The organism is Pseudoxanthomonas sp. SGT-18, from assembly GCF_003931645.1.
In the GTDB taxonomy this organism is placed as follows: Bacteria; Pseudomonadota; Gammaproteobacteria; order Xanthomonadales; family Xanthomonadaceae; genus Pseudoxanthomonas.
Genome location: NZ_RRYJ01000006.1, coordinates 1 through 113,177 on the forward strand (window position 1 = coordinate 1; position 113,177 = coordinate 113,177).

Genomic DNA, 113,177 nt, shown 5'->3' on the forward strand with positions numbered 1-113,177 from the left:
TCTTTTTTCCTATACCGGCCCAATCGCGCCCCTGCCCTGGCTTATGCTCGCCGCGCCCCGCATCCAGTACGAACGCGCTGCCCGCGCACGAAGGCGGCGGCCACCCGGCGCGGGCCGCGACCACAACGACACGGACGACCAGAGGGAGGAGACGCAATGCCACTGAATTCCTGTTTCGGGCATGCCAGGCAGGCCATCCGCCGCAGCGGCGGACCGCTGCTGCTGGCGCTGTTGCTGGTTGGCGCCGGCCTGGCCCCGGCCAGCGCCAACGACGACCGCATGACCCCGATCCCGATCCCCGAGCAGCCCAACGCGATCAAGCTGCCTACCGGCCCGCTGCCGGACGCGAAGAATCCGGAAGCCTGGCACAAGCAGTACGGCAGCATGTTCGCCCGCAACGTCACCGAGGCGACCCTGACCCCGTTCCTGCCGGATCCGGCCATCGCCACCGGCGCGGCGGTGATCGTCGCCCCGGGCGGCGGCTTCCGTTCGCTGTCGATGGAGAACGAGGGCTGGGACGTGGCCCGCGCGCTCAACAAGAAGGGCGTGGCCGCGTTCGTGCTCAAGTACCGCCTCAACCAGACCCCGGCCGACCTGGAGGGCTTCGCCGAGTCGATCCGGCAGATGCTGTCCGGCCCGCGCCCGCCGCGCGACCCGGGTGCGTTCGATGCGGCCAAGATGCTGGCCCCGCAGCTGGCCGACGCGCGCGCCGCGTTCGCCCTGGTGCGCAGCCGCGCCAAGGAATGGAACATCGATCCGGACCGCATCGGCATGATCGGCTTCTCCGCCGGCGCGATGCTGACCCTGACCACCGCCCTGCATGGCGAGGACGCCAAGCCGGCCTTCATCGGCAACATCTACGGCCCGATCTCGGCGGTCGACAAGGTGCCGGCCGATGCCCCGCCGATGTTCGTGGCCCTGGCCGCCGACGACGGCCTGTTCAGCAACCAGGGCTTCGGCATCGTCGAGAGCTGGCAGAAGGCCGGCCGTCCGGTCGAGTTCCACTACTACGAGCAGGGCGGCCACGGCTTCGGCATGTACCAGAAGGAGACCACCAGCACCGGCTGGTTCGAGGCCTGGGCCGCGTGGCTGAAGATGCACGGCTACCTGGACCGCAAGAAGTCCTGAGCCTGCCCGGCGCGGGTCAGCGGTACGGCCCTGGCCCGCGCCACACCAGCTTGCCGAGGTGGAACACGTAGCGCACGCTGATCACCTCGCGCGCATCGCCCACGCCGATCATCTCCGGCGAGGCCGGATCCAGCATGCGGCACTTGCTGGCACCGCGCCGCAGCGCCACCTCCGCCGGGCAGACCATGCGCTGGCGCGTGCCCGGCAACGGGATCGCCACCTCGGTCATGCCCTGCGCGATCCAGTCGCGCAGCGTCTGCTCGGCCATCAGTTCGTACACCACCTGGTAGCCGCCCACGTCCATGGTCGGCTCGCCGCCGGTATCCACCTGGTCCGGGCGGCCGTTGTTGTCGACCACGCCGGCCTCGCGGCTGTTGCCCTGCGGCACCAGTTCCTCTTCCGCCGTTCCCGGCGGGCGCCCGTTCCACGGATGCGGCGGGCGCGGCGCGTCCACGCTCGCCGGCTGCGCCCGGCGCGGCTGCGGCCGTGGTTGCGGCTGCGGCGGTTGCGGCCGCGGTTCCGGATCGGCCGGCAGCAGCACGCGCCGCGGATCGGCCAGCTCCCGCGCATCCAGCTGCCGCGGCGGAGCGGCTTCCACCGGCTCCGGCTCGGGCGCGTCCGGCAACTCGGGACCGGGCTGCGGCTGGCCGACGAAATCCACCCGGATGCGGCCGGCGCTGGAGGCACCCTGCGGCGAGGTCACCACCGGCGGCGGCTCGGCTGCCTTCAGCAGGAGCAGCACCATCAGCAGGTGCAGCAGCGCGCTGGCCAGCGCGGCCAGCCAGGGCTGCAGGCGGTCGATGCGCGGTACGTCCGCCGACGGTGGGGGCGTCGCCGGTGGATTCATGCCGCGCGGGCGTAGTGGAAGCTGGCCCGCATGCGGGAACCGGAAGGTGGCGGGAAAGGAATCCGCATCCTAACGCGAGTACCCGCTCCGGCCACGCAGGAAGGCAGGCGCGTTCATGTGGAATCCGGCGTGGCTGCTTCCCTGTCGGCGCCGGTGCTATGGTCGCGCCGCACCTGTCCCCTGCCGTGCCGGAGACCGTCCATGCCCTCGATCCGACCCCAGGCCCGGTCCCTGCTGGTGCTGGCCCTGGCCAGTTCCATTCCCGCCGCCGATGCCGCGCCGGACCCGGCCGTGGCCGAGCACGTGTTTGCCGAAGCGCGGCGCCTGTGCGAGGCCGAGGCCGGCGCGTTGTGGGGGCGCTCGCTGTGCGGCCCGGTGATGCTCGTCGATCCCGCCGACGCCGGCGTCGTCGCCAGCCACGCCGATGCCGGCGGCGTGCTGGTCCGGCAGGGCGCGGTGTACACCGGCACCCTGCCGGCGGACGCGGTGATGTCCAACACCGCCATGGAATGGTCCGGCACCCGCTGGACCCAGCTGCTGTGGCCGGTGCCCCAGGATCCCAACATGCTGCGGACCACCCTGGTCCATGAGCTGTTCCACCGCATCCAGCCGGAGCTGGGCCTGGATCGCGGCGAGGCCGGCAACCGCCACCTCGACACATTTCAGGGCCGGTACCTGCTGCAGCTGGAATGGCGCGCCCTGGCGCGCGCGCTGATGGCCGAGGATCCGGCGCAGCGCCGCGACCACGTCGCCTCGGCGCTGGCCTTCCGCGCGGAGCGCCGGCGCCTGTTCCCGGAAGCCGCGCACGGGGAGACCGCGCTGGAGATCAACGAGGGCCTGGCCGAGTACACCGGCGTGCGCGCGGGCCTGGCCTTCGCCGAACAGCGCCGCGCCCACGGCGTGTACTCGCTGGCCGCGTTCATGGAGGCACCGGGCTTCGTGCGCTCGTTTGCCTATGCCAGTGGCCCGGCCTACGGCCTGCTGCTGGACGAAGCCGATCCGGCCTGGCGCGGCAAGCTGGACGCGGACGCCGACCTCGGGCGGATGCTGGCCGCCGCGCTGCGCCTGGATCCGGATGCGGCCACCGGCCTGGCGGCGCGCGAACGCCGCTACGATCCGGACGGCGAGGTGCTTGCCGCCGAGCAGGCGCGCGAGCGCCAGCGCCAGGAACGGCTGGCCGGCTGGCGCAGGTCGCTGCTGGAAGGCCCGGTGCTGGTGCTGCCGCTGCAGTCCACCCGCTTCCAGATGAACCCGCAGACCGTGGCCGCGCTGGACGATGTCGGCACGGTCTATCCCGAGCTGCGCCTGGGCGACCGCTGGGGCGAACTGGTGGTGGACGGCGGTGCGGCCCTGGTCCATGCCGACCGCAAGCGCGCGGTGGTGGCGCTGCCGGCCGGAAGCGACGGCCTGCGTGGCGAGGGCTGGACACTGTCGCTCAAGCCAGGGTGGAAGCTGGTGCCGGGCGAGCGCGAGGGCGACCTCACCCTCGCCGGCCCCGCGCCCTGAGGCTTACCCGCGGCTGCGCCTGCTCCGCGCCGGCATCGTCCCCTGCGGCAGCTTGCGCGTGGCCACCGCGACGATGGCGGCGCTCGACAGCAGGGTGCCCACCACCAGGCCGGTCACGGCCAGCAGGCCGCGGGTGGAAATGCGCGCGCTGGCACGCAGGGAGACCTTGCCGGCGCGGATCCGCAAGGCGGCGGTATGGACGTCGCTGCCGCCCCGGCATGGAGCCGGCTGGCGGCGCTGGGAATCGTGGGCCATCGCATCGGTTCCGCGGGAGGAACCGGCATGCTCGGTGCCGGGCCGTGAACGCCGCGCGCGCGCCATGGCGGCGGGCATGGCCTCGACCGCGGCCTCACCGCCACCCGGCCAGCATGGGCCAGCCTTCCGTCCGGACCTGCCCATGGCCCGTCCCCGCCGCGCCCCTGCCCGCCCCGACGACCGCGGCCGCCATGCCGCGGTACACCTGCCCGGCCTGGACATCGACGGCTACAGCCTGTCGGTGCCCGATCCACAGGGCGACGGGGTCATCGGCGACCGCGCCAGCCAGACCGCCTTCCGCGGCCTGGTGGACGCGGCGCGCGAACACCACCTCACCGCGAAGGATCCGTTTGGCCGCAAGCCCTCGCGCGCACTGAAGAAGGAACATATCGACCTGGTCCTGGTCGGCGGCGGGCTGGATGCCTCGCACGCCATGCACCTGGCGGTGGAGGAATACGCACGCCAGCTGTGCTACGTGGTCCAGGTGTTCATGGCCCGGCCGGAGTGGCGCGGCGTGGAGCGCATCGTGATCGGCGGCGGCTTCCCCGAGCACCAGACCGGCGGCCTGGCCATGCGCCGCGCGATCCGCCTGCTCGAGCTGGCCGATACCGGGGTGGGCCTGCTGCCCTTGCGCCACGATCCGGACGAGGGCGGCCTGCTTGGCTGGTCGCCGCTGCTGCCGCAGGAACTGCACGGCCATGACGCCTTCCTCGCCGTGGACATCGGCGGCACCAAGCTGCGCTGCGGCATCGTCCGCCACCGGCTGCGGCACGATCCCACCGGCGGACATGGCCAGGTACTGGAGAGCATGGTCTGGCGCCACAAGAGCGACCGCCCCAACCGCGAGGCCGCGGTGCGGCGCATGGCGGCCATGCTCAACGGCCTGGCGGCGATGGCGCGCACCCTGGGGCTGAAGCTGGCTCCGTTCGTGGGCATCGCCTGCCCGGGCACGATCGAGCCGGACGGCTCGATCTCGGCCGGTGCACAGAACCTGCCCGGCGACTGGGAACGCCCGTTCCACCTGCCCGATGCGCTGGCCGCGTACCTGGAACCGGTCGGCGGCCGCGCACCGGCGGTGGTCATGCACAACGACGCGGTGGTGCAGGGTCTCAGCGAACTGGACCGCATGCACGACGTGCGCCGCTGGGGCGTGCTCACCATCGGCACCGGCCTGGGCAACGCCACCTACACCACGCGCTGAGCGGCCGCGGGCGGAGCGTCCTCCACCGCGGCCGCAGGCGCGCGCCTCAGTCCTGCTGCTTCGGCGGCACCACCGCGTGCAGCAGCGGCTCCACCCAGTCCTCGCGCTGGAAGTCGTAAAGCACGAAGTCGCTGGAGAACTGCCAGTACAGGTGGGCGAAGCCGCGCTTCTCCGCGGCGCGGGCGACGGTCCGGGTCCACAGCACCCGGTCCTCCATCGGCGCCTTGTCGTAGGCGCCGTACTCGCCCAGCAGGATCGGGCGGCCGTGCCTTCGCGACCAGGCCCCGACCTTGTCGAAGTCGCTCTCGATCTTCGCCACCTGCTCCGGCGTGAAGCGCACGCCGGTCTTTTCCGAGAACTGCGGCTCCACCCAGCTGGCGCCCTGGTGGGTGAAGGCGAACGGCTCGTAGTAGTGGAAGGTGACGACCAGGTGGCGGTCGTCCTCCGGCAGGCGCAAGGTGTCCAGCTCCTCGAGGTTGTTCCAGCGGGTCGGGCCGACCACGACGTTGCGGGTGGGATTGGTCTTGCGCACCACCTGCAGCAGCTTCGCCAACAGCGCGTTCCAGGCCCTGGCGTCGAGCGCTCCGTGCGGTTCGTTGAGCAGCTCGAACACCACCGAATCGGGCTGGGCGGCATAGCGCTCGCCCAGCTGGGTCCAGACCTGGACCAGCTTCGCCTCGCAGGCCGGCACGTCCTTCACGCAATCGTTGGAGTCGTGCACGTCGAGGATCACCTGCAGGTCATTGTTCCTGCCCCAGGCCAGGACCTGGTCCAGCTTCTCCAGCCAGGCCGGATCGAGGCGGTTGTCCTGGTCCAAGTGCGGGAAGGTGAACAGCACCACGCGCACCGTGCCCAGGCCGGCCTGGCGGATCCTGGCGAAATGCTCCTCGCGGTAGTTGCCCTGCCCGCCCGGCTGCCAGTACGGGTCGTAGCCCAGCACGTTGACGCCGGCGCCCATGCGCGCGACCTGTTCGTGCGCCGACAGCGGCGGTTGGGCCATGGCCTGCGGCAACAGGGCCATCAGGCCCAGGCAGAGACCGGCAAGCAGGCGGATTCCGGACATGCGCTTTCCCCCTCTTCGCGTCGTCATGGGCAGGTGCCCGCGGGCCGCCCACCATAGCAGCCGGCCTGCGCGCCGCGCATGCCCCGGCCCGCGCGCCTCAGCGCACGCGGCCGCGGGGCGAGTAGTCCACCAGGCGCAGGGTGCGGTCCTCGATGTCGCCGACGAAGCGCCCGTGCCGCGCCGCGGTGTCGCGCTTGATCGCGGCCCATTCCGGGTCGGCCATGAACCGTTCCCAGGCCGCCACCATGGTCGCCTCGTCCGGCCAGCGCAGCAGGTAGACGAACTCCGGCCCCTCCTCCGTGCGCGCCTCCCACATCGCCACGATGTCGAAGCCGTGCCGGGCCATCAGCCGCGCGGCATGGTCGCGGAAGCGTTCGTGGAAGGCGATCCGGGTCTGGTCGTAGATCCGGTAGATGCGCAGCTGGTGGACCGGGCCGTCCTGCGCTACCGGATCGGCGGCGATGGCGGGGGCTGGTGATGGCGTTGCGGAAGCAAGGAACAGGGAAAGCGCGGTCGTCCGGAACATCGGGAGGTACCTGCGTGGGGGCTTAGGGTACCGGACAGGCCGCAGGCAGCGCAGGTTCCCGTGCGTGCGCGACGTCGATCACGTTCCGGCCCGCCGCTCGCTCCCCGACTTCCGCAACACCGCCATGCGCAGGTCGCTCTCGTGTGCCAGCGGTTCGGAGTACAGCAGCCGCCGCTGGTCGGGCGAGACCTGGAAACCCCAGCCCTCGAAACCGGGCTGCAACACCAGCAGGTCGCGGCGCGTACGGCTGTCCGGGTCGAACAGGGCCAGCCGCGGCGGACCTTGCTGCGGACGGCGCACGTAATGGATGCCCGCCGCGGCCGGGACCCAGCGGTCGACGTCGCCAGCGTCCAGGTCCACATCCAGGCGCGTGGCCGGCGGCGGCGCCTGGCGCGCCCAGTCCAGCCGCGGCATGCGCCAGATCCCGCCGGTATCCGGCCGCGCATACAACAGCCAGCGGCCGTCGGCCGATTCGCGCGGCCGCTCGCCGGGGCCGTCGCCGAGCGCCACCGGTTCGCCGCCGTCCAGGGACTGGGCCATGACCCGCCACTGCCCATCGTGGTTGGACTCGTAGTACAGCCAGCGGCCATCGCGCGACCAGGCCGGATGCCGCGCATCGCGCGCGCCGGTGGTGACCCGCCGCGGCGGGCCGCCGTCGGGCGCGACCAGGTAGATCGCGCTGGTGCCGTCCGGGCTTGCATCGAACGCGATCCAGCGCCCGTCCGGCGACCACGCCGGATTGTCGATGAAGGCGCCGCCGAAGCCGGCCACCTGCACCGCCTCGCGGCCATCGCTGCGGCTGACCCAGATCGCATGCGGGCCGCCGCGGTTGGAACTGAAGGCGATGCGCTGCCCGTCTGGCGACCACGCCGGGCTGGAATCCCAGCGCGTGCTGCGCAGGAACGGGCCGGCGTCCACCGGGCTGCGGCTCTCCAGGTCCACCAGGCGCAGCTGCGAGCGGTGCGCCCAGTGCTCGAACACGATCGCCTCCACCCCGGCCGCGGTCGCCGGCTGCTGCACCACCTCGTTGCCCAGCGCCAGCTGGCGCAGGTCGCTGCCGTCGGGGGCGGCCGACCACAGCGCATACATGCCCGAGCGGGTGGAGGTGAACAGCAGGCGGCGGCCGTCCGGCGACCAGGCCACGCCGTTGAGCTTGCGGTTGTCGAAGGTCAGGCGCGTGGCCGCGCCGCCGTCCAGGCCGGTGCGGTACAGGTCGCGGGTGACCTCGTTGGTCGCGCGCACGAACACCAGGTAGCTGCCGTCAGGGGCGAAGCGCGGGTCGAGGTCGCCGAGGGTGCCGCCGGGCGGTTCTGTAAGCACGCGCCGCTCGCTGCCGTCGATGGCCGCCAGCACGATCCGGTACGGCGCGTCGGCGGCCGCGCGCGCGGCATAGGCCAGCCAGCGTCCGTCCGGCGAGATCGCCATGCCGCGCACGGCCTGTACCTGCGGATCGGCCAGCACCCGGGTGGAGGCGCCGCCGAGCGCGGCGACGCGCATGACCGCCAGGCCATCCGCGTCCACCCGCGCGTACAGCAGGCCGCGGCCGTCCGGCAGCCAGAGCGGATAGTGCTCGTCGCCCGGGCTGCGGCTGAGGTTGAGCGTGTCCTCGGCACCCACCGTCTTCACGTAGACGTCCAGCCCGCCCGCGCCGCCGCCGTCCCAGACGAAGGCCACGCGGCTGCCGTCCGGCGACAGCGCCGGCTCCACCTCGCGGCCGACGTAGCTGGTCAACGGCTGCACCTCCCATTGCGCGTCCACCGCATCGCCCGCCACCGGCCCGTCGCGCCAGGCCAGCCAGGCCACCACCGCCGCGGCCGCCAGCAGCAACGGCAGCAGGTACCACGCCCGGGCCGGCGCCCCCGCCCTGCCGGTGGCGGGCGCAGCTGGCGCGGGCTGCGCCGGCGCCTTGGCCGGGCCGGGCGCCGGGGCCGGCTGCGGGTCGGGCACCGCCATCGCCACCCGTGCCGGCGCGATGGGCGCGAGCAGGCGGTAGCCGCCCTTGCGTATGGTTTCGATGTAGCGGGGGCTGCGCGGGTCGTCGCCGAAGATCCGCCGCAGCTCGGAAACGGCGCGGTTGAGCAGGTAGTCGTCGCCGAGCGTGCCGGCCCAGACCGTGTCCAGAAACTCCTCGCGGCCGACCACGTGGCCCGGGCGCGCCGCCATCAGCAGCAGCACCTGCATCACCTTGGGCTCGACCTGGTGGACCTGGCCGCGCACGGTGATGCGGTTGAGGCTGGGCTGGACCAGGGCTTCGCCGGCAGTGAAGTCCGCGCCGGCGCCGGCCCCGCCCGCCACAGCCGCGTCCTCGATCCTGCCGATGGCCCTGTACTCGCTCACGGTCTCCCGTTCCGGCCGGCGCCTGCATCGAATCTATAGCAAAACCGCAGCTTCCCTCCATTTGCCCGTGGCGGTCGCGGCGCTTCCATCGGCGCAGGCGGCACGACGCCGCGCTGCCTGCAAGGGAGGATGTCCATGCACCGTTACCGTCTCCTGTATGTCCTGGCCGCCCTCTTTGCGCTGCTGCCCGGCCCTGCCCGGGCCCAGGCCGCGGATGGGGCCACCCTGTTCCAGCGCAACTGCGCCGGCTGCCACGGCCCCAACCGCGAAGGCACCAGCCTCGGGCCGCCGCTGTCGCCGGCCACCTACCGCTACGGCGGCACCCGCGGCGACATCGAGCGCATCATCCGCCGCGGCATCCCGTCCCAGGGCATGCCGGCCTTCGGCGGCACCCTCGGCGAAGCGGAAATCAAGGCCCTGGCCGATTTCCTGCCCACCCGCGCCACCACGCCGGAAGAGGAGGCACCGCCGCAGCCACGCCAGTCCGATCCGGTGCCCGGCGTGGTCGAAACCCTGGACTACGCGGTGCGCGCCGAAGTGTTCGTCGATGGCCTGCAGACCGTCTGGTCCATGGCCTTCATCGACCGCGACACCGCCCTGGTGGTAGAGCGCGCCGGCCGCCTGCGCGTGGTGCGCAATGGCGTGCTGGACCCGCGCCCGGTCGCCGGCACCCCGCAGGTGTATTCCAGCAGCCACCGCTGGAACCAGGGCGGCCTGCTCGACGTGGCCCTGGACCCGGACTACGCACGCAACGGCTGGATCTACCTCAGCTACAGCCATGCACTCAATCCCGGCGCGCCGGAGGAGGAGATCCGGGCCATGACCCGGGTGGTGCGCGGGCGCATCCGCGACCACGCCTGGGTCGACGAGGAGGTGGTGTTCCAGGCCGACGAATCCAGCTACGACGCCCATGCCTGGCACTACTCCGGGCGCCTGCTGTTCGATTCCACCGGCCACCTGGTCATGCCGGTGGGCGACCGCGGCACCCCGGAGCGGGCGCGCGACCCGGCCGATCCGGCCGGCAAGATGCACCGCATGCGCGGCGACGGCACCCCGGCCGGGCATCCGTTCGGGCGCGAGGGCGTGCTGCCGACGATCTACAGCATCGGCCACCGCAACGCCCAGGGCCTGGCGCTGGATCCCGAAACCGGGCGAATCTGGGCCACCGAGCACGGCCCGCGCGGCGGCGACGAGCTCAACGTCATCCGCGCCGGCGGCGACTACGGCTGGCCGGTGGTGACCTACGGCATCAACTACGACGGCAACGAGATCACCCCGCACACCCGCGCCAAAGGCGTGGAGCAGCCGCGCCACTACTGGCGGCCCTCGATCGCCACCGCAGGCCTGGCCTTCTACCGCGGCGACGAGTTCCCGCTGTGGAACGGCAAGCTGCTGGTCGGCACCCTCGGCCGCCGCGAGCTGCGCCTGCTGACCCTGGACGGGGACCGGGTGCTGCACGAGGAGGTCATCTTCCGCAGCCCGGGCCGGATCTACGAACCGGTGGTGGGACCGGACGGCGCGATCTACCTGTGCACCGACGACCCGGGCCAGATCATCCGCCTGACCGCCGCCGCGCAGCGGCGGATCTGAGCCGCGGCGCCACCACCCGGCCACGAACGCCATTGGTGGACGTGCACGCGGCGGGGCCGGCGCTCATCCCTCACCGAACAGCGCCGGCCCCGCCTCGCGCATGAAGATGCGCAGGGTGACCGGGCCCACGCCGCGGAATTCCAGCAGGCGCCGTTCGAACTCGGCGCGGTCGCCGGCCGCCGCGTGCACGCCGAGGATGCCGCCGCCGTAGTCGTCCAGCAGGGTGCGGCACAGCTGCGCCAGGCGGCTGGCGGTGGACTCGTCGTAGCGCCGGTAGCCGCCCTCGCCCAGCATCCGTACCAGCTGCGCGTGGCTGCACGCGCACAGCCGGGCGGGCGTGTCGCAGCCGTGTTCGCGCACGATCACCTGCCAGGTGCGCGCGGCCGCGGCGTGGCTGATCCGGTTGCCAAACAGGAACGCCGCCAGGAACCAGGCGAACAGCGAAGCCTCGTCGCCGGGCCTGACCTCGAAGCCGAGGTCGCGCGGCAGCAGTTCGCGGTGCATGGCTCCTCCGGCGCGCGGATGTGCGCCTACCGTACCGCTTCGGCGGCCGGCGGCGGGCTGATCCGCTCCGGCACGCGCAGCGGCTGCCCGGCATCGTCGAAGAACGGCGAGCGGCGCACGCCGCGCAAGCGGCCCCCGATGATGCGCGAGCCGACCTGGACCACGGCGCCGGCCAGCGCCAGCGGGGTGGCACGTACCGGCCCGGTAGCCGACTTGTGGTTGGCCACCACGCGCCCCGGCGGCCCGGCCAGTGCCTGCACCTCGGCCGGCGAGACCACCGCGGTCGCCAGCACGCCCGCGTACTGCACCTTCGGGTCGGCTGCGGTATTGGCCAGCGGCGAGCGGCAGCAGGCCGCGTACCAGCGCAGCACGCGCCCGCTGAAGGTGGCGCAGCGCAGCTGCTCCAGTCCGCGGGTGAAGCGCATCTGCGCCGGCACCACGGCCAGCACGTCCGAGCCACCGCGGTCGTCCACCAGGCCCGGTCCACCGAGCCAGCGCGCCCAGGCCTGGCAGTCCCTGCAGTAGCAGGTCAGGCGCGCGTACACGCCAGACGGTTCGATCTCCCCCTGCACCGTTCCGCAACGGCACTGGATCCGGACAGTCATTCCCTGGCCCTCCGTCGAACTTGCCCCGGCACGGGGCCGGCCCATTCTGGCCCGGCCGATCAGCCTGCGCTGCGATCCCGCGCACGTTCCACGCGGAAGTCGATCGGCTTGTAGCGGAAGTTGTTGGACTGTCCGGCCGAGCAGGCGGTCATCGCCACCACCAGCGGCATTTCCGCACGCAGGCGTACGTGGTCGCCAGGCTTGCTCAGCGGCGGCAGCACCGCGATCCGGCCATCGGCCTCCACCGCCACGTGCATGAAGATGTTGAATGCCACCGGCACCCGGTCGCGGCTGACGCCCCAGGGCGCCAGCGCCCGCGCCAGGTTGCCCTCGCAGCCCGGGCGGCCTTCCGCCTCGCCGTAGAGCTTCTCGAACATTTCCTTCGAGCACGGAGTGAGGGTGAAGTCGTGGCGGCCGCAGGTGTCCTCGAGGATGGTGAACATCGGCCGGCTGCGGTTGGAGTACAGCACGTCGCCGGTGCTCAGCCACAGCCGGGAGGCGTAGTCGATGCTGCGCCCGGAAGAGAGGTACTCGTCCAGGTCCTCGCGGCAGAACGCGGTCAGGTCGCTGACCTGCTGGCCCATCGGATCGATCACCACCAGCTCGTCGCCGGCGTCCAGCTCCACCGCATGGCCGGAGCACGGCGGGATGCGGATGGTCTCGCCCGCCGTCATCGCGGCTTCCTCGCGTGGAAGGGACAGGTCCAGTCCGCCTCGACCTTGCGGCCGCTGTACTGGCGGGTTTCCGGCGCGCTGCCGAAATCGGCCAGGTTGGGATTGATGCTGCCCTGCAGCGCGGTATCGCGCTTGCGCGTGGCCGCCTGCATCTTGGCGTAGCGCCCGTCGGCGCGCAGGCGGTCGAACTGGCGGTGCGAGTTGAATACCAGCACCGGCACTTCGAAGCGGCGCGCGATGCGCGAGGCGCCCGGGTGCAGGCCGATCACGAAGAACGGATGCGTGCCCAGGCTGAGGCTGAAACGCGGGTCGTCCGGGTCGCGGCTGACGTCCGCGGCCCAGGGCGTGCCGCGGCGCGCGTCCAGGTCGTGCAGGTGCTGCAGCTGCGACCACAGCATGGCCTCGAAGCGGCGCTCGTCGGTGTCGCAGGGGCCGTCGAACAGGGCGACGAAGGAACGCACCGTGGTGTCGTCCGGATCCATCGCGTCGATGCCGCGGGCGAAGGCCACCAGCGCGTCCAGCAGCGGCGCGTCGTTGCGGCGGACGCCCAGCCGGCCGAACTCGCGCGGTTCGATCGCGCCGCGCGCCAGCGCCGCCTTGGAACCCACGCAGGGGAAGGCGGGATCGTCGATGAAGGCAAGGAAGCGTTCGGAGAGTCCGCCGCGGGCGGGGCGGACGGTGGGCTGGGTCGCTGCGGTATTCATGGCGACGCACCCTATCGGCGCGGCGCGGACGGCAGCGTGTAATCGGCACGCCGGGCCGATCCGCGGTCAGAGCCCGTTGGGGAGCATGACGGGCGCGCGAAGCCGGCCGCTGCGATCCAGGCTTGGCTATCCCACGATTCCAATCCGCGATGGCGACCGGTGTCGGCCCGCTTGTGGCCCGCGTGGCATGGCAAGCTTCGCCGGCCTTTCCACTCCGGAGCCCGATCGATGGCGACACCGTTCCGCCGCATCCTTGCCCTGCTCTGCAGCCTGCCCCTGCTTGCCGCCCTCGCCGCGCCCGCGCTGGCCGCCGACGGCAAGAAGACCTTCGTGATGGTCCACGGCGCCACGGCCGGCGGCTGGGAATGGAAGCGCACCGCCCGCTTCCTGACCGACGAAGGCCATACCGTCTACCGCGTGACCCTCACTGGCCTGGGCGAGCGCGAGCACCTCAACAGCACCGAGGTGGACCTGGAGACCCACATCAACGACGTGGTCAACACCATCCTGTTCGAGGACCTGCACGACGTGGTCCTCACCGGGCACAGCTACGGCGGCATGGTGGTCACCGGGGTGATGGACCGCATTCCCGAGCGCCTGGCGCACGTGATCTTCCTGGACGCGGCGGTGCCGGAGGACGGGCAGTCGTTGTGGGACATCTTCGGGGCCAACCAGCCGCTGCCGCCGGACCGCTTCAAGGACGGCTTCATGCAGGTGCCGTGGGTCAAGCCCGGCGACAAGCCGCCGTACAGCGTCAAGCACTCGATCAAGTGCTTCAGCCAGCCGGTGTCCTTCCGCAACCCGGCCGCGCGCGCCCTGCCGGCGACCTACGTCGCCTTCGTGCCGGAGGGCCAGACCCTGGAGGAGCGCGCGAAGATGGACCGCGGCTGGCAGCGCGCCCAGGAGCGCGGCTGGGGCATCCGCACCTTCCCCGGCGGCCACGTCGCCCAGCAGGAGGATCCGCAGGGCGTGGCCAGGCTGATCGCCGAGATTGCCGAAGGCAGGCCCGCCGCAAAGTGACCCGGCGCGAAGCCCTCTCCGGCAGGTGCGGGGAGGGCTTCGTCCATGGCAAGCGCCCGCGGGGGTGCCCTGCCCGCATCGGCGCGCTGGCGGGATCGCTCAGTCCGCGCGGTGGATCAGCTCGCCGGCGCGCAGGGTGTATGCCACGTCGGCCAGCGCCTCCACGCCCTGCTCCGGGTCCGCCCCCAGCACCACCAGGTCGGCCGCGAAGCCCGGCGCGATGCGCCCGCGCGCGTCGGCCTCGCCGAACATGCGCGCCGGCGCGGTGGTGAGGCTGGCCAGCACCTGGCGCCAGTCGAGCCCGGCCGCGGCCAGCAGCTGCAGTTCGCGGGTGGTATCGAAGTCCTCGATGTAGCCAGCATCGGTGCCGAACAGCACCTGGCCGCCGGCGGCCTGCAACGCCGCCACCTGCGCCTGCGCATTGCCGACCAAGCGCTGGACGACCGGCTCCGGCACCTGCTCGCGGCGGATTTCCAGCTCGAACATGGCCAGGGTCGGCACCAGGGCCACGCCTTCGGCGACCAGGCGCTGCACCGTCGCCGCATCCCACGGGCCGGATGCCGGCGTGGCATGGGCCAGCACATCGGCCCCGGCCTGCAGGGCCACGACCAGGCCGCCGGCATCGGTGGCATGGGCGAACACCGGCTGCCCGCGGTCACGGGCGACCTTGCCGATCGCACTGGCCACCGCGGCATCCATCAGGCGCACGCCCTCGTTGCCCCCGACGATCGATCCGGTGAACAGCTTCACCCCGCGCGCGCCCTGCGCCAGCTGTTCGCCCGCGCGGTTGCGACCGGCCTCGGCATCGGCCACTTCGGCCACGGCACCCTCGATCCCGAGGTCGTGGTCGCGCACATAGACCGGGGTGCCGCCCGCCGGGAAGAACGGCACGCCGGTGCTCAGCACCCGCGGACCAGTGACCTCGCCGGCCTCGATCCGGCGCACCAGCGCCTGGGCCTCGCCCGGTGCCGAGGCCAGGTCATAGACCGTGGTGAACCCCCATTGCCCGTACTGCTCGCGCAGGGTGGACTCAAGCTTCGCGGCCGGGGCCTTGCCGACGTTGCGGTAGGCCGGCCCCAGCAGGTGCGCATGGCTGTTCCAGAACCCGGCCACCACCACCTTGCCGCTGGCATCCAGCGTCCGCGTGCCTGCGGGGATGGCGACCTCGCCAGCGCGGCCAACCGCCTCGATCCGGCCATCGCTGACCAGGATCACCGCGTTCTCGATCGGCGCCTCGTACGGCGAAGGCCGGACCCGCCCACCGACGATGGCCAGGTCGGCCGCATCCGCCGGCGTGGCAAGGGCCATCAGGCCTGCCGCCAGCAGGCAATGGATTCCGTTCCTGCACATGCTGATCTCTCCTGTCAGGCCGCAATGGCAGCGGCGCAAGCCGTCGGGGTCCGGCTCTTGGGTGGCCGGTATGCCGAGCATAGCGAAGGCGCTCACATGCGGACTACGTCCCCTGCCCCAAGGTCCGCAGGACCCACCCCTCCCGAGGACCAGGCAATGGCGACCCGCAACATCCTCCGCACCCTCAAGGCCGAGCACGACGAGCTGCGCGCCCTGTTCGAACAGATGGAGCAGACCAGCGACCGCGCCGGCAGGAAGCGCACCGAGCTGCTGGGGAAGATCGAGGCCAACCTGATGCCCCACGCCAAGTGGGAGGAGACCGTGTTCTATCCGGCCTTCGCCGAGCGCGCCAACCGCGAGGGCCTGAAGATCCATGCCGAGGCCGTCGAGGAACACCGCGCGGTCGAGAAGACCGTGATCCCGGACGTGCACGCCGCCGACGTCACCACGCCGCAGTTCGCCGGCCGGGTGAAGGTGTTCGGCGAGCTGATCGACCACCACGCCAGGGACGAGGAGAAGGAGATGTTCGCCATGGCGCGCAAGCTCTTCACCGCGCAGGAGCTGGCCGAATTCGACGAGGCCTACGAGGAATGGAAAGCCTCCAGTGCCTCGACCCTGGTCTCGGCCATGGCCGGAGCCAAGACCGGGATGAAGGCCGCCGTGCGCAAGGTGACCCGCAGGGCGCAGTAAAGCCGACCCGCAGTGCGCCGGGGCAACCCGGCGCCGTACCTGCTTCGCGTTTTCGTCCAGCCTGGCCCGGCTCAGGGCGTCGCCAGCGGCTCCTTGCTGTCGCTGTACCTCACCGAGCGGAACACCCCGCCGCCGTTGGCACTGCAAAGCCCCGGCTCCCAGGTGGCATGCGGTGCCAGGCCATACCGTACCTGGCAGTCCCAGCCCCCGGCGGTCATGAAGCACATGCGCACGTCGACCGGCGCGCCGCATTCATTGGAGACGATGCCCTTCAGGCCGCTGGTACTGCCGCACTGGTGCGGCGATGTCACGGGCTGTCCTACGCAGGCATCGGCACGCTCGCGGGTCGAGGCCTGTGCCGACGCCGGGGCCGCGGCGCCAGGAGTGCCTGCGGCATTGGCGGCGTACGCCTGCGCCTGGCTTGCAGCCTGCCGCGCCTGCAGGGCCTGGCGCTCGCGTTCCCGCGCCTGGCGCGCCAGCTCCTCCTGGCGCATCACCTCGCGCGCGTGTGCGGCATCACGCGCGGCACGGGCGTTGGCTTCGGCTGCCGCCTGCTGGACACGCTGTTCGGCTGCGCGCCGGTTGACGTCGGCATAGGTTGCATGGAGGTCCGCGCGTGACTGCGCCTCGCGCGCCTTGGCCCCGTCCACCGCACGTTCCAGCGCCAGCCAGGCAGCGGAAGGCTGCGCCGGCTGGTTCCATTCGGCTTCCGCCGCCGCCTCGGCCGCCCAGCGCGCCTCGCGTGCCGCCGCTTCCGCCTGCGCCTGCCGCAGCTCTGCCATCCACTGCTGGTCCCTGGCCTGCTTGCGCCTGACGGCGTTGGTCATCGCCACCGAGACCTCGCCGTTCGGCGTCCACTGGAACTGGCGCCGGGTGTCGGTGGTCAGGACCAGGGTGTGCGCGGTGACGACAACCCTGCGGCTGTGGGCGAGGGCCTGGGCCCGGGTCACACCCTGGCCTGGCAGCGTGCGCACGTTCCAGGTCTGGCCATCGAAGGCCTCCACGTACTCGCGGATGTCCGGCTGACCGGGCCCCTTGACGGTCCAGGTCCCGGTCGCATCGTCGAACACCACCGTGGTGAGCTGCTCGGTGAACGCGCTCCCGTAGCCGAGGGAGGCGTACCTGGACCGGAAGCCGCCCGTAGTCTCGCTGACCTGGATGGCCGCTTCGCCATTGGGCAGCAGCCATTGCCCGGGTTCCACCGCGTTCCTTTCGGAGTTGACCAGCGCTTGCCAGTAACCCCGGTTCAAGGCGTTCTGCGCCGCCAGCGCCTCGCCCTCCAGCACCGGCATGGGAGGCAAGTCGTAGTGCACCGTGCGGGACACCGACAGGGGCTCATCGCCCCACAGCCCGACGTCGAGGTTCTCCCGTATCACCAGCAGCCCGTCGGCACGGGCGACAAGGCGGAGACGTACCCCGTAACCGGAGAACGCTCCCGAATACGAAGACAGCCGCAACTGGTCGTTGCCGAACCAGTGCGCATTCAACAGGCGCTTGTAGCCGAAGGCCGATTCCAGCCTCTGGAGCTTGTCACCTTTCCGGCCGGCTGCCGCCAGCACGTAGCGTCCGAGCGACTGCCCGTCCTGGTCCCACAGCTCGATGACCAGGTGCCCGCCTTCCCGGCGCAGCTGCACGGCACCCTTGCCGTCGGCAGCGAGCAGCCTGTTGCCGATGAACCGCTCCAGTCCGCGCATCATCGGGCCTGGGCCGGAGGCTGCCGCGGCAACCCCGGAAGAGTCCGCCACTTCGTCTGCCGTCTCGTCCGGCAATGCCGCGGCCAGCCCCTCTGCCGGAAGCCGGGGCTGCGTGGCGCTGTCCTCGTTGCCTGCCGTGCCGGCCTCGGCCACCGCGGCGGCATCCTGCCCGGTTCCGCCGTCGGCCTCGAAGAAGAAACGGTTGTAGCGCGTGGGCGGCTCCACCGACACCGGCCGCCCATCCTTCGCCTTGGCGCGGCGCAACTCCCACTGCCCTGCATCGTTGAAGCCGGCAAGGTAGACGAGCTTGAGCAAGCCGACGCCGACGAACAGCACCTGGCCATCTTCCTGTACCGTGCCCCGCCACTGCTTGCCACCCATGTAGGAGCCGGTGAGCAGCAGGGTTCCGGGTGCGGTATCAGGGCGGATGTGGTCACTGTGCACGACCCGACCGTCGCCCGGGTTCACGTACTCCTGGACCAGCTCCTCGCCTTCCCTGGCCCAGTACCAGCGCAGGCGGTAGCCCTCCGGCCCAGCGGCCGCGGTACGGCCCGGCAGTGATGCGTACTGGCCCCACACCGGGTCCACTTCCGCCGCCTCTACCGCGGCGTAACCGCCCAGGTACAGCAGGGCCACGCCGAGGATCCGCTTCCAGCCCGTCAGTTGCATGGTGCCCCCCCCAGACGCCCTCCCCAGGCGCTGGCCCAAGATCCATCGGCCGCCTGCCGAGGTCAGACACGGGCAGCCAGATCAGGCTGAATACGGCGCCAGTCCTGGTCGGCCAGGCCGTAGCCCCGAACGCGGCGTCACTGCAGCGCGGACTCAGGACTCCACGTCCGGCATCACCGCCGGCATCGGCCCATCCTGGGTGCGGGTCCGCTCCAGGTAGCGCATGGCCTCCTGGCGGTAGGCCTCGTGTCCCGGCGCCAGGTGCGGCACCAGCAGGCGCACCCAGGCGCGGGTTACGCGACGGGTCTCGCCCGGGCAGTGCGCGGCACGGGCGGCGGTCAGGTCGCCGGTGTCCACCAGGTGCGCGAAGGCCTGCGGGTCGGTCCCGTAGATCATGCATTGCAGGTTGAAGTAGCGCTGCTCGGCCAGCGCGTGCTCGTCGGCATAGGCTTCCAGGTTGTAGGCGCCGGTGCTGCGCGAAAGCATCCAGTTGGCGGCCAGGCCCAGGTTTTCGGTGACCTGCTCCGGGCTTTCGTCCAGCGCCGCGAAGCGCAGCATCAGGATCGCCGCCAGCTGGTCCACCGCATCCTCCTGGCGGCCGGTGACCGGCAGGTCGAGCAGGTGCACCAGGGCGTGCCCGGTCTCGTGCAGCACGATGAAGCGCACGTTGGCGCGCACGTAGCGCAGCGGGTGTTCCTTGCCCAGGCCCAGGGCCTGCTGGTGCTCCACGCCGCGCTCGTAGAGCGTGCGCAGGGTTTCGTAGCACAGCACCACTTCCGCCCGGTCCGGGCGGTAGAACGCGCCGAACTCGCCGCACTCGGCGGCCACGTAACGCAACGGGCGCGGCAGCGCGAACATGCCGTCGATGGCCTGGATCTCCGGCAGCTGCCGCAGCAGGTCCACCTCGCGCACGCGGCGGTGGATCTGGCGCAGGTTCGGCGAGGCCGGGGCCTCATAGGCGTAAGCGAAGCGCGGCGCCGTAGCCGCCTGCCGACCCGCCGGCGTTTCCTGCCCCGCCATCGCCGGCAGGATCGCGAGCATGCCGGGCATCACGAGGGCCAGGGCGCGAAGGCGGATCCGGAACGGCATCGGGCGCGGTCTCGTGCGGGTCGGGCGGCAAGCGTAGGGGAAGCCGCCGCGTCCTGCACGTCGCGCCGTGCCGTCAGAGCGCGGCCAGCTGCAGTTGCGAAGCGGCCTTCGGCACCACCCGCGGCACGCCATCGCGCAGGCCGACGTGGCCGGATACGCATACCTCGCGCCCCTCCAGCCGGGTCTTGAGCAGGGACGCAAACGCGTAGCGATGGTCCTCCCGGATCACCGCCTCCAGCCGCTGCCGCGACGGGAACGGCTGGCCCACGCTGATGAAGACCGGCTTGCCGCGCAGGTCGTCGCGCAGCATCACCCGCACCACCGGCCCCTGCAGGGCTACCGTGGTGCCGACGTGGCTGCGCGCCGCCTGCCAGGGCAAGGGGTTGCGGCAGGAACTTCCCTCCGCGGCCGGCGCGCTTCCCTCCGTCGGCGTGGCGGCAGCGACGGTCTGCCCGGCAGCGGGCGCAAGCCGGGGCTCCTGGCCGGTATCGCCCGAAGCCTCCGGGCCCGCGGCCAGGAACACCGCCAGCATGCCCATGCCCAGGACCACCAAGGGCCGGATCCAGGTCCTCATGGCGATCGCCCCCGGTGCTCCGGCGTTGCGCCAGGCCAGTCACGGGTCGCCCCGCGGTCACGCATCGACCCGCCCCGGTCGCGGGCAAGCCATCGATCCCGTTCCACGATGTCCCCCTCTGTCCCGCAGGACAAGGTAGCGAATGTAACAGCCAAACCGGGATGGGCGTCACATTGCCCGACCAGCGGGCGAAGAACGGGATAACCGGCCTGCAGGGCTCAGCGGGCCCCTCCCCTGGCCTCCAGATCCGCCAGCTGCACCAGCGAGATTCCAAGATGAGGCGCCAGGGCGCGGTCCACGAAGGCCTTGTGCGAGGCCCCGACCAGCAGCATCACCCGCTCCGGCCGCGGCGACGCCGCCACGTCGAGCACATTGGCCGCCATGCGCTGGTTGCGCAGTTCCCACATGGCTAACGGAAACGGTGCACGCCATCGGCGCGGTCCTGCACCAGCCACCCGTGCCACTGCATGGCGTCGTCCCGCTGCACGGCTTCGCTGTTGAGCTGGCGCAGCAGCGCAAGCATGTCGTGGCTTTCCGCCGCCTGGTCGAAGAGGTGCTGCATGCGCCGGGCCGCCGGCGTCGCCCGCCACTCCTCGCCCCAGGCCTGGCGCGAGGCTTCCTCCAGCGCCGCCTCCGGGAGCGCCAACGCCCGCACGGCTTCGTACTGGCTATCCACCGGATCCAGCCGCTGCAGGCCCAGTCGCCGCGCCAGCGGCATGGCCAAGGCCGCGATCTCGTCGCTGGCCGCCAGCCTCTGGTCCAGGGCCTGCCGGGTGGGCTCCGGCACGACCTGCGCCCCGGCCCTCGCTTCGGGAGACGGGTAGGACCACTGCAGTGCCGCCGAATCGAACTCGTAGGCCGCCAGCAGCAGGCCCACCAGTTCCACCCGCGCCGGCTCGGCCAATCCGCCCGCATCCGCCAGCAGCGCCTCGGCCTTCGACCGGGCCATGGCGCGGTCCACGCCCAACGCCTGCTGCATGGCACGGTCGTGGGTGACGATCGGCCCGGCAAACTGGTCCAGCACCTGCTGCGCACCGCGATCATGCGCAGCGCGCTCCAGCAGCAGCGCCACCTCGTCCGGCGGCAGCCGCTCCACCGCAATGCGCGTCGGCGCGAACCGCGCCAACAGGTCCAGCACGCCGTCCAGGTGCGCCGGCTGGATCCAATCGATGCCAGCCAGGTGCGCGGTGCCAACCACCAGGACCTCGCTGCGCAGTTCCGGGCGCATAAGAGGTCCCAGCTGCGTTTCCACCGCCGAGCCCGGCGCCACGGGGGGAGCGGCGGACGCCGGCGGCAAGGCCAGCAGCAGGCCGAGCATCAACGGCGGGATGCAGCGTGGGATTCGCTCCATGGTCGCACTCCGTTCGAGTCGGTAGCCGTGCGGTAGCCGGCACGGTCATCACGAACCTAGCGCCGTGGCCGCCTGGGTCCATGGGGCAAAGGTCACAGGCATGCTCCATCCCATCCGTCCCCAACATGGAGCAGGTGATTTCCGCCGCCAAACTGGTAGCCTGGCGCGCATGCCGGGACTGCATCGCGGGCTGTACGAACAACTGGTCACCGAGGCGCTCGAGGACGCCCTTTCCGAGCTCGATGCCCGACACAAGCCCGTACGGGAAGCATTGCATCCGGCGGAGGCGGCCGATCGCATCGCCCTGCATCTGGCGTCGCTGGTGCGCCGGGCCATCGATTCCCTGGACAGCAAGCAACGGGTCCAGGTGGGCACCCGGCTGGCGCGCGAAATCGCCGAGCTGCTGGCCGCCCAAGGTCGCGGGGTGGAAGCGACTGACCGGCTCTCGCCCGCTGGCGACCTGCTCCGGGCGGTTGTCGCCACCCGGCCCGATAGCCAGCCGGAGGAGATCCCGCCGCCAGCCACTCCGCTGCTGGACACGACGCTGCTGACCAATGCCCCAGGCGAGCCCCACATCGGCTTCCAGCTCCGCTCCGAGATCGCCTCGGCGGACCGCATCGACGTGCTGATGGCGTTCGTGCGCAATACCGGGATCCGTCCGTTGCTGGAGCTCTTGCGCCAGCACGTGGACCAGGGCCGGCCATTGCGGGTTCTGACCACCACCTACACCAACTCCACCGAGCTATCGGCGCTAAAGGCGCTGCGCGACCTCGGTGCGCGGATCAAGGTGTCCTATGACACCTCCAGTACCCGCCTGCATGCCAAAGCCTGGCTGTTCCATCGCCACTCCGGTTTCTCCACGGCCTATATCGGCTCCTCGAACCTGACCCACTCGGCCCAGGTCACGGGCCTGGAATGGAACGTGCGTGTCTCCGGTGCCCGCAATCCGGACGTCATCGACAAGTTCTCGGCCGTGTTCGAGAGCTACTGGCAACATGACGACTTCCGCGACTTCGACCCGGACGAGTTCCAGGAGCTGACCCGGAGCCGGGCGGAAGGCCCGCAGGTCTATCTAAGCCCGGTCGAAATCCGCCCGGAGCCATTCCAGTCGCGGCTGCTGGAGCTGATCGAGCTGTCGCGGCTACAGGGCCACCACCGCAACCTGCTCGTTTCCGCGACGGGCACGGGCAAGACCGTCATGGCCGCGCTGGACTACCAGCGGTTGCGCAAACGCCTGGCAAGATCGCGGCTGCTGTTCGTGGCCCATCGCCAGGAAATCCTGGAACAGAGCCTGGCCACCTTCCGGCATGCGCTGCGCGACCCGGCATTTGGCGAGCTATGGGTCGGCGGCGCACGCCCTGCCCGCTTCGAGCATGTATTCGCGTCGATCCAGAGCCTGACGGCCAGCGGCTTGCAGCACCTGGCACCCGACCATTTCGACGTGGTGATCATCGACGAGTTCCACCACGCCGCCGCACGCACGTACAGGGAGCTCATCGAGCACCTGGCACCCTTGGAGCTGCTGGGCCTGACCGCCACCCCCGAACGTGGCGACGAAGAGCCCATCCTGCACTGGTTCGGGAACAGGATCGCAGCGGAACTACGGCTGTGGGACGCCATCGAGCAGCACCGGCTGGTGCCTTTTGCCTATTACGGCATTGCCGACGGCACCGACTACCGGAACCTGGCCTGGCACAGGGGGCGGGGCTACGACCTCGACCAGCTGAGCAACCTGGTGACGGGCGACCATGCCCTCGCCAGGCGCATCATCGGCAAGACGCTCAGGACCGTCCCCAACCCGGGGTCCATGCGTGCCCTGGGCTTCTGCGTATCCGTCGCCCACGCCAGGTTCATGGCCGAGCAGTTCAATCGCGCCGGCATCGCGGCGGTTGCGGTCTGGTCGGCCAGCAGTGACGAGGAACGCCGCCAGGCCCTGCAGGACCTGGCCAACGGCAGGATCCGCGTGGTGTTCTCCGTGGACCTGTTCAACGAAGGCGTGGATATCCCCACGGTCGACACCTTGCTCCTGCTGCGCCCCACCGACAGCCCCACGGTGTTCCTGCAGCAGCTGGGTCGCGGCCTGCGCCGCGAACCGAGCAAGAGCATCTGCACGGTGCTGGACTTCGTGGGCCAGCACCGCAAGGAATTCCGCATGCACCGCCGCTTCGGCGCCCTGCTTGGCGGCGGCCGCAAGCAGATCGAACAGCAGATCGAACAGGGCTTCCCCTTCCTGCCCAGCGGCTGCCACATGGAGCTGGACCCGGTTGCATCGGAGCTAGTCCTGGCCAACATCCGCGAAAGCCTTCCGACCACCTGGCGCGGACGCGCCTACGAGCTGCGCCGGGTCGCCGAATCGCAGCCGCACGTCACCCTGAAAAACTTCCTGGAACTCAGCGGCATCGAGCTGGAAGACATCTACTCGGCAAACCGCAGCTGGTCGGACCTGCTGGAAGCCGGCGGCGTGGCCACCTTGCCCGCAGGCCCGCACGAGGCCGTGCTAAGGCGCGGTATCGGCCGCTTGCTGCACGTCGACGATGCCCTGCGCATCGGCAAGTACCGCGAGTTTGCGGCCATGCCGCAGGCCCCGGACATCGCCCAGCTGGACCAGACCGCTCGCCGTCTGTTGCACATGCTGGCTGCGGTGCTGTTCGACAAATTCCCGGTTCCCGTCCACGACCTCCGCCAGGCAGCCCAGGTCCTGTGGAGCCATCCGCAGGTGCTGGCCGAGCTTGGGCAGCTGATGGAAGTGCTTGCCGACCGGGTCGACCACCTCCAGCAGGCGTTGTCCACCCATCCCCACGTCCCGCTGCGGGTGCACGCCCGCTACACCCGCCGGGAGGTGCTGGCGGCGTTCGCCAGCCATACAAGGCTTACCCTTCCAGCCTGGGCGGGCGGCGTACATTGGGACCAGACCAAAAGAGTGGACCTGCTGGCCATCACCCTGGACAAGAGCGTCGGCCACTTCTCCCCGACCACGCGCTACCGCGACTACGCCATCAGTCCCACCCTGCTGCACTGGGAAAGCCAGTCCACCACCCGCGAGGACGGCGAGGTCGGCAGGCGCTACCGCAACCATGCCAGCCAGGGCAGCACCATCCTGCCCATGGCCCGCCTGACCGTGGACGACCGCGCATTCTGGCTGTTGGGACCGGCTACCTACGTCAGCCACGAGGGCGAGCGGCCCATGGCCATTACCTGGAAGCTGCAACACGAGCTACCCGGGGATCTTTACGCGCGCTTCGGCGCCGCGGTGGGCTGAGTAGCACATCGAGCCGCCCATCCGCCGCGCTAGCATCGGACCCTTCCGTGCGTCGGAGCCGACCATGGCCAAGTCGATCAAGCCCACTGGCACCCGCAAACCCCCGCTGCCTGGCGAGGACCATGCACCCGTCGAGGCCTGGATCAGTAGTTCAATGCCGCGCCTGCAGCCCGTGCTGCGCCACCTGGATGCGCAGATCCGGCAGTCCCTGCCCGGGGTCGGCTATGCCGTGAAATGGAAGAAGGCCTACTACGGCCTGCCCGGCCTTGGCTGGGTCATCGAGCTGGCGGCCTATGATGTCTCGGCGAACGTGGTGTTCTTCGCCGGCGCCCGCTTCGATCCGCCGCCTCCGCTTGGTGAGGGTTCGCGCTACGTCAAGCTGCACTCGCTGGAAGAAGCCCAGGCCGCGGAGGTGGCGGCCTGGATCGAACAGGCCGGCAGGCATCCAGGCTGGGCCTGGTAGCCCACCGCCGTATCGCCTTGCGAAGGCCGGCCTGCCCGGCTTGCCCGGGCAGGCCGGCCCGGGTCATTCGCCGCGCTGGCGGATTGGATTGAGGTGGTTGGAGAACAGCGCGGCGTTGAGCAGCAGGCGCTCGGTGCCGTGCCAGTACTTGCGGTGGGCGGGGTCGTCGGCGAACACCACCACGTTGCCCTTCTCCACCGGCACCACCTGCACGAAGGCGCTGCCGGCCACGCGCTTGAGGTTCTCCTCGGAGAGGTAGCCGTTGACCCGCGGCTGGTCGTCGATGCGCACCACGGTGAGATACGGGTTGCTGCTGGCCTCGAACACCAGGCCGGTTTCCTTGTTGACCAACAGGCGGCGGTCCTGCAGGCCGAAGGCCAGCGGGTGGCTGAGGTCGACGTCGGCGCTGAGGATGTTGCCGCTCACCCGACGCAGGGCGAACACCTCGCGCTGGCTGCCGAAGTCCAGGCGCTCGGCGCGCGGCGGCGGCGCCTCGCGCAGCTTGGCCCCGGCCAGGCCCTTGTCGATCGCCCAGCGGGCGCCGCTGTTGTAGGCCACCAGCGAGCCGCCGGCGGCGATCCAGCGCTTGAGCGCGGCCACCACGCCGTCCGGCAAGCCGGCGTAGTTGCCGCTGGCCAGGACGATGGTCGTGTAGCGTTCAAGCGGCAGCTCACCCAGCTGCGCCGGCTCGATCTTGCTGGTCGGGTAACCCAGCGCGGTGTCGAAGGCATGCCAGGCGGCACCGATCTCCGGCGCGGACACGCCCTGCCCCATCACCAGGGCGATCCCGGGCTTGCGGACCGGCTTGACGCTGTCGCTGCCCAGGTCGATGCCCACCTCGCTCTTGCCACTGGCCAAGGCCTGCACGCGCACGCCCAGGGAACGGGCCAGCTCGTCGATGCGCGCGTGCAAGGCCGCGGGCGCCAGCGGCTGGCCAGCCACCGGCACCAGGACCACGCCGCGGCGCGGCTCGGCCCCGCCCTGCGCCGACGGCAGCGCCAGCGGCGCGAACGCCGCGCGCAGGCGGATGTCCTGTGCCAGCAACGCGCCCACCAGGCGGTAGGCGCCGTAGTCGCGCAGGTCCAGGGCATAGGCGTAACTGGCCACGCCGTCCACGCCGCTGCTGGCCGCCGGCACGTCCTGCACGCGCGCGCCGGCCGGCAACGCCGAGCGGCTGGCCGCGTAGCGCAGGCCGTAGGCCGGCGCCACCGCGTACGAGGTGCCGCTGTAGAACACGTCGCCCTTCACCGGCGGAGTGAACTCGAAGATCGCATGGGCCAGACGGAACGCCGGCTGCCGCGCCGGCACCACCCACGCGCTGCCGGGCTCGAAGCGCTTGCCGTCCACCTCGACCGCGCGCGACAGCTCGCGCACCTCGATGCGGTGCTTCAGCAGCAGCGACAGCAGGCGGCGGCTGAGGGTCGGGTCGTTGCGGTCGCCGAATACCCAGTCGCGCACCGGGTAGCGCCCGGCCTGCTCCAGCGCGCTGCGGAAGAAGTCCTTCTGCAGGCGGAACAGGAACGCCTTCTGCTCCACCGCGCCGCGCACCGTGGCCAGGCCCACGTTGAGGTGGTTGCGGATGGTGAAGCGGAATTCCAGCGGGCCATTGACCGTCTCCTGCACGCGCCCGCGCGAGCTGGCCTGTTCCACGGTGGCGCCGACGCCGCCGTGGAAGTCCGGATAGGTCGAGCCGTAGATCGGCGAGAAGTTGTCGTAGTTCTCGCCGCTGTAGTAGAGCGATCCGATCGCGTCCAGCGCCTGGGCGTGGTAGCGCGCCAGCACCTTGTTGGCCTCGTACGAGCTGCCGGGCAGCAGCGGGCTCTCCATGCTCTTCGGCGAGGGCTCGAAGTAGTAGGTGCTGTCCTTGCCCATCTCGTGGAAGTCGATCTGGACGTTGGGGTACCAGCGATGGAAGTGCTCGACCTTCGGCACGCTGTCGGCCTGGGCCAGTGCCAGCCAGTCGCGGTTGAGGTCGGTCAGGTAATGGTTGAAGCGGCCGCCTGGGAACGGCTCCACGTGCTCGCGGTCGGCCGGGTCGGGAGAAGGCGGGTTCGAGCCCCAGGCGTTGTGCCAGTTGGCGGCACGGTCGCGGCCGTCGGGGTTCTGCGCCGGGTCCATCAATACCACCGCCTCGCGCAGCCAGTGGCGCGTGGCCTCGCTGCGGTCGGCGGCCAGGAACCAGGCGGTCAGCAGCGCGGCCTCGGCGCTGGATGTCTCCGCGCCATGCACGCTGTAGGCCAGCCACACCACCACCGGCGCCCCGCTGGCTGCGCTCTCCGGCGCCGACGGGTCGACCAGGGTGTTGTGGGCCTGGCGCAGCGACTCCAGGTTGGCGTGGTTGTCCGGATCGGTGATGGTGGCCAGCAGCAGTGGCCGGCCCTCGTAGGTGCGGCCGATGCGCTCCACCTTCACCCGCGGCGACACCCGCGCCAGTTCCTCGAAGTAGGCCACCAGCTCGTCGTGGCGGGTATAGCGGCTGCCGACCGGATAGCCCAGGAACTGCTCGGGCGTGGGCACCGCAGGATCCGGATCCAGCGGCGTGGCCGGGAAGAAATACGCGCTCTGCGCGTGGGCCGGGAACAGCAGGGACAACGACAGAAGCAGGACGGCGCTCAGGCCACGGGCAAGCAGGGACATCGACACTCCGGCGGAACGGGAATGGGCTGGCATCGGTAGGAGCGGCAGTAGCGGCGGCCGCGCGGCCGCCGGCCGCGGGTCAGAAGCGGTAGTCGAAGCCGACCGAGAAGTAACGGCCGCGCAGGTCGTACTGGGTGAAGTCGTACGGCGCGCGGATACCCGGGAACGAGGCGTCGTGCGGCGGCTCCTCGTCCAGCAGGTTCTGCAGCTTGGCGTAAAGGGTCAGCTTCTCGATGCCCTTCCAGGCCAGGTACAGGTCGAACTGGTCGTAGCTGGCCACCCGCGCCTGCTCGGTGCTGCGGGTCTGGGCGTAACCACTGGTGTGGTACCAGGTCAGCGCGGCGCTGTAGTCGCTGTAGTTCCAGTCCAGGGTGGTGGTGAGCTTGCCGCGCGACAGGGTGAAACTGACGTTGCTGCCGGCGTAGTCGACCAGCGGGCCACCGGCGGTGTTCTGGCGGCGGTACTCCAGCACGTGGGTGTACACGCCCGATACCCCGAAGTCGCCGGCGGTGGCCGAGCGCCAGCGTTGGCGCAGTTCCACGTCGATGCCGGAGGTCTCCAGCTCGGTGAGGTTCTGGTAGCGGTTGTAGACCGCCAGCAGCTTGCCGCGCGCGTCGCGGACCACGTCGGCCGGGTCGTTGCGCTGGACGATGCTGGCGCTGTTGCTGGTGCCGATCAGGTGGTCCAGCTCCACCCGGTACCAGTCCAGGCTCAGGCTGGTGTCGGCCCAGGGCGAGAGCACGATGCCGGCGTTGAAGCTGCGGGTGCGCTCGGGGCGAAGGCCGGTATTGCCCACGGTGAAGAACGTCGGGCTCTGGCGCGAGCCGGGGATGTCCGGGTCGTACGGGTCCACCACCGAGCCGTAGGAGATGTTGGTGCTGGCCGCATTCTCCGACAGCGAGGGGGCGCGGAACCCGCGCGAGGCGGCAGCGCGCACCAGCAGCGCGTCCAGCGGCTGCCAGCGCAGGCTGGCCTTGGGCGAGAACGCGTCGCCGAAGTCGCTGTAGTGGTCGCCGCGCCCGGCCAGCTGCAGCTCCAGGCGCTGGTGCAACGGCAGGTTGAACTCGGCGTACACCGCGGTCACCTCGCGATCACCGTCCACCTCGGCGATCGCCGGGCGGACCTGCAAGCCGGCGTCGATCTGCCAGGGATTGCGCGATACCAGCGACTCGCGGCGCCATTCCACGCCCGCTGCAAACCCCACCTCGCCGGCGGGCAGCTCGAACAGGTGGCCGACGATGCGGGCATCCACGCCGCCCAGGCGCGAATCCGCCGGGCGCACGGTGCTGAGGTTGATCGCATCCAGCACCGCCTGCGGCGTGGCCGCCGGGTCGTGCAGGTTGTAGCTGCCGTCGGCCAGCGCGTCGAACAGCGCCCAGCGGTTGGCGAAGCCGCCGGCCACCCGCTCGTCCTCCTTGCTGCGCGCAAGGAAGCCGGCCGCCTCCCACTCCCAGTCGCCGAGCGTGCCGCGCACGCCGCCGACCACGCGGTAGGCATCGGAGCGGTTGGTCTTGATCGAGCGGCCGACGTTGAAGAAGGTGTACTCGATCGGGGTGTCCACCCCATAGGGGTTGTAGGGATTGCCCGCCGGCAGCACGTTGGGCACCGGCTCGGCCAGGCCGGTATCCGCGTTGAGCGCGAAGCGTCCGCCCTCCAGGGTGAAGAACGGGCTGTTGCCGAACCAGGACGTGCCGCGGACGTAGCTGTACAGCGCCTCGCCGAACACCTCCACGTTGTCGCTCACCCGCCAGGTGGCGTTGGCATACCCCTGCAGGCGCTCGGTGGCGGGGATCAGCGTGGTGTACGGGGCCAGGTTGAAGCCGCAGGTATCGCCGCGCAGGCCGTCGATCGGTGCGCTGGGCACCAGGGTCGTACCCTGCGGGCAGTTGCCATCGGCATCCAGCAGCGGCACCGACACGCCGCCGACCAGGAAGCGCGCGCCCTTGGCCAACCAGCCGTTCCAGCGTCCGCCGGGGCCGGAATAGATGCCGGAGCGGGTCAGCTCACGCTGGTCCTGGTCCAGGCGCTCGCGCTTGTAGTAGTCCAGGCTGTAGAGGACGTTGAAGCGGTCGCGGTCGAGGTCGCCGAAGCCACCGATCAGCTTGGCCTGGCGCTCGTCCAGCCCGCCCTCGTCGGAGGTGCCGATGCGGCCGCCGATGTCCAGGCCCTCGAAGTTCTGCCGGGTGATGATGTTGACCACGCCGGCCACCGCATCGGAGCCGTACACGGCCGAGGCGCCGTCCTTCAGCACTTCGATCCGCTCCACCGCCACCAGCGGCAGCGCATTGAGGTTGACGAAGGTGTCGGACAGGCCGTTGGCCGGGAAACCGTAGTTGGCCAGGCGACGGCCGTTGAGCAACACCAGGGTGTTCTTCTGCGACAGGCCGCGCAGGCCGATGCCGGCCGAGCCGGACGCCCAGCCGCTGTTGGAAGTCTCGTTGCTGGCGTTGCCGGTATTGGCCGAGATCGAGCGCAGCAGGTCGGCGACGGTGGCCTTGCCCGAGACCTCCAGCTGCTCGCGGCCAATCACCTGGACCGGGTTGGCCCTTCGGCGTCGGCGCGGCGCAGGTTGGAGCCGGTGACCACGACGGTGGCAAGGGTGCGGCTGTCGCCGCCGGCGGCCTCTTCGGCGCGGGCAATTTCAGGAACGAGCGGAAGCGCGGCCGCAACGGCAGCCGCCAGGATGGCGTGACGGAGCATGGGGGCTGGAGCGGTTGGTTGGGACCGCTCCATTGAGCCACGCGCGCCTATTTATTGATAAATAAGCGTTAATTATTGGCTTATGACCTGTCGTCAGCGCTGATGGTGGAATGGAACCAGCAGGCGCGCCGGGCTTGCGCCGCGTCACGTTCGCCGCAGGGAACCTGCGGAGCGGATCGTGTTTCAGGCTGGCGCGCGCCCGCTGGGTGCAACCGAATGGGCGATGCACCACTGTGCCGCGTAGTAGGTGGCGAGGATGAAGAGCATCGCCAGCGGCAGGCCGCCGCCGAAGCGGTCCCAGGCCAGCAGGCTGTCACTGAGCACGAACAGCATGCCGCCCAGCGCTGCCGCACGCGCCGGTGCGGCCAGCCGCCGGTCGTGGCGCAGGCTCCAGGCACGGGCCGTGGCAAGCCCGGCCATCAGCATCAGCACGCCGACATAGACCAGCACCGCGACGCGCAGCGCCGCCGGCACACTGGGCAGCAGCAGGACCAGGTTGCAGCCGGCGAATGCCATATAGGCCAGCAATCCCAGTACGCGGGGAACCGTACCTGCGCCAGGAAAGAAGGCGACGATATAGCAAAGGTGCGCAAGCAGGAATGCCACCAGCCCCGGCACGAACAGGTCCTGCGGCAGCATCAGGAAGACATCGCCCGCCAGCGAGCACGCCAGGCCGGCCAGCACCGCCGCCCGGTAGCGCGCGGATACCGGCGGCGCGGCGCGCATCGCGTAAACAGCAATAAGCACGGTGGCCAGCGGCTTGCAGGCGTAGTGCAGCAGGCGGAATCCGTCGTCCAGCAACGCTCCGGCAATCGCGCCGGCGGCCAGGATGGCGACCGCGGCGCCGGTGGCGCGAAAGCGTGGATCCATCAGCTGCCTGTCCTGTGCGATCGGGGGCGCCATCGTAGCCCGGGCCCGCCGCTGCCACTCCTGCGGATGGTCACGCGCGGCATCGCCCGATCCGCCAGGCATCCGGCATCAATGCGGAGGAGAGCCCCGGCGCGTTCAGAGGGGCGACAGCCCATGCGCCGGATCGGCGCAGACCGTCAGACGGCCATCCTCCTCCAGCCCACCGGCCGCCCGTACCCGCATGCCCGGGGCCAGCGCATCGACTTCCACCGGCGCCGCCTTGCACAGGTTCCAGCGCGCCGGCAGCTGCACCACCACCGGGCCGCGTCCGGGCACGTCCAGCTCGACCCGCGCGTGGCCGTCGTAGGCCCAGGGCGCGGTATCGATCGCGGCCACCGTGCCCTCGACCACCGTGGCGCCTCCGGCGGCAGGCGCCTCCCCGCGCGGCGCGGCGCACGCCACCACCGCCAGCAGCACGACAAGCGGGAACGCCAGGGAAAGACGGCCGGAGGATTGCTGCATGCCTGCTCCACTCGATGGTCTGTCCGCAGCGTAGCCGATAGGCGTGGAGTCCGCATGACAGGATCGTTCCCGGCGACGAGTCAGGCAACTGAACAAAGGCCTTGGTATTGCGACTGAGGAAGGCCTTGCCGCGGCCGATATGGCTTTCACCCGCCTGCAGTGCGGGTACCAATGAGATTGATCACTGAGAACAGTGCGGGGTGATCGCTCAACCGACCTTGCTGACCATCAGCAGCGGATCAAGCAGGCTCGCCAGTCAAGAAGCTGCTGGGAGATCTTCCAGCACTCCTGCTTCTCTGGCCACTCGACGAGCTTCATCGGCACCCTTCCTCTCGCTGTAGCGATCGACCAGATAGGCGCTTCGCCCGCGAACCAGGAGCGTGAACTTGACCAGCTCCTCCATCACGTCCACCACCCGGTCGTAGAACGGAGAGGCGCGCATACGTCCCGCGTCGTCAAACTCCTGCCATGCCTTGGCGACCGAGGACTGGTTGGGAATCGTCACCATCCGCATCCACCGCCCCAGCACCCGCAGAGTGTTGACCACGTTGAACGACTGCGATCCGCCGCACACCTGCATCACCGCCAGCGTCCGCCCCTGGGTGGGACGCACGCTGCCATCCTCGAGGGGCAGCCAGTCAATCTGGTTCTTGAACACGCCGGTGATCGTGCCGTGGCGTTCGGGCGAAACCCAGACCTGACCTTCCGACCACTGCGACCATTCGCGCAGTTGCCGCACCTTCGGATGGTCTTTGCCAACGCTGTCCAGCAGCGGCAGATCGTGTGGATCGAACACCCGCGTTTCGGCGCCGAGGTGGCGCAAGATGCGCTCGGCCTCCAAGGCCAGCTTGCGGCTGTAGGACTGCGGCCGCAGCGAGCCGTACAGCAGGAGGATGCGCGGCGCCGGCTGGCCCGTGTCTGCACCGAGTGCGTCATGGCGAGGGCCGGGAAGCAGGTCGGCGGCCAGATGGGGGAGGTCGAGGAGCGCGGATGATTGCCGTTCGTTATTTATTCGACTATTCTAGAATGATGGAAACGAATCAGGCAATCGCTGCGCTGACGGCGCTGGGCCACGCCACCCGGCTGGCGATCTTCCGGTTGCTGGTCGAGGCCGGGCCCGACGGCCGCATGGCCGGTGAAATCGCGGAAGCGCTGGCCGTCCCCGGCGCAACCCTGTCCTTCCACCTGAAGGAACTCGTCCACGCCGGCCTGATCGGCAGCGAGAGCCGGGGGCGCAACGTCTGCTACCGCGCCAACTTCGAGGCCATGAACGCACTGGTCGCCTACCTGACCCACAACTGCTGCGCGGGCTCCTCGGACGAGAGCTGCCCCCCTGATGTCGCGGCCGCCTGCGCCTGTTGACCCCCTCCCACCTGTCACTCGAGGAACCGTCCCGATGAAGCGTCGCGTCCTTTTCCTGTGCACCGGCAACTCCGCGCGCAGCGTGCTGGCCGAGGCCACGCTCCGCGCCTGGGCCGGCCACCGCTTCGAGGTCTTCAGCGCCGGCAGCCAGCCGGCCGGCACGGTCAATCCCTGGGCGCTTGCCCAGCTGGCGGCCGAAGGCATTGCCACCGCAGGCCTGCGCAGCAAGTCCTGGGATGAGTTCACAACGCCGGACGCGGCACCGATGGATCTGGTGGTGACCGTCTGCGATTCGGCCGCGGCCGAAACCTGCCCCGTCGTGCTCGGGGACTTTCTCCGCGTGCACTGGGGGCTTCCAGACCCAGCAGCCGTGGAAGGCGATGATGAGGACAAGCGGGAGGCATTCCGCCAGGCCCACCGCATCGTCAAGGCGCGCCTGCAGGCACTGCTGGCACTGCCGGCCGAGGTCTGGGACGACCGTGCCGCCCTGAAGGACTCGCTCGATCGCATCGGTTTCGTACAGCCTGAAGACGAGGCGTCCGTCCATGGCTGAGGCAACGCCCCGCATGGGGCTGTTCGAGCGTTACCTGACCCTGTGGGTGGCGTTGTGCATCGTGGTCGGCACCGGCTTGGGACATTTCATGCCGGGTGCGTTCGCAGCCCTCGGCGGCATGGAAGTCGCGAATGTCAACCTGCCGGTGGCCGCACTGATCTGGCTGATGATCATCCCCATGCTGCTGAAGGTCGACTTCGGCGCCATGCGGGAAGTGGGCAGGCACTGGCGCGGCATCGGCGTCACCCTGTTCGTCAACTGGGCGGTCAAGCCGTTCTCAATGGCCCTGCTGGGCTGGTTCTTCCTGCGGCATGTCTTCGCCGACTGGCTCCCGGCGGACCAGATCGACTCCTACATGGCAGGGCTGATCCTGCTGGCTGCCGCGCCATGCACCGCAATGGTGTTCGTGTGGAGCAACCTGTGCCGTGGCGACGCGAACTTCACGCTCAGCCAAGTCGCGCTCAATGACGCGATCATGGTGGTGGCGTTCGCACCGCTGGTAGCCCTGCTGCTGGGGCTGTCGTCGATCACGGTACCTTGGGACACGCTGGCGCTGTCAGTCGGCCTCTACATCCTGGTGCCGGTCGCGGTCGCAGTCTTCCTCCGTCGCTGGTTGCTTGCACATGGCGGCGAGGCCCGGCTGGAGCGGGTGCTCGCTCGTCTCGGGCCTGTCTCGCTGGTGGCACTGCTGGCGACGCTGGTGCTGCTGTTCGGCTTCCAGGGCAGGCAGATCGTCGAGCAGCCCCTGATCATCGCAATCCTGGCGGTGCCGATCCTGATCCAGGTCTACTTCAACTCCGGCCTGGCCTACCTGCTCAACCGCAGGCTGGGCGTCGCCCACTGCGTGGCGGGACCGTCGGCGCTGATTGGTGCCAGCAATTTCTTTGAGCTTGCGGTCGCTACGGCTGTGGCCCTCTTCGGCGTGCACTCGGGCGCGGCGCTGGCCACCGTGGTGGGCGTGCTGATCGAAGTGCCCGTGATGCTGTCGGTGGTCAAGATCGTCAACAACACTCGCCCGTGGTACGAGCGCGAGGTCCGGGCGCAGTAGACCTGGCGGCCGGCAGCCGTTCCGTCGAAGGGGATCAGTATCCGCCTCCAAGGAGGCATCGCCGCTGCCCGGTCAGAACCATCGTTCCCGGCGCTCGCCGGGAACGATGATCAGATCAACGAACTGCGTGCTTGCGCATCGAGTCGCCTTTCAACTCAATGGTGTGCTTGTTGTGCAGCAGGCGATCCAGGATGGCGTCGGCCACCGTGGGCTCGCCCAGGTAGTCATGCCAGGTCTTCACCGGAAGCTGGGACGTGATCAGCACCGATCCTCCGGGAACGCGGTCGTCGATCACCTCCAGCAGGTGCTGTCGACCCCGGGCAGTGATCGGGGCGACGCCCCAATCATCCAGGATGAGCAACCTGGCCTTGCCCAGCTTCGTACGCAACGCCGGCAAGCTCCCATCCGAGTACGCGACCTCCATGTCCTCCATCAGTCGTGGCATGCGCTGGTAGCTGACCGACAATCCCTTTCGGGCAGCTTCGCGTCCCAGCGCGCAGCCAAGCCAGGTCTTGCCGGTGCCGGTGGGCCCGGTGATGACCACATGTTGGCCACGCTCGATCCACTGGCAGGTCAGGAGATCCATGACCTGGCGCTTGTCGATGCCACGCCGGGCAGAGAAGTCGATGTCCTCGGGCACCGCGCCAGGGGCTTTGAGCTTTGCAGATTTCAGCAGGCGGGTGACACGACGATTCTCCCGCGTCGCCAGCTCCGCATCCACGAGCAACCCGAACCGGTCGTCGAAGGACATGGACTGATAGGACGGACTGGCGAGCTGGAGCAGAACGAGCGCCACATCCAGGTCCTGCGCCAGGTGATGGCCTCGCTTGCCCTCCCCACCCGGCTCGGCTTCGCCATCCCACCGGCGTTCCAGCACTTCGTGCTGGTATCCCCCAGCGCCCGCATCGACCGTCCCAGGCACTTCGACACCCGCCGCGTGATCAAGGCCGACCAGCTGCGCAAGGCCATCTGGCGGGACGTGGACAACGAGAATCCGTTGCTGGGCATCCTGCGTACCGCCGCCAAGTTCGTGTCTTCTGACACCCTGGAAGCCGTGGCCCGCCAGCTGGCTGCGATGCACCAGCCGGCAGGCGACGGCGCATCCGCCCGGGACGCGCGGGTGGCCGCAACCCCGCCGCCGGTCGCACAGGCCGTGGAAGCACCGCCCGTCGTCGAGGCGGCCGCTGCCCCGGTGTCGCCACCCCAGCCTGCCCTGCCGGCTTGCAAGTCCTGTGGCGGCCGCGAGGGACAGGTGTGCTACGGCAAGTTCGGGTACTACCTCAAGTGCAGCGCCTGCCAGACCAACACCGCCATCCGCTTCACCTGCCTCCCGGGGCATCATCCCCGCCTGCGCAAGTCGGGGCTGGAATTCTTCCGCGATTGCCCCGAGTGCGGGACCAGCGACCTGGTCCACCGCAACAAGGCGTAGCCTCCGCGCACCGACCCAGCTGGCGCCGCGGAACCGTTGCGGGAATCCATACGCGTCCGCGCGCCCCACTCACGGGCGGCCCTGGAAGGTGCGGTAATCCCGGTGCGTTGGGGCGGGCCCCTGCCTCGCTCCCGAGGCAGGGCCTGTCCTGGGCGCCGGACCCGGCGCCCCGCGCCAGCCCCCGGTCGATCCGGACACCCCGCGCCGTTCCATGTGGCGCGCATCGCGCATTCATGCCCGCAGGCGGGCCTGGATGCATATTCCCTCCGCCCAGGATCGTGTCCGGCCCTGCCCCGGCAACGCGACCTCCTCGTGCATGTCGATCTGCCCGCCCTCCACCCGTCGCGGGAGTGCAGCCGATCCACAGAACCGCCCCGGGCATGCCGCCCGCGGCCACTCACCAAGGAGGAGACGTATGAAGATCGTGACCAGCCTCAGTTTCCGGGGGCAGTGCCGCGAGGCGTTCGAGTTCTATGCCAGGGTGCTTGGCGGCAAGATCACCAACGCCGTGCCCTATTCGATGAATCCCGAAGGGATGCAGTTGGACGAGCGCTACAAGGACTGGCTCATGCATGCCTGGCTGGACGTGGGCGACCAGTCGCTGATGGGCGCGGACATGGACCAGGAGTGGGCGCCCAACATCGACAAGCCCAAGAACGGCTTCGACGTGACCCTGCATACCGACAACATCGACGACGCCCGGCGCTGGTTCGAGCAGCTCTCCGAAGGGGGCCAGCAGACCATGCCCTTTGCCGAGACCTTCTGGTCGCCCGGCTTCGGTGCCTGCGTCGACAGGTTCGGCATCCCCTGGATGATCAATACCGTCCCGGGCCCGGGTTGGCAGCCGGCGTCCTGAGCGCGTTGTCCTGACCGGCCGGGCGGGGCCGCCCCCGGGCATGCAGCAACCAGGCGCTCGGCAACCGGTGGCGCCTGCGGGCGCACACGGGCGCCACGCGCCTTTCCCGGCGGGATCGCCGCCTCGCGTCCGGCACTGCTCGATGGGGAAGCCCGCCTGGCTCCGGACCGGCAAGCAGCGCTCAGCCGGCGGCGGCCTCGCTGCCGGCAAGCATGATGTCCACCGCGGCGCTGCTGGCGGTTTCCAGCAGCGCCTCGAGGCTGGCCACCCCGGCCACGTCCTGCACCCCGGCCACCGCTGGCAGGTCCCAGGCGCGGGACACGCCCTGCCCGATCCGCCGCGCCCAGCGCTGCAGCAGTTCGGCCGTGGTGGTCGCGTCGGGGGCCTGGCATTGCAGGCGCGCGCAGGCGTCGCGCAGGGCCTGCACCACCATGATCGCGCCCAGGCCCTGCATCAGTGCCAACAGCTGCGCGGCAAACACCGCGTCGCGCCCGCGCCCGGAGGCGCTGCGCGCGACCAGCCCGGTTGCCAGTTCGGTGTGTTCCCACACGCGCTCGGGCAGGCTGCCGGTGGCACCGCCCTCCAGCCGCATCACCGGCTGCATCAGCGCCACCGCCACCAGCTGGCGCAGGCCCTCGGTCCCGACCAGCGCCACCGCGCGGTCCAGGCTCTCCACCATGGCGCTCTGCACGCGGTACATCGGGCTGTTGGCCAGGCGCAGCAGGTTGGCCGCCAGCGCCGGGTCGCGGCCGATCACCTCGGCGATCTGGCGCCCGGATGCGCGTTCGTCGTTGAGCAGGCCCAGCAGCTGCGGCAGCAGCTGCGGCCGGCGTGGCAGCCGGGCGCGTTCGTGCACCAACTGCAGCAGGGCGACCTCGACCTCCGGCAGCAGCCGCGGATCGGGGGCCGGCGCCTGCGCCGGCAGGGCCATCGCCGCCAGGCGCACGGTCCAGTGCTCGCCGGCGTCGCCGGCCTCGTCCTGCGGCATGGAGAAGGTACCGGGCAGCCGCTCCGCGGCAACGGGCTCATGCGGACGACGGGCGTCGGGCACGCCTTGCGCGCGCTTGCGTCCGAACAGCCAGCCGATCCATCGCATGCTTTTCCCCCTGTCTGCACCGGGCGTCCGCAGGCGCCCGCAAGCGCGCGATCTTACCGGAGACCACGGGCCGCGCGCGGCCCGCCAGCCTGCCGCCACGCCGCGCGTGGAGCGCCGCAGTGGTTGTCGGCAGCGGGCGGCAAAACCTTATGCCTGCGGCTGCGCCAGCACGTAGTCCAGGGCGCCGCGGATGGCCGCCACCTGGGCGGCATTGCACTGCTCCGGGGTGGCCCTGGGGCTGTCCGGGTAGACCTCGGTGGTGGTCACGTAGGGCGCACCGGTGATGCCGGCGCAAAGCCCCAGCTCCACCAGCGGATAGGCGATCACGCCCGGCGCCAGCACCGGCGAGCCGATGATCCGGCCGTCCGCGTCGGCCGGGGCGATATGGGTGACCTTCGCCACCGCCCCGATCACCGCCTGCTGGAACTGCGGCTGCGGGTTGGCGCTGTCGTCCACCACGTAGAAGCCATCGGGGATGTGCCCGGGCTCGAACGGCTTGCCGTCGCGCGCGGCCAGTGCCGGGCGGAACTCGCTCTCGTCGCTGTCGGTGGTCTCGTGCAGGTCCACGTGCAGCAGGAAGCGGCCGCGCAGCGGCGCCACCAGTTCCATCAGCGCCGCCGACTCGCGCGCCGGGCTGGGCTGGCGGAAGGAACGGTTGGGATCGACCGCGTCGGGGTTCCAGCGGTGGATGCGCTCGTATCCCCACGGGCTGACGCAGGGCACGACCAGCAGATTGATGCGGCCGGCGTAGGCCGCCGCGTGCTCGCGCGCGAACAGCAGCGCGCCCTGCACGCCGCTGGTCTCGTAGCCGTGCACGCCGCCGGTCACCAGCGCCACCGGCAGGCCGTCGTCCCAGCCGCGGCTGCGCAGCGCCAGCAGCGGGTAGCGCTCGCCGGCGTATTCCAGCATGCCGTACTCGAGTACGTCCCAGGCATCGGCCAGTGCGCGCACCGGCGCAACCACCTCGTCGGCATGGCTGCGCCGGCGGCGCTGCATCGCCAGCCACTGCGCCTTTTCCGCCGGGCCCCATGGCTGGCCGGGAATGCCGATCGGATGGAAACGTTGCAGGGTCATGGCGCTCACCAGCTGGGAAAGCGGCGATCCTACCAGTGGCGCGCCGCGCAGCATCGCGGCCGATTGCGTGGAATGCAGTGTTTTGCGTGCTGTTGCCTGCAGATCCGCCACCAGTTCGGCACGGATCGGCGATTTGCGCTATACTTCGCCGGCAATCCGGCAGTCCATCCATCCGCGTGCCCCCTGCCGCGCGCACCAGGCTTCCGGCACAGGCCGCGGCATCCGCGCCGGCCAGGGGCCGCTTCCAGGGCGTCGCCATCCTTATTCCGGTTCTCCACGCCCACCGGTATTCCGGTGCGGATATCGCGCTAGCGCGCACTCCCGCTCCCTTCCCCGCGGGGACGACGTCCTGAGCGCGCGCGAGGCCGGCGCTGACTGCAGGCACTGCGATGCAGTGTGCTGCCGCCTGCCGGTCCTGCTGCTGCCGGGCGACCACGTACCCGCCCGGTTCATCGCCATCGACGACCACGGCCTGGAAACCATGGCCAAGGACGAGGACGGCTGGTGCGCGGCCATCGATCCGCTGCACCTGCGTTGCTCGATTTACCAGGACCGGCCCGCCATCTGCCGCCAGTTCGCGATGGGCGGCCGGGCCTGCCTGGACATCCGCGCCCGCTACCGCGACCAGCGGCAGCGCGGCATCCCGCTCACCCTCGACTGACCAAGGAGACGCACATGGCCGTCCGCAAGACCGCTCCCACGTCCACCAAGGGCCGCAAGCTCGCCGATACCGGCAAGGCCTCCAGCACCCTCACCCGCGAGCGCATCGCCCGCGACCTGGAGGCATTCCGCAAGGCCGGCGGCCGCATCGAAGTGCTCGGCAACACCCCGGTGCTGACCAAGGTGGAAACGCCCGAGACCGCCAACCAGGCCAAGAAGAAGAAGGCGGCCTGAGGCCGCCCGGGGCCTGCACCCCTGCAGGCGCGTGCGCGCATGCAAGCGGGTGCCGGCGCCTGCGTGCACCCCTGCAGGCATGGCCTGGCCCGCGCACCACGGACGGGTGCGGTGGCGCCGCAAAGAAAAACGCCGGCCTTGGGGCCGGCGTTTTTCATGTCACGTCGCGAAGCGGTCAGGCGGCGACGCGGCCGGTCTGCTTCTCTTCGTCGGTGGCTTCGCGCACGTCGGTGATGCGCACGTCGAAGTGCAGGGTCTTGCCCGCCAGCGGGTGGTTGCCGTCGATGCGAACCTGGCGGTCGCCGACCGCGACCACGGTCACCAGCACCGGGCCCTGGCCGCCGTTGGCCTGGAACTGCATGCCCGGCTCGATGCGGTCGATGCCCTGGAACGCCTCACGCGGCACGTCCTGCACCAGGCCTTCGACGCGCTCGCCATAGGCCTCGGCCGGCGGCACGTCGACGGTCAGCGACTCGCCGGCACTACGGCCTTCCAGCGCCTTCTCCAGGCCGGGGATGATGTTGCCGCCGCCGTGGAAATAGCTGAGCGGATGGTCTTCCGGCGAACGGTCCAGGACCTGGCCTGCGTCGTCGGTGAGGATGTAGTGGAACGTGGCCACGCGGGCGGCGGCGATCTCCATGGAAGTGCTCCCTGGTATTGGAAAGGAAAGGGGGGTTGAAGTGGATGGCCGCAAGGACCGGTGGACTCACGGTGCCTCGGTTGCCGCCCACCTTAACGGCTGCGGCCGCGACGCGCAAACCGCGCCGCGACGCGCATTCAGGCGGAGCCTCCCTTCCGCTTCCGGGCGCCGCCGCTCAGCCTGCCAGCAGGCGCTCCATGTCCCCGTCCTTCTCGCGCCACAGCCCGTTCATCCACTGCTGGAAGCAGGCGCGGAAGGCGCGGTCTTCCTGGTAGTTGCCGGCGACCAGCTCGGCCGGGATCGGGCGCTGGCGCACCTTCACCCGCACCGCGGGCACGCGGTCGGCCATCAGGTCGATCATCGAGGGGCGGCCGCCCGGATAGGCGATGGTCACGTCCAGGATCGAATGCAGGCCCTGCCCCATCGCGTCGATCACGAAGGCCACGCCGCCGGACTTGGGCTTGAGCAGGTGCCGGTACGGCGAGGCCTGCTGCGCGTGCTTGGCCTCGGTGAAACGGGTGCCCTCGACGAAGTTCATGATCGACACCGGGATGTCGCGGAACTTCCCGCAGGCCTTGCGCGTGGTCTCGATGTCGCGCCGCCCCAGCTCCGGGTTCTTCGCGATCTGGCGGCGGGTGTAGCGGCCCATGAACGGGAAATCCAGCGCCCACCACGCCAGGCCCAGCACCGGCACCCAGAACAGCGAGCGCTTGAGGAAGAAGCGCAGCAGCGGCACCTTGCGGTTGAACACCTTCTGCAACACCAGGATGTCGACCCAGCTCTGGTGGTTGGCCAGCACCAGGTAATGGCCGTCGCGGCGCAACTCGGCGGTGCCCTCGATCTCGAAGCGGGTGCGGGTAAAGGCACCCATCATCCAGGTGTTCACCGCGATCCAGCTCTCGGCCAGCCCGGTCAGCACCGGGTTGCAGGCGCGCCACACCGGCCGCAGCGGCAGTACCGCCTTGACCACGCCGGCCAGCAGCACGGGCACCGCATGCACCAGGGTGTTGAGGACGATCAGCAGCAGGATGGGCGGGACCCGCAACAACGGCATGGGGACACCGGAACCAGGGATGTGAAGGGCGCCGCAGCGTAGCAAATCGGCCCACCACCCGAGTGCCTGTTTGGCGTGCATGGCCCAGGCCGGGCCTGGTCCACGGCGCGGCTCGCCGTGCGCACGTTCGGAACCCTGACCCCAGGGGCCGGCAATTCCCGATGGTGCGGCCGCGGCGGCCCGGGCATGCTCGTCCCCTTGGCGCCCCCCGACGCCATCGCGCCGGTGCTTCCCCCGATCCGGTGCACCACGGCCGCCCCCTGGCGGCCGTATTCTTTCCGCGGCCTCCCGCCAGCGTGGCGGGGTCAGCCGGCCGCGCCCAGGGTGTCGATCAGGTCCTGCACCCGGAACGGCTTGCCCAGGTAGATCACCGAGTCCGGCAACGCCGGCAGCTGCGAGGTGGCGTAGCCGGACACCAGGATGGTGCGGCACCCGGGCCGCGCGGCCTGGGCGGCCTGCGCCACCTCCAGCCCGCTCATGCCGCCGGGCATGCTGATGTCGCTGATGACGAAGTCGAACCCGCCCTCCTGGTCCAGCAGCCAGCGCGCCTGGTGGCCGTCGTGGGCCTCGACCACGGCATAGCCGGCATCCTCCAGCGCCAGGCTGGTGACCATGCGCAGCAGCTCGTCGTCCTCCACGTAGAGCACCTTAGGCATCGGCGGCCTCCCCTGCAGGGATGGCCATGGTCACGCAGGTACCCTCGCCCGGCGCGCTCTCGATGAAGGCGAAGCCGCCGGATTGGCTGGCGAAGCCGAACACCTGGCTCAGGCCCAGGCCGCTGCCGCGGCCGACATCCTTGGTGGTGAAGAAAGGTTCCATGGCGCGCTGGCGCACGTGCTCCTCCATTCCCGGGCCATCGTCGGCCACGGAGACATACAGGTAATCGCGGCCGGCCACGGCGCCTGGATGCAGCGCCGGGTCGGGTCGGGTGATGCGGGTGGCGATGCGGATGGTGCCCGGCTGCTCCATTGCATCGCGCGCGTTGGCCACCAGGTTCACCAGCGCCGCTTCCAGCTGCTCGGCGTCGACCATGACCCGGGTGTCGGCCTCGGCCAGGTCGAACACGCACTGGGTGATCGGGCCGGCGGCGCGGCGGTAGACCTTGGCCGCGCTGCCAATCAGCGCGTTGACGTCGTGCAGCTCCGGTTCCAGGGACTGGCCGCGGGCGAAGGCCAGCATCTGCCGGGTCAGGCGCGCGCCGCGCGCGGCGGCCTGGCGCGCGGCGTCGACCAGCATCTGCCGGCGCCGCCCCTCCGCCGCCGGCAGCAGGTCCAGGCTGGCGGTGATGACCGCCAGCAGGTTGTTGAAGTCGTGGGCGATGCCCAGGGTGAGCTGGCCGACCGCGGCGATCTTCTGCGCCTGGGCCAGCGCCTGCTCGGCCTGGCGACGCTGCTCGGCCGCCTGGTAGTGCTCGGTGATGTCGCGGGTGACCTTGGCGAAGCCGACCAGCCCGCCGTCGCGGTAGATCGCATCGATCACGATGTGCGCGCGGAAGCGGCTGCCGTCCTTGCGCACGCGCCAGCCTTCGGTCTCGTAGCGGCCCTCCTGGCTGGCGATGGCAAGCGCCTGCTCCGGCACGCCGTGCTGGATTTCCTCCGGCGTGTAGAAACAGGAGAAATGCCGGCCGATCACCTCGCTGCCGGTGTAGCCCTTGATCCGCTCGCCGCCGGTGTTCCAGCTGAGGATCGTGCCGGAGGCATCCAGCAGGTAGATGGCGTAGTCGGTGACGCCCTGCAGCAGCAGGTGCTCGCCCTGCGGGCTCGCTGGCGCGCCGGCGTGTGTCATCGCGTGGTGCCGCTCATCGGACAAGTCCCCCTTTCCGGTCCGCAGGGCGTACGGGCCGGCAGAGGATGCCACCGGTGGACCGCCGATGCCATCGGCATGATGTACTCCAGGCTGCATTTCCAGATTCATCGGATACTGAATACGTCACTTCGCATCGGCCCAGCGGGCCAGGTTCTGGCGGATCGCATCCATGCCGGCCCAGGGGTCCTTGCGCCGCCGGCGCAGCTTCTCCGGCACATCCTTGATCGTGTACAGGTCCGCGCGCGGCAACCGCGCCAGTTCGTTCCAGCCAATGGGCATGGCCACCGGCGCCCCGGGACGGGCGCGCAGCGAATACGAGGCCACCGCCGTGGCGCCGCGGCCGTTGCGCAGGTAGTCGACGAAGATCCTGCGGTTGCGGAAGCGCTTGGTTGCGGTGGCGACGAAGCGGTCCGGTTCGGACCTGGCCAGGGCATCGGCGAATCCGTGGGCGAAGCGCTTGGTCAGCTCCCAGTCGCAGCCCGGCGCCAGCGGCACCACCACGTGCAGGCCCTTGCCGCCGGTCACGCGCAAGAACGACTCCAGCTCCAGCGCTTCCAGCTGCCGCCGGATGTCGACCGCCGCCTTCTTCACCTCGGAAAACGGCACGTCCGGCCCGGGATCGAGGTCGAACACCACGCGGTCGGCGGAATCGGGGTTGTCGGCGTGCGCGCCCCATGGATGGAATTCCAGCGCGTTGAACTGCACCAGCTCCATCAGTGCGGCCGCATCCTCCACCACGAGGTAATGCGCGTTGGTGCCGCTCTCCTCCTTGAGCTTCACCGAGGCCACCCGTTCCAGCCCGGCGGTCAGATGCTTCTGGAAGAAGCAAGGCTTGCCGGTGCCGGAGGGACAGCGGATGACCGAAAGCGGGCGGCCGGCGATTTCCGGCAGCAGGTGGTCCATCACCGCCGTGTAGTAGTCCCACACGTCCTGCTTGGTGGCGCGGATATCGGGGAACAGCACCTTGGTGGGGCTGGAGAGCTTCGGCCAGTCCCGGGTCTGGGTGGCGGCCTTGCGCCGGCGGGCGGATGCCGGACTGGCCTTCGCCCCCGTGGCCGTGCCAGTGCGGGCCTTCGCCGAGGCGCGTGCCGGCGTGGCGGCGACTTTGCCTGCTGCCGTGGACTTCTTCGCAGCGGCCCTGGTCGCAGCTTGCGTGGCCTTCCCCGCTGCCAGTTTCGCCGCTTGCTTGATGGCTTTTTTGGTGGCCGTCTTCGCCGCGTTCTTGCGCGCGGGCGCCTTCTTCGCCGCCTTCCTGCCGCCCTTCGCTGCCATCGCCTCCTCCTCCGCAACGCCCGGACCGCGGTCGCTGTCGTACAGGTCGGCGATGTCCTTGTCCGGCCGCAGCGCCTTGAGCGAGGCCTGGCGCAGCAGCTCCTGCCCGCCGATGCCGCGGTAGAACACCTCCACCACCAGCCGCGGCGGCACCCAGGTGGCGCGGCGCAGCGCGGTGTCCATCGCCGGCACGAACGCGGTCGGCTTGCTGCCGGCGTCCTGCGCCAGCCGCGGCGCCAGTACGCGCAGCTGCTCATCGCTGAAGCCGGTGCCCACCCGGCCGACGTAGCGCCAGCCGTGCTCCGCATCCGGCCTGGCCAGCAGCAGCGAACCGAAGCCGGTGCGGCTGCCGCGCGGCGCGGTATAGCCGACGATGGCGAACTCGTCGCTGGCCAGCTGCTTGGTCTTGCGCCAGTCGTCGCCGCGCCCGGGGCGGTAGGGCCGGTCCGCGCGCTTGGAGATGATGCCCTCGAAGCTGCGCTCGGCCGCCAGCGCCGCCGCCTGCGCACCGTCGCCGGGGATATGCGAACTGAGCGCCAGGTGCGCCGGCCCCTTCGCCAGCACCTCCTGCAGCAGTTGCTTGCGTTCCAGCAGCGGCGCCTCGCTGATGTCCACGCCGTCCACGTGCAGCAGGTCGAACAGCACGTAGGCCAGCACCCCGGGGCGCTCCCCGGACAGCGTGGCCTGCAGCAGGTTGAAGTCCTCGCGCGTGCCGCTGCCGGCGATCAGCTCGCCGTCCAGCGCCGCGCTGCGCAGGCCCAGCGCCTTGACGGCGTCGCGGATCTCCGGGATGCGGTCGGTCCATTCCAGCGCGTTGCGCGACCACAGCCGCACCTCGCCGTCGCGCACCGTGGCCAGGATCCGGTAGCCGTCCCACTTGATCTCGTGCAGCCACTGCTCCCCTTCCGGGGCGTCCTGGCCCAGCCGCGCCAGCTGCGGCTGGAACGGGCCCTCCGGCGCTTCGGCCGCGCGCGCGCCGGGCAGTGCCAGGGCGCGCTTCTTCCAGTCCTTGTGCCTGGCGCGCGGCGCTGGCACTTCCGCCAGGCGCTTGCGGGTGGGCTTGCCGCGGCCGGCGCGCCTGCGGTCCTCCTCCGGCGCAGGCGTGACCTCGGCCAGCAGGTCGTCGGCCTCCAGGCTCCCGGCCCAGGCGTCCTTGTCCTTGAACAGCAGCCACTGCGGCTGCCGGGCCGGCTTGCCGGAGCGCACCAGGTGCCAACCCCCCTTGAGCTTGCTGCCGTGCAGCTCGAAGCGCAGGTGGCCCTTGGCCAGCTGCTCCTCGGGATCGCCCTCGGTGGACCACACGCCATGGTCAAAGCGCGCCACGTGGCCGCCGCCATACTCGCCCCTGGGAATCTCGCCCTCGAAGCCGGCGTAGTCCAGCGGATGGTCCTCGACCTCCACCGCCATGCGCTTGACCGCCGGATCGTAGCTGGGCCCCTTGGGCACGGCCCAGCTCTTGAGGGCGTCGCCCACCTGCAGGCGGAAGTCGTAATGGCGGCGGCTGGCGTGGTGCAGCTGGACCACGAAGATCGGCCGCTGCCCGCGCGGCGCCGGCTTGCCGGGCTCCGGCTCGCGGGTGCGGTCGAAGCTGCGCTTGCGCTGGTAGTCGACCAGGCTCATGCCGGCCCGTCAGCGCCCCAGGTGGCGGCGCACCGCGTCGGCCGTGGACCCGACCGCGGCCACGGCCTCGCGCAGCTGCTGCTCGCTCACGCCGAGCGCCTCGGTCCAGTAACGGACCTCGTAGTCCTCGGAGAGGTTGATGCGGTCGCGGTCGGGCGAGCCGACCTCCTTCCTGTCGTCGGACATGGCCGGGCTCCAGCGTGGGGGAGCCACTACGCTGCGCCACCTCCCGTCGCGCAGCCGTGAACCGGCGCCGCCGCGGCGGCGTCGTTCAGCGACGGGAACCGCTCAGTAAACGTAGGACCAGGTCTGGCCTTCGCCGCCGTGGCTGCGCACGCGCCACCAGGTGCGGGACAGGCGCTCGGTGCCGCGGCTGCGGGCGATCAGCATCTCGCCCAGCTTGATCGTGGTGGTCACCTCCACCGTCGCGCTGCGGCGGCCCGGCGCGACGCGGATGGAACCGATGTCCACCCGCACGTCGAACGCGATCAGGCCGCGGCTGCGGGCATGCAGCCGGCGCAGTTCCTCCATGGTCTGGCGGGTCATCTCGCAGGTGCCATCGCTGTCGAGCACCGTCTCGCCCAACCGGCGACCGTCGGCGTACTGGACCAGCCTGGCGCGGTAATCGCCGGCCAGGTCCTTGCACATCGCCTCGTGGTCGAAATCGCGGAACGCGACCAGCTGGCGGTCGTAGAACTGGCGCACCTGCGCCTCGTCGATCGTCCAGCCCCGGTTCCAGGCGACGAACGCAACCGTCGCCAGCACGACCAGGGCAATCAGCCTTCCCAGCATCCCTTCCCCTCCCCTGCAGTACCCCTTTACGGCGACACCAGCGTGGCGGCGCCGCCTCCCGTCGATCGTTACCGGAAGGTCCGACCAGGTACTGCAAGGGCGTCCCTGCCGTGCAATGGCGGGAAGTCTAGCAAACCCGCGACACCAGCCGTTGTCCGCTCCCGGCCTGCCCGGCCGACCGCGGACGGGGCCGGCCTACTCCGGGGCCCTGGGCTGTCGCGCGGCGGCTTCGCGAGCCTCGCGGGCCGCCTTTTCCTTTTCCATCTTGTCCTTGTCGTGGTGCCACTTGATCGCGAAGAACATCGCGACGCCCAGCACCACGACCTTGAACACGATGAAGACCACGGGGAACCAGTCTGCCGACATGGCGTGCAACCTCTATGCGGATACGGAAAACGCCCGCCGCGCGGCGGCACGTCCCAGCCACCACCACGGCCACTTCCAGCCTGCCCGCAAGCATCCTCCAGCGGCCCCGGACCAGGATCGCGAGCGACCACCATCGGCGATCCCCGGCCCCTCCGGCTTGTCCGAAGGCAACTGGTCCGACGCATATGATCGCACCGCAGCATGCGCGGTGGCCAACGGCAGCCCCGGGACTGAGGGGACTGCATGCCACCACGGCAATGGGCCCCCACTGGATCAGCAGAAGACGCCGACCTATAGAAATCAATGGGTTGCTCGTCGCCAGCCCGGCGCCTCGTGTACGGCCTCCCTTTACAAACCACCCAGAAACTATTCGAATACAGTTTTGGTACGGGTGGACTGGGGGCGAGTTGGGAGCCGTGCAAAGCACCGTTCGATGGGGAATCGAACGACGACTTGAGTTCATCGAGTTCCGGCTGTTCTGGGAGGGGCATGTCAACCGTAGCGACCTGGTGGACGCCTTCGGGATCTCGGTCAACCAGGCATCCGCCGACCTGAACCGCTACCTCGGCATGGCCCCGGACAACATGCTCTACGACAAGAGCGCCCGCGCCTATGTCCGCGGCGACCGCTTCGAGCCCCTGTTCCTGAGACCGGACCCGGCCAGCTACCTGTCCCAGCTGCGGTCGATCTCCGACGGCATCGTCACGCAGGAGGACACCTGGATCGGCCAGCTGCCGGCCTTCGACACGGTCCCCAGCCCTATTCGTGGCATCGATGCCCACACGCTGCGCCAGGTCATCGAAGCGATCCGTGCCAGGCAGGCGCTGGAGGTCGAGTACCAGTCCCTTTCCAACCCTGCCCCACGCTGGCGCTGGATCGCGCCCCATGCCATCGCGTTCGACGGTTTCCGCTGGCATGCCCGGGCGTACTGCTTCGCCGACGGCCGTTTCAAGGACTTCCTGCTGGCGCGAATCCTCGGCGTCCGGGACAGCCGCCCCAGCGATATCGATGACAGCCAGGACGCGGACTGGCACACACACGTCTCACTGGACATCGGTCCGCACCCGGGCTTGTCCGACGCGCAGAAGAAGGTGGTGGCGCTCGACTATGGCATGCGCGACGGTAAGGCCAGCGTCACCGTCCGCAAGGCGCTGCTCTATTACACGCTCAAGCGTCTCGGGCTGGACACTGACCCGTCCACCCGGAACCCGGCAGATCAGCAGATCGTGCTACTGAGCCAGCTGGTTTTCACCTGAACGCAACAACTCTGCATACCGCCCGTCCGGACCCAGTTCCAATCTCGGAAGCGACCCCATGTCGTCAAACATCACGTATCCCGAGGCACCCGGTTCGCACCCACTGTGTGTCAGGGAACAGGACATCGAAAGCGAGCTCGTCGAGAAGCTCGTCGAACTGAAGTACACCTATCGCCCCGACATCCGCGACCGGGCCGCACTGGAGCGCAACTTCCGGCAGAAGTTCGAGGCCCTCAACCGCGTCACCCTTAGTGATGCCGAGTTCTCCCGCCTCCTCGACGAGCTGATCTCGGCCGACGTCTTCAGGAATGCAGTCCGCCTGCGCGAAAAGAACGACTTCATCCGCGACGACGGCACGCCGCTTACCTACACGCTCGTCAACATCAGGGACTGGTGCAAGAACGACTTCGAGGTGGTCCACCAGCTCCGGATCAACACCGACTACAGCCACCACCGCTACGACGTCCTGCTGCTCATCAACGGCATTCCGGTCGTGCAGGTCGAGCTGAAGACCCTCGGCGTCAATCCGCGCCGCGCGATGGAGCAGATCGTCCAGTACAAGAGCGACCCGGGCAACGGCTACACCCGCACGCTCCTCTGCTTCATCCAACTCTTCATCGTCAGCAACCGCACGCAGACCTTCTATTTCGCGAACAACAACGCCCGGCACTTCAGCTTTGCCGCCGACGAGCAGTTCCTGCCGATCTACACCTGGGCCGACCGGGACAACAAACCGGTCACGCACCTGGCCGATTTCGCCGACCAGTTCCTGCAGAAATGCGAGCTCGGCCGCATGATCAGCCGCTACATGGTGCTCATCCAGAGCGAGCAGAAGCTCCTCATGATGCGCCCCTACCAGATCTACGCCGTCCAGGCCCTCATGGACTGCGTCGAGCGGAATGACGGCAACGGCTACATCTGGCACACCACCGGCAGCGGCAAGACTCTCACCTCCTTCAAGGCCTCCACGCTGCTCCGCGACAACGACCAGATCGCCAAGTGCGTCTTCGTCGTCGATCGCAAGGACCTCGACCGCCAGACGCGTGAGGAATTCAACCGCTTCCAGGAGGGCTGCGTCGAGGAGAACACCAACACCGAGACCCTCGTCCGTCGCCTGCTCTCGGAGGACAAGGCCGACAAGGTGATCGTCACCACCATCCAGAAGCTCGGCCTCGCCCTCGACGGCACCAACAGGCGCAACTACCGCGAGCGCCTCGCCCCGCTCGCCTCCAAGCGCCTCGTCTTCATCTTCGACGAGTGTCACCGCTCGCAGTTCGGTGAGAACCACAAGGCGATCAAGGAGTTCTTCCCCAACGCCCAGCTGTTCGGCTTTACCGGCACGCCCATCTTCGACAAGAACGCCACGGTGGTTCAGATCGAGGGCAACCAGGCGTCACGCCTGACCACCCAGGACCTCTTCCAGCGCCAGCTCCACGCCTACACGATCACCCACGCGATCGAGGACAGGAACGTCCTCCGCTTCCACGTGGACTACTTCAAACCCGAGGGCAAGGACACGCCCAAGGCCGGTCAGACGCTGACCAAGCGCGCCATCGTCGAGGCCATCCTCGACAAGCACGACGCCGCCACGCACCAGCGCCGCTTCAACGCCCTCTTCGCCACCGCCTCGATCAACGACGCAATCGAGTACTACGAGCTCTTCAAGACCATCCAGGCCGAGCGCCAGTCGGCCGATCCGGATTTCGCCCCGCTCAAGGTTGCCTGCGTCTTCTCGCCACCCGCGAACGGCGATCCCGACGTGAAGCAGATCCAGGAGGACCTGCCCCAGGAACAGGCCGACAACCAGGTCGAGCCCGAGAAGAAGAAGGAGGCCCTCCGCGCCATCATCGCCGACTACAACGCCCGCTACGGCACCAACTACACCGTCGGCGAGTTCGACCTCTACTATCAGGACGTCCAGAAGCGCATCAAGGACCAGCAGTTCCCCAACGCCGACCTTCCGCGCAATGGCGCCGAGAAGATCGACCTCACCATCGTGGTCGACATGCTGCTCACGGGCTTCGATTCGAAGTTCCTCAACACGCTCTACGTCGACAAGTACCTGAAGCATCACGGGCTCATCCAGGCCTTCTCGCGCACCAACCGCGTGCTCAACGCCACCAAGCCCCACGGCCACATCCTCGATTTCCGCGCGCAGCAGGAGGCCGTCGACGAGGCCATCGCCCTCTTCTCCGGTGTCGACAGCGGGAAAAGGGCCCACGAGATCTGGCTCGTCGAGCCTGCGCCCGTGGTCGTCGAAAAATTCAAGAAGGCGCTCACGGAGCTCGGCGACTTCATGCGCTCGCAGGGCCTCGAGCCCCGACCGGAGGCCGTGCCCGCACTGCGTGGCGACGAGTCCCGCGCCGCCTTCATCAACCACTTCCGCGAGGTGCAGCGGCTCAAGACCCAGCTTGACCAGTACACTGACCTCCCGTCCGAGGTGCGCGACACGGTCGAGCAGCTTCTCCCGAAGCCGGTACTTAACGCCTTCCGAGGCGTCTACCTCGAAACCGCCCAGCGCCTGAAGGACCAGCGCGAGAAACCCGGCGTCGAACCCAATCCGGTGGTCGATCAGCTCGATTTCGAGTTCGTCCTCTTCGCCTCGGCCATCATCGACTACGACTACATCATGGCCCTGATCACGCGCTACGCGAATCAGGGTCCAAAGAAGCTCAAGCTCAAGCGCGATGAGCTCGTCGGCCTCATCCGCAGCGAGGCGCGGTTCATGGACGACAGCCAGCTCATCGTCGACTACATCGACTCGCTCGGCGAGGTGAAGGGCCGCTCCGAGGACGAGATCCGCGCCGGCTTCGAACGCTTCCGCGAAGAACGCCAGGCCGCCGAAGTCGCCGCCCTGGCAGAGAAACACCACCTCGCCACCGACCGCCTCCAGGCCTTCATCGACACGATCCTGAAACGCATGGTCTTCGACGGCGAGCAACTCACCGAGCTCATGCAGCCCCTCGGCCTCAACTGGAAAGCCCGCCGCGTCGCGGAGCTCGCCCTGATGGAAGACCTTGTGCCGTTGCTCAAGAAGCGCGCCGGGGGGCGGGAGATTTCCGGCCTCAATGCTTACGAAGCATGACAGAAGCGAAGAAGATGACACAGAAACAAAAGAGCGCGTTCACGCCGAAGCTGCGATTCCCGGAGTTTCAAAACGATTCAGCTTGGATGCCCGTCACGCTTAGAGATGTGTCCGTACCTGTTGAGGAGAAGGTTGGAGACAGGAAACTCACGCCGGTGAGCATCTCAGCTGGCATCGGGTTCGTCCCCCAAGCTGAGAAGTTCGGCCGAGACATCTCCGGAAACCAATACAAACAGTACACCGTCGTTCGCGACGGCGACTTCGTTTACAACAAAGGCAACTCGCTCCGCTTTCCACAAGGTTGCATCTATCAGCTACGCGGCTGGGGTGAAGTTGCTGCCCCCAATGTGTTCATTTGCTTCCGTCTTAAGGAGGGCTACTCCGATGGCTTTTTTCAAAGCTGCTTCGAAAAGAACATTCATGGGATTCAGCTCCAACGGCACATCACTAGCGGAGCCCGAAGCAATGGCCTACTGAACATCAGTCGGGACACATTTTTCGACATCAAAATCCCGACCCCATCACTCGCCGAACAACAAAAAATCGCCGAGTGCCTGAGCACACTGGACGAGCTGATCGAAGCAGAAAGCCAAAAGCTCGACGCGCTCAAGGACCACAAGAAAGGGCTGATGCAGCAGCTCTTCCCCCGCGAAGACGAAACCCGCCCTCGCCTGCGGTTTCCGGAGTTTCAAGACGCACCGGAGTGGGAGAATAAGAAGATTGGCGATATATGCAGGTCGTTTAGCGGAGGGACTCCAGACACCTCCCGGAAAGAGTTCTATGGCGGGACAATACCGTTTATTCGTTCAGCGGAACTCGGAAAAAGATCCACCGAGCTTTCCCTGACAGAACTTGGCCTCAAGAATTCAGCAGCCAAGTTGGTAGCGAAAGGCGATGTGCTGGTTGCTTTGTACGGAGCGAATAGCGGCGATATTGCTATTGCTCAACTCGACGGCGCTATCAACCAAGCGATTCTCTGCCTAAGACCGTACGAGGACGACGGTCCATTTATTTATCACTATCTGAGCCACAAGAAAGATTGGCTTGTCGCAACCTACATTCAAGGAGGCCAAGGCAACCTCTCTGGAGAGATTGTTAAGTCGATTGAACTCCGCTTTCCAGAACCCGTCGAGCAGCATCGCATTGCCACCTGTCTGAGTTCGCTCGACAACCTAATCGCCGCACAAAGCGACAAACTCGAAGCCCTCCGCACCCACAAACGCGGTCTCATGCAGCAGCTCTTTCCGAATCCGTCCGAGTTTGAATCATGAGCTCAACTTCGTTCACAAGCCTGACCGCGTTGGCGCAACACCTCCGCGACGATCTGGAGAACAAGAAGCATGTTCTTCTCTATGCCTACAACGGCACCGGGAAGACGCGCCTTTCCACCGAGTTCAAGAACTTCTGGAAAAACGGCGATCAGCGCGACACGCTCTACTTCAACGCGTTCACGGAAGATCTGTTTTCGTGGGACAACGACTTGGAGAACGACCGCGAGCGCGTGCTGAAGATCAACTCCGGGTCCCGGTTCTTCGCCGGCCTGGGCGAGATGGAGATGGACAACCGCATCCGCCCGCTGCTGAACCGCTACGCCGACTTCGACTTCCGCATCGATACCACGAAATGGGAGATCAGCTTTTCACGCGAAGTCCAGGATGGCGATACCACCACGGACGTGGATCACATCAAGGTGTCGCGCGGCGAGGAAAACATTTTCATCTGGTGTTTCTTCCTCGCGATCGTGGAGCTCGCATTGGACGGCGCCGAAGCCTATCGGTGGGTGAAATACATCTATATCGACGACCCCATTTCCTCCCTCGACGAGCATAACGCCATCGCGGTTGCCAATCACCTCGCGCAGATGCTGAAGAGGGGAAGTAACAGCCTTAAAACGGTCATTTCCACCCATCACGCCTTGTTTTTTAACGTGCTGTGCAATGAGCTTGGCAGGGCAAAAAAATACTTTCTCAGCAAAGGCAACCTTGCCGACTCCTACCTGCTTCGTGAAACGGGCGACACGCCGTTCTTTCATCACGTCGCGACGCTGGCCGAGCTTTACGAAGCCGCTCAGAGCGGCCGTCTCTATACCTATCACTTCAACATGCTGCGGGCCGTGCTGGAAAAGACGGCCAGCTTTCACGGCTATCAGGGCTTTGCCGAATGCATTCGCCGCGATAACGACGACCCCGAAGGCATCCTCCATGCTCGCCTGCTCAACATCCTGAGTCATGGAAACTACTCGCTTTATGAGCCACAGGAGATGCTGGAGGAGAACAAGCGCTACTTCAGGAAGATCCTCTACGATTTTCTTAATCGCTATCCCTTTAACTCCGCCCTGTTCCCGCCGACACCGTCCCCTTCAGAGGATGCAGCTGACGGCACCGCACAAGAGCTGGAAACCGCGAAGAGCTGAAACATGACGCATCAAGAACAACAACGCCTTGGCAAGACCCTGTGGGCCATCGCGGACCGTCTGCGCGGTGCGATGAACGCGGACGACTTCCGCGACTACATGCTGTCCTTTCTCTTTCTGCGCTATCTGTCCAGAAACTACGAGGCCGCTGCCCGCCGGGAACTGGGATCTGACTACCCCGAGCCGCCGAAGGATGATCCGCGCGTGCCGCTAACGGCCTGGTATGATGCCAACCCGGCCGACGTCGCGGACTTTGAGAGGCAGATGCGCCTGAAGGTCCACTACGTCATCAAGCCCCAGTACCTGTGGGACAACATTGCCGCGCTGGCCCGCCAGGAGAGCGACGCGCTGCTGGAAACCCTGCACGAAGGTTTCAAGTTCATCGAGAACGAGTCCTTCCAAAGCACCTTCCAGGGCCTGTTCTCGGAGATCAACCTCTACTCGGAAAAGCTCGGCAAGACGCAGGCACAGAAGAACAAGAAGCTCTGCGAGATCATCAAGGAGATCGACAATGGCCTGGCCGAGTTCTCCACCGAGGTTGATACGCTCGGCGATGCCTACGAGTACCTGATCGGCCAGTTCGCTGCCGGATCGGGCAAGAAGGCGGGCGAGTTCTACACGCCGCAACAGGTGTCCACCATCCTCTCGCGCATCGTCACCCTCGACAGCCAGTCGCCCGAAGCGGGGCCGGTGAAACATCTCGGCAGCGTCTTTGATTTTGCGTGCGGTTCGGGATCACTGCTCCTCAACGTGCGAAACCAGCTGAGGAAGGCCGGTGGCACGATCGGCAAGATCTACGGGCAGGAGAAGAACATCACGACCTACAACCTCGCGCGCATGAACATGCTGCTGCACGGGGTGAAGGACACGGAGTTCGAGATCCACCACGGCGACACCCTCACGAACGACTGGGATTTCCTCCGCGAGACGAATCCCGCCAAGATGCCGAAATTCGACGCTGTCGTGGCCAATCCGCCCTTCAGCTACCGCTGGGAGCCGACCGAGGCCATGGCCGAGGACGTGCGCTTCAAGAACCACGGCCTCGCGCCAAAGTCTGCCGCCGACTTTGCCTTCCTCCTGCACGGCTTCCATTACCTGAAGGACCAGGGGGTGATGGCCATCATCCTGCCCCACGGCGTGCTCTTTCGCGGCGGGGCGGAGGAGCGCATCCGCAGGAAGCTGCTGCTCGACGGCCACATCGACACCGTCATCGGCCTGCCGGCGAATCTCTTCTATTCAACCGGAATCCCCGTCTGCATCCTCGTCCTCAAGAAGTGCAAGAAGTACGACGACGTTCTGTTCATCAACGCCGCGGAGCATTACGAGAAGGGCAAGCGCCAGAACGTCCTGCGGGAAGAGCACATCAGCAGGATCGTCGAGACCTACCAGTTCCGGAAGGAAGAGGAGCGCTACTCGCGCCGCGTCAGCATGGCGGAGATCGAGAAAGAGGGCTACAACCTCAACATCTCTCGCTACATCAGTACCGCAAAGCCCGAACCCGAGATCGATCTTGTTGCCACGCATTCCATGCTGATGGAGCTGGAGCAGAAGATCCGGGACGCCAAGGAGCACCACAATGTCTTCCTGCGGGAGCTGGGCCTGAAGGAACTACCCTGAGGCTTGTCGCCATTTCTCATGGTTCCTGTTGATGCAAGCACGTGACTTGCTTTTCCTCCACCGTCTCGATCTCCGCCCCACCCGCCCGGGTGTGGGCGGTGCTGTCGCAGGTGACGCAGTGGCCGGGCTGGACGCCGACGGTGGAGTCGGTCACGCCGGTTGACGGCCAGCGGGGGGACGCTCCCGCCGTCGGGCGGAGCTACCGCGTGGTGCAGCCGAAGCTGCGCCCGGCCACCTACACCATCACCTCGCTGGAGCCCGGGAAGGCGTTCACCTGGGAGGCACGCCAGCCGGGCCTGCGGGTCATCGCGGGCCACCGCGTCGAGGCCGAAGGGGACGGCTCGCGCGTGATCCTCACGCTGGCGTTCGAGGGCTGGCTGGCCCCGCTGGTGTGGCCCCTGGTGAGGCGCATCGCCTGCGATTACCTCGAACAGGAAGCGCGATCGCTCAAGGCGCGGGTGGAAAGCGCGGGCACCTGAGCGCGGCGTCGTTTGCCCCCACCCCAACCCTCCCCCGCAGGGCGGGGGAGGGAGTCAACCGCCGGGGAGAGAGGGATGAAGCCCTCCCCCCGCTTGCGGGGGGAGGTTGGGAGGAGAGCAATCCATGCGTTGCGGGACTTCATCCCCCCACCCCAACCCTCCCCCGCAGGGCGGGGGAGGGAGTCAACCGCCGGGGGGAGGTTGGGAGGGGGCAATCCATGCGTTGCGGGACTTCATCCCCCCCACTTTTTTCGCAGGGCGTCCTTGATCACGTCGTTCTCTAACATCTGTTCGGCCAGCAGCTTCTTCAGCCGGGTGTTCTCCGCCTCCAGCTCCTTGAGCCGCTTGGCCTCCGGCACGCTCATGCCGCCGAACTTGCTGCGCCACAGGTAGTACGAGGCTTCGCTGAAGCCGTGCCGGCGGCACAGGTCCTTCACCGCCACGCCGGCTTCGGCTTCACGCAGGAAACCGATGATCTGCTCTTCGGAAAAGCGCTTCTTCACGTCCAATCTCCGTCTCGTTGGGGATTGGACTCCAAATCGCCGTGCTACTCAAAACCGGGGGGACGTCGGCCGAAGGGGGATGGCTCGCGCGTGACCCTCACGCTCGCGTTCAAGGGCTGGCTGGCCCCGTTGGTGTGCCCCTTGGTGATTAGCCGACCAGTGCTTCCACTTCGCCGCGTACCGGGCGCGGCAGGCGCCTGCCCTCCTTCATGACGTTGACCTGCCAGGCCACGCACGCGACCTCCAGCACGTCCCGCGCCAGCTCGTATCCCCTGCCCTGCAGCCAATCCAGCACATCAGCGAGGTGCCAGAGCGAGGAGCTGCCTTCATGCACCGGTGGGGGGAAGCTGTCCGGATGCGCCAGCATCAGCTTGCGCATGTTCTGCCGCGTCACTCCGACGATCTCGGCCACATCGGTCAACCCGACCAGGTCCGGTGCAACCTCGATCAGCCTGGCCGAAGGTACTGCCTTGCGCACGTCGGCGAGAGCGCTGCACACGGCTTCATCCGCACTGTCGGCCTCGCGGGTGAACTCCAGTGCCAGACGCCCCGGCTGACCGATGCCGACCAGAGCATCCTCGCAACCGGCCTCGCCCAGGCGCTCGACCAGCCCGGTCGGGTCGCCACCATCGAGAAGCTGGTATTTCAGGGTGAAGGTGTATTCCATCCTCTAATCCTACCCGCCGCCCGCGGCTGCATGCCGTTCTCGGTTCCTGGTGCAGTTGTCCACGACACGGCACAAGGCCCGCGCGTGGTTGCCCGGGTTTTCGGCGTGCTCCATACGCTGGCGATGCAGAACTCGCCACAGCGGCATTCCGCATCGTTGAACGGGCAACAGATCCGCCCCCAGGCATGATGGCCGCCCACCTCGACGCGCCATCCATGGCTTTCTGCATACCTGAGGGCTGCCTCGACCTCTTTCTTCGGGTGTGTGGGACGGGCCATCAGCAGGCCCCAGTGTGGCGACACCCGCATTGGTTGTCAACCGACAACCTTAATGCAGTCCAGCCTGTTCCACCCGCATACCGCCGCGCGATTATCCCCGCCGCCCCCAACCCATACGCGCCGGCGTTGTTCCCATTCTCCCCTCGCCCTTCCCCGTAACGGGGGAGGGAGCGGTAGATCCGGCCCGGCGCAGCGTGTCGGGCATTCGGACAATCGGCGCTGCAATGCCACGCAACCGGATCACCCTCACCCCCCCGCTTAGGGGATGGCTGAACCGAAAAACAGGAAAGCCCGCAGTAACGCGGGCTTCCCACATCTGGTGTGATTGGCCGTGGCTGCAACCGCACCGGTAGCGCGAGCTACTCCCACTCGATCGTCGCCGGCGGCTTGCCGGAGATGTCGTAGACCACGCGGGAGACGCCGCGCAGTTCGTTGATGATGCGGTTGGACACCTTGCCGAGGAACTCGTACGGCAGGTGCGCCCAGTGCGCGGTCATGAAGTCGATGGTCTCCACCGCACGCAGTGCGATCACCCATTCGTAGGCGCGGGCGTCGCCAACCACGCCCACCGACTTGACCGGCAGGAACACGGCGAAGGCCTGCGAGGTCTTGTCGTACAGGCCGGCCTTGCGCAGCTCGTCGATGAAGATGGCGTCGGCGCGGGCCAGCAGTTCGGCGTACTCGGGCTTGACCTCGCCGAGGATGCGCACGCCCAGGCCGGGGCCCGGGAACGGGTGGCGGTAGACCATCTCCCGCGGCAGGCCCAGTTCCACGCCCAGGCGGCGCACCTCGTCCTTGAACAGCTCGCGCAGCGGCTCGACCAGGCCCAGCTTCATGTGCTCGGGCAGGCCGCCGACGTTGTGGTGGCTCTTGATGACGTGGGCCTTGCCGGTCTTGCTGCCGGCCGACTCGATCACGTCCGGGTAGATGGTGCCCTGGGCCAGCCACTTGGCGTTCTTCAGCTTGCCGGACTCTTCCTCGAAGATCTCGACGAACAGGTTGCCGATGATCTTGCGCTTGGCCTCCGGGTCGGCCACGCCTTCCAGCGCCTTGAAGTAGCGGTCGGCGGCGTCGACGCGGATCACCTTCACGCCCAGGTGCTCGGCGAAGGTGGCCATCACCTGGTCGCCCTCCTGCCAGCGCAGCAGGCCGGTGTCGACGAACACGCAGGTCAGCTGGTCGCCGATGGCCTTGTGCAGCAGGGCCGCGACCACCGAGGAGTCCACGCCACCGGACAGGCCCAGGATCACCTCGTCCGAACCGATCTGCTCGCGCACGCGGCGGATCTGGTCCTCGATGATGTGCTCGGCGGTCCACAGGGTCTGGCAGCCGCAGATGTCGACCACGAAGCGGCGCAGCAGCGCGGTGCCCTGCTTGGTGTGGGTCACCTCGGGGTGGAACTGCACGCCGTACCAGCCGCGGCGGTCGTCGGCGAAGGCGGCGACCGGGATGCGGTCGGTTTTGGCGGTGACGGTGAAGCCCGGCGGCGCCACCGACACGTGGTCGCCATGGCTCATCCACACGTCCAGCCGCGGCGGCGAACCCGGGTGGTCCTTCAGCCCCTCGAACAGGCGGTCGGCCGCCACCAGCGAGACCTCGGCGTGGCCGAATTCGCGCTGGTCGGCGGCCTCGGTGGCGCCGCCCAGCTGCACCGCCATGGTCTGCATGCCGTAGCAGATGCCCAGGATCGGCAGGCCCGAATCGAACACCTCCTGCGGCGCCCGCGGCGAACCCTCGACCGTGGTCGACTCCGGGCCGCCGGACAGGATGATCCCCTTCGGCGCGAAGGCCGCGATCTCGGCCGGGTCGTGGTCCCAGGCCCAGATCTCGCAGTAGACGCCGATCTCGCGGATGCGGCGGGCGATCAGCTGGGTGTACTGCGCGCCGAAGTCGAGGATGAGGATCTTGTCGCTATGGATGTCGGTCATGGAGGGGTTCGGGTGCAGTGGACGGTGGCGCCGGGTGGCCCTGCGGCCGGCCCCTGCCTCAACCGATCTGGTAGTTCGGCGGCTGCTTGGTGATGGTGACGTCGTGCACGTGGCTCTCGCGCTGGCCGGCGCCGGTGATCACCACGAACTGCGGCTTCTTGCGCATCTCCTCGATGGTCGCGCAGCCCACGTAGCCCATGGTGGCGCGCAGGCCGCCGGCGAGCTGGTGGATGATGCCGCTCAGCGGGCCGCGGTACGGCACGCGGCCCTCGATGCCTTCCGGCACCAGCTTGTCGGCGTCGGAGGCGTCCTGGAAGTAGCGGTCCTTGGAGCCCTTCTCCATCGCGCCCAGCGAGCCCATGCCGCGGTAGCTCTTGTAGCTGCGGCCCTGGAACAGCTCGACCTCGCCCGGGGACTCCTCGGTGCCGGCGAACAGGCCGCCGATCATCACCGTGGACGCACCGGCGGCGATCGCCTTGCCGATGTCGCCGGAGTAGCGGATGCCGCCGTCGGCGATCAGCGGGATGCGGTCCTGCAGCGCCTCGGCCACCAGGTCGATGGCGGTGATCTGCGGCACGCCCACGCCCGCGACCACGCGCGTGGTGCAGATCGAGCCCGGGCCCACGCCGACCTTGACCGCGTCGGCGCCGGCGTCGAACAGGGCCAGCGCGGCGTCGCCGGTGACGATGTTGCCGCCGACCACCTGCACCTGCGGGAAGTTCTTCTTGACCCAAGCCACGCGGTCCAGCACCCCCTGGGAATGGCCGTGCGCGGTGTCCACGATCAGCACGTCCACGCCGGCGGCCACCAGCGCCTCGACGCGCTGCTCGGTGTCGCCGCCGACGCCGACCGCGGCGCCGACCATCAGGCGCGCATGCGAATCCTTGGCGGCGTTGGGGTTGTCGGTCTTCTTCTGGATGTCCTTGACGGTGATCAGGCCGCGCAGGGCGAAATCATCGTTGACCACCAGCACCTTCTCGATGCGGTGCTTGTGCAGCAGCTGGAAGATCTCCTCGTCGCTGGCGCCTTCCTTCACCGTGACCAGGCGGTCCTTCTTGGTCATGATGTGGCGCACCGGATCGTCCAGCTTCTTCTCGAAGCGCATGTCGCGGCTGGTGACGATGCCGACCAGCTGGCCGTTGTCGTCGACCACCGGCACGCCCGAGATGTTGCGCGCGCGGGTCAGCTGCAGCACCTCGCCGATGGTGGTGTCGGGGTTGACGGTGAACGGGTCCTTGATGACGCCGGCCTCGAACTTCTTGACCTTGGCGACCTCGTTGGCCTGCTGCTCGACGGTCAGGTTCTTGTGGATGATGCCGATGCCGCCGAGCTGGGCCATGGCGATGGCCAGGCGGGCCTCGGTCACCGTGTCCATCGCCGCCGAGACGATCGGCAGCTTCACCCGCAGGTCGCGGGTCAGGCGCGTCTCGAGCGAAACGTCCTTCGGCAGTACGGTGGAGTGGGCGGGGACGAGCGAGACGTCGTCGTAGGTGAGTGCTTCGGCCTTGATGCGCAGCATCGGCATACCCGGGTGTGGGGAAGCGCGTCATTATACCCCCGATCCGGGGCCCTACGGCGCTACGCAGCATTCCGGCCGGCACCCGCCGGCGGGCCGTTCAGCGCCCTGCCCGGCCCGGCGCCCGCTGCGGGCGCCCCAGCCCCTTCCAGGTCAGCCACAGCGCCCCGGCCAGGTAAGGCAGGCAGCTGGGCACCCACATCAGCAGCCCGGCCAGCTGCTGGTCGGCCAGCGGCTCCAGCCCGACCTCGGGGGCCCGGAAGGCATACAGGGGGTACAGCGGCCGCGGGGCGAAGGTCAGCAGCGCGCCCAGGAACCCCATCACCATCATCAGCACCACGCTGGCGACCACGCCCGGTGCCGGACCGGCGCCGGCGTCGCGGATGCGCCGCCACAACGCCGCCCAGAACCACAGCCCGGCGAGCAGGAAGCTGGCATGCATGGCCTCATGCAGGCGCGTGCTGGCCACCGCCGCCTGCAGGGAGCCTGGCAGGTGCCACAGCACCATGACCGCCGCGTGCGCGACCGTGGCCGGGCCCAGGCGCGCGGCCAGCCAGGCCAGGGCCGGATGCAGCAACCGGTGCAGTACCCACGCCAGCGACCGCGGCAGGGCCCCGGAGATCACCGCCCAGGGCCGTCCGCCCAGCAGCAGCGGCGGCACCACCGCCAGCAGCAGCATGTGCTGGGCCATGTGCGCGCCCAGCGACCAGCGCGCGTAGGCGTTGAGCGGACCGCCGAGGACGAAGGCCAGCAAGGCGATCCCGGCGACGAAGCCGGCCGCCTCCGGAGGCGCGATCCCCCGCCCCGGCGCGCGCCGTCCCAGCCGCCACAGGCCGGCCGCGTACAGCACCAGCAGCAAGGCCGGCGGCAGCAGCCATGCGCCCGGCGGCGCCCACGGCGCGGCCAGGCCGCCTGGGGCCCGGCACAGCGCGGCCAGGGCCGCGGCAGGGAGCGGCAATGCCGCCGCCACCAGGGCGACGAGCGCCGCCCACGCCTGCTTCGCGCGCGGCGGCGTAGGCTGCCGTTGGTCCCGGCCGGCGAGGAAGCGCGCGTGTACTTCTGGCTCAAGCTGCTGCACATCGGCGCGGTGCTGGTCTGGTTCTGCGGGCTGTTCTTCCTGCCGCGGCTGTTCGTGGCCCGCCATCGCGGCGGCCGCGATGCCGACCCGGCCTACTTCAATCCGGTGGCCAACCTGCTGTTCTTCCGCATCGCCACTCCGGCCGGCCTGGTCGCCATCGCCCTGGGCATGGTGCTCATCGCCATGGTCCCGTTCGGGGCCTGGCTGGCGGCCAAGCTGCTGGTGGTGATGGCCGCGGTGCTGCTGCACCTCCACTTCGGCCTGCACCTGTACGCACTGGGCCAGGGCCAGGACCGCCACAGCGCCCGCTTCTACCGGATCGTGGGCTGGCTGCCGCTGCTGCTCCTGCTGGCGCTGGCCGCGCTGACCGGGGCCAAGCCGCACACCTTCGGCGACCTGCCCCCGCCCCCGCTCGCGGCCACCGAGGCTCATGCCGCCGGCGGCGCATCGCCGCCGCCCTCTTCCCCGGCCGCCTTGTAGCCGTACACGCCGATGCCATGGCGGAAGGTCAGCGCCCCGCCCAGCCAGCCGACGATCACCACCATCACCATGCCGGCGCCGGACAGCAGCAGGCCCCACGGCCAGATGGCCGCGGCCGGATCCGGCAGGCGCAGGCTTACCCCGGCGGCCGCCAGGGCCAGCAGCATCACCCCCGCCAGGAAGTGGATCCAGGCCGAGACATGCCGGCGCACCACCCGGATGAGGAACATGTCGGCGATCCCGAACAGCGCGGCGAACACCCCGCCGCCCAGGCCGAGCACGCTCAGCCACCAGGCCGCCTGCGCCCAGAACGGATCGCCCAGCCACAGGTAGAGCAGGTCCGCCAGCGGCAGCAGGGTCAGCGCCGCCACCGGATACACCACCAGGATCGGATGCAGCGGGTGCTGCTTGATCGCCACCCGGCTGGCCACGGTGTGGCTGCGGTTGTCGGGCACGGGCTGTTTCAGGCTCCTGCGCATGGCGACCTCAGCGGCATGCCGGCAGCAACAGCACCGGCACCACGGTGAACAGCACCGCCACCGTCGCCAGGACGGCGCAGAGCGCGGCCGCCTGCGCCGCGAACCGCGCCCGTCGCGCCGCCGGGCCGGCCGCACCCGCCGCCCTGGCGGCGCGCAGCGCGCGCAGGCCCAGCCAGGTGATCGCCGCCAGCGCGGGCACGGTAAGCGCGAGCATGGCCCAGGATGCCCCCCGCTGGCTCCAGCCCTCGCCGCAGGCCAGCCCCTGCAGGCTGTAGAGCACGACGAAGTGTACTGCCCACACCGCCATCGGCGCGGCAATGCCGGCGAGGGTCGAGGGACTGGCGAACCTGGCCATCACGCCCACTCCGGGAACAGGTGGATCACGCTCCAGGCGATCGCGCCCTGGGCGGCCACGCAGGCCCACAACGCCGCGGCGATGCGCTGCTCCAGCGGCCGCTCGGCGCTGACGTAGCCGCGCTGGCCGCGCGCAGCGACGAACAGGCCAACCAGCATCGCCACCGCGACATGCACCGCGTGGAAGCCGGCCAGGGTCCAGACCACCGAGGCATAGGCATGCTCGCCCGGCGCGCCGGTTCCCGACGCCACCGCCTGCCACTGCGCCCACAGGAAGCCGGCCCCGGCCAGCGCGGCCACGCCCAGCGGCAAGGCCAGGGCGCGCCCGCCCCCGCGGCGCATCTGCCGCGCGGAGGCCGCGGCAGCGATCCAGCACACGCCCAGCAGCACCAGCGCGACCCAGGCCGTGGGGTCCGCGCCCGCGTGCATCGGCGCCGGCGGCCAGGCCTCGGTGCCCAGCCACAGGTAGAAGTAGGCGAACACCAGCGACGCGAACAGCGAGCCGTCGATCAACAGCGACACCACCAGCGCCCACCAGCCCGGCGCGTTGCGGCAGGCGTACTGCACCGGAAGTCCGAGCCGCGGGCCGGCCTGCACCCTGGCCGGCGCATGGCGGTCGCCGGTGGTCCAGGCCCACGCGCAGAACTGGCCGAGCAGCACCACCAGCACCAGCACCGAGCCCAGGTAGAGCCTGGCGATGAAGCAGGCCAGCAGCGCCGCGATCGCCAGCGCGGCCAGCAGCGGCTGCCAGCTCGAGCCGGGAAGGCGGATCACCTGCTCGGGCACGCCGCCGAGGATCGAGGTCCCCATCGACTCCCGCCGTCCCGATGCCGGATCGCCCAGCAGCCCGGTGGCATCCGCGGTGCGCGCGGCCAGGCCGCGGTCCTGCCACAGCGGATAGCGGTCGGCCACCACCGGCAGCGAGGCGAAGTTGTAGACCGGCACCGGATGCGGCAATGCCCATTCCAGGGTGCCCGCGCGCCACGGGTTGCGCCGCCCGGGGCGGCCATGGCGGAAGCACAGCGCCGCGTCGATCAGGATGGCGACCGTGCCGGCGGCCAGCACGAAGCTGGCGGCGGTGGACAGCAGGTTGAGCCAGTGCACGCCCAGCTGTTCCGGATAGCTGTAGGCACGCCGGGTCATGCCCAGCAGGCCGGTCAGGTGCATGGGCAGGAAAGCCAGGTGGAAGCCCACGAACACCATCCAGAACGCGGTGCGGCTGAGGCTTTCCGAGGGCATCCGCCCGCTGGCCAGCGGCAACCAGTAGTAGAGCCCGGCGAACATCGGGAACATCAGCCCGCCGATCAGCACGTAGTGCAGGTGCGCGACCACGAAGTGGGTGTCGTGCACCTGCCAGTCGAACGGCACCAGGGCCACCATCACCCCGGTCAGGCCGCCGCCGACGAAGGTGATGAAGAAGCCGACCAGGTAGAGCATCGGCACCCGCAGCCAGGGCCGCCCGGCCCACAGCGTGGCCAGCCAGGCGAACACCTGGATGCCGGTGGGGATGGCCACCGCCATGCTCGCCGCGCTGAAGAAGGCCAGCGCCAGCAGCGGGATGCCCACCGCGAACATGTGGTGCACCCACAGTCCGAAGCTGAGGAAGCCGGTGGTCACCAGCGCCAGCACGATCCACAGGTAGCCGGCGATGGGCCTGCGGGCGAAGGTCGCCACCACCATCGACACCACGCCGGCCGCGGGCAGGAAGATGATGTAGACCTCCGGATGCCCGAACAGCCAGAACAGGTGCTGCCACAGCAGGGGGTCGCCGCCGCGGGCCACGTCGAAGAACACGAAGCCGAAGGCGCGCTGGATCTCCAGCAGGATGCTGCCCAGGATCAGCGGCGGGAAGCCGAAGGCGATCATGAAGGCGGTGACCAGCATCGCCCAGGCGAACAACGGCATGCGCCGGATATCCATGCCCGGGGCGCGGCACAGCAGGATCGCCACGATCAGCTCCACCGCCGCCGTCACCGCCGCGATCTCGGCAAAGGTCACGCCGATCAGCCAGAAGTCCACGCCGCGTCCCGGCGAATGGGTCGCGTCGGTCAGCGGCACGTACATGAACCAGCCGCCGTCCGGTGCCTCGCCGAACAACAGGCCCGAATACAGGAAGAGGCCGCCGAACAGGTAGCACCAGTAGCCGAAGGCACCCAGCCGCGGGAACGGCAGGTCGCGTGCGCCCAGCATCTTCGGTAGCAGGTACATCGCGAAGCCTTCCATGATCGGCACCGCGAACAGGAACATCATCGTGGTCCCGTGCAGGGTCACGAACTGGGCGTAGCGTTCCGGATCCAGCACCTGGTTGCCCGGCCAGGCCAGCTGCAGGCGGATGAACATGGCCAGCGCGCCGCCGGCCAGCAGGAAGGCGAAGCCGGTGGCGATGAAGCGCAGGCCCACGGTGCCGTGGTTGACCGCGGTCAGCTGGCCGCGCCAGCCCGGGGCGTTGTTCCAGATCCGCGCCAGCGCCGCCAGGCGGCGGCTGTTCTCTCCGGGCGGCAAGATGTCCATGCGCGCTTCGCTCATGGGCTGCCCTCCCCTGCCTGCGCCACGGCGTTGTCGCGCAGCCAGGCCTCGTACTCGGCCGGTGCCAGCACCTGCACCTCGAAGCCCATGAACGCATGTTCCAGCCCGCAGAACTCGGCGCACTGGCCGCGGATGGACCCGGCCTGGTCGGCCCGCAGCCGCAGCACGTTGGTGCGCCCGGGGATGGCGTCGATCTTGCCGCCCAGGCGCGGGATCCAGAAGCTGTGGATCACGTCGGCGCTTTCGATCCGGAACTCGACCATCCGCCCCAGCGGCATGGCCAGCAGGTCGGTGGATGCCGCCAGCGGCCGGCCGTCGTCGCCCAGGTAGACGAAGTCCCAGTGCCACTGCCGCCCGGTGACGGCAACGAGGTGCGAGGCATCGGCGCTGCGCCCGCTGACGCGGTCGCTGGCCAGGGTGCCGTGCACCAGCAGTCCCAGCAGCACCCCGGTCGGCAGCACCAGCCCACCGGCGACGATCATGCGCCGTGCGCCGGCCTCGGAAAGATGGCGACGGCGGCGCAGGCCGGTCAGCAGCAGCGCCGTGACCAGCATCCACACCACCAGCGCCATCCAGAACAGGCCCCACCAGATCCCGGCGATTGCCGCCGCGGAGGGGCCAGCCGGGTCCAGCGCCGACTGCGGCCCGGCGCAGCCGGCGAGCAGCGGCGGCACGATCGGAGCCGCCAGCCAGCAGCGTCTGTCCATGGCGCCGATAAGCCCGATCCTCCGCCGCGGTCACAGGGCGGCAGTGTGTCGCTGGCGTCGTGAAGCCACCGCGACGCCGGGGCGCGCGGCGGCAGCCGCAGCGGCGGCCGCCGCGGGTCAGGCGGTCAGGCGGTCAGGCGGTCAGGCGGTCAGGCAGCGGCGGCCTCGGCCGCTTCCAGGGTGTTCTGCATCAGGGTGGCCACGGTCATCGGGCCGACGCCGCCTGGCACCGGGGTGATCCAGCTGGCGCGCTCGGCCGCGGCCTCGTAGCCGACGTCGCCGACCAGGCGGCCATCCTCCAGGCGGTTGATGCCCACGTCGATCACCACTGCGCCAGGCTTGACCCACTCGCCGGGGACGATGCCCGGGCGGCCCACCGCCACCACCAGGATGTCGGCATTGCGCACCGACTGCTCCAGCACTTCCGGCGGGGTGAACTTGTGGCAGCTGGTCACGGTGCAGCCGGCGATCAGCAGCTCCAGGCCCATGGGCCGGCCGACGTGGTTGCTCACGCCGACGACCGTGGCATTGCGCCCGCGCACCGGGCGGTCGGTATGCGCCAGCAGGGTCATGATCCCGCGCGGGGTGCACGGGCGCAGGCCGAACTGGCGCAGGGCCAGGTGGCCGACATTGGAGGGATGGAAGCCGTCCACGTCCTTGCGCGGGTCGATCCGCTCGATCAGGCGGCTGGCGTCGGGGATGCCCGGCAGCGGCAGCTGCACCAGGATGCCGTGGATCTTCGGGTCGGCGTTGAGCCGGTCGATCAGCTCCAGCAGCTCGGCCTCGCTGGTGCCGGCCGGCAGGTCGTAGTCGAAGGCCTCGATCCCGACCTTCTCCGCGGCCCGGCGCTTGTTGCGCACGTACACGGCCGAGGCCGGGTCGTCGCCGACCAGGACCACGGCCAGGCCCGGCCGCGGCAGGCCGCGTGCGACGCGCGCGTCGACCCGCGTCTTCAGTTCTTCGAGCAGGTCTTCGGAAACGCGGCGGCCATCGAGGATGCGTGCGGTCATCGGGATGCTTGCGGGACGGTGCGGCGGAGCGGCACATTCTCCCCGATTCCGGACGCGCGAGGTAGGAGCATGGTCGACAAGGTGGAACTGGAGGCGGCCGCGTTCCGCCGGCTGCTGCGGCACCTCAACCAGGAACGCACCGACGTCCAGAACATCGACCTGATGATCCTGGCCGGCTTCTGCCGCAACTGCCTGGCCGACTGGTACCGCGAGGCCGCGGCCGAGGCCGGGCTGGAAATGGACAGGGAACAGGCCCGCGAGGCCATCTACGGCATGCCCTTCGCCGAGTGGAAGGCCCGCCACCAGCGCGAGGCCACGCCGGAGCAGCTGGCCGCGTTCGAGGCCGCGCGCAAGCTCCACGGCTGAGGCGCCGGCTCAGCCGGCCGGCGTCTCCCCTGCCCCGTCCCCGCCTGCCTCGTCCAGGCGGCGCGACACCCGCTTCGGGGGAGTGAACGGGGTGGGCGTGGCTGACGGGGTATGGCCGATGATCAGCGGCCGCCCGGCGCGCACGTCGCCGGCAGCCAGCTCCAGGGCGAAGCGCTCGGCGTCCAGGCGCCGCATCTCCCTGGCGATGCGCGCCGCCAGCTGCGGCTCGGTGCCCAGCGCCTCCAGCGCGGCCTGGCCGAAGCGCACCGCCGACTCGAAGGTCTCGCGGACCTGGAAGTGCACGTCCAGCGCCGCCAGCTCCAGCGCGTGCTCGCGGTCGTACGCGCGCACCAGCACCCGGGCCTGCGGGAACTCCTCGCGGCACAGCCGGGCGATGCGGGTGGCGGCCCGGCGGTCGTCCACGCACACCGCGATCACCCGCGCGCTGGCCGCGCCGGAGGCGCGCATCACGTCGGCGCGGGTGCCGTCGCCGTAGTAGACCTTGAAGCCGAACTCGGCGGCGCTGCGGATCATCCCGATGTCGGTATCGATGATGGTCACGTCCACGTCGCGCGCCAGCAGCGCCTGGCTCATGACCTGGCCGAAGCGGCCGAAACCGACGATCAGTACGCTGCCGGCCTGCCCGTCCGCTTCCTCGATGCCGTCCATCGACGGCGCAGTGCCGTCGCCGGCCAGGCGCCGCACGGCCAGCACCGCCAGCGGGGTCAGCGCCATCGACAGCACCACGATCGCGGTCAGGTTGGCGTTGGCGGTGCCGTCGATCACCCGCGCCGCCTGCGCCGCCGAGAACAGCACGAAGGCGAACTCGCCGCCCTGGGCCATCAGCACCGCGCGGTCGAGTGCATCGCGGTGGCAGGTGCGGGTCAGCCGCGCCACCACGTAGATGCAGGCGGCCTTGGCCACCATCACCGCCACCAGTCCGGACAGGATCAGCGGCCAGTTGGCCGCCACCACCGCCAGGTCCAGGGCCATGCCCACGCCGAGGAAGAACAGGCCCAGCAGCAGGCCGCGGAACGGCTCGATGTCCGCCTCCAGCTGGTGGCGGAAGGTCGAGCCGGACAGCAGCACGCCGGCCAGGAACGCGCCCATCGCCGCCGACAGCCCGCCGACCTCCATCAGCAGCGCCGCGCCCAGCACCACCAGCAGCGCCGCGGCGGTCATCACCTCGCGCGCCTGCACCCGCGCCAGCAGCCGGAACAGCGGATTGAGCAGCCACAGGCCGGCCGCCACCAGCCCGGCCAGGGCGCCGACGCCGACCAGCACCGCCATCCAGCGGCTGCCCTCGCCCGCCGCGGCCGGCAGCGGCGACATGAACGCCACCAGCGCCAGCAGCGGCACGATCAGCAGGTCCTCGAACAGCAGGATGGAGACGATCTTCTGCCCGCGCGGCAGGGCGATGTCGCCGCGCTCGCCCAGCAGCTGCATCACCACCGCGGTCGAGGTCAGGACGAAGCCGGCCGCACCGATGAAGGCCGCCGGCATGCGCAGGCCGCACAGCCACGCCACCCCGGTCAGGACCACGGTGCACAGGCCGATCTGCAACGTGCCCAGGCCGAAGATCTGCCGGCGCAGGCTCCACAGGTGGGCCGGGCGCATTTCCAGGCCGATCAGGAACAGGAACATCACCACGCCCAGTTCGGCCACGTGCAGGATCGCCTGCGGGTCGGAGAACCAGCCCAGCCCGAACGGGCCGATCAGCAGGCCGGCGCTCAGGTAGCCCAGCACCGAGCCCAGGCCCAGGCGCCGGAACAGCGGCACCATGACCACCGCCGCCCCGAGCAGGGCGACGACCTTGACCAGCTGTTCCCCGCCGGCAGCTTCGACCGCCATGGATGTCCTCCTCCGCGGGCCGCGGCCCGCATGGGTGCCGACCCGCGCCGTCCGACGCTTCAGGTCGTGGCGCAAAACGCCGCGTAATCGATGTAGCCCGGGAACCGCCGCCCTTCGGCGCACACCGGGCAGTCCGGGTCCGGCGGCAACTTCAGCTCGCGGAAGCGCATGGCCAGCGCATCGAACTGCAGCAGGCGCCCGGCCAGCGGCTCGCCGATGCCCAGCAGCAGCTTGATCGCCTCGTTGGCCTGGAGCAGGCCGACGATGCCCGGCAGCACGCCCAGCACCCCGGCCTCGGCGCAGTTGGGCGCGAACTCCGGCGGCGGCGGCTCCGGAAACAGGCAGCGGTAGCACGGCTTCGCGCCGCGGTGGCGGCCAGCATCGAACACGCTCGCCTGGCCTTCGAAGCGTTGCACCGCCCCGTACACCAGCGGCTTGCCCAGCTTCACGCAGGCGTCGTTGAGCAGGTAGCGCAGCGGGAAGTTGTCCGAACCGTCGACCACCACGTCGATGCCGTCCAGCAGTGCCTCGACGTTGTCCGACGTGACCCGCGCCTGCACCGGCTCGATCCGGATCGAGGGATTGAGCGCCTGCAGCCGCTGCCGCGCCGATTCGACCTTGGGCGTGCCGACCGAGGCCTCGGTATGCAGGATCTGCCGCTGCAGGTTGCTGCGGTCGACGATGTCGTCGTCCACCAGGCGCAGGTGGCCCACGCCCGCCGCGGCCAGGTAGAACGCCGCCGGCGAACCCAGCCCGCCGGCGCCGACCACCAGCACGCGGGCCGCGGCCAGGCGCCGCTGGCCTTCGATCCCGACCTCGGCCAGGCGCAGGTGGCGCGAATAACGCTCCAGGAAATCAGCCTCGGCCGGCTCAAGCTGCGGCCGCACCAGGGGCAGCCCTTCGCCGGCCCAGGCATTGGTGCCGCCATCGACCGAGTAAACGCGGGCGAAGCCGGCGCCGCGCAGGGCCTCGGCCGCGGCGCGGGAGCGCTTGCCGACCTGGCAGATCAGCAGTACCTCGGCCTGCGGGTCCGGCAGGTGGCGGGCCGGATCGGCCTCCAGCTCGGCGCGGCGCACGCCGAGCGCGCCCTCGGCCTGGCCGGAGACGCGTTCGTGCGGCTCGCGGATGTCGATCAGCAGCACGCCCTGCCGCTGGCGTTCGCGGGCCTGCCGCGGCGTCACCGTTACGCTGTCCATGCGCCGGATTATCGACGCCAATGGCCCGGCGGCGGAAGCGCGCATTGGGCCGCGGCCGCGCAACGCTGCGTCGCCGTGCCCGGCTACAGCGGCAGCACTTCGACCAGGTCGCCGGCGGCGTACGCGCGCGCGCCCTCCTCCAGCACGATCAGCGCGTCGCTGGCCGCGGCGGCGCGCAGCCGGTGCGAGCCGTCGGCGGGCTCGGGGTGCACGTACAGGGTGGCGTCGTCCTCCTGGAACAGGCGCCCGCGCAGGAACTCGAAGCGCTCGTGGCGCTTGTGCCAGGGCGCGGCCAGGCGCGCGCGCCAGCGCGGGCGCGGCTCGCGGCCCTGCAGCGCATCGACCAGTGCCCGCCCGAACACATGGAAGGTTGCCAGCACCGACACCGGATTGCCCGGCAGGCCGAGCACCAGCGCCCGCCCGGCCTCGCCGAACAGCAGCGGCATGCCCGGGCGCATGCGCACCTTCCAGAAATGGATCCGGCCGCGGGACTGCAGCCAGCGCGGCAGGTGGTCCTTCTCCCCCGCCGACACCGCGCCGCAGGTCAGCACCAGGTCGAAGTTCTCCACAGCGTCGTCCAGCACCGCGGCGATCAGCACCGGATCGTCGGGCAATGTCGGCCAGGCCACCGGCTCCAGGCCGGCGGCGCGCAGCTGCGCCATCAGCTGCTCGCGGTTGCTGTTGTAGACCTGGCCCGGGCGCAGCGGCAGGCCCGGCTCGGCCAGCTCGTCGCCGCTGGCGAACACGGCGACGGTGGGCCGCACGACCACCTCCAGGCGGTCGATGCCCAGGGCCGCGGCAAGCCCGATCCGCGCCGGGGTCAGCACCTGCCCGGCGCGCAGCACCACCTCGCCGGCCACCACGTCCTCGCCCTGCCTGCGCACGTGGGCGCCGGCGCGGATGGCGGCCGGCACCTGCACGCGGCCGTCCTGCTCGACCACATCCTCGCGGATGACGATGGTGTCGGCGCCGGCCGGCAGCGGCGCGCCGGTGGTGATGCGCACGCACTGGCGGGGGCCCACGCACAGGCCAAGGTCCGGACCGGCGAACTGCTCGCCGGCCAGCTCCAGCGTGACCGGCGCATCGGCGGACAGGTCGGCATGGCGCACGGCGAAGCCGTCCATCGCGCTGTTGTCGAACGCCGGCAGCGCGATCGGCGCAACCACGTCGGCGCCGAGCACGCGGCCGTCGGCGCGGCGGGTCGGCACCTGCTCGCTGGCGCGGCCGCGGCCGGCGGCCGCCTCGTGCAGCAGGTCCAGCGCCTGGCGGACGGTGATGCGGCTGGGAAAGTCGGTCATCGCGGCTCCCGTGCGGTGGTGGGCGGCGCCTCAGCGCGGCGGCAGCACGATGCGCACCGCGGCCAGGTCTGCGGGGGTGTTGAGGTTGCCGAAGCGTACGCCGGCAAAGGCCACCCGGGCCATGCGCAGCCGCTGCTGCAGGCGGCGCGGCGCCAGCTCGCCGGCGGCCAGCGCGGCCGGCAAAGCCGCGCGCAGCGCCTCGACGCGGTACAGCGCCACCAGCGGCTGCAGGCCGTCGGCATCCTCGGCCACGGCGCCGTCGGCATCGCGGCAGGAGACCAGGGTGCGCACCAGGCAGTCGTTGGTGTCGAACAGGTCCACCGGCAAGGTCAGCAGCCAGGGCGTGCGGCAGGCCGCGGCCAGGGCCTCGATCCCGGCCAGCGGACCGCTGTCCGGTGGCAGGCGGTCGGGCACGGCCTGGAGGCCTGCATCGGCGTAGCGCGCCAGCTCGCGGTTGGCGCTTACCAGCACCGCGCCGACCTCGCCCGGGAACCGGCGCGCCAGCCGCAGCACCTGCGGCTGGCCATCACGCTCGATCCAGGCCTTGTCGACGCCGCCGAGCCGGCTGCCGCGACCACCGGCCAGCAGGCCCAGGGTGATCTCCGCGGCGGCCGGGGCCGCGCTCACTTGCCGCGCTTGACGTGGCGCATCAGCCGGCGCTTGCGCGCGACCTGTCGCTCGGTCAGTTCGTTCTTCTTGCCTTCGTACGGGTTGGCGCCCTCGCGGAACAGCATCCGCACCGGGGTGCCCACCAGCTTGAAGCGCTTGCGGAAGAAGTTCTCCAGGTAGCGCTTGTACGAATCCGGCAGCACCTTCAGGCGGGTGCCGTGGATCACGAAGGTCGGCGGGTTCTCGCCGCCCGGGTGCACGTAGCGCAGCTTGGAGACGTGGCCGCGGATGCTTGGCGGCGGGTTGGTCTCCGCCGCGATCTCCAGCGCCTTGTTGACCTCGCTGGTGCTGAAGGTGCGGGTGGCGGAGGCGTGCGCGCGGTGGATGGCGCGGAACAGCTCGCGCAGGCCCGAGCCGTGCAGCGCGGAGATGCGCACCACCTCGGCCCAGGGCACGAAGCCGAGCTTGCGCTCCAGCATCGCCTCGGCCTGCTCGCGCTGGTAGGTGCTCAGGCCGTCCCACTTGTTCACCGCGACCACCAGGGCACGGCCGGCGTCGAGCACGGCGCCCAGCACGGTGGCGTCCTGGTCGGTCACGCCCTCGGTGGCGTCGAGCATCAGCACCGCCACCTGGCAGTGCTCGATCGCCTGCATGGTCTTGACCACGCTGAACTTCTCGACCGCCTCCTCGATGCGGCCGCGGCGGCGGATGCCGGCGGTGTCGATCAGGCGGTACAGGCGGCCGTCGCGCTCCAGGTCCACCGCGATCGAGTCGCGGGTGGTGCCGGGGACCTCGGAGGCGATCATCCGCTCCTCGCCCAGCAGGCGGTTCACCAGGGTCGACTTGCCCACGTTGGGACGGCCGACGAAGGCGATGCGCAGGCGGTTGGGATCGTTGTCCAGCGCCTCGGCGCTGCCCTCTTCCGGCAGCCGCTCCAGGACCTCGGCATGCAGGTCGTCCAGGCCCTGGCGGTGGGCGGCGGAGACGGCCAGCATGTCGGCGAAGCCGTAGCGCGCGAACTCGGCACGCACCGCTTCCTCGAAGGTGCCGTCGATCTTGTTGATCACCAGCAGGGTCGGCCGCGCCAGCTTGCGCAGCCAGGCCAGGATCTCGTCGTCCAGGGCCGAGGCGCCGTCGCGGCCGTCGACCACGAACAGGATCAGGTCGGCCTCGGCGGCGGCGGCGCGCGCCTGGCGCGCGGTGGCGCCGGCCAGGCCTTCCTCCTCGCCGGCGATGCCGCCGGTGTCCACCAGAAGGAACGGCCGCTCCGGATCCAGCCGGCACACGCCGTAGTGGCGGTCGCGGGTGACGCCGGGCTGGTCGTGGACCAGGGCGTCGCGACTGCGCGTCAGCGCATTGAAGAGTGTGGACTTGCCGACATTCGGCCGTCCGACCAGGGCAACCAGCGGTAGCATCGCGAAATTCCTGCCCGCATCCGTCCGGTCAGTCGAGGCGGAAGGCGGTCAGGCCTCCCTTGACGTCCTGCACCAGCAGCAGTCCGTCGGCCACCACCGGCGCGGCCTTGATCGCCTTCTTGCGGCCGACGCGCTCGCGCGCGGCCATCTCGCCGTTGTCCAGGCGCAGCCAGTGCACGTAGCCGGCATAGTCGCCGACCACCGCATAGTCGCCCTGCACCGCCGGGCCGGTCAGCGAGCGGCGCGCCAGCGCCGGCTGCGACCACAGGGCCACGCCGTTGGACTTGTCAAGGGCGTAGACGGTGCCGGCGGCGCTGGAAACCAGGATCGCCGAGGGCGCCACGCCGATCGCGCCGGGGCCGCCGTGGTCGCTCTGCCACATCGGGCGGCCACTGGGACCGTCGATGGCCACGGTGCGGTTGCGGTAGCTGCTGGCGTACAGCATGGTGCCGTCGATCACGATCGGCGCGTCGACGTCGGCCATGCGTTCCAGTTCGGTGCGGCCTTCGGGCAGGCCCACGGCCTGTTCCCACAGCAGGCGGCCGTCGCGCAGGGCCAGCGCGGTCAGGGTGCCGTCGTCGTTGCCGGCGAACAGCAGGCCCGGGGCCGGCGTCAGCGAGGCGTTGCCACGCACGGTCAGGCTCGGCAGTTCGCGCTCGGCGTACCAGCGCTGCTCGCCGCTGGCGGCGTCGAAGGCGGTGATGCGGCCGTCGTTGCTGCGCACCAGGACCAGGCCCTGGGACACGGTCGGGGCGGCGATGATCTCGCTGCGCACCTTGGCGCGCCAGCGCTCGCTGCCGTCCTGGGCGTCCAGCGCGATCACCGCGCCGTCCAGGCCGCCGACCACGACCAGGCCGTTGCCGGCGCCGGGACCGCCGGTCAGGCGCAGCTTCTCGTCCTTGGCGGCCTTGAATTCCCACACCCGCTTGCCGGTCTGCAGGTCCAGCGCCAGCACCCGGCCCTCGGCCGCGGCGGCGTAGACGCGGCCATCGGCCACCGCCGGCCCCTGGCGCGCGCCGATCCGGCGCTCGCCGTCGCCCAGGTCCACCGACCAGGCCTTGCGCGGCTTGATGGTGGGCTTGAACTTCACCAGCTCGGCCGGCTCGGCGGCCTTCTTGGCCTCGGCGTTCTTGCCGGCAAACATGCTCTTGAACGAGCTGCAACCCGCCAGCAGCGAGACCAGGACGGCCACGGCCGCCATGCGCTTGATCATGTCGGTGCGCTCCATCAGATCGACCCCGCCGTCTCCGGCAGCTGGCCACCGGCTTCCTGCAGCTTCAGTTCCACGCGCCGGCGCGCCGGCGCCTCCGCGTCCAGCCCGGCCAGGGCGCGCTGGTACTCGGCACGCGCCTGCTCCGCCTTGCCGGCGGCCACCAGCGCGTCGCCGCGCAGTTCCAAGGCCACGGCATCGGCGTCCTCGCCCAGCACATCCAGCGCTTCCTGCGGCTTGCCGGTGGCAACCAGCAGCTGCGCCAGGCGCTGCCGGACCACCGGTTGCAGCGCCGGGTCGGCCTTGATCCCGCGCAGGGTGGCGATGGCGTCCTCGGGCTTGCCGGCCTCGACCTGGGCCTTGGCCAGCTGCAGCGCGCCGAGGCTGGCGTACAGGCCTTCCTGTCCGGCCAGGGCCGCGCCGGCGTCTTCCTCGCCGGCCTGCAGCCGGGCGATCGCCTGGCTGTAGGCCGCGTGCGCCTCCTGCTGCCGGGCCAGGCCGCGTTCCTGCCACTGGCGCAGGCCCCAGATCGCGGCGATGCCGACGATGAGGCCGGCGAGGATGCCCGGCAGGTTCTTGCGCAGCCAGGCGCGGACGCGTTCGCCCTGTTCGTGCTCGTCCAGAAGGTCGTCGATTGCCATGCAGTGTCCTGCCCCGTGCGGCGCGCACGGGGACGTGTTCTTGTTCTTGTTGGAAAGGCCCGCGGACCGCTTTACTGCGCGGGCTTGACGGATCCGTCAGAGGATACCGCAAAGCGGGCCACGTTCGCCCTCCTGAAGGGCGACAGGTCCACGATACTGCCGGCCTGCTGAACGCGTACCGCCGCCGCGTTGCCCAGCACCACGCCGGCGACCTCGCCCGGCTGGAAGCTGCGCGTCTCGCCCTGGCGCGCCAGGCGCTGCTCGATCACGCGGCCGTCGGGGCCGGTGACCTCGATCCAGCTGTCGCCCTCGAAGCTCAGCTCCAGGGCCGGCGCCGGCGCCGGTGCCTGCTGCCGCACCGGCGGCGCCAGCGAGGCCACGTACGGCCCGGCTTCGCCGGCCTGGGCCTGCGGCCTGGCGCGCGGCGCCTGCACCGGCGGCGCTTCCGGGGCCGTCGTGGCCGGGGCATCGGCGACCTCCGCCGGCAGCACGTCCAGCGAAGCGGTCGTCGGCAGCTGCCCGGCGAAGTGCGAACGGGTCGCCAGCCACACCGGCACCGCGATGGCGGCGGTGATGACCACGTACACCGCGCGGCGGCCGACGTTCTCCATCAACCGTTGCAGGCGCGGGGTATGCACGTGGCTGACCAGCTCCACGGGCGCCGGCGGGGCGACCTGGACCTGCAGCAGCGGCTCCGGGTCCACGCCCAGCAGCCGCGCGTAGCTGCGCAGCTGGCCGCGCACGAACACCGGCGCGCCGATGACTTCCCAGCGCCCCTGCTCCAGTGCCTCGACCACGTGTACCGGCATGCGCAGCCGCGTAGCGACCTCGCGCAGCTCCAGCCCGGCCGCCTCGCGCGCCTCGCGAAGCAGCTCCCCGCAACCCCGAGCGTCTCCCCCGACGTTCGCGTTGTCATGGATCACTGTGGATCTTCCCCGGTTTTGTCAGTGACGGCTTCCGGGAACTCCGCCCGTAGCCGCTGTTGATACCGGCTGGCGGCCACCCTGTCGCCAAGCCCCTGTTCAATCCTGACCGCGAGTTGTAGCACGGATGCATCGGCGGGCGCAGCCGCCAGCCGGCGCTCGGCGAAGGCCCGCGCCTGCAACAGCCGGCCCTGCTCGAACGAGAGCACGGCCATCTGCGCCAGCGCCGCCGGGTGCACCGGATCCAGCTCCAGCGCCTTGCGCAGGTCCTGCTCGGCGCGCTCGAGCTGGCCGCTGCGCAGGGCGCAGCTGCCGGCATTGGCCAGGGCCGAGGCGCGCGAGCCGGGGGCGGTCACCGCCATGGCCCGGTCCAGCCACACCAGGGCCTCGGCCGGATAGCCGTTGGCGCACAGCCAGGCGCCGTAGTTGTTGAGCACGTCGCCGTTGCCCGGCGCCAGTTCGGCGGCCTTGCGGTAATGCGTGCCAGCGGCCTCCAGGTTGCCGCGCCTGGACTCGACTGCGCCCAGCACGGTGTAGGCGTCCACTGCTGACGGATCCAGGCGCAGGGCCTTGCGCGCCAGCTTCTCGGCTTCGGCCAGGTCGCCGGCGGTCAGGCGCTGGGTCGCCAGGCCGATGGCGTCGCGGACCTGGACGCGGCGCTTGGTCGCCTCGCCGTCCTCCAGCCGGTAGACCGGGGCGACCCGTTCGGTACCGCGGATCTTGGGCGATTTGACCGTCGCGGGGCGGGCGCAGCCTGCCACGAGCAGGGCGCCACAGAGCAGGAACAGGAGCCGATCAGGCCGCCGCATGGCCTCCGGCCCGCGGCGCCTGCCCTTCCCGGCCCAGGCTGCGCCGGAACTCGGCCTGCCGGCGCGTCCGGTCCATGACCTGGCCCTTGAGCTGCCCGCAGGCGGCGTCGATGTCGTCGCCGCGGGTGCGGCGGACCATGGTCAGCACCTGCGAATCGAGCAGGATCTTCTGGAAGGCGCGGATCGCCGACTCGTCCGGGCGCTCGTAGCGGGTCCCCGGGAACGGGTTGAACGGGATCAGGTTGACCTTGCCCGAATCGCGCGCCTGCACCGCGTTGTCGAACTGGCGCATCAGCCGCGCCAGCTGGCGGGCGTGCTCGGGCTGGTCGTTGACCCCCTTCATCAGGGTGTATTCGAAGGTGATCGACTCGCGGCGGCGGTTGGCGCGCAGGTAGCGAGCGCAGGCGGCCATCAGCTCGGCGATCGGGTACTTCCTGTTGAGCGGGACCAGCTGCTCGCGCAGCTCGTCGTTGGGTGCGTGCAGCGAAACCGCCAGCGACACGTCGCTCTCCACCGACAGGCGGTCGATCATCGGCACCAGGCCGGAGGTCGACAGGGTCACGCGCTTGTTGGCCAGGCCGTAGCCCAGGTCGTCGCGCATCACGCTCATGGCGCGCACGACGTTGTCGAAGTTCATCAGCGGCTCGCCCATGCCCATCATCACCACGTTGGTGAGCTTGCGCTGCTGGTGCGGCACGTTGCCCAGGTGGCGGGCGGCGATCCAGACCTGGCCGATGATCTCGGCCGTGGTCAGGTTGCGGTTGAAGCCCTGGGTGGCGGTCGAGCAGAAGGTGCAGTTGAGGCCGCAGCCCACCTGCGAGGACACGCACAGGGTGCCGCGGCCCTTGTCCGGGATGAACACGGTCTCGATGGCGTTGCGGCCATCGTCGCCCATCGCCAGCAGCCACTTGTGGGTGCCGTCGGCGGAGGGCTTGTCGAACACGATGTTGGGGACGACGACCTCGGCATGCGCGTGCAGCTTGGCGCGCAGCGCCTTGCCGAGGTCGGTCATCTGGTCGAAGTCGGTGACGTAGCGGTGGTGGATCCACTTCATCACCTGGTGGGCGCGGTAGCGCTTCTCGCCGAGGACTTCCTCGAAGAAGCGCTCCAGGCCCGCACGGTCCAGCTCCAGCAGGTTCTGGCGCGCGGCCACGGGCGCGGCGACCGGGTCGCCGGTGGTGGTCACGCTGGGAATCGGCTGCAATGCGGACACGTGCTTCGACCTGTGCTGGATGCGCTCAGCGCGAGACCACTTCCGTGGCCGCGAAGAAGTACGCGATCTCGATGTTGGCGTTCTCCACCGAGTCCGAGCCGTGGGCGGCGTTGGCGTCGATGGATTCGGCGAAGTCGGCGCGGATGGTGCCCGGCGCGGCTTCCTTCGGGTTGGTGGCACCCAGGATCTCGCGGTGCTTGGCCACGGCGTTCTCGCCTTCCAGCACCTGGATCATCACCGGGCCGGAGGTCATGAACTCGACCAGGGCGTTGAAGAACGGACGCTCGCGGTGCACGGCGTAGAAGCCCTCGGCCTCGCGGCGGGTCAGCTGCTTGTACTTGGCGGCGACGATCTTCAGGCCGGCCTTCTCGAAACGGGTGTAGATCTCGCCGATCACGTTCTTGGCGACGGCATCGGGCTTGACGATCGAAAGGGTGCGCTCCAGCGCCATTGGATTCTTCTTCTTTGGAGTTGAGGGAACGGGACCGGCCCGGCGGAACCGGGCCTGAAGGAAAAACCCGCGGCGTGGCGCGGGCTTAGCTTGGGTAGCGTTGACGAATTCTAGCATCCGCCGGCCAGCTTTGCAGGCACCGGGATGCTGCAGCGCAAAATGACCCGTCGCCGGCCCGGGCCTAGGATTAAACAATCGTTTGATTTAGTCCGGAGCCATGGGCAAGCCCGCGCACTTCTCCACCAAGGAACGGATCCTGGCCGCGGCGGAAGAGCTGTTCGCCCAGCACGGCTTCGCCGGGACCTCGCTGCGCCAGGTCACCAGCCAGGCCGCGGTCAACATCGCCGCGGTGAACTACCACTTCGGCTCCAAGGAAAACCTGATCAACGAGGTGTTCCGGCGGCGCATGGACGTGATGACCGCCCAGCGCCTGCAGCAGCTGGAGGCCGCGCTGCGCGACCACCCCGGCCAGCTGGAGCCGATCCTGGCGGCCTTCATCGACCCGGCACTGGCCCTGGCCCAGGATCGCAACGGCGGTGCCGCCTTCGTGCGCCTGATCGCCCGCGCCTACGCCGAGCACAACGAGAGCCTGCGCCGGTTCCTGTCGGACCACTACGGCCATGTGCTGCGCGAGTTCGGCAAGGCGCTGGCCGCGGTGCTGCCCGGCCTGGACAAGGAAACCCTGTACTGGCGCCTGGACTTCCTGGCCGGGGCGCTGACCTACGCGATGTCGGAATTCGGCCTGATCAAGCGCCCCGCCAGCGCCAGCGAGGCGGCCCACCGGAGCCGGGCCGCCCGGGAACTCATCCGATTTGCCGCCGCAGGACTGCAGGCGGAAGCAAAGTAACCGTTCAATATCAAGAGGTTGCAAGAAATGTCTAAGAAACTGCTTGTACGCCGCGCTGCGGTGCTGGGCGCCGGCGTCATGGGCGCGCAGATCGCGGCTCACCTGACCAACGCGGGCGTGGACACCGTGCTGTTCGACCTGCCCGCCAAGGAGGGCCCGGCCGACGGCATCGTCCTGAAGGCCATCGGCAACCTCGCCAAGCTCAGCCCGGCCCCGCTGGCCAGCAAGTCGCTGGCCGCGGCCATCACCCCGGCCAACTACGACACCGGCCTGGAGCAGCTGCGCGACTGCGACCTGATCATCGAGGCCATCGCCGAGCGGATGGACTGGAAGCAGGACCTGTACAGGAGGATCGCGCCGTTCGTGGGCGAGCACGCGGTGCTGGCCTCCAACACCTCCGGCCTGGGCATCAACGCCCTGGCCGCGGTGCTGCCGGAGCAGCTGCGCCACCGCTTCTGCGGCGTGCACTTCTTCAACCCGCCGCGCTATATGCACCTGGCCGAGCTGATCCCGGCCGACACCACCGACAAGGCGGTGCTGGAGGGCCTGGAGACCTTCCTGACCACCAACCTTGGCAAGGGCGTGGTCTACGCCAAGGACACCCCGAACTTCATCGGCAACCGCATCGGCGTGTTCTCGATCCTGTCGGTGATCCACCACACCCGCCAGTTCGGCCTGGGCTTCGACGAGGTCGACGCCATCACCGGCCCGCTGGTCGGCCGCCCGAAGTCGGCCACCTACCGCACCTCCGACGTGGTCGGCCTGGACACCATGGCCCACGTCATCAAGACCATGGCCGACACCCTGCCGCAGGATCCGTGGCACAAGTACTTCCAGTCGCCCGACTGGCTGCAGGCACTGATCGCCAAGGGCGCCCTGGGCCAGAAGGCCGGCGCCGGCATCTTCCGCAAGGTCGGCAAGGACATCATGGTCCTGGACCTGGAGAAGCAGGACTACCGCGCCGCCGACCGCAAGGCCGCCGACGAGGTGGTCGGGATCCTCAAGATCAAGAACCCGGCCGAGAAGTTCGCGAAGCTGCGCGAGAGCCAGTACCCGCAAGCGCAGTTCCTGTGGGCCGCGTTCCGCGACCTGTTCCACTACAGCGCCTACCACCTGGCCGACATCGCCGACACCGCGCGCGACGTCGACCTGGCCATCCGCTGGGGCTACGGCTGGTCGCTGGGCCCGTTCGAGACCTGGCAGGCCGCCGGCTGGAAGCAGGTGGCGCAGTGGATCGCCGAGGACATCGCCGCCGGCAAGGCCATGAGCGACGCCCCGCTGCCGGCGTGGGTGCTCGACGGCCGCGAGGGCGTGCACGCCGCCGAGGGCAGCTACAGCCCGGCGACCAACACCCTGGTGCCGCGCTCGTCGCTGCCGGTCTACCAGCGCCAGCGCTTCCCCGATCCGCTGCTGGGCGAGAAGTTCGACCAGGGCACCACGGTCTACGAGAACGACGGCGTGCGCATGTGGCACGACGGCGACGGCATCGCCGTGGTCTCGTTCAAGACCAAGATGAACACCGTGTCCGACCACGTGCTCAACGGCCTGCAGGAAGCGATCTGCATCGCCGAGCGCGACTTCCAGGGCCTGGTGATCTGGCAGCAGAAGGAGCCCTTCTCCGCCGGCGCCGACCTGGCCGGTGCGCTGGGCCTGCTGCAGGCCGGCAAGGTCGACGAGTTCGACGCCCTGGTCGCCAACTTCCAGCGCACCAGCCAGCGCATCAAGTACGCGCTGGTGCCGGTGGTCGCGGCGGTGCGCGGCCTGGCCCTGGGCGGCGGCTGCGAGTTCCAGATGCACAGCGCCCGCACCGTGGCCCACCTGGAGAGCTACATCGGCCTGGTCGAGGCCGGCGTGGGCCTGCTGCCGGCCGGCGGCGGCCTCAAGGAGCTGGCGGTGCGCGCCTCGCGCGCGGCGGCCGGCGGCGACGTGTTCGCCGAGCTGAAGAAGACCTTCGAGACGGTGGCCATGGCCAAGGTCTCGACCTCCGCCGTGGAGGCCAAGGAGCTGGGCCTGCTGCGCCCGACCGACCGGATCGTGTTCAACGCCCACGAGCTGCTGCACGTGGCCAAGGCCGAGGCGCGCAACCTGGCCGAGGGCGGCTACCGCCCGCCGCTGCCGGAGCGCCGCATCCAGGTCGCCGGCGACGTCGGCATCGCCACCTTCCGCATGCTGCTGGTCAACATGCTCGAGGGCCGCTTCATCAGCGAGTACGACAACGAGATCGCCACCCGCATCGCCACCGTGGTGTGCGGCGGCGAAGTCGACCGCGGCAGCCTGGTCGACGAGGCCTGGCTGCTCAACCTGGAGCGCAAGCACTTCGTCGAGCTGGCCCAGCAGGAAAAGACCCAGGCCCGCATCGGCCACATGCTCAAGACGGGCAAGCCGCTCAGGAACTGAGATTCGTGATTCGGGATTGGGGATTCGCAAGAGCGCATCCCCACCCAGGAAAACCATTGATGCCGGCGTGAGGAGTTCGATCCGGAGTTTGCTTTTGGCGACTCACGAATCACGAATCCCGAATCCCGGCTTTCGGAGAAAGCCATGACCAAGCAGATCCAGGACGCCTACATCGTCGCCGCCACCCGCACCCCGGTGGGCAAGGCGCCGAAGGGCGTGTTCCGCAACACCCGGCCGGACGAGATGCTGGCCCACGTGCTCAAGGCCGTGGTCGCGCAGGCCCCGGGCATCGACACCAGCCGCATCGACGACGCCATCATCGGCTGCGCCATGCCGGAGGGCGAGCAGGGCATGAACGTGGCCCGCATCGGCCTGCTGCTGGCCGGCCTGCCGAACACCATCGCCGCCCAGACCATCAACCGCTTCTGCTCCTCCGGCCTGCAGGCCGTGGCCCTGGCCGCGGACCAGATCCGCCTGGGCAACGCCGACCTGATGCTGGCCGGCGGCACCGAGTCGATGTCGATGGTGCCGATGATGGGCAACAAGGTCGCGCTGAGCCCGCAGGTGTTCGCCCGCGACGAGAACGTGGCCATCGCCTACGGCATGGGCATCACCGCCGAGAAGGTCGCCGAGGAGTGGAAGATCTCGCGCGAGGACCAGGACGCCTTCGCCCTCGCCTCGCACCAGAAGGCGCTGGCCGCGATCGCCGCCGGCGAGTTCCGCGACGAGATCTCGCCCTACGAGGTCGTCTCGCACCTGCCCGACCTGGCCGGCAATGCGATCGCGCTGAAGAAGCGCCTGGTCGACACCGACGAGGGCCCGCGCCCGGATACCTCGATCGAGGGCCTGGCCAAGCTGCGCCCGGTGTTCCGCAACGGCCAGTTCGGCGGCAGCGTCACCGCCGGCAACTCCTCGCAGATGAGCGACGGCGCCGGCGCGGTGCTGCTGGCCTCGGAGAAGGCGATCAAGGAATACGGCCTGACTCCCCTCGCCCGCTTCGTCAGCTTCTCGGTCGCCGGCGTGCGCCCGGAAGTGATGGGCATCGGTCCGATCGCCGCGATCCCCAAGGCGCTCAAGCAGGCCGGCCTGACCCAGGACCAGCTGGACTGGATCGAGCTCAACGAGGCCTTCGCCGCGCAGTCGCTGGCGGTGATCCGCGATTGCGGCCTGGATCCGTCCAAGGTCAATCCGTTGGGCGGCGCGATCGCCCTGGGCCACCCGCTGGGCGCCACCGGCGCCATCCGTACCGCCACCCTGGTGCACGGCCTGCGCCGCCGCCAGCAGAAGTACGGCATGGTCACCATGTGCATCGGCACCGGCATGGGCGCGGCGGGCATCTTCGAGGCACTCTGAGCCCTCGCCCTCCGCGGACATGAAAACGGCGCCCTCGGGCGCCGTTTTCATTGCAGCTTCGCCGGATGGATCAGCCGCGCTTTTCCTCGAGCGCGGCGAGCATGGCCTGGCGGGCCGCCGCGCCGTGCTTGGGGTGCTCCAGCGCGAAGTGCACGGTGGCCTCGATCAGGCCGATGTGCGCGCCGCAGTCGAAGCGCCGCCCCTCGAAGTGGTAGGCGTCGATGTGGCCCCCGGCCTTGATCGTCGAGGCGATCGCGTCGGTCAGCTGGATCTCGCCGCCGGCGCCGCGGCCGGTGGTCTCCAGGGTCTGGAAGATGCTGCCCGGCAGGATGTAGCGCCCGACCACGGCCAGGTTGCTGGGCGCGTCCTCCGGCTTGGGCTTCTCGACCATGGCCTCGATCCGGCCGCTGCGGCCCTCGAAGCCGCGGGTGGCGACGATGCCGTAGCTGGAGGTCTTCTCCCGCGGCACTTCCTCCACCGCGATCACGCCGCCACCGGTGCGCTCGGCCAGGTCGGCCATCTGCTTGAGCGCGCCGTCGCCGCGGTTCCACATCAGGTCGTCGGGCAACAGCACCGCGAACGGCTCGTCACCGACCACGTCCCTGGCGCAAAGTACCGCGTGGCCAAGGCCCAGTGCTTCGTGCTGGGTGACGAACACCACCTGCACGTGCGGTGGCAACGGTGCCCTGATCTGCTCCAGCTGTTCGAGCTTGCCTGCCTTGCGGAGCTTGTGCTCGAGTTCGTAGTGCTGGTCGAAGTAGTCGGCGATCGAATGCTTGTAGCGGTTGGTGACGAACACCAGGGTGTCGCAACCTGCTTCGATCGCCTCGTCCACCGCGTACTGGATCAGCGGCCGGTCGATGATCGGCAGCATCTCCTTGGGGACGGTCTTGGTGGCGGGGAGGAACCGGGTGCCAAGCCCGGCGACCGGAAAGACTGCCTTGCGTATCCGTTTGTTGGTCATCGTGTCCTTACTGCCTCTCGCGGGGGGAACGGGACCACCGTAGCGGTGTTCTCCTTGTTACCCGCGACAGGCACGGGCGCAAATCCGGGGATGAGCACGCCCAGCGCCTGCCGCAGGCCGTTCTCATCATAACGTGTGACGGCCGTCCGCATATGCTCGATTTCCTGCAGCAGCAGGTCGGCGGGGCACTCCCGGGCGCTGGCCTCCAGGATCTTCGGATGGGCGGTGGGACGGTAGTGCTCGTCCGCGTAGAACAGGGTCTCGTGCAGCTTCTCGCCCGGGCGCAGGCCGGTGTAGACGATGGCGATGTCCCGCCCCGGCTGCTTGCCGGCCAGGCGGATCATCTGCTCGGCCAGCAGCCGGATCGGCACCGGCTCGCCCATGTCCAGGGTGTAGATGGCCGCGTGCGAGCCCGAGGCGGCGGCCTGCATGATCAGCTGGCAGGCCTCGGGGATGGTCATGAAGTAGCGGGTGACCTCCGGGTCGGTCACGGTCACCGGGCCGCCGCGGCGGATCTGCTCGCGGAACAGCGGCACCACGCTGCCGGCCGAATCCAGCACGTTGCCGAAGCGTACGGTCACGTAGCGGGTGCCCTCGACCCGCTCGTCCAGCGACTGGGCGATCATCTCGGCGATGCGCTTGGAGGCGCCCAGCACGTTGGCCGGGTCGACCGCCTTGTCGGTGGAGATCAGCACGAAAGTGCCCACCTTGTACTCGCGGCACAGCTCGGCGACGGTATGGGTGGCCAGCACGTTGTTGCGCACCGCCTCGCGCAGCTGCGACTCCAGCAGCGGGACCTGCTTGTAGGCGGCGGCGTGGAACACGGCATCGGGGCTGGAGCGCTCCAGCGCGTGGCGGGTGACGGCCGGGTCGCCGCAGTCGCCCAGCACCGCCTCGACCTCGACGTCGGGGAAGGCCCGCGCCAGCTCGGCATGGATGGTCAGCAGGGCCAGCTCGGAGATCTCCAGCAGGACGATGCGCCGGGCGCCATGGCGCGCGCACTGCCGGCACAGTTCCGAACCGATCGAGCCGCCGGCGCCGGTCACCATCACGGTGCGGCCGTCCAGCCAGCCGCGGATCATGGCCCAGTCCGGGGTGACCGGCTTGCGGTTGAGCAGGTCTTCGATCGCCACTTCCTTGAGCTCACCGGGCATGGCCTTGCCCTCGAGCACGTCGGTCAGGCGCGGCACGGTGCGGAACGGCAGGCCGCTCTGCTCGCAGATGCCCAGCACGCGCTGCATGCCGGCCGCGTCCAGCGAGGGGATGGCGATGACCAGCATGCCGGCGCCGACCTCGCGGGCCACGGTGGGCGCGTCCTCGAGGCGGCCGAGGACCGGCATGCCGTGCAGCTGCGAGCCCTGCAGGTGGGGGGCATCGTCCAGGAAGCCGACCGGCTGGTAGGTGCCGGAGCGGCGCAAGTCGCGGACCAGGGCTTCGGCCGCCTGCCCGGCGCCGAGGATCAGCACCCGCTGCTGGTTGGCCGTGCCGCGCGACAGGTGGTAGTCCTTCCACACGCGGTAGAGCAGCCGCGGCAGGCCCAGCATGGCGGCCAGCGCCAGCGGGTACAGCATCAGCACCGCGCGCGGCAGGGCCTCGAGCCGGTTGTAGACCGCCAGGCACAGCACGATGGCGATGGTGCCCAGGCCGGCGGCCTTGATGATGTTCCAGATGTCCGGGACGCTGGCGAAGCGCCACACGCCGCGGTACAGGCCCACCCGCCAGAACACCAGGCCCTGGGCGGCCAGGACGATGGCCAGGGTGGGCGTCAGCAGGGTCCAGTCGTAGCTCTCGGAGCGGGCCGCGTAACGCAGCACGTGCAGCCCCTGCCAGCACACCGCGGCCATGAAGAGGTCATGCAGGACGATCGCCGTACGAGGCAGGGAAACAGGCAAGGCTGGGCCAGTGTTCATGCGGATGCGACGGTCCTGTCAGGTGTGCTGGATGCGCCTCCCCTGGAGCAGCCACAGCACGACCGCCAATGCGAGCCAGGTGCCCGCGACGGCAGTCGGACGAACCGTTCCAGAGGCGTGGGCACCATACGCGACCCAACCTGCCAGCAGACTGAACAGACCGTATCCCTGGCTAACCCGAACGTGACTGCCCGCACGCTTGGCCCAACGCTGGTACAGGTGCGATACATGTGGGAGCCACCAGCGCTCCCCGCGCAGGACCCGCCGGCCCAGGGTGAGCGAGGCATCGACCAGGAACGCCGACAGCGGCAGCAGCAGGAACAGCGGCTGCAGGGCCCCGCCCTCGCGGGCCAGCGCCGGCGCGGTCCAGGCCACCATCGCCGCCAACAGGTAGCCGAGGGTGCCTGAGCCGACGTCGCCCAGGAAGATCCGCGCCCGCGGATAGTTGAACGGCAGGAAGCCGCAGCAGGCGGCGAACGCCCCCCAGGCCAGCGCGGCCACCGGCGGCGCGAGGAAGGCGAAGGTCGCCAGCGCGATCATCGCCTGGCTGGTGGCGATGCCGTCGATCCCGTCCATGAAGTTCCAGACGTTGACCAGGACCGGCACCGCGGCACAGGCCAGCAGCGCCCAGCGCCAGTCGCCCTGCCCCGCGTACAGGCCGGCCGCCAGCACCAGCCCGGCCAGGCACTGCACCGCCAGCCGCGACCACGGCGACAGCGGGCGGTGGTCGTCGATCCAGCCGATCCCGGCCACCAGCAGCAGGCCGGCGGCGAAGGCCAGCGCCGGGAGCGGGGCCAGCACGCCGCCGGCAACCGCCAGCGCGGTGCCGGCCAGCAGCGCGATGGTGATGCCCAGGCCGCCGCCGCGCGGCGTCGGCACGGTGTGGCTGCGGCGCTCGCCCGGCAGGTCGAGCAGGCGCCGGCGCGCGTAGCGCAGGGTGAGCCAGGTGCCCAGGGCCGACACCGCGGCCAGCGCCAGGCTGGTCCACAGCACCGCTGGCGTGCTCATACCACGGCGTAGTTCAGCAGCGGCTTGACCGTGCCCCACTCCTTGCAGCTCGGGCACTGCCAGTGGTGGGTGCGGGCACCGAAGCCGCAGCGGGTGCAGCGGTAGCTGGGATTGCGCACCAGCAGCTGGTCGGTGATGTGCTTGAGGTCGTGCAGGGTCGCGGTGCTGTCGGCGCCGACCGCGAGGGTCAGGTCGATCAGGGCGGCCTCGCCGCGCACCGAGGGGCGGTCCTTGAGCTGGCGGCCCAGGTAGTCGCGCGCGGCCACCGCGCCCTCCTGCTGTTCGATCAGGTGGGTCAGGGCCAGCACCGGGGCGATGCCGCGGTAGTGCTCGCTCATCTCGGCCAGGAACGCGCGCGCGCCGGCGGTGTCGCCGACCTGGGCGTAGGCGGTGAGCAGGCCCGGCAGTAGCTCCGGCAGGTAGTCCGGGTCGTGGCGCGCGGCGCGCTCGAAGGCGCGGATCGCGCCCTCGGGGTTGTTCGCGCTGGCTTCGATGCGGCCCTCGAGGATGCCGGCGCGCACGCATGTGGCGTCGGCCTGGTAGGCGCGCGCGATCGCCGCGCGGGCGGCGTCCAGGTCGCCGTTGGCGCGGTGGCGCTCGGCCAGCTCGCACTCGAACTGCGCCACCAGCTTGCCCATCGGCTCGCCGGTCACTTCCTCGAAGCGCATGGCGTTGTCGATCGCCTTCTCCCAGTCGCGCTCGGCCTGGTAGATGCCGATCAGGTGCTTGAGCGCCTGCGGCGCGCGCTGGTCGATGCGGGCCAGGTCGGCGAACACGGTTTCGGCGCGGTCGAGCAGGCCGGACTTCATGTAGTCCTCGCCCAGCGCCAGCAGCGCCTGCACGCGCTGGGCGTCGGACAGGTCGGTGCGCTGGACCAGGCCCTGGTGCAGGCGGATGGCGCGGTCGACCTCGCCGCGGCGGCGGAACAGGTGGCCCAGGGCCAGCTGGGTCTCGAAGGTTTCCTTGTCCAGTTCGGCGATGTGCAGGAACAGCTCGATCGCCTTGTCGGGCTGCTCGTTGAGCAGGTAGTTCAGGCCGCGGAAGTAGGTGCCGGAAAGCCGGCTGACCTGGGTGTCACCGTGGCGCTGCCCTCCCCTGCGGCCGACCACCCAGCCGGTGAGCGCCGCAAGCGGCAGGAACAGGAAGAACCAGAACCACTCGTTGAGGAATTCCATTTGCTTAGTTGCCTTCCCGGTGGGGTGCCGGTGTGTGGAGGCCATCGACCGCCGGCGCACTGGCGCCATTGCGTGCCCGCTCGAGGCGGCGCAGGCGGGCGTGCAGCGGCAGCACGGTGCTGGCCACGACCAGGCCGCCGCCCAGCAGCACGCCGGCCAGCAGCGCGACGACGATGGCGATGCCCGATGTGGTGGAGACCTCGGCCAGGCCGAAGTCGAGGCGGAGGCGCTGCGAATTGAGCGATCCCACCACCAGCCCGATCGCGACGAAGGCGAGCAGGACCAGCAGGCGGAGGATGTTCATGGGCGGAGGCTCCGGTGCGCGGATCGCCCCCAAGCTTAGCCGACCGGGGCCGGCGCGGCGCGGCCGGTCAGGCGTCCTGCGGCTCGGACGGGGCGGGCACGACGTCGCTCACCCGCTCGCGCAGCTCCTTGCCGGCCTTGAAATGCGGCACGTACTTGCCCGGCAGGGCCACGGCCTCCCCGGTCTTGGGGTTGCGGCCGATGCGCGGCGGACGGTAGTGCAGCGAGAAGCTCCCGAAACCGCGGATCTCGATGCGCTCACCCGAAGCCAGCGAACCGGCCATCATCTCCAGCAGCGACTTGACGGCGAGGTCGACGTCCTCGGCCTTCAGGTGCGACTGGCGGCGAGCCAGGATCTCGATCAGTTCGGACTTGGTCATCTCGGACTATGGAAGCGGGCGGATACGCCGCGGCGACCCGGGATCGCCGGGTCGCCGCGGGGCCATTCACGCTGGCGGGTATTACTCGGACTTGTTGCCCAGCTGCGCACGCAGCAGCGCGCCCAGGCTGGTGGTGCCGGCGGCAGCCTCGGCGGCGGCCTTGTTGTACTCGGCCAGGGCCTCGGCGGTCTCGGCCTCGTCCTTGGCCTTGATCGACAGCTGCAGGGTACGGCCCTTGCGGTCCATGCCCACGAACTTGGCCTCGACCTTGTCGCCGACCTTCAGGTACTGGGTGGCGTCGTCCACGCGCTCGTTGGCGATGTCGCGCGCGGCGACGTAGCCCTCGATGCCGTCGGCCAGCTCGACCACGGCGCCCTTGGCGTCGACTTCCTTCACCACGCCCTCGACCTTGGAGCCCTTCGGGTGCGCGGCCATGTACTGGCCGAACGGATCCTGCTCCATCTGCTTCAGGCCCAGCGAGATGCGCTCGCGCTCCGGGTCGACGGCCAGGACGACGGCGTCCAGGGTGTCACCCTTCTTGAAGTTGCGCAGCACGTCCTCGCCGGTGGTGTTCCAGCTGATGTCGGACAGGTGGACCAGGCCGTCGATGCCGCCTTCCAGGCCGATGAAGATGCCGAAGTCGGTGATGGACTTGATCTGGCCGGTGACCTTGTCGCCCTTCTTGTGGATGGCGGCGAAGGTCTCCCACGGGTTGGCGGCGACCTGCTTCATGCCCAGCGAGATGCGGCGGCGCTCCTCGTCCACGTCCAGGACCATGACCTCGACCTCGTCGCCGACCTGCACGACCTTGGACGGGTTGACGTTCTTGTTGGTCCAGTCCATCTCGGACACGTGCACCAGGCCCTCGACGCCCGGCTCGATCTCGACGAACGCGCCGTAGTCGGTGACGTTGGAGACCTTGCCGAACACGCGGCTGTTGGCCGGGTAGCGGCGGGAGATGTTCTCCCACGGATCCTCGCCCAGCTGCTTCAGGCCCAGCGAGACGCGGTTGCGCTCGCGGTCGAACTTCAGCACGCGCACTTCCAGCTCGTCGCCGACGTTGACCACCTCGGACGGATGGCGCACGCGCTTCCACGCCATGTCGGTGATGTGCAGCAGGCCGTCGATGCCGCCCAGGTCCACGAAGGCGCCGTAGTCGGTCAGGTTCTTGACCACGCCCTTGAGCTTGGCGCCCTCGACCAGCTTCTCCAGCAGCTGCTCGCGCTCCTCGGAGTGCTCGCTCTCGACCACCGCGCGGCGGGAGACGACCACGTTGTTGCGCTTGCGGTCCAGCTTGATGAGCTTGAACTCCAGCTCCTTGCCTTCCAGGTAGGCCGGATCGCGCACCGGACGGACGTCGACCAGCGAGCCCGGCAGGAACGCGCGGACGTCCTTGATGTCGACGGTGAAACCACCCTTGACCTTGCCGCTGATGCGGCCGGTGATGGTCTCGTTCTTCTCCAGCGCCTCTTCCAGCTCGTCCCACACCATCGCGCGCTTGGCCTTCTCGCGCGACAGCACGGTCTCGCCGAAGCCGTTCTCGATCGAGTCGAGCGCGACCTTGACCTGGTCGCCCACGCCAACGTCGATCTCGCCGTTCTCGTTACGGAACTGCTCGATCGGCACGATGCCTTCTGACTTCAGTCCGGCGTTGATCACCACCACGTCGCCGCGGACGTCCACGACGGTACCGGTGACGATGGCGCCCGGCTTCAGCTTCGCCAGGTTGGCCTGGCTCTGTTCGAACAGCTCGGCAAAAGATTCGGTCATTAGTGAATACTCGGTTGAACACACGGACGGAGCCCCATCACCCGATGGCCGCCCCGCCCCCCTGTAGCAGGCCCGTACCGGCGCCCTGTGTGGTTGGTTGATGGACCCCCGCCGCGTTCCGCGGCGGGACCTGGCGCGGGATGCGCCGTTTCTGCTGTTTCCGCGGCGGCCGGGTGGCCGCTCAGACCGCGTGCTTCGGCACCAGGGCCAGCACGCGTTCCACCACCTCGTCGATGCCAAGCCCGGTCGTGTCGATGAGGACGGCGTCTTCGGCCGGCTTCAGCGGGGCGACCGTGCGCTGGGCGTCGCGGGCGTCGCGGGCGAGGATCTCCCGCAGCAGACCGTCAAAGGTAACCGAAACCCCTTTTTCCTTCAACTGGTTATGGCGGCGACGGGCGCGCTCCTCGGCGCTGGCGGTCAGGAACACCTTGGCGGTGGCATCCGGGAAGATCACCGTGCCCATGTCGCGGCCGTCCGCGACCAGGCCCGGCGGGCGCCGGAACGCGCGCTGGCGCTCCTTCAGCGCCTCGCGCACCTCGGGGATGGCGGCGATCGCCGAGGCCACCGCGCCGGTGGTCTCCAGCCGCAGTTCGGAGGTGGCGTCGGTGCCGTTGACCAGCACCCGCAGCCCTTCCGGCCCGTCGCGGAACTCGATGGCGGTGTCGAAGGCGCAGCGGACCAGGGCCGACGGGTCCGCCAGGTCCAGGTCGGCCCAGCTGGCCGCCACGCCCACCGCCCGGTACAGTGCCCCCGAATCCAGGTAGTGCCAGCCCAGGCGGCCGGCCACGATCCGGCTCACCGTGCCCTTGCCCGCCCCGGAAGGACCATCGATGGTGAGGACGGGGACTGGCTGGGACATCGACGGCTCCGCGGGGCTGTGGGGGAGCGGAATTGTAGCCGCGCCCGCCCCCGCCCCGGGCTTTCGCTGCAACTGCTTGAACCGGCTCCGGAATCATGGGTAGAATGACGGGCTTATTTTCATGCCTCGGCCAATCGGCCCTGGCTTCCCAATCCGTCGTCCTCCGAGGTGTGTCATGAAAGTCCTGTCCTCCCTGAAGTCGGCGAAGGCCCGTCACCGCGACTGCAAGGTGGTCCGCCGCCGCGGCAAGGTCTTCGTGATCTGCAAGTCCAACCCGCGCTTCAAGGCCCGCCAGCGCTGAAGCCGGCAGGCGGCCGCCCGGCCGCCGGCTTGTACGGGAAGGCCGCAGCGATGCGGCCTTTCGCGTTTCCGGGCCCATGGAAACACGCGCCGCAGCCGCCCGCGTTCTGCTTACAATCGGCCCTGCACCCGCCGGCCGCCCTGGCCAGGCGGACCACTGTCCGGGGAGACACCACGATGAAGCACCGCTTCCAAGTCCTGTCCCTGCTCGCGCTGGCCGGCCTGTCGGCCGCCGCGCAGGCGGATACCCTGCTGATCGAGCGGGTCGACAAGCCGCTGGCGGCAAAGCCGGAACGCGGCCTGAGCATGGCCGAGGTCGAGGCCCGCTTCGGCGCGCCGCAGGAGAAGCTGGACCCGCGCGGCGGCCAGAAGAAGCAGTGGCCGGCGATCCACCGCTGGGTCTACCCGGACTACGTGGTCTACTTCGAGAAGGACCGGGTGATCGACGTGGTCGCGCACAAGGCCTCGCCGAACGAGATCGGTCCCAAGCCGCCGGTCCGCTGATCCTCCCGCGCCCCGCTCCGGCGGGGCGCGCCTTCTGCGCCGGCCGCGCGGCCGGCACCGTCCGCAGCGCCGCTGCGTCCCCCATCCCCGCCCGGCCGTGCCGGGCCTGCACGACCCGAACGAATGACCGAGAACCTGCGCTTCCCCGCGGAGTGGGAACCCCAGTCCGCGATCCTGATCGCCTGGCCGCACGCCGGCACCGACTGGGCCGAGCGCCTGGGCGAGGTCGAGGAAACCTACATCGCCCTGGTTGCCGCGATCACCCGCTTCCAGGACGCCTGGATCTGCGTGGCCGACGACGACGTGGAGACCTATGCGGAGGCGCGGCTGCGCTCGGCCCGGATCGACATGGAGCGGGTGCGCTTCATCCCGTTCGACTACGACGACACCTGGCTGCGCGATTCCGGCCCGATCACCCTGCGCGAGGGCGACGGCTTCCGCGTGCTGGACTTCCGCTTCACCGCCTGGGGCGGCAAGTTCGAGGCCGGGCGTGACGACCGCCTGGTCCAGGCGCTGGCCGCCCAGGGCCTGTTCGGCGACGCCGTGCACCAGCGCATCGATTTCGCCCTGGAAGGCGGCGGCATCGAGACCGACGGCGCCGGCACCCTGCTGACCACCTGGCGCTGCCTGCACGAGCGCCACCCGCAGGCCAGCCGCGAGGAGCTGTCGGCGAAGCTGGCCGGCTGGCTGGCCCAGGACCGGGTGCTATGGCTCGACCACGGCTACCTGGAGGGCGACGACACCGACGCCCATATCGACACCCTCGCCCGCTTCGCCCCCGGCGACGCCATCGTGTTCCAGGCCTGCGACGACCAAGGCGATAGCCACTACGCCGAACTGAAGGCGATGGCGGACGAGATCGCCGCGCTGCGCACCGCCGACGGCCGTCCGTACCGCCTGTTCCCGCTGCCGTGGGCGGCGCCGGTGATCGACGAGGGCCGCCGCCTGGCCGCCTCCTACGCCAACTTCCTGGTCATCAATGGCGCGGTGCTGATGCCGGCCTACGGCGATCCGGCCGACGAAGCCGCCGCCGCGGTGCTGGCGCAGGCCTTCCCGGGCCGCGAGATCGTGCAGGTACCCTGCCGCCCGCTGATCTGGCAGAACGGCAGCCTGCACTGCATCAGCATGCAGCTGCCGGCGGGCCTCGGCCACTAAACAGGTCCCCTCGCGCCCGCCGCGATGCCTGCCCCGCGTGCGTGGCTTCAGGCCCCGTGCGCGGGGCGCGGGTTACCATCCCTTTCCGCTACGCAAGACGACGCCTTCCCCATGAGCCGCAAGACCCTCACCGTCGCCCTGGTCCAGGAACGCAACCAGGGCGACGCCGAAGCCAACCTGGCCGCGATCGAAGCGCGCGTGGCCGAGGCCGCCGCGCTCGGCGCGCAGCTGGTGCTGCTGCAGGAGCTGCACAACGGCGCCTACTTCTGCCAGCACGAGTCGGTGGGCGAGTTCGACCTGGCCGAGCCGATCCCCGGCCCCAGCACCGAGCGCCTGGGTGCGCTGGCGAAGAAGCACGGCGTGGTCATCGTCGGCTCGCTGTTCGAGCGCCGCGCCGCCGGCCTCTACCACAACACCGCGGTGGTGCTGGAGAAGGACGGCAGCCTGGCCGGCAAGTACCGCAAGATGCACATCCCGGACGACCCGGGCTTCTACGAGAAGTTCTACTTCACCCCGGGCGACATCGGCTTCCGGCCGATCGACACCTCGGTCGGCCGCCTCGGCGTGCTGGTGTGCTGGGACCAGTGGTACCCGGAAGCGGCGCGGCTGATGGCGCTGGCCGGCGCCGAGCTGCTGCTCTACCCCACCGCCATCGGCTGGGACCCGGACGACGCCCAGGACGAGAAGGACCGCCAGCGCGACGCCTGGATCCTCAGCCACCGCGGCCATGCCGTGGCCAACGGCCTGCCGGTGCTGTCCTGCAACCGCGTCGGCCACGAGCCCTCGCCGCTGGGCGCCTCGGGCATCCGGTTCTGGGGCAACAGCCACGTGCTGGGGCCGCAGGGCGAATTCCTGGCCCAGGCCGGCGAGGACGCCACCGTGCTGGTGTGCGAGGTCGACCTGCAGCGCAGCGAGCACGTGCGCCGGATCTGGCCGTTCCTGCGCGACCGCCGGATCGACGCCTACGGCGACCTGCTCAAGCGCTACATCGACTGACGGGCCGGCCCCGCCTGCCGCGACTCCCACCTTCCGGCCACCGCCAGCCCGCCATGACCACGATCCAATCCCTGCCCGAGTCCGCGCCCGCTCCTGCCGATCCGCTGGCGGGCCAGCCCGTGCGCGTGGTCGAGCGCGACGGCGTCCGCTACACCCTGCTGGGCACCGCGCACGTCTCCCGCGCCAGCGTCGAGGCGGTGCGCGCGGCAGTGGCCAGCGGCCGCTACGACGCGATCGCGGTGGAGCTGGACGCCGGCCGCCTGCAGTCGCTGACCGACCCGGACCTGCTGGCCAAGATGGACATCGTGCAGGTGATCCGCGACGGCAAGACCCACGTGTTCGCCGCCAACCTGGCGCTGTCCACCTACCAGCGGCGCCTGGCCGAACAGCTGGACGTGGAGCCGGGCGCGGAACTGAAGGCCGCCGTGGAGGACGCACGCGCCCTCGGCCTGCCGGTGAAGCTGATCGACCGCGAGGTCGGCCTGACCTTCCGCCGCGCGATGCAGCGGCTGGGCTGGTGGGGCCGCGCCCGGACCGGGGCCGGCATCCTGGTGGCGATGTTCGGCGACGAGGAAGTCGGCGACGACGAGATCGAGAAGCTCAAGCAGGGCGACATGCTGGAGGCCAGCTTCGGCGAGTTCGCCAGCCACAGCCCGGCGCTGTACGAGACCGTGATCGCCGAGCGCGACCGCTACATGGCCGCGCGCCTGCGCCAGGAGCGCGATGCCGCCCACGTGCTGGCGGTGGTCGGCGCCGGCCACCTGCCCGGCCTGGCGCGGCACCTGGCCGAGGACCAGGAGGAACCGGCCGGGGTCATGGGCGAACTGGAGGCGGTGCGCGAGAAGTCCGGGTTCCCGTGGATGGAGACCATCATCGGCGCCTTCCTGCTGGGCGGCTTCGCCTGGGGCATCTGGCAGGGCGGCATCGACGTCGGCGCCGACTTGCTGCTGCAATGGGTGCTGGCCACCGGCCTGCTCGGCGCGCTGGGCTGCGCCATCGCCGGCGGCCACCCGCTGAGCATCCTCGCCGCCTTCGTCGCCTCGCCGCTGACCCCGCTGCACCCGGCGCTGGCCTCCGGCACGGTCAGTGCCTTCGTCGAGGCGACCCTGCGCAAGCCCACCTACGCCGACTTCATGGCCCTGCGCGACGACGTGCAGACCCTCAAGGGCTGGTGGCGCAACCGGGTGGCGCGCATCCTGCTCAACTTCTTCCTCACCAGCCTGGGCACCGCGATCGGGGTGTGGACCGGCGGCCTGCGCATGCTCGGCAAGCTCATCGGCTGAGGCCTCCCTCTCCCGGCGGGAAAGGAAAAAGCCCGGCTTGCGCCGGGCTTTTCCGTTGCCGGACGGCGGACCTACTCCGCCGCCGCCGCGGCCGGCACGCTGGCGGCCGCGCCGCCGCCGTCCAGCCCGCGCGCCCTGCGCACCAGGCGCGAGGTGGCGGTGCGCAGGTCGTCCAGGATCGCGTAGATGGTCGGCAGGAACAGCAGGCTGACCACGGTGGAGAACGCCAGGCCGCCGGCGATGGCGCGCGCCATCGGGTAGTACGGCGGCATGCCGTCGACGGTCTGGGTGTTCAGCGCGATCGGGATCATCGCCAGGATCGCCGTGCCCATGGTCATCATGATCGGGCGCAGGCGTTCGCGGCTGCCCTCCACCAGCGCCTCGGTGCGCGGCAGCCCGCGCCGGCGCAGGTTGTTGATGTGCTCGATCATCACGATGCCGTTGTTCACGACCACGCCCATCAGCACCAGGATGCCGATCACCGCCATGATCCCCATCTCGGTGCCGGTGATCCAGAACAGCCAGTACACGCCGAAGATCGAGAACAGCACGCAGGACATGATCGCGCTCGGGAACAGCATCGACTCGAACACCGCCGCCATGATCACCAGCATCAGCACCAGCGCGATGATGATCGCACGCAGCATCTGCGACATGCCGTCGAAGTTGATGTTGAAGCTGGCGCTGTCGAAGGTGTAGCCGTAGCCCGGCGGGAACTGCACGGCCGCCAGCGCCTCCTCGATGGCCTTGCGCGCGTCGGCCACCGGCACGTCCTTGGCCAGCCCCGCCTCGATGCGCAGCATCGTCTGCCGGTTCAGGCGCTGGATGGAGGTGGCGGACGGATTGACGTTGACGTCGACCATCGCCAGCAGCGGGATCTCGGTGCCATTGGGCGCGCGCACCATGAACGAGGCCAGGTCCTCGATGCCGTAGCGGTCGGCGCCGGCGAAGCGCACGTTGACCGGGATCTCCACGTCCTCGCGGTGGAAGTCGCGCAGCGAGGAGCCGCGCAGGGCCATGCCGACGTACTGGGCCACCTGCTGGGCACTGAAGCCGTACGCGGCCGCGCGCTCGCGGTCCACCCGGACCGACAGCTCGGTGTTGGCGTCGCCGGTGTCCACGCGCACGTCGCGCAGCTTGGGGTTGCGCGACAGCAGCGGCACGATGTCCGCGGCCAGGTCCTCCAGCACCTGCGAGGAATCGCCGACCAGGGCGAAGTTCACGCCCTGCCCCTGGTTGCCCGAGCCGCCGGGCCAGCCGATGCCGATCTTGGCGCGGGCCGACTGCGGCAGGCCCTTGCGGATCTTCTCCTCGATCTCCTTGCTCAGCTCCAGGTCGTCGATGCCCAGGTACAGGCGGGTGTAGGCCCAGCCCTGCTCGCTGTAGCGACTGTACACCCGATCCACCTTGAACTCCTCGCGGTTGGCGTTGATGAACGCCTCCACGCGCGCCACCTCGCGGCCCATCTCCGCCTTCGAGTAGGCGCCCTTCCACTGGTAGTAGATGTTGATCTCGTCTGGCGACCGGTCGTCGCCACTGCCCTTGCTCTGGGTGATCGGCACGATGCTGGCCAGGGTGATCAGCACGATGCCGGCCACGCTCCAGCCGCGGTGCTGCAGGCTCCAGCGCAGGGTCCGCGCATAGCGCTCCTGCAGCCGGGTGATCAGCGGCGACTTCACCGCCGGCGGGGTCTTCATCCGCGCCGACAGCATCGGGATGAGGCTGATGGCCACCAGCCAGGACGCCAGCAGCGAGACCGAGATGGTCACCGCCAGCTGTCCCAGGTAGATGCTGATGATGTTCTTCTCGCCGAACAGCATCGGCAGGAACACCACGCAGTGACACAGGGTGCCGGCCGACAGCGCGATGGCCACGTGGCGGGTGCCGATGACCGAGGCCAGGGCCTGGCGGTCGGGGTACTTCTCCCGCTCCTGGTAGATGCTCTCCACCACCACCACGGCGTTGTCCACCAGCATGCCCACTGCCAGCAGCAGGCCCATCATCGAGATGATGTTGAGGGTGATGCCGGCGAAGTACATGAAGCCCAGGGTCATGGTGAAGCAGATCGGGATCGCCAGGCTCACCATCAGGGTGGACGGCCAGTGCCGCAGGAACGCGTAGAGCACGATCACCGCCAGCACCAGGCCGATCGCGCCGGCCTCGGCCAGCGCCGCCAGCGAGCTGGTCACCGCCAGGCCCTGGTCGTCGGTGACCTCGATGCCGATGCCGCGCATGGCCGGGTCCTGCGCCAGCGCCTCCACTTCCTTGCGCACGGCGCGCGACAGGTCGACCAGGTTGGCCGCGCGCTCCTTGTAGACGTCCACCGCCACGCTGGGCCGGCCGTCCATCTGCCGCACGTAGTCCATGCGCTGCGGCTGCAGGGATACCTCGGCGATGTCCGACAGCCGCACACCCTTGCCGTTGACCGGCAGGTCGCGCAGCGCCTGCAGCTCCTGCAGCTCGCCGCGCGGCTGCACCCGCAGGCGGCGCCCGGCCTCGGTGATCTGCCCGGCGGAGACCGAGAAGTTGGCCGCCTGCAGCCGCTGCACCAGCTCGTTGAGCGCCACGCCGTGGGCGCTCAGGCGGTCCTTGTCCAGCGCCACCAGCACTTCCTGGCTGGCCACGCCCTCGACCTCGATCCGGGCCACGCCGGGGATGCGCTCCAGCCGCCGCTTGATCGTCTGTTCGATCAGGTCGGCGCGCGAGGTGAGGTCCTCCTCGCTGGTCAGGCGCAGGCTCATCGCCTCGCGGTCGGACGTGCTCCAGCGGTAGACGTAGTAGCGGCGGAAGTCATCCGGCAGCTCGTCGCGGATCGCGTCGATCCGCTCGCGCGCCTCGGACGCAGCGATCGCGATGTCGCGGTTCCAGTCGCTGAACTCGACCTGGATCTGCGCGCTTTCGGCGTTGGCGCGCGAGTTCATGGTGCGGATGCCGGGCATGGTGGCCAGCGCCTCCTCCACCGGCCGCAGCACGTTGCGCTCGATCTCCTCGGGGGTCGAGCCCTCGTACGGCAGCCAGACGAAGAAGAACGGGATCGTGGCCTCCGGCTCGGCCTCCAGCGGCAGCCGGAACGCGGCGATCAGGCCGATCACCACCATCGACACGAACAGCATGATGGTGGTGACCGGGCGGCGGATGGACAGCTCGGTGATGTTCATCGATCAGGCCTCCGCGCCGCCGCCGATCTGGTCGTGCTCGCGGGCCAGCACCTGCTCGGCCTGCAGCGCCTCGCGGCGCGAGCGCTGGCCGCGCTCGACGTAGTAGCCGTCGGGCTTGCGGTCCAGCAGGTCGTACACCACCGGGATCACCACCAGGGTCAGCAGGGTCGAGACCAGCAGGCCGCCGATCACGGTGATCGCCATCGGCGAACGCACCTCCGCGCCCTCGCCGAACGCCAGCGCCAGCGGCATGAAGCCGAACACCGCCGTCAGCGTGGTCATCATGATCGGGCGCAGGCGCGAGCGCGCGCCCTCGACCAGGGCCTCGCGCTTGGCCACGCCGGCCTCGCGCAGCTGGTTGACCTTGTCGATCAGGATGATCGCGTTCTTCACCACCAGGCCCACCAGCAGGATCAGGCCGATCGACACCACCACCGACACCGGCGAGCCGGTCAGCAGCAGCGCGCCGATCGCGCCGACCAGGGCCAGCGGGATGGTGAACAGGATGACGAACGGGTGCAGCAGCGACTCGAACTGCGAGGCCATCACCAGGTAGACCAGGAACACCGCCAGGCCGAAGGCGAACAGCAGCGAACGCAACGACTCGCCCAGCTCCTCGCCCTGGCCGCCAATGCGCATGCCCACGTCGGCGCCCAGCGGGTTCTCCGCCACCATCTGCTGGACCTCGGCGACGGCCGTGCCGAGGTCGATGTCGCGCAGGTTGGCCGAGACGATCGCCACCCGGCGCTGGTCGGCGCGGTGGATCTCGCTGGGGCCGGTGGTGGCCACCACCTCGGCCACCGAACCCAGCTCGATCGGGTTGGAGCCGGCGGGATTGACGATCAGCCGGCGGATGTCGTCCACCGAGGAGCGCTCGGACTCGCGCACCCGCACCAGCACGTCGATCTTGCGGTCGCGGAAGCTGTACCGGGTTGCGACGTTGCCGCGCACCTTGTTGACCACCGCGTCGGCGATCTGGCGGGTGGTCAGGCCCAGGGACGCGGCGCGGTCCTGGTCGAAGATCACCTGGATCTCGGGGAAGCCCTGCTCCACGGTCGACTTGACGTCGGCGTAGTGCGGGTTCTGGCGCAGCATCGCCGCCAGCTTGTTGCCGGCCACCCGGATCGTCTCCAGGTCGTTGCCCTCGATCTCCACTTCCAGCGGCGCGGCCAGCGCGAACAGCTGCGGACGGGCGAAGTCCACCTGCGCCGACGGATACGCCTTCATGCTCTGCCGCAGCGTTTCCATCAGCGCGGCCTCGCGCGAGGTGTCGTCCATCACCACCGACAGCTTGCCGATGTTCTCGCCGCTCTCGGTCGGGCTGGCGTCCAGCCGGGTGCCGGTGCCGGAGACGCCGTACAGCAGGCGCACGCCCGGCTCGCCGGCATGCCGGCGCTGGATGTCGCGCACCAGCGCGTCGGTCTGCGCCAGCGGCGTGCCCGGCGGCAGCTTGGCGGTCATCTCGAAGCGGTCCTGGGCCAGCTGCGGGATCAGGTCGACGCCCAGCAGCGGCAGCGTGGCCATCGTCGCGGCGAAGGCCAGGGCCGCGCCGCCCAGCACCAGGCCGGGCCGCTCCAGCGCGCCGGGAAGCATGCGCAGGTAGCCCGCCTCGGCGCGGCGGTACGGGGCCATGGCGACGTCGCTGGCCTTGCCCATCACCCGGCCGGCCACGCGGGCGGCGACGCGGAAGGCGCGCACCACCATCCAGGCGGCCGCGTAGAACAGCGACTTCAGGTACCAGAAGCCCGCGGCCAGGAGCAGGCCGGGGACCAGCGCGCCCCAGGTGGCGACGCTGCTGCCGGGCATGGCCTTGCCCAGGATGGCCTTGCCGATGCCGTAGCCGATCGCCAGCACCACCAGGGTGGCCAGTACCCGCAGCACGCGCAGCACGCGGTCGCCCTGCGGCGCCGGCTCGGCCGGGAACTCCAGCGGCGGGCGGCCCTTGAGCGAGCTGAGCATCGGCACCAGGGTCATCGACACCACCAGCGACACGGCAATGGCGATGGCCACGGTCAGGGCCTGGTCGCGGAACAGCTGGCCGGCGATGCCCTCGACGAACACCAGCGGCAGGAACACCGCGATCGTGGTCAGGGTCGAGGCCACCACCGCCATGAACACCTCGCGGGTGCCGGTGATCGCCGCCTCGAGGATGCCCAGGCCGCGCTCGCGCGCCTTGGCGATGGACTCCAGCACCACGATCGAGTCGTCCACCACCAGGCCGGTGGCCAGGGCCAGGCCGCCCAGCGACATCACGTTCAGGCTCAGGCCGAGCTGGCCCATGAAGAAGAACGTGGTGATGATCGACACCGGCAGCGACAGCGAGATGACGAAGGTGCTCCAGCCGTCGCGCAGGAACAGGAAGATGATCAGCACCGACAGCAGGCCGCCGATCACCGCATCCATCTTCACGTCGTTGACGGCGTGGCGGATGAAGACCGACTGGTCCTCGACCACGGACAGTCCGATGTCCTTGGGCATCCGCTTGCGGATCTGCTCCAGGCGCGCTTCCAGCGCGTCGGCGGTGGCCACGGTATTGGCGTCGCCTTCCTTGTAGACCGCCAGCTCGACCGCCTCGCGGCCGCCGGCGCGGATCACCGCCTCGCGCTCCTTGTAGCCCTGGCGCACCTCGGCCACGTCCTTCAGCCGCACCGGGACCACGCCGCCGCCGCCGTTGTCGGCGCGCAGGGCGGCGATCACGTTGGGGTCGCGGCTGCCGAGGATGGCCAGCATCAGCTGCCGGTTCTCGCCGGTTCCGCTGTTGCCGGAGGACTGCCCGCCGGCGGTGGTCAGCAGCATCTCGCGCATCTGCTCGACCGAGGAGAACTGGTTGACCGTGCGCACCAGGTAGCGCTGGGTGCCCTCCTCCAGGCGGCCGCCGGACAGGTTCACGTTCTCCTGCTTGAGGCGCTCGATCACCTGGTCCAGCGACAGGCCCAGCTGGGCCAGCTTGCGCTGGTCGATCTCGACCTGGACCTCGTCCTCAAGGCCGCCGCCGACCTTGACCGCGGCCACGCCCGGCACCGGCTCCAGCCTGCGCTTGAGGTCCTCGTCGGCGTAGCGGCGCAGCTCCATCAGCCGGCGCACGGCGTCGGCCTCGTCGGCCGGCTCCTGCTTCGAGCTCAGCGCCAGGCGCATGATCGGCTGGGTCGAGGGATTGAAGCGCAACAGCACCGGCGGCTTGGCCTCCAGCGGCAGCTGCAGCGTCTCCATCTTGTCGCGGACCTCCAGGCCCGCCTGCTGCATGTCCGTGCCCCAGGCGAACTCCAGGACCACGTCGCTCTGGCCGGTGCGCGAGATCGAGCGCAGCTTGCGCAGGCCCTTGACCACGCCCAGCGCCTCCTCGGCCGGCTGCGAGATCAGGGTCTCGACCTCCGACGGCGCCGCGCCCTCGTAGTCGGTGCGCACGGTCAGGGTGGGATAGCTCAGGTCCGGCAGCAGCTCGACCTTGAGGCTGGACAGCGAGATCAGGCCGAACAGCACCAGGGTCAGGGTCATCATCGCGATGGTGACCCGGCGGCGGGTGGCGAACTCGACCAGGTCGAATCCGCGCGTCTGGTGGACGTCGTGCGTTGCCATCAGCGCGCCGCCTGTGCCGCGGCCGCCTGGGCCGGTGCCTTGCCGCCGGCGACCTCGGCCTGCGGCTCACGCTCCAGCACCTGCACGGCGCTGCCCTCGCGCAGGGCCGACTTGCCGGCGACCACCACGGCGTCGCCCTCGGCCAGGCCCTCGCGCACCTCGACCCAGCCGCCCTCGCTGTAGCCCAGCTTCAGGCCCACGCGCGCGGCGTGGCCGTCGCGCACCACGTACACCGCCGGCTCGCCGCCGTCCTCCAGCAGCGCCGTGCGCGGCACCACCAGGGCGTCGGCACGCTGGTCGTAGTTGATGCTCAGGCGGCCGAACATGCCCGCGGTCAGCTCGCCGTCGCCGGCGAACGAAGCCACCACGCGGAAGGTGCCGGTGCCGTTGTCCACCACCGGGGCGACGCGGTCGACCACGCCGGAGAAGCTGCGGCCCGGCAGCGCGTCGGCGACCAGGGTCACGGCCTGTCCCGCGCGCAGCTTGGCCATTTCCCGCTCCGGCACGTTGAGGGTGGCCTCCAGCCGGCTGCTGTCGACGATGCGGATGATCGGCGAGTTGATCTGCACGAAGTTGCCCGGCTTGATGTCGCGCGAGGCAACCACGCCGGAGATCGGCGCCACCACCGTGGTGTAGGACAGCTCCAGCCGCGACAGGTCGTAGGCGGCGCGGGCCTGCTCCAGGTCGTAGCGCATCTGGTCGACCTCGCCGGCGCTGATCAGCTGCTGGGCCACCAGCTGGCGGGCGCGGTTGTAGTTGTTCTCCAGCTTGCGCACCAGGGCCTCGTTCTGGGCCAGGGCCAGGCGGGCACGGTCCGGGTCCAGCCGCACCAGCGGCTGCCCGGCCTTGACGTACTGGCCCTCCTCGACCAGCACCTCCAGCGCCACGCCGGAGGTCTTGGCCACCACCTGCGATTCGGCCCGCGGCTCCAGGGCGGCGGTGCCGGCGTAGCTGGCGGCGATGGGCCGGCGGGTGGCCTCGGCCACTTCGACCGGGACGGCGTCGGCGGCGGCCTGCTCCCCCTGGGCGGCGGCAGGCGGCTTGCCCTCGCCCCCCCTGCAGGCGGTGATGGCGGCGGCAAGCGCCAGGGCGGCAGCGACGGCGCGCAGCCCGGCGGGCACGGCGGGGGAAGTGGCTCGGTCCATGTCGTTTTCCATGCTCGCTGGCCCCTTCGATGGGGCGTGATTAGGTGTTGTATCCAAGTAGACCACCAACACAATGGCCCGCCATGCGCCGAAGGTCATGGTCCGCACGCCGGGCAGCGTGCACCCCCTCGTTGATCGAGCGCAATGCGGCCGGTTCCCGCTTGCGTTAAGGCGGGGCTATACTGCGGCGGTTTTCGTGTCCGGAGGGGTAGACCGGCACGACCGACTCCAACGAGACCGATCGGACTAACGAATGATGCGTCGCCCGCTGCCGCTAGCCGTTTGCATTGCCCTGGTCACTTTCCTGTCCTTCAGCGCTGCCGCGCAGGAGTCCACCCAACCCGCCCAGCCGGAAGCCCAGGCCGCGGCCGGGTCGCCTGCCGGCGACGCCGAGCGCGGCCGCCAGCTGACCTACACCTGCCAGGGCTGCCACGGCCTGACCGGCTACAAGAATGCGTACCCGAGCTTCAAGGTGCCCAAGATCGGCGGCCAGTCGGCCGAGTACCTGAGCCAGGCCCTGCACGAGTACCGCGACAACAAGCGCCGGCATCCGACCATGCGTGCCCAGGCCCAGAGCTTCTCTGAGCAGGACATCGCCGACATCGCCGCCTTCCTTTCCACCCTCAAGTGAGCAGTCAGCCGCCCATGTCGAAAGCCGTGTACGCCCCGCGTCTCGCCATCGTCCTGACCGCCCTCCTCGGCCTTTCGGCCTGCGCTGGCGGGGACGGCTCCACCGAAGCCGGAGCCGCGGCCGAAGCCCGCAGCTCCTCCGCGGGCCTGCCGCCGGGCCGCATCGCCATCGGCGAACAGCTGGCCTCGGCCAAGGGCAAGGCCACCGGCCAGAGCTGCGTGGACTGCCACGGCCCGGACGGCAACGCGCCGATCGACGCCAGCTATCCCAAGCTCGGCGGCCAGTACCCGGACTACCTGGCCCATGCCCTGCAGGAGTACCGCAGCGGCGCCCGCCAGCACGCGCTGATGACCCCGCAGGCCTCCAGCCTCAGCGACCAGGAGATCGCCGACCTGGCGGCCTACTTCGGTTCGCGCCCGTCGCAGCTGAAGGACCTCAGCCAGGCGTATTGATCCGCTGCTTGGGCCGCTGCGCGGCTTGTCCAGGCAAAAGGCCCGCTTCGGCGGGCCTTTTGCTTGGGCGGGATTCGGGATTGGGGATTCGGAGCGGCCCCTGGGCGTGCACGACCGCCGGACTGGGGACGGGGCACAATGCCGGGGATGAGTGCCAAGCCTGATGCCAAGCCAGGGGCCGCGCGCGGCCAGGGGACACCGAGCCTGCGCGAGCGCTTCGATGCGCTGCGCAACCTGCTACCGTTCCTGCGCCAGATCTGGGCCACCAGCCCCGGCCTGACCCTGACCAGCCTGGGCCTGCGCCTGGTCCGCTCGCTGCTGCCGGTGCTGATGCTCTACATCGGCAAGCTGATCATCGACGAGGTGGTGCGCCTGGCCGGGCTCGGCCTGGGCCTGGACCGGCTCGGCGATGCCCTGCGCTCGGGGCAGCTGTCGCCGCTGCTGTGGCTGCTGGCGCTGGAGCTGGCGGTGGCCGTGGGCTCGGACCTGACCGGACGCCTGGTCGCCTATGCCGACGGCCTGCTGTCGGAGCTGTTCACCAATGCCAGCAGCGTGCGCCTGATGGAACACGCCGCCATCCTGGACCTGGAGGACTTCGAGGACCCGGACCTGCAGGACAAGCTGGACCGCGCCCGGCGCCAGACCATGAGCCGGATGAACCTGATGAGCCAGCTGTTCGGCCAGGTCCAGGACGCGGTCACCGTGGTCAGCTTCGCCGTGGGCCTGCTGGTCTACGCACCGTGGCTGATCCTGCTGCTGGCCCTGGCGCTGGTGCCGGCGTTCGTCGGCGAGGCGCATTTCAACGCACTGGGCTACTCGCTCAACTTCCAGTGGACCCCGGAACGGCGCCAGCTCGAATACCTGCGCCAGACCGGCGCCAGCGTGGAAACGGCCAAGGAGGTCAAGATCTTCAACCTCCACCGCTTCCTGATCGACCGCTACAAGGTCCTGGCGGAGCGGTTCTACCTGGCCAACCGCGCCCTGGCCCGGCGCCGTGCGCTTTGGGGCACGCTGCTGGCCGCGCTGGGCACCCTGGGCTACTACGTGGCCTACGGCTACATCGCCTGGCGCACGGTGCGCGGTGACTTCAGCATCGGCGACCTGACCTTCCTGGCCGGCAGCTTCATGCGCCTGCGCCAGCTGCTGGAAGGCCTGCTGGTGGGCTTTTCCCAGGTCGCCGGCCAGGCCCTCTACCTGGACGACCTGTTCTCGTTCTTCGAGATCGAGCCGGAGATCGCCTCGCGCCCGGACGCGGTGCCGGTGCCCCGGCCCATCCGCGAGGGCTTCGTGTTCGAGGACGTGGGCTTCCGCTACCCGGGCGCCGGACACTGGGCCCTGCGCGGGCTCAGCTTCGAGCTGCGCGCCGGCGAGGTGCTGGCCCTGGTCGGCGAGAACGGCGCCGGCAAGACCACCCTGGTCAAGCTGCTGGCGCGGCTGTACGACCCGGACGAGGGCCGGATCCTGCTCGACGGCCGCGACCTGCGCGAGTACGACCTGGACGACCTGCGCGCCAACACCGGGGTGATCTTCCAGGACTTCGTGCGCTACCACCTGAGCGCCGGCGAGAACATCGGCGTGGGCCGGATCGAGGCGCTGGACGACATCGAGCGCATCCGCGACGCCGCCCGCCGCGGCATGGCCGACGAGGTGGTCCAGGCCCTGCCGCTGGGCTACGACCAGCTGATCGGGCGCCGCTTCAAGAACGGCGTGGACCTGTCCGGCGGGCAGTGGCAGAAGCTGGCCATCGCCCGCGCCTACATGCGCGACGCCCAGGTGATGATCCTCGACGAGCCCACCGCGGCGCTGGACGCGCGCAGCGAGTTCGCGGTGTTCCAGCGCTTCAAGGAGCTCTCGCGGGGGCGCACCGCGGTGCTGATCTCGCACCGCTTCTCCAGCGTGCGCATGGCCGACCGCATCCTGGTGCTGTCCGGCGGCCGGGTCGAGGCCAGTGGCACCCACGAGGAGCTGATGGCCGCCGGCGGCCGCTATGCCGAGTTGTTCGAGCTGCAGGCCGCCGGCTATCGTTGACGCTTTGTCCCAAGGAGCGTCGCGCATGCAGCACACCCGGCACCTGCCCTCCCTCCTCGCCCTGGCCCTGGCCGCCACCCTGTCGGCCTGCGACCGCGCGCCGGCACCGGCCGCGGATGCCGCGCAGCCGGCGGAGCCGCAGGTGGTGGAAAGCCAGCAGGGCCAGGCGCGGCTGAGCGTGGTCGCCAGCGGCCTGTCCCATCCGTGGGCGGTTGCGCCTCTGCCGGACGGCGGCTTCCTGGTCACCGAGCGCGGCGGCAACCTGCGCCGGATCGGCGCCGACGGCAGCATCTCCGAGCCGGTCAAGGGCGTGCCGGCGGTCGCCGCGCGCGGCCAGGGCGGCCTGCTGGACGTGGCCCTGGCGCCGGACTTCGCCACCAGCCACCGCATCTACCTGACCTACGCCGAGCCGGGCGAGAACGGCACCTCCGGCACCGCCGCCGCCTACGCCACCCTCGACGGCGACACCCTCACCGAGCTGACCGTCATCTACCGCCAGGAGCCCAAGGTCGACGCCGAGTACCACTACGGCTCGCGCCTGGCCTTCGACGACCAGGGCCATGTCTTCATCAGCCAGGGCGACCGCTCGTTCAAGCCCATGGCACAGCAGCTGGACAAGCTGCAGGGCAAGCTGGTGCGGCTGCGCCTGGACGGCAGCATCCCGGAGGACAACCCGTTCGTCGGCCGCGAGGGCGCGCGCCCGGAGATCTGGAGCTACGGCCACCGCAACTCGCAGGGCCTGGCCTTCGATCCGCGCACCGGCAAGGTGTGGGAGAGCGAGCACGGCCCGCGCGGCGGCGACGAGATCAACCTGCCCCTGCCCGGCCTCAACTACGGCTGGCCGCTGGCCACCCACGGCATCGACTACTCCGGCCAGCCGATCGCCGAGGCCCGCGGCAAGGAATACGAGGGCACCGAGTCCCCGCACCACGTGTTCGAGATCTCCCCGGGCCTGTCCGGCATGGCCTTCTACACCGGCCGCGAGGGCAAGCCATGGAACGACAGCCTGTTCCTGGGCGCGCTGGCCCACCGCAACCTGATCCGGCTGCAGCTGGACGGCGACCGCGTGGTCGGCGAGGAGCGCCTGCTGCAGGACCTGGGCGAGCGCATCCGCGACGTCCGCGCCGGCGCCGACGGCAACCTGTACCTGGTCACCGACGAGGACAACGGCAAGCTGCTGAAACTGGAGCCGCCGCGGGACTGAGCCGCGCGGGGGGCGGCGCCGCTGGCGCCGCCCCGTTCCGCCGTTTGATCAGGCGCAAGGGTCGGGACGGGGCGGTCGGCTACAATGGGCGGCGAACCAGAACCGGCAATCCCTCCCCGATGTCATCCGCCTACGGCACCGAAACGGTGCTCGACGTCCGCCACTGGACCGACGCCTACTTCAGCTTCACCACCACCCGCGACGACGGATTCCGCTTCGACAACGGCCAGTTCGTGATGATCGGCCTGCCCACCGAGAGCGGGAAGCCGATCCTGCGCGCCTATTCCATCGCCAGCGCCAACTGGGAAGAACAGCTGGAGTTCTTCTCGATCAAGGTGCAGGACGGCCCGCTGACCTCGCGCCTGCAACACATCAAGCCCGGCGACAGCATCCTCATCGGGCGCAAGCCCACCGGCACCCTGCTGATCAGCGACCTGCACCCGGGGCGCAACCTGTACCTGCTGGGCACCGGCACCGGCCTGGCGCCGTGGCTGTCGGTGATCAAGGACCCGGAGACCTACGAACGCTTCGAGCGCGTGGTGCTGTGCCACGGCGTGCGCCACGTGCAGGACCTGGCCTACCGCGACTACTTCGAGAAGGAACTGCCCAACCACGAGATCCTGGGCGAGATCATCCGCGACAAGCTGGTGTACTACCCGGCGGTCTCGCGCGAGGAGTTCCCGAACCGCGGTCGCCTGACCGACCTGATGGCCAGCGGCGAGATGATGCGCACCCTTGGCCTGGAGCCGCTGGACCCGGAGCACGACCGCGCCATGATCTGCGGCAGCCCGCAGATGCTGGCCGACTTCCGCGCCCTGCTGGACAGCCGTGGCTTCACCGCCTCCCCGCGCATCGGCAGCCCGGGGCAGTACGTGTTCGAGCGCGCCTTCGTCGAGAAGTAAGCCCGAGCCCTTGCGCGCGGCCCGCCGGGATGCCATGTCCCGGCAGGCGCCGCGCGCCCGGTGCCGCCGCCGGTACTCGTCGCATGCCTTTGGTCATGCCCCCTCCCCCGGCAGGCTGGGGTAACCTTGCAGGGTTTGTTTCCCCAGGAACTGCTTTGCATGAAGAAAACCGGCCTCTCCCTGGCACTTGCCGCCGCCCTTGGACTGGGCATCACCGCCTGCACCAGCACCGAGGGCCCCGCGCCCGGTAGCACCGGGACCGCCTCCGCCGAGGCCCTCCAGGGCAACCCGTTCCTGGCCGCAAGCGACCTGCCCCTGCAGTACCCGCGCTTCGACCAGATCAAGGACGAGCACTTCGGCCCGGCCTTCGACTTCGGCATGGCCGAGCAGCTGGAGGAGATCGAGGCGATCGCCTCCAACGGCGAGCCGCCGACCTTCGAGAACACCATCGTCGCCCTGGAGAACAGCGGCCAGGTGCTGGACCGCGCCCGCGCCGTGTTCTTCAACCTGGTCGGCACCGACACCAACGACGCGCGCAAGGCGATCCAGGCCGAGTACTCGCCGGGGTTCGCCGCGCACCGCGACGCGATCATGCTCAACGGTGCCCTGTTCGCCCGGATCAAGGCCCTGTACGAGCAGCGCGAGGGCCTGGGCCTGGACGCCGAGGCGCTGCGCCTGGTCGAGCGCTACTACACCGACTTCGTCCGCGCCGGCGCCAACCTGTCCGACGCCGACAAGGCGCGCCTGAAGGAGATGAACGCCGAGCTGGCCAAGCTGGGCACCCAGTTCGACCAGAACGTGCTCAACGAGGTCAACGCCTCCGCCGTGGTGTTCGACAGCGCCGACGAGCTGGCCGGCTCGACCGGGGCCCAGATCGCCGCCGCCGCCGAGGAGGCGAAGAAGCGCGGCCTGGAAGGCAAGTACGTGGTGACCCTGCTCAACACCACCGGCCAGCCGCCGCTGAGCTACCTGGAGAACCGCGAGTCCCGCCGCCGCATCCACGAGGCCTCGGTCAACCGCGGCGCGCGCGGCAACGAGTTCGACAACACCGCCATCGTCGCCCGGGTGATGAAGCTGCGCGCCGAGCGCGCCGCCCTGCTCGGCTACCCGAACCACGCCGCGTTCGCGCTGGAGCAGGCCACCGCCAAGACCCCGCAAGCGGTGAACGAGATGCTGGGCAAGCTGGCCCCGGCCGCGGTCGCCAACGCCAGGCGCGAGGCCGCCGAGCTGCAGAAGATGATCGACCGCGAGCAGGCGGCCAAGGGCGAGCCGGGCTTCAGGCTCGAGGCCTGGGACTGGGCCTACTACACCGAGAAGGTGCGCAAGGCCACCTACGACTTCGACGAATCGCAGCTCAAGCCCTACTTCGAGATGAAGAGCGTGCTGGAGAACGGCGTGTTCTTCGCCGCCAACCAGCTGTACGGCATCAGCTTCAAGGAGCGCACCGACCTGCCCAAGTACCACCCGGACACCTGGGTGTACGACGTGTTCGACGCCGACGGCAGCCAGCTGGCGATCTTCATCTTCGACCCGTACGCGCGCGCCTCCAAGCGTGGCGGTGCCTGGATGAACTCCTACGTCGGCCAGTCGAAGCTGCGCGGCACCCGGCCGGTGGTGGCCAACCACCTCAACATCCCCAAGCCGGCCAGTGGCCCGACCCTGCTGACCTGGGACGAGGTCACCACCATGTTCCACGAGTTCGGCCATGCCCTGCACGGCATGTTCTCGGACGTGACCTACCCGTACTTCGGCGGCACCGCCGTGCCGCGCGACTTCGTCGAGTTCCCCTCGCAGGTCAACGAGATGTGGGCCGACTGGCCGTCGGTGCTGGCCAACTACGCCAGGCACCACGAGACCGGCGAGCCGATGCCGCGCGAGCTGCTGGAGAAGGTCCAGGCCACGGCCACCTTCAACCAGGGCTTCGCCACCACCGAGTACCTGGGCGCGGCCATGCTCGACCAGCGCTGGCACCAGGTCGGCGCCGACCAGCTGCCGGAGGCCGACGGGGTGATGAAGTTCGAGGCCGACGCCCTGGCCGCCGACGGCATCGCCTACGCGCCGGTGCCGCCGCGCTACCGCACGCCGTACTTCAGCCACATCATGGGCGGCTATTCGGCCGGCTACTACGCCTACATCTGGTCCGAGGTGCTGGACGCCAACACCCAGGAGTGGATGCGCCAGCACGGCGGCCTGAAGCGCGAGAACGGCGACCACTTCCGCGCCACCCTGCTGTCGCGCGGCGGCACCCGCGACGCGCTGGACCTGTTCGCCGACTTCGCCGGGCACGAGCCGCGGATCGAACCGCTGCTCAAGAAGCGCGGCCTGGACCAGGCCGGCCGCTGAAGGCCACGCAGGCGCCACCTCCGGGTGGCGTCTTCGTCCCGGCCGCCGCGGTTTTCCACAAGCGGTGTGGATGAAGCTTGAACGAAGCTGTGGATAATCGCCGGCGCGCCAGCAACGGCAAGGCTGTCAAGAGGGTTGGCGAAAATTTCGCCAACCCTCAGCGCGGCACCGCCAGTCCCCCCGGCACGCCCTCCGGCGACATCAGCACCTGCCACAGCTGCGCCTGGCGCGCGCGGAAGGTGGCCATGGAGCCGGCCAGGTAGAACCGCCACATGCGCCGGAAGCGCTCGTCGTAGCGCGGGTCCAGCCGCTCCCAGGCGGCCTCGACGTTGGCGCGCCAGGCCTGCAGGGTGCGGTCGTAGTCGGTGCCGAAGTTGTGCCAGTCCTCGATCACGAACAGGCCCTCGCTGGCGCGGGTGACCTGCGCGGCCGAGGGCAGCATCGAGTTGGGGAAGATGTAGCGCGCGATCCACGGGTCGGTGCGGTTGCGCGAGACGTTGCTGCCGA

99 protein-coding genes and 3 pseudogenes (1 of these 102 running past the window's edge) are annotated in these 113,177 nt (G+C 70.0%); 37 read left to right on the forward strand and 65 right to left on the reverse strand.

The genetic code is table 11. The features are described 5' to 3' along the window. Positions 1 to 156 precede the first annotated feature (156 nt). Positions 157 to 1,128, forward strand: a complete 972-nt coding sequence (locus EIM47_RS09310; protein ID WP_019397066.1) for an alpha/beta hydrolase — start codon at positions 157 to 159, stop codon at positions 1,126 to 1,128. A gap of 16 nt (positions 1,129 to 1,144) precedes the next feature. Here EIM47_RS09310 and EIM47_RS09315 read toward each other — a convergent pair whose 3' ends face one another. Next, positions 1,145 to 1,975, reverse strand: a complete 831-nt coding sequence (locus EIM47_RS09315) for a hypothetical protein (protein ID WP_019397067.1) — start codon at positions 1,973 to 1,975, stop codon at positions 1,145 to 1,147. A gap of 201 nt (positions 1,976 to 2,176) precedes the next feature. Here EIM47_RS09315 and EIM47_RS09320 point away from each other — a divergent pair, with 201 nt between their 5' ends. Then, entirely contained in the window at positions 2,177 to 3,481 is a 1,305-nt protein-coding gene (locus tag EIM47_RS09320) for a hypothetical protein (protein ID WP_164514579.1), read from the forward strand. A 3-nt stretch (positions 3,482 to 3,484) separates the two neighbouring features. On the opposite strand, the gene EIM47_RS09325 is transcribed toward EIM47_RS09320, so the two are convergent. Further along, on the reverse strand, positions 3,485 to 3,736 hold the full coding sequence (locus tag EIM47_RS09325) for a hypothetical protein (protein ID WP_039730518.1): 252 nt from the start codon (positions 3,734 to 3,736) through the stop codon (positions 3,485 to 3,487). Positions 3,737 to 3,878: 142 nt separating this feature from the next. On the opposite strand from EIM47_RS09325, the gene EIM47_RS09330 reads away from it, so the two are divergent. Beyond that, entirely contained in the window at positions 3,879 to 4,937 is a 1,059-nt protein-coding gene (locus tag EIM47_RS09330) for an ROK family protein (protein ID WP_125076740.1), read from the forward strand. Between the two features lie 46 nt (positions 4,938 to 4,983). Here EIM47_RS09330 and EIM47_RS09335 read toward each other — a convergent pair whose 3' ends face one another. The 3 genes from EIM47_RS09335 to EIM47_RS09345 form a co-directional block, all read right to left on the reverse strand. Beyond that, positions 4,984 to 6,000: a glycoside hydrolase family 5 protein gene (locus tag EIM47_RS09335; RefSeq protein WP_240626196.1), complete on the reverse strand. Its 1,017-nt coding sequence runs from the start codon at positions 5,998 to 6,000 to the stop codon at positions 4,984 to 4,986. A gap of 97 nt (positions 6,001 to 6,097) precedes the next feature. Next, complete coding sequence (locus EIM47_RS09340; protein ID WP_019397072.1) at positions 6,098 to 6,526, reverse strand: NIPSNAP family protein; 429 nt, start codon at positions 6,524 to 6,526, stop codon at positions 6,098 to 6,100. Between the two features lie 78 nt (positions 6,527 to 6,604). Continuing rightward, complete coding sequence (locus EIM47_RS09345) at positions 6,605 to 8,863, reverse strand: LpqB family beta-propeller domain-containing protein (protein WP_125076741.1); 2,259 nt, start codon at positions 8,861 to 8,863, stop codon at positions 6,605 to 6,607. A gap of 135 nt (positions 8,864 to 8,998) precedes the next feature. Here EIM47_RS09345 and EIM47_RS09350 point away from each other — a divergent pair, with 135 nt between their 5' ends. Then, a complete protein-coding gene (locus tag EIM47_RS09350; protein ID WP_164514580.1) occupies positions 8,999 to 10,453 on the forward strand; it encodes a PQQ-dependent sugar dehydrogenase in 1,455 nt (484 codons plus the stop codon). Positions 10,454 to 10,516: 63 nt separating this feature from the next. Here the strand turns inward: EIM47_RS09350 and EIM47_RS09355 are convergent, their stop codons facing one another. From EIM47_RS09355 to gntA, 4 genes are read right to left on the reverse strand one after another with little or no spacing between them, the layout of a single operon-like run. Beyond that, positions 10,517 to 10,957, reverse strand: a complete 441-nt coding sequence (locus EIM47_RS09355) for a DNA methylase (RefSeq protein WP_028915000.1) — start codon at positions 10,955 to 10,957, stop codon at positions 10,517 to 10,519. 26 nt (positions 10,958 to 10,983) lie between these two features. After that, positions 10,984 to 11,562, reverse strand: a complete 579-nt coding sequence (locus EIM47_RS09360) for a DUF6151 family protein (protein WP_240626197.1) — start codon at positions 11,560 to 11,562, stop codon at positions 10,984 to 10,986. Positions 11,563 to 11,621: 59 nt separating this feature from the next. Next, a complete protein-coding gene (locus EIM47_RS09365; RefSeq protein WP_019397077.1) occupies positions 11,622 to 12,236 on the reverse strand; it encodes an urea carboxylase-associated family protein in 615 nt (204 codons plus the stop codon). Next, positions 12,233 to 12,940, reverse strand: a complete 708-nt coding sequence (gene gntA / locus EIM47_RS09370; protein ID WP_125076743.1) for a guanitoxin biosynthesis heme-dependent pre-guanitoxin N-hydroxylase GntA — start codon at positions 12,938 to 12,940, stop codon at positions 12,233 to 12,235. Before gntA ends, EIM47_RS09365 begins: the two co-directional genes overlap by 4 nt. 228 nt (positions 12,941 to 13,168) lie before the next feature. On the opposite strand from gntA, the gene EIM47_RS09375 reads away from it, so the two are divergent. Next, complete coding sequence (locus EIM47_RS09375; protein WP_019397079.1) at positions 13,169 to 13,960, forward strand: alpha/beta fold hydrolase; 792 nt, start codon at positions 13,169 to 13,171, stop codon at positions 13,958 to 13,960. A 99-nt stretch (positions 13,961 to 14,059) separates the two neighbouring features. Here the strand turns inward: EIM47_RS09375 and EIM47_RS09380 are convergent, their stop codons facing one another. Then, entirely contained in the window at positions 14,060 to 15,310 is a 1,251-nt protein-coding gene (locus EIM47_RS09380; RefSeq protein ID WP_240626198.1) for an amidohydrolase family protein, read from the reverse strand. A gap of 156 nt (positions 15,311 to 15,466) precedes the next feature. On the opposite strand from EIM47_RS09380, the gene EIM47_RS09385 reads away from it, so the two are divergent. After that, complete coding sequence (locus tag EIM47_RS09385) at positions 15,467 to 16,000, forward strand: hemerythrin domain-containing protein (RefSeq protein ID WP_019397081.1); 534 nt, start codon at positions 15,467 to 15,469, stop codon at positions 15,998 to 16,000. 71 nt (positions 16,001 to 16,071) lie between these two features. On the opposite strand, the gene EIM47_RS09390 is transcribed toward EIM47_RS09385, so the two are convergent. From EIM47_RS09390 to EIM47_RS09410, 5 genes are all read right to left on the reverse strand, one after another. Then, positions 16,072 to 18,363 (reverse strand): hypothetical protein, encoded by a 2,292-nt coding sequence (locus EIM47_RS09390; RefSeq protein WP_125076744.1) that lies wholly within the window; start codon positions 18,361 to 18,363, stop codon positions 16,072 to 16,074. Positions 18,364 to 18,516: 153 nt separating this feature from the next. Beyond that, entirely contained in the window at positions 18,517 to 19,404 is an 888-nt protein-coding gene (locus tag EIM47_RS09395) for a DUF4344 domain-containing metallopeptidase (protein WP_240626199.1), read from the reverse strand. Between the two features lie 121 nt (positions 19,405 to 19,525). Then, positions 19,526 to 20,026: a hypothetical protein gene (locus tag EIM47_RS09400; protein ID WP_125076746.1), complete on the reverse strand. Its 501-nt coding sequence runs from the start codon at positions 20,024 to 20,026 to the stop codon at positions 19,526 to 19,528. Between the two features lie 218 nt (positions 20,027 to 20,244). Then, complete coding sequence (locus EIM47_RS09405) at positions 20,245 to 20,433, reverse strand: hypothetical protein (RefSeq protein ID WP_019397085.1); 189 nt, start codon at positions 20,431 to 20,433, stop codon at positions 20,245 to 20,247. 2 nt (positions 20,434 to 20,435) lie between these two features. Next, a complete protein-coding gene (locus tag EIM47_RS09410) occupies positions 20,436 to 21,377 on the reverse strand; it encodes a hypothetical protein (protein ID WP_125076747.1) in 942 nt (313 codons plus the stop codon). Positions 21,378 to 21,546: 169 nt separating this feature from the next. Here EIM47_RS09410 and EIM47_RS09415 point away from each other — a divergent pair, with 169 nt between their 5' ends. Together EIM47_RS09415 and EIM47_RS09420 are read left to right on the forward strand one after the other, a co-directional pair. Further along, entirely contained in the window at positions 21,547 to 24,636 is a 3,090-nt protein-coding gene (locus EIM47_RS09415) for a DUF3427 domain-containing protein (protein WP_125076839.1), read from the forward strand. A 64-nt stretch (positions 24,637 to 24,700) separates the two neighbouring features. Further along, positions 24,701 to 25,099: a DUF1801 domain-containing protein gene (locus EIM47_RS09420; RefSeq protein ID WP_240626201.1), complete on the forward strand. Its 399-nt coding sequence runs from the start codon at positions 24,701 to 24,703 to the stop codon at positions 25,097 to 25,099. 63 nt (positions 25,100 to 25,162) lie between these two features. On the opposite strand, the gene EIM47_RS09425 is transcribed toward EIM47_RS09420, so the two are convergent. The 5 genes and pseudogenes from EIM47_RS09425 to arsH all read right to left on the reverse strand — a co-directional run bounded on the left by EIM47_RS09425 (position 25,163) and on the right by arsH (position 32,774). Beyond that, on the reverse strand, positions 25,163 to 27,736 hold the full coding sequence (locus EIM47_RS09425) for a M14 family metallopeptidase (RefSeq protein WP_125076748.1): 2,574 nt from the start codon (positions 27,734 to 27,736) through the stop codon (positions 25,163 to 25,165). 79 nt (positions 27,737 to 27,815) lie between these two features. Continuing rightward, a pseudogene (locus EIM47_RS09430) lies at positions 27,816 to 30,436 on the reverse strand (TonB-dependent receptor). Between the two features lie 183 nt (positions 30,437 to 30,619). Continuing rightward, positions 30,620 to 31,306, reverse strand: a complete 687-nt coding sequence (locus EIM47_RS09435) for a lysoplasmalogenase (RefSeq protein WP_026010428.1) — start codon at positions 31,304 to 31,306, stop codon at positions 30,620 to 30,622. A gap of 135 nt (positions 31,307 to 31,441) precedes the next feature. Beyond that, on the reverse strand, positions 31,442 to 31,807 hold the full coding sequence (locus tag EIM47_RS09440; RefSeq protein WP_240626204.1) for a hypothetical protein: 366 nt from the start codon (positions 31,805 to 31,807) through the stop codon (positions 31,442 to 31,444). Positions 31,808 to 32,063: 256 nt separating this feature from the next. Further along, a complete protein-coding gene (gene arsH, locus EIM47_RS09445; protein ID WP_125076749.1) occupies positions 32,064 to 32,774 on the reverse strand; it encodes an arsenical resistance protein ArsH in 711 nt (236 codons plus the stop codon). Between the two features lie 62 nt (positions 32,775 to 32,836). On the opposite strand from arsH, the gene EIM47_RS09450 reads away from it, so the two are divergent. The 3 genes from EIM47_RS09450 to arsB are packed head-to-tail and all read left to right on the forward strand — an operon-like array spanning position 32,837 to position 34,770. Further along, the gene (locus tag EIM47_RS09450) at positions 32,837 to 33,169 is read left to right on the forward strand and encodes a metalloregulator ArsR/SmtB family transcription factor (RefSeq protein WP_026010426.1); all 333 of its coding nucleotides are present in this window, start codon (positions 32,837 to 32,839) and stop codon (positions 33,167 to 33,169) included. Between the two features lie 34 nt (positions 33,170 to 33,203). Continuing rightward, positions 33,204 to 33,722, forward strand: a complete 519-nt coding sequence (locus tag EIM47_RS09455; protein WP_019398161.1) for an arsenate reductase ArsC — start codon at positions 33,204 to 33,206, stop codon at positions 33,720 to 33,722. A gap of 13 nt (positions 33,723 to 33,735) precedes the next feature. Further along, positions 33,736 to 34,770 (forward strand): ACR3 family arsenite efflux transporter, encoded by a 1,035-nt coding sequence (gene arsB / locus EIM47_RS09460; protein ID WP_028914990.1) that lies wholly within the window; start codon positions 33,736 to 33,738, stop codon positions 34,768 to 34,770. A 115-nt stretch (positions 34,771 to 34,885) separates the two neighbouring features. Here arsB and istB read toward each other — a convergent pair whose 3' ends face one another. Next, positions 34,886 to 35,566, reverse strand: a complete 681-nt coding sequence (gene istB, locus EIM47_RS15940) for an IS21-like element helper ATPase IstB (RefSeq protein ID WP_028914989.1) — start codon at positions 35,564 to 35,566, stop codon at positions 34,886 to 34,888. Between the two features lie 21 nt (positions 35,567 to 35,587). On the opposite strand from istB, the gene EIM47_RS15945 reads away from it, so the two are divergent. Both EIM47_RS15945 and EIM47_RS09475 read left to right on the forward strand, forming a co-directional pair. Beyond that, positions 35,588 to 36,199: a hypothetical protein gene (locus EIM47_RS15945; protein ID WP_125076750.1), complete on the forward strand. Its 612-nt coding sequence runs from the start codon at positions 35,588 to 35,590 to the stop codon at positions 36,197 to 36,199. A gap of 415 nt (positions 36,200 to 36,614) precedes the next feature. Further along, a complete protein-coding gene (locus EIM47_RS09475; RefSeq protein ID WP_019398157.1) occupies positions 36,615 to 37,055 on the forward strand; it encodes a VOC family protein in 441 nt (146 codons plus the stop codon). 181 nt (positions 37,056 to 37,236) lie between these two features. Here the strand turns inward: EIM47_RS09475 and EIM47_RS09480 are convergent, their stop codons facing one another. Both EIM47_RS09480 and EIM47_RS09485 read right to left on the reverse strand, forming a co-directional pair. Beyond that, complete coding sequence (locus EIM47_RS09480) at positions 37,237 to 38,151, reverse strand: HDOD domain-containing protein (RefSeq protein WP_026010425.1); 915 nt, start codon at positions 38,149 to 38,151, stop codon at positions 37,237 to 37,239. 147 nt (positions 38,152 to 38,298) lie between these two features. Further along, entirely contained in the window at positions 38,299 to 39,225 is a 927-nt protein-coding gene (locus EIM47_RS09485) for a M14 family metallocarboxypeptidase (protein WP_125076751.1), read from the reverse strand. 349 nt (positions 39,226 to 39,574) lie between these two features. Here EIM47_RS09485 and EIM47_RS09490 point away from each other — a divergent pair, with 349 nt between their 5' ends. Continuing rightward, entirely contained in the window at positions 39,575 to 39,886 is a 312-nt protein-coding gene (locus tag EIM47_RS09490) for a YkgJ family cysteine cluster protein (RefSeq protein WP_083852403.1), read from the forward strand. Between the two features lie 14 nt (positions 39,887 to 39,900). Further along, a complete protein-coding gene (locus EIM47_RS09495; RefSeq protein WP_019398153.1) occupies positions 39,901 to 40,119 on the forward strand; it encodes a hypothetical protein in 219 nt (72 codons plus the stop codon). A gap of 175 nt (positions 40,120 to 40,294) precedes the next feature. On the opposite strand, the gene EIM47_RS09500 is transcribed toward EIM47_RS09495, so the two are convergent. The 8 genes from EIM47_RS09500 to EIM47_RS15665 all read right to left on the reverse strand — a co-directional run bounded on the left by EIM47_RS09500 (position 40,295) and on the right by EIM47_RS15665 (position 47,669). Further along, positions 40,295 to 40,759, reverse strand: coding sequence for a peptidylprolyl isomerase (locus EIM47_RS09500; protein WP_125076752.1), 465 nt, complete (start codon positions 40,757 to 40,759; stop codon positions 40,295 to 40,297). A gap of 175 nt (positions 40,760 to 40,934) precedes the next feature. Continuing rightward, entirely contained in the window at positions 40,935 to 41,813 is an 879-nt protein-coding gene (locus tag EIM47_RS09505) for an acyltransferase (RefSeq protein WP_125076753.1), read from the reverse strand. 305 nt (positions 41,814 to 42,118) lie between these two features. Then, on the reverse strand, positions 42,119 to 42,469 hold the full coding sequence (locus EIM47_RS09510) for a response regulator (RefSeq protein WP_037034671.1): 351 nt from the start codon (positions 42,467 to 42,469) through the stop codon (positions 42,119 to 42,121). Then, on the reverse strand, positions 42,462 to 43,622 hold the full coding sequence (locus tag EIM47_RS09515) for a PAS domain S-box protein (protein ID WP_233603162.1): 1,161 nt from the start codon (positions 43,620 to 43,622) through the stop codon (positions 42,462 to 42,464). Before EIM47_RS09515 ends, EIM47_RS09510 begins: the two co-directional genes overlap by 8 nt. A 120-nt stretch (positions 43,623 to 43,742) precedes the next feature. Then, positions 43,743 to 46,511 carry a non-homologous end-joining DNA ligase gene (ligD, locus tag EIM47_RS09520; protein ID WP_125076754.1) on the reverse strand — a complete coding sequence of 923 codons (2,769 nt, stop codon included), beginning with the start codon at positions 46,509 to 46,511 and terminating at the stop codon, positions 43,743 to 43,745. Between the two features lie 9 nt (positions 46,512 to 46,520). Further along, complete coding sequence (locus EIM47_RS09525) at positions 46,521 to 46,697, reverse strand: DUF3606 domain-containing protein (protein ID WP_019398147.1); 177 nt, start codon at positions 46,695 to 46,697, stop codon at positions 46,521 to 46,523. Between the two features lie 102 nt (positions 46,698 to 46,799). Then, complete coding sequence (locus EIM47_RS09530; protein ID WP_019398146.1) at positions 46,800 to 47,303, reverse strand: hypothetical protein; 504 nt, start codon at positions 47,301 to 47,303, stop codon at positions 46,800 to 46,802. A 195-nt stretch (positions 47,304 to 47,498) separates the two neighbouring features. Continuing rightward, on the reverse strand, positions 47,499 to 47,669 hold the full coding sequence (locus EIM47_RS15665) for a hypothetical protein (protein WP_019398145.1): 171 nt from the start codon (positions 47,667 to 47,669) through the stop codon (positions 47,499 to 47,501). Positions 47,670 to 48,085: 416 nt separating this feature from the next. On the opposite strand from EIM47_RS15665, the gene EIM47_RS09535 reads away from it, so the two are divergent. From EIM47_RS09535 to EIM47_RS09560, 6 genes are read left to right on the forward strand one after another with little or no spacing between them, the layout of a single operon-like run. Further along, positions 48,086 to 48,925, forward strand: coding sequence for a WYL domain-containing protein (locus EIM47_RS09535; protein ID WP_205948706.1), 840 nt, complete (start codon positions 48,086 to 48,088; stop codon positions 48,923 to 48,925). Between the two features lie 58 nt (positions 48,926 to 48,983). Next, positions 48,984 to 52,010, forward strand: a complete 3,027-nt coding sequence (locus EIM47_RS09540; RefSeq protein WP_125076756.1) for a type I restriction endonuclease subunit R — start codon at positions 48,984 to 48,986, stop codon at positions 52,008 to 52,010. Then, positions 52,007 to 53,281, forward strand: a complete 1,275-nt coding sequence (locus EIM47_RS09545; RefSeq protein ID WP_205948707.1) for a restriction endonuclease subunit S — start codon at positions 52,007 to 52,009, stop codon at positions 53,279 to 53,281. Before EIM47_RS09540 ends, EIM47_RS09545 begins: the two co-directional genes overlap by 4 nt. Then, entirely contained in the window at positions 53,278 to 54,423 is a 1,146-nt protein-coding gene (locus tag EIM47_RS09550) for an AAA family ATPase (protein WP_125076757.1), read from the forward strand. Before EIM47_RS09545 ends, EIM47_RS09550 begins: the two co-directional genes overlap by 4 nt. Positions 54,424 to 54,426: 3 nt before the next feature. Then, entirely contained in the window at positions 54,427 to 56,040 is a 1,614-nt protein-coding gene (locus EIM47_RS09555; protein ID WP_125076758.1) for a type I restriction-modification system subunit M, read from the forward strand. 41 nt (positions 56,041 to 56,081) lie between these two features. Further along, positions 56,082 to 56,519, forward strand: a complete 438-nt coding sequence (locus EIM47_RS09560; protein ID WP_125076759.1) for an SRPBCC family protein — start codon at positions 56,082 to 56,084, stop codon at positions 56,517 to 56,519. Positions 56,520 to 56,764: 245 nt separating this feature from the next. Here the strand turns inward: EIM47_RS09560 and EIM47_RS09565 are convergent. From EIM47_RS09565 to EIM47_RS09590, 6 genes and pseudogenes are all read right to left on the reverse strand, one after another. Continuing rightward, positions 56,765 to 57,022, reverse strand: a pseudogene (locus EIM47_RS09565) (transposase); the annotation flags it as partial. A 148-nt stretch (positions 57,023 to 57,170) separates the two neighbouring features. Further along, positions 57,171 to 57,689, reverse strand: a complete 519-nt coding sequence (locus EIM47_RS09570; protein WP_125076760.1) for a DNA-binding protein — start codon at positions 57,687 to 57,689, stop codon at positions 57,171 to 57,173. 9 nt (positions 57,690 to 57,698) lie between these two features. Further along, positions 57,699 to 57,967, reverse strand: a pseudogene (locus EIM47_RS16105) (hypothetical protein). A 359-nt stretch (positions 57,968 to 58,326) separates the two neighbouring features. Then, positions 58,327 to 59,895: a glutamine-hydrolyzing GMP synthase gene (gene guaA, locus EIM47_RS09580; protein ID WP_125076761.1), complete on the reverse strand. Its 1,569-nt coding sequence runs from the start codon at positions 59,893 to 59,895 to the stop codon at positions 58,327 to 58,329. Between the two features lie 58 nt (positions 59,896 to 59,953). Continuing rightward, the gene (guaB, locus tag EIM47_RS09585; protein ID WP_125076762.1) at positions 59,954 to 61,414 is read right to left on the reverse strand and encodes an IMP dehydrogenase; all 1,461 of its coding nucleotides are present in this window, start codon (positions 61,412 to 61,414) and stop codon (positions 59,954 to 59,956) included. A 97-nt stretch (positions 61,415 to 61,511) separates the two neighbouring features. Beyond that, entirely contained in the window at positions 61,512 to 62,369 is an 858-nt protein-coding gene (locus EIM47_RS09590) for a cytochrome c oxidase assembly protein (protein ID WP_240626205.1), read from the reverse strand. Between the two features lie 93 nt (positions 62,370 to 62,462). On the opposite strand from EIM47_RS09590, the gene EIM47_RS09595 reads away from it, so the two are divergent. Beyond that, positions 62,463 to 62,969: a CopD family protein gene (locus tag EIM47_RS09595; protein ID WP_240626206.1), complete on the forward strand. Its 507-nt coding sequence runs from the start codon at positions 62,463 to 62,465 to the stop codon at positions 62,967 to 62,969. Here EIM47_RS09595 and EIM47_RS09600 read toward each other — a convergent pair. From EIM47_RS09600 to folD, 5 genes are all read right to left on the reverse strand, one after another. Next, on the reverse strand, positions 62,918 to 63,424 hold the full coding sequence (locus EIM47_RS09600) for a DUF2231 domain-containing protein (protein WP_240626207.1): 507 nt from the start codon (positions 63,422 to 63,424) through the stop codon (positions 62,918 to 62,920). The genes EIM47_RS09595 and EIM47_RS09600 overlap by 52 nt on opposite strands. Before the next feature lie 31 nt (positions 63,425 to 63,455). Beyond that, complete coding sequence (locus EIM47_RS09605) at positions 63,456 to 63,803, reverse strand: hypothetical protein (RefSeq protein ID WP_125111814.1); 348 nt, start codon at positions 63,801 to 63,803, stop codon at positions 63,456 to 63,458. Continuing rightward, complete coding sequence (gene ctaD / locus EIM47_RS09610) at positions 63,803 to 66,328, reverse strand: cytochrome c oxidase subunit I (protein ID WP_125076766.1); 2,526 nt, start codon at positions 66,326 to 66,328, stop codon at positions 63,803 to 63,805. The genes EIM47_RS09605 and ctaD overlap by 1 nt, the downstream gene beginning before the upstream one ends. After that, the gene (locus EIM47_RS09615) at positions 66,325 to 67,035 is read right to left on the reverse strand and encodes a cytochrome C oxidase subunit II (protein ID WP_125076767.1); all 711 of its coding nucleotides are present in this window, start codon (positions 67,033 to 67,035) and stop codon (positions 66,325 to 66,327) included. The genes ctaD and EIM47_RS09615 overlap by 4 nt, the downstream gene beginning before the upstream one ends. A 149-nt stretch (positions 67,036 to 67,184) precedes the next feature. Next, complete coding sequence (gene folD, locus EIM47_RS09620; protein WP_019399383.1) at positions 67,185 to 68,045, reverse strand: bifunctional methylenetetrahydrofolate dehydrogenase/methenyltetrahydrofolate cyclohydrolase FolD; 861 nt, start codon at positions 68,043 to 68,045, stop codon at positions 67,185 to 67,187. Positions 68,046 to 68,114: 69 nt separating this feature from the next. Between folD and EIM47_RS09625 the strand changes: the two genes are divergently transcribed. Continuing rightward, complete coding sequence (locus tag EIM47_RS09625; protein WP_125076768.1) at positions 68,115 to 68,411, forward strand: DUF1244 domain-containing protein; 297 nt, start codon at positions 68,115 to 68,117, stop codon at positions 68,409 to 68,411. 9 nt (positions 68,412 to 68,420) lie between these two features. Here the strand turns inward: EIM47_RS09625 and EIM47_RS09630 are convergent, their stop codons facing one another. From EIM47_RS09630 to ndk, 11 genes are all read right to left on the reverse strand, one after another. Further along, positions 68,421 to 70,262, reverse strand: a complete 1,842-nt coding sequence (locus tag EIM47_RS09630) for a monovalent cation:proton antiporter-2 (CPA2) family protein (protein ID WP_125076769.1) — start codon at positions 70,260 to 70,262, stop codon at positions 68,421 to 68,423. 59 nt (positions 70,263 to 70,321) lie between these two features. Beyond that, positions 70,322 to 71,458, reverse strand: coding sequence for a molybdopterin-synthase adenylyltransferase MoeB (gene moeB / locus EIM47_RS09635; RefSeq protein WP_125076770.1), 1,137 nt, complete (start codon positions 71,456 to 71,458; stop codon positions 70,322 to 70,324). A gap of 83 nt (positions 71,459 to 71,541) precedes the next feature. Then, positions 71,542 to 72,756, reverse strand: a complete 1,215-nt coding sequence (gene glp, locus EIM47_RS09640; protein WP_019399387.1) for a gephyrin-like molybdotransferase Glp — start codon at positions 72,754 to 72,756, stop codon at positions 71,542 to 71,544. Between the two features lie 30 nt (positions 72,757 to 72,786). Further along, on the reverse strand, positions 72,787 to 73,383 hold the full coding sequence (locus tag EIM47_RS09645) for an NTP transferase domain-containing protein (RefSeq protein WP_125076771.1): 597 nt from the start codon (positions 73,381 to 73,383) through the stop codon (positions 72,787 to 72,789). Then, positions 73,380 to 74,780, reverse strand: a complete 1,401-nt coding sequence (gene der, locus EIM47_RS09650; protein ID WP_125076772.1) for a ribosome biogenesis GTPase Der — start codon at positions 74,778 to 74,780, stop codon at positions 73,380 to 73,382. The genes EIM47_RS09645 and der overlap by 4 nt, the downstream gene beginning before the upstream one ends. A 28-nt stretch (positions 74,781 to 74,808) precedes the next feature. After that, positions 74,809 to 76,008 carry an outer membrane protein assembly factor BamB gene (gene bamB, locus EIM47_RS09655; RefSeq protein ID WP_019399390.1) on the reverse strand — a complete coding sequence of 400 codons (1,200 nt, stop codon included), beginning with the start codon at positions 76,006 to 76,008 and terminating at the stop codon, positions 74,809 to 74,811. Beyond that, a complete protein-coding gene (locus EIM47_RS09660; protein ID WP_019399391.1) occupies positions 76,008 to 76,631 on the reverse strand; it encodes a tetratricopeptide repeat protein in 624 nt (207 codons plus the stop codon). The genes bamB and EIM47_RS09660 overlap by 1 nt, the downstream gene beginning before the upstream one ends. 71 nt (positions 76,632 to 76,702) lie before the next feature. Beyond that, positions 76,703 to 77,554: a helix-turn-helix domain-containing protein gene (locus EIM47_RS09665; RefSeq protein ID WP_125076773.1), complete on the reverse strand. Its 852-nt coding sequence runs from the start codon at positions 77,552 to 77,554 to the stop codon at positions 76,703 to 76,705. Next, positions 77,551 to 78,363, reverse strand: a complete 813-nt coding sequence (pilW, locus tag EIM47_RS09670) for a type IV pilus biogenesis/stability protein PilW (RefSeq protein ID WP_125076774.1) — start codon at positions 78,361 to 78,363, stop codon at positions 77,551 to 77,553. Before pilW ends, EIM47_RS09665 begins: the two co-directional genes overlap by 4 nt. After that, entirely contained in the window at positions 78,350 to 79,567 is a 1,218-nt protein-coding gene (gene rlmN / locus EIM47_RS09675; protein WP_037034662.1) for a 23S rRNA (adenine(2503)-C(2))-methyltransferase RlmN, read from the reverse strand. Before rlmN ends, pilW begins: the two co-directional genes overlap by 14 nt. Positions 79,568 to 79,601: 34 nt before the next feature. Next, entirely contained in the window at positions 79,602 to 80,027 is a 426-nt protein-coding gene (gene ndk / locus EIM47_RS09680) for a nucleoside-diphosphate kinase (RefSeq protein WP_019399395.1), read from the reverse strand. A 217-nt stretch (positions 80,028 to 80,244) separates the two neighbouring features. Between ndk and EIM47_RS09685 the strand changes: the two genes are divergently transcribed. The 3 genes from EIM47_RS09685 (at position 80,245) to EIM47_RS09695 (ending at position 84,624) form a co-directional block, all read left to right on the forward strand. Beyond that, on the forward strand, positions 80,245 to 80,874 hold the full coding sequence (locus EIM47_RS09685; RefSeq protein WP_125076775.1) for a TetR family transcriptional regulator: 630 nt from the start codon (positions 80,245 to 80,247) through the stop codon (positions 80,872 to 80,874). Between the two features lie 27 nt (positions 80,875 to 80,901). Next, positions 80,902 to 83,271, forward strand: a complete 2,370-nt coding sequence (locus EIM47_RS09690; RefSeq protein ID WP_125076776.1) for a 3-hydroxyacyl-CoA dehydrogenase/enoyl-CoA hydratase family protein — start codon at positions 80,902 to 80,904, stop codon at positions 83,269 to 83,271. 144 nt (positions 83,272 to 83,415) lie between these two features. Continuing rightward, the gene (locus tag EIM47_RS09695; protein ID WP_125076777.1) at positions 83,416 to 84,624 is read left to right on the forward strand and encodes an acetyl-CoA C-acyltransferase; all 1,209 of its coding nucleotides are present in this window, start codon (positions 83,416 to 83,418) and stop codon (positions 84,622 to 84,624) included. Between the two features lie 70 nt (positions 84,625 to 84,694). Here EIM47_RS09695 and galU read toward each other — a convergent pair whose 3' ends face one another. From galU to cmk, 8 genes are all read right to left on the reverse strand, one after another. Continuing rightward, positions 84,695 to 85,588, reverse strand: coding sequence for a UTP--glucose-1-phosphate uridylyltransferase GalU (gene galU, locus EIM47_RS09700; protein ID WP_125076778.1), 894 nt, complete (start codon positions 85,586 to 85,588; stop codon positions 84,695 to 84,697). Further along, on the reverse strand, positions 85,585 to 87,498 hold the full coding sequence (locus EIM47_RS09705; RefSeq protein ID WP_164514581.1) for a nucleoside-diphosphate sugar epimerase/dehydratase: 1,914 nt from the start codon (positions 87,496 to 87,498) through the stop codon (positions 85,585 to 85,587). Before EIM47_RS09705 ends, galU begins: the two co-directional genes overlap by 4 nt. Positions 87,499 to 87,516: 18 nt before the next feature. Continuing rightward, positions 87,517 to 88,506, reverse strand: a complete 990-nt coding sequence (locus EIM47_RS09710; RefSeq protein ID WP_125076779.1) for a glycosyltransferase family 4 protein — start codon at positions 88,504 to 88,506, stop codon at positions 87,517 to 87,519. After that, positions 88,503 to 89,681, reverse strand: coding sequence for a lipopolysaccharide assembly protein LapB (gene lapB, locus EIM47_RS09715; RefSeq protein ID WP_019399402.1), 1,179 nt, complete (start codon positions 89,679 to 89,681; stop codon positions 88,503 to 88,505). Before lapB ends, EIM47_RS09710 begins: the two co-directional genes overlap by 4 nt. 4 nt (positions 89,682 to 89,685) lie before the next feature. Continuing rightward, positions 89,686 to 89,985: a lipopolysaccharide assembly protein LapA domain-containing protein gene (locus EIM47_RS09720; protein WP_019399403.1), complete on the reverse strand. Its 300-nt coding sequence runs from the start codon at positions 89,983 to 89,985 to the stop codon at positions 89,686 to 89,688. Between the two features lie 67 nt (positions 89,986 to 90,052). Further along, positions 90,053 to 90,364 carry an integration host factor subunit beta gene (locus EIM47_RS09725; protein ID WP_019399404.1) on the reverse strand — a complete coding sequence of 104 codons (312 nt, stop codon included), beginning with the start codon at positions 90,362 to 90,364 and terminating at the stop codon, positions 90,053 to 90,055. An 81-nt stretch (positions 90,365 to 90,445) separates the two neighbouring features. After that, complete coding sequence (gene rpsA / locus EIM47_RS09730; RefSeq protein ID WP_019399533.1) at positions 90,446 to 92,134, reverse strand: 30S ribosomal protein S1; 1,689 nt, start codon at positions 92,132 to 92,134, stop codon at positions 90,446 to 90,448. A 181-nt stretch (positions 92,135 to 92,315) separates the two neighbouring features. After that, positions 92,316 to 92,993: a (d)CMP kinase gene (cmk, locus tag EIM47_RS09735; protein ID WP_125076780.1), complete on the reverse strand. Its 678-nt coding sequence runs from the start codon at positions 92,991 to 92,993 to the stop codon at positions 92,316 to 92,318. A 175-nt stretch (positions 92,994 to 93,168) separates the two neighbouring features. On the opposite strand from cmk, the gene ykgO reads away from it, so the two are divergent. From ykgO to EIM47_RS09760, 5 genes are all read left to right on the forward strand, one after another. Then, positions 93,169 to 93,294: a type B 50S ribosomal protein L36 gene (ykgO, locus tag EIM47_RS09740; RefSeq protein WP_010342887.1), complete on the forward strand. Its 126-nt coding sequence runs from the start codon at positions 93,169 to 93,171 to the stop codon at positions 93,292 to 93,294. A 176-nt stretch (positions 93,295 to 93,470) separates the two neighbouring features. Further along, positions 93,471 to 93,797 carry a hypothetical protein gene (locus tag EIM47_RS09745; protein ID WP_019399968.1) on the forward strand — a complete coding sequence of 109 codons (327 nt, stop codon included), beginning with the start codon at positions 93,471 to 93,473 and terminating at the stop codon, positions 93,795 to 93,797. 123 nt (positions 93,798 to 93,920) lie between these two features. Beyond that, a complete protein-coding gene (locus EIM47_RS09750) occupies positions 93,921 to 94,952 on the forward strand; it encodes an agmatine deiminase family protein (RefSeq protein WP_019399967.1) in 1,032 nt (343 codons plus the stop codon). 111 nt (positions 94,953 to 95,063) lie between these two features. Further along, on the forward strand, positions 95,064 to 95,948 hold the full coding sequence (locus EIM47_RS09755) for a carbon-nitrogen hydrolase (RefSeq protein ID WP_125076781.1): 885 nt from the start codon (positions 95,064 to 95,066) through the stop codon (positions 95,946 to 95,948). A 53-nt stretch (positions 95,949 to 96,001) separates the two neighbouring features. After that, a complete protein-coding gene (locus EIM47_RS09760) occupies positions 96,002 to 97,231 on the forward strand; it encodes a TraB/GumN family protein (RefSeq protein ID WP_125076782.1) in 1,230 nt (409 codons plus the stop codon). Positions 97,232 to 97,302: 71 nt separating this feature from the next. On the opposite strand, the gene EIM47_RS09765 is transcribed toward EIM47_RS09760, so the two are convergent. Genes EIM47_RS09765 through EIM47_RS09775 form a run of 3 tightly spaced genes read right to left on the reverse strand, consistent with a single transcriptional unit; the run spans position 97,303 to position 105,110 of the window. Continuing rightward, positions 97,303 to 100,389: an efflux RND transporter permease subunit gene (locus EIM47_RS09765; protein WP_125076783.1), complete on the reverse strand. Its 3,087-nt coding sequence runs from the start codon at positions 100,387 to 100,389 to the stop codon at positions 97,303 to 97,305. 3 nt (positions 100,390 to 100,392) lie between these two features. Next, positions 100,393 to 103,965, reverse strand: a complete 3,573-nt coding sequence (locus EIM47_RS09770) for an efflux RND transporter permease subunit (RefSeq protein ID WP_019399963.1) — start codon at positions 103,963 to 103,965, stop codon at positions 100,393 to 100,395. Next, on the reverse strand, positions 103,965 to 105,110 hold the full coding sequence (locus EIM47_RS09775; RefSeq protein ID WP_125076784.1) for an efflux RND transporter periplasmic adaptor subunit: 1,146 nt from the start codon (positions 105,108 to 105,110) through the stop codon (positions 103,965 to 103,967). Before EIM47_RS09775 ends, EIM47_RS09770 begins: the two co-directional genes overlap by 1 nt. A 253-nt stretch (positions 105,111 to 105,363) precedes the next feature. Here EIM47_RS09775 and EIM47_RS09780 point away from each other — a divergent pair, with 253 nt between their 5' ends. From EIM47_RS09780 to EIM47_RS09805, 6 genes are all read left to right on the forward strand, one after another. Beyond that, positions 105,364 to 105,741 (forward strand): cytochrome c, encoded by a 378-nt coding sequence (locus EIM47_RS09780; RefSeq protein WP_125076785.1) that lies wholly within the window; start codon positions 105,364 to 105,366, stop codon positions 105,739 to 105,741. A gap of 14 nt (positions 105,742 to 105,755) precedes the next feature. Next, on the forward strand, positions 105,756 to 106,193 hold the full coding sequence (locus EIM47_RS09785; protein WP_125076786.1) for a cytochrome c: 438 nt from the start codon (positions 105,756 to 105,758) through the stop codon (positions 106,191 to 106,193). Between the two features lie 147 nt (positions 106,194 to 106,340). Then, a complete protein-coding gene (locus EIM47_RS09790; RefSeq protein WP_125076787.1) occupies positions 106,341 to 108,221 on the forward strand; it encodes an ABC transporter ATP-binding protein in 1,881 nt (626 codons plus the stop codon). A 25-nt stretch (positions 108,222 to 108,246) separates the two neighbouring features. Continuing rightward, the gene (locus tag EIM47_RS09795; RefSeq protein ID WP_125076788.1) at positions 108,247 to 109,425 is read left to right on the forward strand and encodes a PQQ-dependent sugar dehydrogenase; all 1,179 of its coding nucleotides are present in this window, start codon (positions 108,247 to 108,249) and stop codon (positions 109,423 to 109,425) included. Between the two features lie 119 nt (positions 109,426 to 109,544). After that, positions 109,545 to 110,327 (forward strand): ferredoxin--NADP reductase, encoded by a 783-nt coding sequence (locus EIM47_RS09800; RefSeq protein WP_019399957.1) that lies wholly within the window; start codon positions 109,545 to 109,547, stop codon positions 110,325 to 110,327. 159 nt (positions 110,328 to 110,486) lie between these two features. Continuing rightward, a complete protein-coding gene (locus EIM47_RS09805) occupies positions 110,487 to 112,670 on the forward strand; it encodes a M3 family metallopeptidase (RefSeq protein WP_125076789.1) in 2,184 nt (727 codons plus the stop codon). A gap of 157 nt (positions 112,671 to 112,827) precedes the next feature. Here EIM47_RS09805 and cfa read toward each other — a convergent pair whose 3' ends face one another. Next, positions 112,828 to 113,177: the 3' end of a cyclopropane fatty acyl phospholipid synthase gene (gene cfa / locus EIM47_RS09810; protein WP_125076790.1), read on the reverse strand. Its footprint extends 772 nt past the window's final position; 350 of the gene's 1,122 nt are visible here — the last part of the coding sequence; its start codon lies off the right edge, out of view — the gene reads right to left on this strand; it ends in the stop codon at positions 112,828 to 112,830.

Coding starts and splice junctions, on each gene's coding strand:
- EIM47_RS09385 (WP_019397081.1), top strand. CDS start 15,467: ATGGCGACCCGCAACATCCTCCGCACCCTCAAGGCCGAGCACGACGAG.
- EIM47_RS09350 (WP_164514580.1), top strand. CDS start 8,999: ATGCACCGTTACCGTCTCCTGTATGTCCTGGCCGCCCTCTTTGCGCTG.
- EIM47_RS09795 (WP_125076788.1), top strand. CDS start 108,247: ATGCAGCACACCCGGCACCTGCCCTCCCTCCTCGCCCTGGCCCTGGCC.
- guaA (WP_125076761.1), bottom strand. CDS start 59,895: ATGACCGACATCCATAGCGACAAGATCCTCATCCTCGACTTCGGCGCG.
- EIM47_RS09450 (WP_026010426.1), top strand. CDS start 32,837: ATGGAAACGAATCAGGCAATCGCTGCGCTGACGGCGCTGGGCCACGCC.
- EIM47_RS09455 (WP_019398161.1), top strand. CDS start 33,204: ATGAAGCGTCGCGTCCTTTTCCTGTGCACCGGCAACTCCGCGCGCAGC.
- guaB (WP_125076762.1), bottom strand. CDS start 61,414: ATGCTGCGCATCAAGGCCGAAGCACTCACCTACGACGACGTCTCGCTC.
- EIM47_RS09395 (WP_240626199.1), bottom strand. CDS start 19,404: ATGCTCGCGATCCTGCCGGCGATGGCGGGGCAGGAAACGCCGGCGGGT.
- EIM47_RS09435 (WP_026010428.1), bottom strand. CDS start 31,306: ATGGATCCACGCTTTCGCGCCACCGGCGCCGCGGTCGCCATCCTGGCC.
- EIM47_RS09365 (WP_019397077.1), bottom strand. CDS start 12,236: ATGACGGCGGGCGAGACCATCCGCATCCCGCCGTGCTCCGGCCATGCG.
- bamB (WP_019399390.1), bottom strand. CDS start 76,008: ATGGAGCGCACCGACATGATCAAGCGCATGGCGGCCGTGGCCGTCCTG.
- EIM47_RS09555 (WP_125076758.1), top strand. CDS start 54,427: ATGACGCATCAAGAACAACAACGCCTTGGCAAGACCCTGTGGGCCATC.
- EIM47_RS09485 (WP_125076751.1), bottom strand. CDS start 39,225: ATGACCCTGCAACGTTTCCATCCGATCGGCATTCCCGGCCAGCCATGG.
- lapB (WP_019399402.1), bottom strand. CDS start 89,681: ATGGAATTCCTCAACGAGTGGTTCTGGTTCTTCCTGTTCCTGCCGCTT.
- EIM47_RS09540 (WP_125076756.1), top strand. CDS start 48,984: ATGTCGTCAAACATCACGTATCCCGAGGCACCCGGTTCGCACCCACTG.
- EIM47_RS09415 (WP_125076839.1), top strand. CDS start 21,547: ATGCCGGGACTGCATCGCGGGCTGTACGAACAACTGGTCACCGAGGCG.
- ykgO (WP_010342887.1), top strand. CDS start 93,169: ATGAAAGTCCTGTCCTCCCTGAAGTCGGCGAAGGCCCGTCACCGCGAC.
- EIM47_RS09315 (WP_019397067.1), bottom strand. CDS start 1,975: ATGAATCCACCGGCGACGCCCCCACCGTCGGCGGACGTACCGCGCATC.
- ndk (WP_019399395.1), bottom strand. CDS start 80,027: ATGGCGCTGGAGCGCACCCTTTCGATCGTCAAGCCCGATGCCGTCGCC.
- EIM47_RS09570 (WP_125076760.1), bottom strand. CDS start 57,689: ATGGAATACACCTTCACCCTGAAATACCAGCTTCTCGATGGTGGCGAC.
- EIM47_RS09785 (WP_125076786.1), top strand. CDS start 105,756: ATGTCGAAAGCCGTGTACGCCCCGCGTCTCGCCATCGTCCTGACCGCC.
- EIM47_RS09325 (WP_039730518.1), bottom strand. CDS start 3,736: ATGGCCCACGATTCCCAGCGCCGCCAGCCGGCTCCATGCCGGGGCGGC.
- EIM47_RS09765 (WP_125076783.1), bottom strand. CDS start 100,389: ATGAACATCACCGAGCTGTCCATCCGCCGCCCGGTCACCACCATCATG.
- EIM47_RS09750 (WP_019399967.1), top strand. CDS start 93,921: ATGACCGAGAACCTGCGCTTCCCCGCGGAGTGGGAACCCCAGTCCGCG.
- EIM47_RS09310 (WP_019397066.1), top strand. CDS start 157: ATGCCACTGAATTCCTGTTTCGGGCATGCCAGGCAGGCCATCCGCCGC.
- EIM47_RS09615 (WP_125076767.1), bottom strand. CDS start 67,035: ATGGACAGACGCTGCTGGCTGGCGGCTCCGATCGTGCCGCCGCTGCTC.
- EIM47_RS09375 (WP_019397079.1), top strand. CDS start 13,169: ATGGCGACACCGTTCCGCCGCATCCTTGCCCTGCTCTGCAGCCTGCCC.
- EIM47_RS09360 (WP_240626197.1), bottom strand. CDS start 11,562: ATGACTGTCCGGATCCAGTGCCGTTGCGGAACGGTGCAGGGGGAGATC.
- EIM47_RS09320 (WP_164514579.1), top strand. CDS start 2,177: ATGCCCTCGATCCGACCCCAGGCCCGGTCCCTGCTGGTGCTGGCCCTG.
- ligD (WP_125076754.1), bottom strand. CDS start 46,511: ATGAGCCTGGTCGACTACCAGCGCAAGCGCAGCTTCGACCGCACCCGC.
- EIM47_RS09380 (WP_240626198.1), bottom strand. CDS start 15,310: ATGTGCAGGAACGGAATCCATTGCCTGCTGGCGGCAGGCCTGATGGCC.
- cmk (WP_125076780.1), bottom strand. CDS start 92,993: ATGTCCCAGCCAGTCCCCGTCCTCACCATCGATGGTCCTTCCGGGGCG.
- EIM47_RS09510 (WP_037034671.1), bottom strand. CDS start 42,469: ATGCCTAAGGTGCTCTACGTGGAGGACGACGAGCTGCTGCGCATGGTC.
- EIM47_RS09685 (WP_125076775.1), top strand. CDS start 80,245: ATGGGCAAGCCCGCGCACTTCTCCACCAAGGAACGGATCCTGGCCGCG.
- EIM47_RS09420 (WP_240626201.1), top strand. CDS start 24,701: ATGGCCAAGTCGATCAAGCCCACTGGCACCCGCAAACCCCCGCTGCCT.
- EIM47_RS09780 (WP_125076785.1), top strand. CDS start 105,364: ATGATGCGTCGCCCGCTGCCGCTAGCCGTTTGCATTGCCCTGGTCACT.
- EIM47_RS09440 (WP_240626204.1), bottom strand. CDS start 31,807: ATGCAGCAATCCTCCGGCCGTCTTTCCCTGGCGTTCCCGCTTGTCGTG.
- moeB (WP_125076770.1), bottom strand. CDS start 71,458: ATGGACAGCGTAACGGTGACGCCGCGGCAGGCCCGCGAACGCCAGCGG.
- EIM47_RS09505 (WP_125076753.1), bottom strand. CDS start 41,813: ATGCCGTTGTTGCGGGTCCCGCCCATCCTGCTGCTGATCGTCCTCAAC.
- galU (WP_125076778.1), bottom strand. CDS start 85,588: ATGACCAACAAACGGATACGCAAGGCAGTCTTTCCGGTCGCCGGGCTT.
- ctaD (WP_125076766.1), bottom strand. CDS start 66,328: ATGAGCGAAGCGCGCATGGACATCTTGCCGCCCGGAGAGAACAGCCGC.
- EIM47_RS09805 (WP_125076789.1), top strand. CDS start 110,487: ATGAAGAAAACCGGCCTCTCCCTGGCACTTGCCGCCGCCCTTGGACTG.
- EIM47_RS09660 (WP_019399391.1), bottom strand. CDS start 76,631: ATGGCAATCGACGACCTTCTGGACGAGCACGAACAGGGCGAACGCGTC.
- EIM47_RS09745 (WP_019399968.1), top strand. CDS start 93,471: ATGAAGCACCGCTTCCAAGTCCTGTCCCTGCTCGCGCTGGCCGGCCTG.
- EIM47_RS09410 (WP_125076747.1), bottom strand. CDS start 21,377: ATGGAGCGAATCCCACGCTGCATCCCGCCGTTGATGCTCGGCCTGCTG.
- EIM47_RS09770 (WP_019399963.1), bottom strand. CDS start 103,965: ATGGCAACGCACGACGTCCACCAGACGCGCGGATTCGACCTGGTCGAG.
- EIM47_RS09625 (WP_125076768.1), top strand. CDS start 68,115: ATGGTCGACAAGGTGGAACTGGAGGCGGCCGCGTTCCGCCGGCTGCTG.
- EIM47_RS09495 (WP_019398153.1), top strand. CDS start 39,901: ATGGCCGTCCGCAAGACCGCTCCCACGTCCACCAAGGGCCGCAAGCTC.
- EIM47_RS09400 (WP_125076746.1), bottom strand. CDS start 20,026: ATGAGGACCTGGATCCGGCCCTTGGTGGTCCTGGGCATGGGCATGCTG.
- EIM47_RS09725 (WP_019399404.1), bottom strand. CDS start 90,364: ATGACCAAGTCCGAACTGATCGAGATCCTGGCTCGCCGCCAGTCGCAC.
- EIM47_RS09390 (WP_125076744.1), bottom strand. CDS start 18,363: ATGCAACTGACGGGCTGGAAGCGGATCCTCGGCGTGGCCCTGCTGTAC.
- EIM47_RS09525 (WP_019398147.1), bottom strand. CDS start 46,697: ATGTCCGACGACAGGAAGGAGGTCGGCTCGCCCGACCGCGACCGCATC.
- EIM47_RS09800 (WP_019399957.1), top strand. CDS start 109,545: ATGTCATCCGCCTACGGCACCGAAACGGTGCTCGACGTCCGCCACTGG.
- rpsA (WP_019399533.1), bottom strand. CDS start 92,134: ATGACCGAATCTTTTGCCGAGCTGTTCGAACAGAGCCAGGCCAACCTG.
- EIM47_RS09355 (WP_028915000.1), bottom strand. CDS start 10,957: ATGCACCGCGAACTGCTGCCGCGCGACCTCGGCTTCGAGGTCAGGCCC.
- EIM47_RS09775 (WP_125076784.1), bottom strand. CDS start 105,110: ATGGACCGAGCCACTTCCCCCGCCGTGCCCGCCGGGCTGCGCGCCGTC.
- EIM47_RS15665 (WP_019398145.1), bottom strand. CDS start 47,669: ATGTCGGCAGACTGGTTCCCCGTGGTCTTCATCGTGTTCAAGGTCGTG.
- EIM47_RS09690 (WP_125076776.1), top strand. CDS start 80,902: ATGTCTAAGAAACTGCTTGTACGCCGCGCTGCGGTGCTGGGCGCCGGC.
- EIM47_RS09545 (WP_205948707.1), top strand. CDS start 52,007: ATGACAGAAGCGAAGAAGATGACACAGAAACAAAAGAGCGCGTTCACG.
- EIM47_RS09755 (WP_125076781.1), top strand. CDS start 95,064: ATGAGCCGCAAGACCCTCACCGTCGCCCTGGTCCAGGAACGCAACCAG.
- EIM47_RS09630 (WP_125076769.1), bottom strand. CDS start 70,262: ATGGCGGTCGAAGCTGCCGGCGGGGAACAGCTGGTCAAGGTCGTCGCC.
- EIM47_RS09550 (WP_125076757.1), top strand. CDS start 53,278: ATGAGCTCAACTTCGTTCACAAGCCTGACCGCGTTGGCGCAACACCTC.
- EIM47_RS09710 (WP_125076779.1), bottom strand. CDS start 88,506: ATGAGCACGCCAGCGGTGCTGTGGACCAGCCTGGCGCTGGCCGCGGTG.
- EIM47_RS09720 (WP_019399403.1), bottom strand. CDS start 89,985: ATGAACATCCTCCGCCTGCTGGTCCTGCTCGCCTTCGTCGCGATCGGG.
- EIM47_RS09530 (WP_019398146.1), bottom strand. CDS start 47,303: ATGCTGGGAAGGCTGATTGCCCTGGTCGTGCTGGCGACGGTTGCGTTC.
- EIM47_RS09335 (WP_240626196.1), bottom strand. CDS start 6,000: ATGTCCGGAATCCGCCTGCTTGCCGGTCTCTGCCTGGGCCTGATGGCC.
- arsB (WP_028914990.1), top strand. CDS start 33,736: ATGGGGCTGTTCGAGCGTTACCTGACCCTGTGGGTGGCGTTGTGCATC.
- EIM47_RS09475 (WP_019398157.1), top strand. CDS start 36,615: ATGAAGATCGTGACCAGCCTCAGTTTCCGGGGGCAGTGCCGCGAGGCG.
- gntA (WP_125076743.1), bottom strand. CDS start 12,940: ATGAATACCGCAGCGACCCAGCCCACCGTCCGCCCCGCCCGCGGCGGA.
- EIM47_RS09425 (WP_125076748.1), bottom strand. CDS start 27,736: ATGTCCCTGCTTGCCCGTGGCCTGAGCGCCGTCCTGCTTCTGTCGTTG.
- glp (WP_019399387.1), bottom strand. CDS start 72,756: ATGACCGACTTTCCCAGCCGCATCACCGTCCGCCAGGCGCTGGACCTG.
- EIM47_RS15945 (WP_125076750.1), top strand. CDS start 35,588: ATGGCCTCGCTTGCCCTCCCCACCCGGCTCGGCTTCGCCATCCCACCG.
- EIM47_RS09605 (WP_125111814.1), bottom strand. CDS start 63,803: ATGGCCAGGTTCGCCAGTCCCTCGACCCTCGCCGGCATTGCCGCGCCG.
- EIM47_RS09760 (WP_125076782.1), top strand. CDS start 96,002: ATGACCACGATCCAATCCCTGCCCGAGTCCGCGCCCGCTCCTGCCGAT.
- EIM47_RS09480 (WP_026010425.1), bottom strand. CDS start 38,151: ATGCGATGGATCGGCTGGCTGTTCGGACGCAAGCGCGCGCAAGGCGTG.
- EIM47_RS09405 (WP_019397085.1), bottom strand. CDS start 20,433: ATGTGGGAACTGCGCAACCAGCGCATGGCGGCCAATGTGCTCGACGTG.
- EIM47_RS09500 (WP_125076752.1), bottom strand. CDS start 40,759: ATGGAGATCGCCGCCGCCCGCGTGGCCACGTTCCACTACATCCTCACC.
- EIM47_RS09340 (WP_019397072.1), bottom strand. CDS start 6,526: ATGTTCCGGACGACCGCGCTTTCCCTGTTCCTTGCTTCCGCAACGCCA.
- der (WP_125076772.1), bottom strand. CDS start 74,780: ATGCTACCGCTGGTTGCCCTGGTCGGACGGCCGAATGTCGGCAAGTCC.
- folD (WP_019399383.1), bottom strand. CDS start 68,045: ATGACCGCACGCATCCTCGATGGCCGCCGCGTTTCCGAAGACCTGCTC.
- EIM47_RS09790 (WP_125076787.1), top strand. CDS start 106,341: ATGAGTGCCAAGCCTGATGCCAAGCCAGGGGCCGCGCGCGGCCAGGGG.
- EIM47_RS09705 (WP_164514581.1), bottom strand. CDS start 87,498: ATGAACACTGGCCCAGCCTTGCCTGTTTCCCTGCCTCGTACGGCGATC.
- EIM47_RS09695 (WP_125076777.1), top strand. CDS start 83,416: ATGACCAAGCAGATCCAGGACGCCTACATCGTCGCCGCCACCCGCACC.
- pilW (WP_125076774.1), bottom strand. CDS start 78,363: ATGCGGCGGCCTGATCGGCTCCTGTTCCTGCTCTGTGGCGCCCTGCTC.
- EIM47_RS09330 (WP_125076740.1), top strand. CDS start 3,879: ATGGCCCGTCCCCGCCGCGCCCCTGCCCGCCCCGACGACCGCGGCCGC.